This window comes from Pseudoalteromonas sp. McH1-42, from assembly GCF_022347845.1.
In the GTDB taxonomy this organism is placed as follows: Bacteria; Pseudomonadota; Gammaproteobacteria; order Enterobacterales; family Alteromonadaceae; genus Pseudoalteromonas; species Pseudoalteromonas rubra_D.
On the sequence record NZ_JAKRFU010000021.1, the window covers coordinates 1 to 115343 of the forward strand.

Below are 115343 nucleotides of genomic sequence, written 5' to 3' on the forward strand. Positions count from 1 at the left end.
GTTATGACAGGAAAGCAACTGCGCTGGGCTATACGTGAATACGTGCGCTTGATACATCTGCTCGGGAGGCCTCAATTATGAGGGGATCCCCCAGCGCCCGATTAACGGGTAAAAAATTATGGGCTAAAATTGAGCGAAGCGAACCAAGCCATGCTTTATTAGTCCGCGTTGATTTGCTTGTTAGGCTTACTCACCACTGAAATATATGTATCAGGAATGGAGATAACACCGTTATACATGGAAAATTTTTCAAAGTCGATTTTAGTAACAACATAGCCCCTTTTTGACAGCTCTATATGGATCTCTTGAAACAACGTTGTTGATTTTAACGCTTGATCATATGCTCTCATCAGAGGATGAAGTGCTGGGTTGTGCAAATTACCAGAAGACTTTTTAGCAGCAACTAATTCAGAGTTATAATTTTGTTTGTAAAATTCCAATAACTCATTGTTTGTTTTTTCTGACGATTGGCCAATAAGCCTAAGACTAAACTCCTTTCGAGTGAACTCCAATACCTTGAAAATATCCCTAGCCTGATACCCTTCACTTTTAATTAAAGCCAATTCTAGACTTGGTGTTGCACCATACTTTTTGAACTCTAATACTTTCAACTGAGTTGAATGAGTAAAACTGGAACAAAAAAGTAATGAAAAGATAGTGAGTTTATGAATTTGCACTTTTCTTCCTTGTAAGCCTAACGCCCCGCTCTGAGGACCCCCCAGATAATCATTCTTAAAATCAACAACCGAATAGCACGAATAGCCACGAATAGCAGACACCCAACCAAAAACTTGTCTGTCATACCCCCATCGCCTATGCTGTTAATCTGCTCCAAGGATAAGGACGAATAGCCTGCTGCGCTTTGCTGGAAACCCAAGACAAAACATGCCTAAAGGACTGCCCTTTGAACTTAAATACTACATTGAACTGGTTGAGCTCACTGGTCGATGCATTCGCGCAGACAAGCGAGGCCACATCTGCGATACCCAAGCTATCCTCGCCAGATTGCAAATAGAGCCTGAAAACTGGCTAAAGCTCACCACGCGATTTACCAAAGTATTCCACGGTGCAGTCGGCAGACAACAAGCCGTGACTGAATTTTGTGAACACCTGCAAAAAAAGCGACGACCTAATCTGGCTAATTGTGAACGCTTATTAGGTTAATATTGCCATTGTCCTGACTTCAAGTTTTGACCGTCGCACTCTGGCAGCACTTATCTGTGCCCCCAAAATACCACATAACTACGGTTCGAGCTGAAACTCCTCACCTATGAGTGCCAACTCTCTTGGTTTATCACTTCTTTACTCTACATAGCACTCGCAGTCACCCACTAAAGACCCATAAAAGGAACGTATAACGCTGGGTGTCTGCGTATTTATGTGCGGTATCACGGAGTTTTGTACAAACATTGAAGGCGCGGATCGCTGAACGGACGCACACTGAGGACTGAATCACACAGATTTAAAGGACAAAATAGCCATCCCGAATGACGCCTTCGGGATGGCTGATGTGGTTTAGGTAAAATACGTCCCCACGAAGAGCCGCAGGCTGCATACTCTGGTCATTGTTCTTTTGGATTAACCAGCGAATCTGGTTATCACATTGCCTAAATTACAGCAATTTTGACAAAATGGCGCCCCACTTAACTCCTAAAGTGCCAAGTGTAGATAGAGATCCCTGGCAATCACCATCTGAGTCTGAAAAGTCCGAACCATTGTAGGTTTTAATTTTAACTGCCAGATTATCACTGACGATAAACTCTGTTGAGCCATCCCCGGGCGTTCGACACTCCTTATAAGGGGTAACAGTTGTCACGCCCGTTAACACATAATGCGTGTCATCATCTTCAAACTGAACGATTAGTCCCCAATAGTCCCCTAACTTGCCTACTTGCACCTCTACTTCTTTAGATGATTTCTGCTTGCCTATCGCCTTAAACTCGCCCACAACCATTGGTGTATCAGGCACTGCGGGCAAACTAGAGTTATATGACAACAAGGCCGACGTAATGGCTTTAGATGATTTGTTGGTTACTTTGACCTGATTTGGAGAACTCAGGATATCTGCACTGCACGCAGCAGAAAAGGCAATAGACATAGTTAAGAGCGTGAACTTATTCATAGTATACCTCGTTAGATTGAGTATTTAAAATATGGCTTTTGACTTCAACGATATCCTGACAAACAGATCAAAACTCAAAGTTAATTTGTACCGGGTAGTGATCTGATAATTCGTTATAGTAGCCATTGTGATAGTAACGACCGTCGCTTAAACGCCAGTTGCCACGCAGGTAGCTCCAGTACCAGTTTTGCTCTGCTTTCGGGTAGCGTACCGCCATGCTTGGTGCATTGGTTGGCTGCTTGTGATCACGGTGCCAGAAAACGTAGTCCAGCGTATCGTTGTAATCCAGACTGTAATCAAAGTAGTACGCGTTGGCTTTGGTAAACCAATTGTATTTTGCCGGGAATGAGCCAACCTCAGGCGTCTCAAAATTTAACTCAGCACGTGAGGTTGCAAGCATATCGGCCACTTCATCTTGCTTACTCCACTCAACGTTCATGTCGCCGCCAATGATAACCGGCTCGCTGGCCGGAATGTTTTCGGCACTGATAAACGACTGAATTTCACTTAACTGACCCATACGCACGCGGTGCTCCTGAGCGGTGTCGCCATCGTGGGTTGCCTGCAAGTGCGTGCCGATCAGGTGGTAACGCTGGCTGTCTTTCTCGATTTCGACGTAGGCAAAACCTTTATTTGACAGATAATCCCAGCTGCCATTCAGGCTGTTTTCAAACACATGGGCTTTTTGCGTAATAATCGGGTATTTAGACAAAATCACCACACCGCCACGGATCACAAACGGGCTGTTTGAGCAGTTACCGGTCAGACCATCCCAACCGCTGCCACTACAGTCCAGACCCACATTGGGCGTCTGATAAGGGTAAAGTGCAGAAAGCTCAGCCAGTGCCTGTTCGGCATCGCTGTTAAAAGCTTCACTGATCAAAATTACATCCGGACTGTCGCTCATTGAGGCCAGTACAGAAGGCAAGCGCTCCGCCCGGTTCTCCTGATCCCAGTCCTGCACATTGAGCTGCATAATATTGTATGCCATTACTTTCAGTGAATCGGCCATGCTGTGTGTACTGTTCAGCATCAGTGCACATAACAGCGCATGCTTAGCTTTCATTTTACGTCTCCGAAATCTCATTATTGTTTTTGTCTTTGTTAATGATTTTTTACACCCGGGTTCCGCACAGACAGACCCGTGAGTAAAAAATTTCGCAGCACACATTAGTGATAAAAAATGACACCTGGATTTCGACAAACCATTATTTCGATTAAGGTTTTATTGGAATGACATGACGCTTTTAAGGCTTTTTAATGACCGGAAGAGAAAAAACCAAAGCCGAACAGGCGGTCGATTAGCTTTACACCTTAAGCGTAATTAACTTCACATTTACTCAGACACTTAGATTGATCCACACAGAAAAACGCAATACAATAATGATTCTCATTTGCATAAAAGGAAACATTACAAAATGAAAATACTCTCTGTCCTGTTGCTTTTGCTGTGCTCCTTGCCAGCATTTGCTAAAAAGCCAATCCGTGTTGTTGATGTGGGTGTGATGGGGCTTGCCTCTCACGACTTATTCCAGTGGAATACGGCCACCCGCGAAAATGAAGAAAACAGTCGTTTTGACCTGAGCACGATTTTTGATTACGCCGATGGCACCCGCATTCATCAGGGCGGTAACCCTAAAAACTCGTCAAATGCAGCGGTGTATTCAATCACCCAGAACCTGGTAAGCTTCTATACGGGTAAAAAAGCGGCATTGCTCATGTCCAGAACGGTCACCGAGGAACAGGCGCACATCATCTCCCGTCAGCAAACGGTTGCCTTCTTTATGGGTATGGTTAAAGAGTCTTATGAACGCTTCACCAATGCCCGATTCCCTGACTATGCACTGGCGCAAAGCGTCACGGATGATGAGCAAGGCGTAATGCGCGCATTGCATGATATTTTGCCAGGCAAAATCAACGTGAACCGTAACCTGACGCGGGAAGTGTTCGAAGTCACCGACTTCAGACAAGCCATGACTCAGCTGTCACCAACCGAAATGATGAAAACGGTAAAGTTTTACGACGGTCAATACGATGAAGAATACCTGCATGTCGTAGTCCCCGGCTTCCCGGATCCAACCATCATCAACCTGCAAGCCATTGATCAGAGCTTTATCGCAGAGCAAACGAACTATAACCTCGACGACATGCTCGCCGAACTGAAATTCTACGGCCAGTTCCCCTTCTTCGGCAACCTGGTCCATTTCACAAGCTTTGGCTACCACCTGGAAAACCTGTTTGCCAAAGGCATTTGCAACAAATACGTTGATGGCAGTCCGAATACCTGGAATACCATTGCGGTAGAGTGTTATTGATCCACTTGATAGATATGCTCTGTTGATGGAGCTAAATACGCACTTGTTTTTAAGAAGCAAGTGCGTTTTTTGAGTTTGATGCCCAGTCCGAAAAGTTAACCTTGAATTATGTATATTTTAAAAGCAAAATCAGGGGATTACTTTGCTTGCTAGAGAAGCTAGTCTCTAACAACATGGTTGTAAAACTGTCTAATATGATAATTAGGTGCACCTGCCAGTTTCTTATAAGGAAGATGTAGTGATTGCAAGTCTAGGGCATTATGTAGAGATAATTTCTGAGCTGGGCGTAGATCTCTGGTTAAAAGCGTGATTGGAAAGTACTTTTTTGCTTTAAGAGGATTTTGATTTTGAAGTGAAATCTGACACCGCAAACTTTGGAGTTTGGGTGGCAGTCTTACCAGCCACATCCCGGCACACGAGTCATTCGCTGTGGCTGCTTCCTTCCGGACCTGACCAGGTTCACGAACTATCGTTGCGAGAGGACCAATAAGACTACCATTGAGGGCCTCGTTTGGCGCGGGAGGGATTATCGCGAGTTTCGCGTCTGGTTGCAAGGGGAAATGTTAAAAAGCCCGGCTAACTGCATAGTGAATATACAATTAGGCGGGCTTTGCTGTTTTGGTTGGTTTTTTTCTTCGGTTTTAGCTTACTTTGCCAGCGCGACTTTTAGGTCTTGCAGGCGTTTCTTCATCTTCTTCATGTTTTCCGGGCCCATGCGCAGGAAAAGTTTTTGCGCATCGGATAATTGCTCCCACTCTGCATAGGCATATTTGTAGGTCACAGACTCCTGAAGCAGCGGCAGGCTGGTTTCCGGGATTGGGGTTTCCAGCAGCTCGCCAAGTGCTTCTTGTAACGTCAGGTCGAATTCGCCGCTGTCGTAGCCAATTTCTTCATAGGCTTCACCTATCAAGGGTCTGAATTTGTTGTACGTACGCACCAGTTGCGCAGTACTCATGGCATTAAGCATGTTCACATAAGGCGTGTAGCGCTCGAAGCTGTTTGGATCGGTGATGATGATGTCGTCTTCAATAACCATAAAGCTGTCTTTGGGCTTGCTGACCGGGAAGTGCTTTTTGGCCACTTTACCCTGTGCCAGGTTATCAACAAACACCACGCTGCGGCGGATCATGTCTTCCGTCACCACTAAATCCATCGCGGTATCATTCAGGTAATTCGAAATTTGCTCGCTCAGGGCCACGTCGCTGTCATCCAGTGATGGTAGCGGTGCAACAACAGGTTGCTCAGGCTCACGCTGTGGCAGCGGCTCTGGCTCGGGTTCAGGCATGGGCTCAGGCTCAACAACCGGCGCAGGTTCAATGGTCTCTTCGACTTCCTGCAAGGGCTCCGGACGGGCGGTATTAACCACTTCCGTCGGGGTTTTCTCCGGTACGACGACATCCTGTTTAAATTTGGTGTTTTCCTGCTGATTATCCCGGTTTGAAAGCACAAATATGGCCACGATAACGAGGGCTATAACCACGCTCACGGCAAGCAATAAGTGGCTGTTAGACGGCTTGCTTTTCCTTGGTTCTGCTGAGTTGTGCTCTGACATGGAAGCTCCATTAATTTTTTCTAAACGAATAAGTTGCACATACGGTGATTAAAATGCCATCAAGGCGTATCACCGCACAGTAAGGCGACAAAAATAATCTATAATATACAAAAGATTATAGCTTATTGCTGGCCGTTATTACGACCTTTGCAGCTGCAACCTATGGCATTTTTAGTCTCTTTAAACGCGTATACTCACAAATGCATCCAATATTGGTGAGTATCCATTAAAAGATATCGCATCCGTGACAAGGTGCAATACCAATTCGTGCTTAGTGAGCATATGGACTCAATATGAATCGCCTATGAATTTGTTCCCAAGCCGCGATGTATTGCTATTTTACTAAGTTAAACAAATCGTTATAGTAACACTATCAGGCCAGTGCTGGCTGGCAATTATTTCTCAAATCAACCCATACCATATAAGCGGTTAAGGAAGCATATGAGTAAGCATCACAGTTCGCGTTCATGTCCTCGTTCGGCACTGCTGCTAACCGGTGGTGGGGCCCGTGCAGCCTACCAGATTGGGGTGTTGAAAGCGCTGGCACACAGCCTGCCCAGAACCGCCCCGCTGCCCTTTCGCATTATTAATGGTACATCGGCGGGCGCTATTAATTCCGCCGGCCTGGCCTGCTACGCCTCGAATATGCATCTGGCAATACGCAAAATAGAGTCAATCTGGAAGAACTTTCATACCGATATGGTGTACGAGAGTGGTTTTGTGGGAGCATTCGGTCATATTCTGGGCAATATGATGCGCAGCTTTCAGGCTGAATATATCAACCAGCCCCCCGCGAGCCTGCTGGACAACACACCACTGCGCCAGCTGCTAAATGATGTACTCGACCTGTCCCGTATCGACCGCCACATTCAGCGTGGCTACCTGGATGCGCTGTCGGTGACGGTATCCAGCTACTCAACCGGCCGCTCGGTGGCATTTTATCAGGCGAAAGATGCACGCCCCTGGCAACGCGCCAAGCGCATCGGTGTGCCCGACCATATTACGCTGGACCACCTGATGGCCTCCAGTGCCATTCCCATGGTATTTCCCAGTGTGCGGGTTCGGCACCATTATTACGGCGATGGCTCTATCCACCAGCTGTCACCACTTAGCCCTTCAATCCACCTGGGCGCCGAGAAAATTTTTGTCATTGGTGTTGAGCAGCCCAAGATCCCAACGCCCATTGGCTATGAGCCGCATTTTCCCGGTATGTCGGTGGTGGCGGGTCATTTGCTCGATAGCGTGTTCAGCGACACGTTACAGTCAGATCTGGAGCGCATGGAGCGGGTTAACCGCACCGTGGGATTACTGCCCGCCAGAGACAAACACAAAGAACTTAAACACATTCAGACTCTGGTGGTTAACCCCACCCATAACTTCAATGAACTGGCGCTGCATTATTACGATGAACTGCCACTGGCCATTAAGCTCTTACTGCGCTCCATCGGGGTTAAACGGCATTCTCCATCGAGTTTAACCAGTTATCTGTTGTTCGAAAAAGCCTATACCCGGGAGCTGATAGAATATGGATATCAGGATGGACTGGCCCGGCTGGATGAGATCCGGGCATTTCTGGAGCTGGATTAACTGTGGACCTGTGTTATGGCAGGCCATCCAACAAAAATTGCTCCGCGCGCTCTACCCGGCGCGGCTTGCCTTTTAGCAGCAATACATCACTGGCACACAGGGTGATCTCTTCATCCGGCATAGAGATTTCTTCGCCGTTGCGCCGCAGCGCTTTCACCACCACCTTGTGCCGCGCCAGATCCAGCTCAGCGATTGATTTGTCTACCGCAAAGGCCTCGTCCGGCAAGGCTATGGCGTGCAGGTATTCAAGCCGATCTGAGCTATAGCCTGATCCTTCAGCCCCCGCGTACTCTTTCATTTCCTGGCTGTCCCCGGTGAAAAAGCCGTGCAGATATTCGTAGCGATTTTGCCTTTCAATGCTTACCCGTTTAAGGATCCGCCGCATGGGTACGCCAGACATATACAATACATGCGACACCATCATCAGGCTGGCCTCCAGTGACTCTGGCACCACCTCAGTGGCTCCGAGTTCTTTGAGCGCCTCAAGATGGGTATCGTCCTTCATTCTGACCAGAATTTTGACTTCGGGCGCAAAGCGTTTAACCGCATCTATCACTGCCTGCGCTTTATCAAAGTCATTTAACGACACAATCACCAGCCGGGCCTCACTGACATTGGCCGACTTAAGCACTTCGTGCTGGGTCGGATCACCAAACACCACGGGCTCCCCGGCGGTCAGCGCCTCCTGAACAATGGCCGGGTTACGCTCCACGGCAATATAAGGAATGGCTTCCGGACGCAAAAAGCGCGCTATGGTCTGGCCGACGCGGGCATAGCCAAAAATCACCACATGATTTTTAATTTTACTGGAGGTAATAAAACCCTGTTCGTGTGGCTCTGGCCGACCTTCGCTGTCTATGCGCAACAGCTTTATGAGCCTGTCTGTTTCGCTGATCAAATAAGGGGTTAACGCCATAGACAACACCCCCAGCGCTATCAGGAACGACGCTACTTCTGCACTGAGCAATTGGTGCTTGCCGGCCAGAGCAACCAGTACAAAACCGAACTCACCCATCTGCCATAGCAAGATCCCGGCTGCAAAAGCGTCTTTGCGACGCTCTCCCATCAGTTGTGCCAACAGGAAAATAATGGCCAGTTTAAGAACAATGAGCAGCGCCAGCACCAGCACGATATAAATAAAGGACTGGATCACGTAAGACACATCCAGTTGCGTGCCAACGGTAACAAAAAACAGCCCCATCAGAATATCGCGAAATGGCCGGATCTCGGCTTCCAGCTGGTGCCTGAACTGGCTTTCGCCCAGCATCATTCCCGCCAGAAATGCCCCTAACGCCATAGACAAGCCAAATGCATAAGTCAGTGCACCCGCACACAGCGCGACCACTAAGGTGGTCAGTACAAATAACTCATCAGTGCGTGCCATGGCAACTTCATTAAATACTTTGGGTAAGACCCATTTGCCGATGGCCCATAACAACATACACACGAATGCGCCTTTGGCGAGAGCCAGTATAAGTGCCCCCACCAGCACCTGATTATCAGACTGACTTAATAAAGGAATGGTGATCAGCAAAGGCACCACGGCAATGTCCTGGAACAACAACACCCCCACAGCCAGCTGACCCCGGCGAATATTCAATATTCCCCGCTCTTTGAGTTCTTTAACCACCACGGCGGTTGAAGACAGCGCAATTAAGCTGGCGATGATCAATGCCTCTATCCAGTTAAACCCCAGGTACTTTAATATCACCGCCAACACCACCGTGGTGACCAGCACCTGCAAGCTGCCCAGACCAAACACCACGCTGCGCATAGCCATTAATTTGGGAATAGAGAATTCAAGACCAAGACTAAACAGTAAAAAAACGATGCCCAATTCGGCAATCAGCTGGATCTCGTGACTGTTGCTGATCCAGCCAAAGCCATAGCTGCCAGCCAGCAGTCCGGTCAGCAGATAAGCCAGGATAGGCGGCAGCCCAACCCGCTTAAATGACCACACCAACACTACGGCGCAGAGTAATAAGGCTATCAACCCGGCAAACTGACCTTCCAGGGCGGCAACTAGCGTACTGGTGACATCCTCACCTAAAAACCCGGCAAAATTTTGCTGCAAACCGCCTCCCAAGCGTCAATAAAATAGTGTTGAGCAATTTTTATTCACTATTAAATATAGCAAGCAGCTGTTTTTCAGCCAGTTTAAATTTTTGGCATGAAACTCGCTTAGAACAGTTCGAATGTTGTACTTTAGGGGAATACTAGATGGAAAATGTCCATATTTTGACTCAACGGGCGCCGACGCGCGGGGATTTTTTGCCGTTTAATGCGCAAATGCAAATGTCGCACGTCCCCGAAAACCCGATGAGTTTGACTGAAAAATTACAAACAACGCTGGATGTCAACGGGCTGCTCGACATCTTTGCAGGTTACATCAAGCGTATTATCAACCTGGCTGGGTTGCAGTTTCACTCCAGCGAAGGGGTGTTTCAGATGCAGCAGAGCAACAATCAGCTCAGCCCGTATACCTTTGATCTGGAGTTGAACAGCCAGCATCTGGGTCAGATTGTGTACTTCAGTAAATATCGTCTCAGTGAGGCTTTGCAGGCCCGGCTTATCCAGCTGCACACCTGCTTATTGTATCCGCTGAGAAATGCCCTGATGTATCAAAGGGTACTGAAGCTGGCAACCAAAGATTCACTGACGGGCCTGTCGAACCGCAGCCAGTTCAATGAGTTTCTGGCTAAAAAGCTGGAGCGCAGTCGTCGTCATCACAGCAACTTTAGCCTGATGCTACTGGATCTCGATAACTTTAAGCAAGTTAACGACCTGTATGGCCACAAAATGGGCGACAATGTGTTGATTGAATTTGCCCGCATTCTGGAGTCTTCGGTGCGTGCGACCGATACGGTCTTCCGTTTTGGTGGCGATGAATTCGCGATACTGATAGACGACCCGGCGTTTACCACCAATAAGGTGATTGCAGAGCGCATTATGGCGTCCGTCAGAACCTGTACGATTATGAAGAATCATGACGTGACCACCAGTATCGGCTTTACACTGGCAACCAGCAAGGATTGCCCGAACGAGATTTTCTCACGAGCAGATAAAGGCCTGTATCGCGCCAAGGACGCCGGTCGAAACTGCGCCCGTACAATCTAAGTCAGACAACCTCGCCATATTGCGTCCCCTAACGCAATATGGCCTTTATCCCCACCTGCCTCAGGGATTTAATTAACTTACTAACGGTGTCAAACACCATCACGAAAGGTTAGTAAAAGGATTTCTCCACCTGACATTTAACGTGTATTGCAGGTAATTTTACTTACGCAGCAAAATCAATTTATACAGCAATAACAATGCAGAGAAGCCGCAAAAGAAGCTGTTGATCACCCAGGCCAGTGATAAAAAGTTAGGCAGGTCACTGAAAATGATTGCCAGCATGGGCGCACCCAGACCAAAGATAAAAAAGCTGCCACCTTTACCGTGCCAGTACGCCAGTAACAATGCTGCACTGAGTGCGCCGACACTCAGGCTGAGCACAACATTTCCAATATTCAGACCCCCGTTCATCACCAAAACAATAAACAAGGCACCGCAACCCAGTACTGCCCAGATGGCCTTATTTGCCAGCGATTCACCGATTTTTTGTGTTTCTTGCATCTTCTAACTTCCAGCTAAGTCCCTGAGACGATGCATACGCCTCATTGACGAAAAACCCAACGACCTGCACCAGCTCGTCGTTATAATAAATCAAAGGCACGCGACTGCGCTCCCAGGTGGGCACATCATAGTCTTTGAGCCAATGTTTAAGCGTATTACGGCCACTGCGCCCTGGCGGTTTAACTTTTTCATTCAGGCAATTAAACCGCACTGACACCTGCTCATCTGCAGTCGGGTGACGAACTCCCTGACCTTCAATCACACTTAAGGTTGTATTGTCATCCAGCGCCACCTTCATCAGGCCAACATCATACTGCGCCTGTCGCGGTGGCTGTTCGGTCACCCAATGCAACTGATCTTTGAAGCGCCGGACCTGCCCGCCAGGCAGTGAAACCGTCATTTGTGCGTCAGCCCGTGCATTAAGTGCCTGGCTCAGGATCTGATCAAGCTGCTTCTGCGATGGCATCTGGACACCCAGCTCCGCTAACCAGGTACGTACCAGATTTTGTTGCCGCAATGGGGCAAATTGTGCAAGGCGGCTGATAGATAAACTCAGCTCACTGCGACATTGCGCCAGATCAGCCTGGGTGATTTCGTCCAGTAAGGCCTGCTGCCCCTGCAACAACTCAACGGTGCGCATAACGCTGGGAATAAATCCCGAAAAACGGGATTTTAGCAAAGGCAGTACCTGATTACGCAAGAAATTGCGATCAAATCGATCACTGAGATTTGACTCGTCTTCGATGTGGGCAATGCCAAATGTCTGTGCAAACGCCTCTATGTCGGCGCGCTCTGATGACAACAAAGGCCTTAAACAGACGCGCCCAGATGGCAGTGTACTGTGCGCGTGCATGGCACCGAGCCCTTTCAGACCTGAACCCCGTTTCAGACGCAGTAAAAAGGTCTCAACCTGATCGTCACCATGCTGGCCGAGCACCAGTGCATGCCCCTGATCCGCCCGTTTGTCCAATGCTTCATACCGTGCTGTGCGGGCCTGAGCCTCGAGGCTTTGCCGGTTTTGTGCCAAGACCTTGACGGAGACGGGGGTAAACGCAACCGCCAATGCATCGCACTGTGCCTGGCAAAATGTCTGCCACTGCAAAGAATTAGGCGACAAGCCATGATCAACATAAATCGCCTGCAGGGCCAGATGAGGATGAATTTGCACGTAGTGGTGACACAAGTGCAGCAGTACCATTGAATCGACACCACCCGAGAGCGCAACGGTGAGGCCACGTGTTGCCGTATGCGTTACCGTATGCGTTTCTTCACGTGCTACCTTGTTTGCCAGTAAGGCGTCTAAGCTGGCAGAAAAACGTTTATAAAGCGGTGTCTGAGTCATAATCACGGGTGTTGTAGGTACTTAGGCAGTATTATCCCGATTTAGCAGGCACAAAAAAAGCCGCGATGCGGCTTTTTTCGGTTTTGCTGTGTCGCTCTGGTTTAGCAGTAACCAAATGACATCAGGCGCTGGTAGCGTTGTTCCAGCATTTCTTCTGTACTGAGCGCTTCAAGCTCACCCAGATCACGCTTCAGCTGTGCTTTAAGGTTTTTCGCCATCGTATCGTAGTTGCGATGTGCGCCGCCCATAGGCTCGTCAATAATGGTATTGATCAGATCCAGCTCTTTTACTCGCGTTGCCGAAACACCCATAGCTTCTGCCGCCAATGGGGCTTTTTCAGCACTCTTCCACAGAATAGACGCACAGCCTTCCGGCGAGATAACTGAGTAAGTACTGTATTGCAGCATGTTAACGCGATCACCCACACCAATGGCCAGTGCACCACCTGAGCCACCCTCACCAATTACGGTACAAATGGTCGGTACTTTCAGTGCAGCCATCACTTTCAGGTTGCGTGCGATTGCTTCACTCTGACCACGCTCTTCAGCGCCAACGCCCGGGTAAGCGCCCGGCGTGTCGATGAAGGTGATGATTGGCATTTTAAAACGCTCAGCCATTTCCATCAGGCGTAATGCTTTACGATACCCTTCTGGCTTAGGCATACCAAAGTTGCGCTTGATTTTCTCAGCGGTATCACGGCCTTTCTGCTGACCGATGACCATCACTGGCTTATCATCTAGACGTGCTACACCGCCCAGAATGGCCGGATCGTTTGCGAACGTACGGTCACCCGCAAACTCGTCAAATTCAGTGAAAATACGCTCGATATAATCGCGAGTATATGGACGAAGCGGATGACGCGCCAGCTGAGATACCTGCCAGGCACCCAGGTTGTCGAAGATCTTTTTCGTTTGCTCTACGCTTTTTTCCTTGAGGCGGCTGATCTCTTCTTCAAGGCTGAGATCAAGACTGCCAGAGCGGCTTACGTTTTGTAATTCATTGATTTTTGCTTCTAATTCTGCAATCGGAAGCTCAAATTCAAGATAATTGAGGCTCATGCTCTAAACTACCTGTTTAATTAAATTCTAGTTCTATTTCCTGCGCCGCCATCTTGGATAATCGTCTGAGGAGATCATCACTGGGCGTCACACACCATTGCATACCTAATGTCACTTCCGCTATCGCGTCTGGGCGCTGATATTGGATTTTTACCGGACACGTTCCGAATTTGTACGGTTCCAGTACTTTTTTCAGATTATCTATGAAATTCGCGTCTATTTGCACCATATTCAATGTCATTTTTATCGCACTGATCCGCTTTTCGCGGGCCTGAGCTATGGTACAGACTTCTCTGGCGGTCATTGTAATGCCGCCGGAGAAGTTATCAAAGCTGACCTGTCCGGATATTACCAAGATTTGGTTCATTTGCAGCATATCTTGGTACATTTCAAACTGTTCAGGGAATAAGCGTACATCAATTCGTGCGCTCTTGTCATCTAAAGTTATCAGACCCCAGCGTTTGCCTTTCTTATTGATCAGCACCCTTGCATTGATAACCAGTCCGGCAGCCGTCGATTGCACATCGCGATTCGTCGGCTGTAATTCTACTAGACGACCAGAAGTGTAATTTTTTAACTCTTTTCTGTACTGATTGATCGGGTGACCCGTCAGATACAAGCCTAAAGTGTCTTTTTCACCCTGCAACCATTCATCGTCTGACAGCCCAATGGCTTTAACAAACGCTTGTTCTACTTCGTCGGGCTCAACGGCCAGCAGACCAAACAAATCACTCTGCCCCAGCGATTCAGCCTTGTGATGCTGCTCGGCTGACTTCATGGCATCTTTGAGGCTCGCAAGCAAAGTAGCACGGCCTGGTTGTGTCTTCTCTGGTCCCAGCTGATCCAGCGCGCCTGCGTAGATCAGTTTTTCAATAACCCTACGGTTGAGGCGTTTCAGGTCAACCCGGGCACAGAAATCAAATAAATCTTTAAACGGACCGCCCTGCTCCCGGGCTTCCAGGATGGCTTCTACCGGGCCTTCACCCACCCCTTTGATGGCACCGATACCGTAAACTATCTCACCCTGACGGTTTACAGCAAACTTGTAGACACCCGCATTGACGTCTGGTGGAAGCAGCGTCAACTTCATGTTTTCGCATTCATCGACCAGGGTCACGATTTTGTCGGTGTTATCCATATCCGCCGACATTACCGCAGCCATAAACTCGGCCGGATAATGGGTCTTCATCCACAGCGTCTGATATGACACCAGTGCATAAGCAGCAGAGTGAGATTTGTTAAAGCCGTAACCTGCGAACTTCTCTACAAGATCGAAGATCTTCATCGCAAGTTCGCCATCAACTCCGTTGTCTTTCGCACCGTCTTCAAAGGTCGTTCGCTGCTTCGCCATTTCCTCGGGCTTTTTCTTACCCATGGCTCGACGCAGCAAGTCCGCGCCACCCAGGCTGTATCCCGCCAGGACCTGGGCAATCTGCATTACCTGTTCCTGGTATAGGATGATCCCGTAGGTCGGCTCCAGGATGGGTTGCAGGCTCTCGTGCTGGTATTGCGCATCCGGATATGAAATGTCTTCGCGACCATGCTTACGGTCGATGAAGTTATCTACCATCCCCGATTGCAGCGGGCCCGGACGGAACAAGGCAACCAGTGCGATCATATCTTCGAAGCAGTCCGGCTTCAGGCGACGGATCAGATCTTTCATCCCCCGTGATTCCAGCTGGAATACTGCGGTGGTTTCGGCTCTGAGTAACACTTCAAAACTGGCCGGATCATCCAGTGGGATGGCCGCAATATCGACCGGCTCAATGCCGTCGCGCGCCAGTCGCTCGTTGGTCATGTCCAACGCCCACTGCAAAATGGTTAAAGTACGCAGACCCAGGAAGTCGAACTTTACCAGACCGGCCGTTTCAACGTCGTTTTTATCAAACTGAGTGACCGGGAACTTACCTTCTTCATCACAATACAATGCAGCGAAGTCGGTTATGCTGGTAGGCGAGATAACCACGCCCCCGGCGTGCTTACCGGCGTTACGGGTACAACCTTCGAGAATACGACACTTGTCGATCAGCTCGCGGACTTCCTCATCGCCGTCATACACTTCAGGCAGCCGAGGCTCAACCTCAAACGCTTTGGCCAGTGTCATACCCGGGTCACCAGGCACCAGCTTAGAAATTCGGTCAACAAAACCGTAAGGGTGTCCAAGCACCCGGCCGACATCCCGGATAACCGCCTTAGCCGCCATCGTACCAAAGGTGATGATCTGAGATACCGCCTGACGACCATACAGTTTAGATACGTGGTCGATTACTTCATCCCGTCGGTCCATACAGAAGTCGACGTCGAAGTCGGGCATCGAGACACGTTCAGGGTTAAGGAAACGTTCGAATAGCAGGTCGAATTCCAGCGGGTCCAGATCGGTGATCTTTAACGCATAAGCAACCAAAGAACCCGCACCGGAGCCCCGCCCCGGTCCAACCGGAATATCATTATCCTTACTCCACTGGATGAACTCCATTACGATCAGGAAGTAGCCCGGGAATCCCATCTGGTTGATTACGTCAAGTTCAATTTGCAGACGTTCATCATAAGGGATACGCTTTTCGGCGCGTTCCGCGTCATCCGGGAATAAGAATAACAGTCGCTCTTCCAGACCATCGCGAGATACCTTGACCAGGAAGTCTTCAATCTTTAACTCACCAGTTGGGTAATCAGGCAGGAAGTAGGTCCCAAGCTGCACCGTAACATTACAGCGCTTGGCTATCTCAACGGTATTTTGCAACGCCTCTGGAATATCACTGAATAACTCCTGCATTTGCTCAGGGGTTTTTAGATACTGCTCTTTGGAGAAACGTCTGGGTCGGTTTTTGTCTTCCAGTGTGTAGCCGTCGTGGATGGCCACACGAATTTCGTGTGGTTCAAAATCCTGTTCATGCAGGAACACCACTTCGTTGGTTGCAACGACAGGCAAGCCTCTTTGTGTGGCCAGTGCGACTGCAGCATGCAGATATTCTTCTTCTTGCTCACGGCCGGTACGATGTAGTTCAAGATAATAATGATCGGCGAAATGGGTCTCGTAAAATTCAACCGTATCGGCAACCAGCTGCGGGTTACCCTTGAGCAGGGCTTTACCGACATCGCCATCTTTGGCACCTGAGAGTAAGATCAGGCCTTCTTTGTATTTGGCAAGCCACGCCTTATCAATAACGGGCCGATGAAATACATGCCCGCGTAAATAGGCTTCGGAGATCAGTAAAGTAAGGTTTTTATAGCCTTCATTATTTTTTGCCAGCACCACAATGCGACTCGGCTCATCAGGAAACTGCTCGCTCTTCAGCCAAAAATCCGCCCCCACCAGAGGTTTAATACCCGCACCATGCGCAGTACCGTAAAAACGGACCAGGCCGCACAAGTTCATCTGATCGGTAATTGCAAAGGCTGGCATGCCCAGTTCAGCGGCACGAGCCACAATGGGCTTAGTTTTAGCCAGCCCGTCAACCATAGAAAAGTCACTGTGTACTCTTAAATGAACAAACTCAGGTGCTGCCATAACTACTGCTTCTCCGCCAAAATGCGCTGTACAGGTTTAAAGCTGGTTCTGTGATGCGGTGTTGCACCAAACTCACTCAGCGCCGCAAAATGGGCTTTGGTCGGATAACCTTTGTGTGCAGCAAAACCATACTGAGGATACTCTTTGTCCAGGTCGAGCATTTCCTGATCGCGCGTTACTTTGGCCAGTATAGACGCAGCGCTGATCTCTGCAACCAGGCTGTCTCCTTTGACCACGGCCTGCGCAGGGACGCTCAGTTCGGGCAAACGGTTGCCGTCGACAAACACAAACTGTGCTTTAACGGCCAGGCCTTCAACAGCACGCGTCATAGCCAACATAGTGGCATGCAGGATATTTAGCTCATCAATTTCACTCACAGTGGCACGTGCAACATGATAGCACAGCGCCTTTTGTTTAATCTCTTCAGCCAGTAGCAGGCGTTTTTTTTCGGTGAGTTTCTTGGAATCTGCCAACCCGGCTATCGGGTTGGCCGGATCTAAAATCACGGCTGCTGTTACCACGTCACCTACCAGAGGGCCACGGCCTACTTCATCTACGCCTGCAATATACTGCACATCAGGACGTTCAATTTGCATTCATTAACTCCACTACTGCCTGCGCAGCCTGCTTACTGGCGTCGCGGCGTATATTCTGGTGAATATCATAAAATCTTTGGATCAGGGCTGAGTTATCGCCTCTCAGCAGAGGTAGCAAGGCGTCCGTGAGTGCATCTGGATTACAATCCTGTTGTAAAAACTCTTCAACCAGCGCTTCATCCGCCAACAAGTTTGGCAAAGAAAAGTGCTTAATATTGAAAGTAAAAAAGGTATTGAAAATCCAATAGCTCATTGGCTTGAGCTTATAACCAACGACCATTGGCTTTTTGTATAGCATAGCTTCGAGTGTCGCTGTACCAGACGCCAGTAATACCGCGGTGGCCGCTGTCATCGCTAAAGAAGACTGACCATCCAGTAGAATGGTTCTCAGCTCGGGGGCCACCTGCGATTTGATTGCCTTAAACTGTGCCTTGCGCTTTTCGTTCACCAGGGGCACAAGAATTTTCAGGTTGGGGATTTTGTCAGCCAGTGCTTTGGCTGTGAGCAAGTAGGTTTCGCTCAACTGGCTTACTTCAGAGCCACGGCTACCCGGTAACAGAGCCAGCACCGTATCAGAGTCCTTTAACCCCAGCTGCGCACGCGCGGCTGTGACATCCACATCCAGCGGGATTTCATCTGCCAGCGTATGCCCGACAAAAGTGCACGGCACTTCATGCTTGTCGTAGAAAGCTTTTTCGAATGGTAAAAGAGACAACACCAGGTTGGTCGCTTCTGCGATTTTAAAAATTCGCTTTTGCCGCCATGCCCACACTGAGGGGCTAACGTACTGAACCGTTTTAATCCCGGCTGCTTTGAGTGGTTTTTCTACGCGCAGGTTAAAGTCGGGTGCATCGATACCAATATAAATATCTGGCTTTTGGGCAATGAAGTGTTCGACCAGTTGTTTACGTATTTTCAGTAATCTCGGCAAACGCCCCAGGACTTCCACCAGGCCCATCACGGCCAGCTCTTCCATATCGAACAACGTTTCGCACCCGGCATCAAGCATTTTTGGACCGGCTATCCCGATAAACCGAGCATTAGGGTAATGTTCACGCAGTGCATGGATCAAACCCGCACCTAAGATGTCACCAGACAGCTCGCCGGCAACAATCCCTATCGTAATTTCTTTTTCGTTGGCCATGTGATTCTTTTAGAATAAAAAAACGCCATACAGGCTGTATGGCGTTAGTATATCAGATACAGATATGCGATGTAGAAAGGTTATCGATCGTTATATAAATTTAACGTACCAATCCTCTTTCAGAAGTCGCAATAAAGTCGATCATTTGCTGTACGCCAGCAAATTTTGCCGCATCTTCGCGCATGGCTTCCAGTGCTTCGTCCAGCTTCAGGCCTTTGCGGAACAAGGTCTTGTATGCACGACGAATGGCCATAATCTCATCTGACTCATAACCACGGCGTTTTAACCCTTCTGTGTTAATCGCCGCAGGTCTTGCCGGTGTACCGGTCGTCGTCACAAATGGTGGGACATCCTGATTCACACCGCTATACATGCCAACAAAGGCATGCGCACCAATTTTACAGAACTGATGCACACCTGAATTGCCCGCCAAAATCACAAAGTCACCGATGTGAACGTGCCCTGCAACGCTTGCGTTGTTGGCAAAAATCACGTTGTTGCCAATGATGGCATCGTGTGCGACATGGGTGTATGCCATAAACAGGTTGTTGCTGCCTATCTCAGTAATCCCTTTATCCTGAATAGTTCCACGGTGGATAGTGGCACACTCTCGGATAATATTGTTGTCACCAATCACGAGTTTGGTTGGTTCATCCTTGTACTTTTTATCTTGGCAGGCTTCGCCCACTGATGCGAACTGAAAAATATGGTTACCAGAACCAATCACGCTAGGTCCTTTTATTACCACGTGAGATTCAATTTTACAGTTGTCTCCGATAACAACATCATTACCGATATAGCTATAAGGTCCAACCGATACGTTTTCGCCCAGCTGAGCACCTGACTCAATAATTGCAGTAGGATGGATCACGCTTAAAACTCTCTTCTTGCACACATTAATTCAGCGCTACAGACGACTTTATCGTCAACTTTTGCAACACCAGAAAATTTCCAGATATTACGACGCTCTTTAACAAATTCAACGTGTAAATGCATGGTGTCACCAGGCACAACAGGCTGCTTGAAGCGCGCATTATCTATCGCTGCAAACAAGTATAGTTCATTATCACCGCGATTCTCGACGGTCTTGAAGCCCAACAGGCCCGTTGCCTGAGCCAGCGCTTCTAAAATCATCACACCTGGGAAAATAGGTTGATCGGGAAAGTGGCCTGTAAAAATAGGCTCGTTCGCAGTTACATTCTTAACTGCATGTAAGTATTCGCCAGGCTTATGATCAATGACCTTGTCTACCAGCAGCATCGGGTAACGGTGCGGCAGTAGCTTTAGGATTTCTTGAATATCGAAGCTATTTAATTCGTTGGCCAAAATAACATCCTTTAGTTATCAGTATGTTTAAGCTGTTCTGTGAGGCTTTCCAGCGCTTTTAGTCGCGCTTTAAAATCCGAAAGGTTTCGTAGGTGAGCAATGTTCTTACGCCACTCTTTATTAGTGGTGTGTGGCATACCTGATGAGTAAATCCCCGGCTCGGAGATCCCTTTTGTCACCATGCTCATCCCCGTAATGACGACTCCGTCACACACCTCGTTGTGTCCATTGACAGCCACCATACCGCCAATCTGGCAATACTTGCCGATTTTAACGCTGCCGGCCATAACGCTACAGCCCGCAATCGCTGTGCCGTAGCCAATTTCAACATTGTGTGCGATCTGAATTTGGTTATCCAAAATCACATTATCATGGATCACCGTGTCGTCTAACGCACCACGGTCTATCGTCGTGCTCGCCCCGACTTCTACGCGGTTACCGATAATGACGCTGCCAAGCTGAGGAATTTTAACCCATTCTCCACCTTCGTTGGCATAACCAAAGCCATCACTGCCGATCACAGCACCTGACTGAAATAAACAGGATTCACCAATCACGACCTCATGATAAATCGTGACATTTGCCCAAAGTTTTGTTTTTGCGCCGATGCGCGTGTGTTTACCAACAAAACAACCTGGGCCAATCTGTACATCATCACCCAGCTCAACGCCCGCTTCTATCACAGCATTGGCACCGATACTGACATTGTTGCCAAGCTTCACAGACTCATGCACTGACGCGCGCTCGTGGATCGCCTGAGCTGAATCGGGTGTGGTATCCATGTATTGCGCAAGTTTAGCGTACGCAACATAAGGGTTGTCACAGACTAGCTTATTGCCAGAGAAGTGTTCAGCCTCAGAAGGTGCCAGGATCACGGCACCCGCTTGCGTTGACGCAAGTTGGCTGCGGTACTTTTTATTTGCCAGGAACGCAATGTCCTGACCACCCGCACTAAGCAAGGTGGCAATTTTCCCAATTGGCTGAGCCGGATCGCCTTGCAATTCGGCGCCCACAGCTTCAGCCAACTGCGACAAAGTGTAGTGTTTGGTCATTACTTTTTACTGACTACTTCAACAATTTTATCCGACAGGTCAGAAACTTTATCAGGGTTGAAGTAAATTGTCGTATCTTTTACGCGAACTTCGTCGTATTTTCCTTTTTTGGCAACTTCTTCAATGGCATCAACGATCAGTTTCTGTACTTTTGCCAGTTCCTGATTTTGACGCACTTTGATTTCTTGCTCTAGAGGACGACCCTTTGTAGCCAGTTCTTGCTGCATGCCCTGAATTTTCTCACGCAATGCAACTTGCTGATCTTCACTCATTGTCGCGCTTTCACGCTTGAACTTTTCAGCTTCGAAACGGATGTCACCTTGTAGTTTTTCTAATTCTTGACGACGCTCTGCAAATTCAGCTTGTAAAGTCTGCTCAATTTTTGCCATTTGTGGCAATTTTGAGTAGATGTTTTGCATATCGACTAGGCCAACTTTGTGTGCAAACGCAGACGCAGAAGCCCCCATCATGAGTGTAGCCATCAGCGCCATGGCCGAAGTTTTAAAAAGGTTTTTCACAATTAGCTCCTTAGAACGTATTACTTATGTTAAAGCTGATGAAGTCAGTTTCATCATCTTCTTCTTTTTTCAGTGGGTAGGCAAAACTGATCAGCATTGGTCCCATTGGCGAGATCCACTGTACAGATAGGCCTGTAGATACCCTGAACCGACTTGGATCAGAGTAATCTGATAGTGTTTTATATACATCCGGCGACAAGTTTGTATAACGATCGGCATCGAACTCCGTGTCCCAGACGTTCGCAGCGTCAATGAAGAAGCTGGTACGCACTGAGCTGGTGTTTTCCTCTTCCAGGAAAGGCGTCGGTACAATCATCTCAATGCCTGCAAGGGCTTTTGCGTTACCACCGATACGGCCACCTTGGATCAGGTTGTCAAACTGCGGATCGCCGCCAATCGAACCTGGTACTGTGCCATCCGGCAGTGGCGTGCCACCAATTGAGGAAGGTGAACGCTGCAACGCACGTGGCAGGATCGTATTACGATCAAAGCCGCGTAGCTCCATTTCTGTGATGCGATAAAATTCCTGGAACGGCAAGGTTTGCTCAAAGCCATTGACTTCACCGTAACCATTACCATAAGCAAGGCCGGCACGCGCCGAGAACACCCAACGATGGTCATTACTGATTGGCCAGTAAAAACGCGAGTCATAATTCAGCTTGAAGAAATTCAGATCTGAGTTAGGTGTCGTGACTCTGAAAGTGGCACTTTGACGTGAACCGTCTGTCGGGAACATACCGCGGTTAACAGTGATCCGTGACCAGCCAACGCTCAACTCATATTTAGTAAAGTCAAAACCAGCATCCGGGTTTTCCGGATCGGTAAACGCCAATCGCATCACCCGTGATTGTTCGTAATCCGGGATACGATCCAGCTCTTCTTCAATCCAGCGTACACCAAAGTTGATTCGGTTAACGGCATCAATTGGGAAACCAAAGTTAGTGCCAATACCATAGTTGGTCTGATCATAATCAATCAGGCCCAGCTTACTACCATCAAAGTCGCTGTAGAAAATGCTGCTACCTTGTGACACACCGTCTGGCGTAAAGTATGGGTTTGTGTAAGAAACGGTATAACGCTTCGACCCTCGGCCTGTATTAATATTAAAGGCAAGCTGGTTACCAGTTCCCAGGAAGTTAGACTCACTCACGCCCACGTTAAACTGCAAGCCACCATATGAGCCATAAGCCACACCGGCCTGGAAGCTACCAGCGGGCTGCTCTTTAACTTTAAAATCAACATCGACCTGATCGTCAACACCCGGAATTGGCTTGACTTCAAAGTCAACGCTTTCCATATACGGCAGACGCTGGATCTGTAACTTAGAACGTTCAAGGCTTTGGTTAGATAGCCAGGCGCCTTCAAGCTGTGTCATTTCACGACGAACAACGTGGTCAGCAGTAACCTGGTTGCCATTGACTGCAATACGGCGTACGTAAACACGCTTGCCAGGGTCAACTGCCAGGGTCAACTTCACTTCTTTGCTTTCGTCATCAATGTCAGGCACGGTGCGTACCTCGGCATTGGCATAGCCAAAGCGTGCCAGATAACTCTTGATAAATTCTTCGGTGGCAGTGACGATTGAGCCGTTATACAGCTCACCACTTCTTAACGGTACAACACTGCGGATCAATTCTTCACGACCCAGCAAGTCCCCGATAAACTCAAAGTCTTTTACCATGTACTGCTCACCCTCGGTGAGGTTTGCCGTCACATAGACTGACTCACGCTCTGGGCTCACGGAAACCTGGGTAGAGTCAATGTTGAAACGCAGGTAACCACGATCCAGATAGTAACTGCGGATCTTTTCCAAGTCGCCTTCAATGGTTTGCTTCTGATAGCGGTCACTAGACAGGAATTTCCACCAAGGTAAATCCTGCTGCGATTCAACCAATTTCAACAGCTCTTCATCTGAGAAAAGTTCGTTACCAACCAGGTTGATCTGCCTGACCGACGCCGCGTCACCTTCATTAAAATCCAGCTTCAGTCTTACCCGGTTACGTGGCAGCTCAACAATGGTCATCTCAATCTTAGCGTTGTACTTACCGATACTGTGGAAGAATTCGATAAGGCCTTTCTCAACGCTATCAATAACCGTTCTGTCTAAAGTTTCACCGGCACGGATATTTTGCTGATCTAAGCTTTCCTGAAGCTGCTCATCTTTGATGTCTTTGTTGCCATCAAATTCAATCGAAGCAATCGTCGGACGTTCTTTAACTTTGAAAATAACCTGATTGCCATCTCTATATGCAGCAATATCATCAAAATGGCCAGATGCAAACAGCGCCTTAATCGTCTTGGACACTGTATAGTCATCAACTTGATCACCCACGTTGATAGGAATGTGTGTTAACGCAGCGCCCAGCGCAACGCGCTGCAGGCCTTCAACTTTCAAATCTTCTACGATAAAGGAGTTTTGCCCCAGAGCAGCAAAGCTCGCGCCCAGTAAACTCGTTACAGCTAAATGTTTTTTTATAGGCATTTTATTATCTTTATCCTTTACAGCTTACGGCGAACAGTGCGCCTCAATTGCTATCGCACCTTGCGGCCTAAAGCCTCGATACATCGTTAAGTAGTGCAAAACAAGTTAGCGCCAGGAGCACAACTGCACCCACCTTATAGCCTAACTCTTGTGTCTTTTCAGAGACCGGTTTTTTGCGAATAAGTTCAATAAAGTAATACATTAAGTGCCCGCCATCTAAGACCGGCAGGGGTAAAAGGTTGAAAACCCCTAGGTTGACGCTAATTAAAGCCAAAAAGCCTAAAAATGCGACAAACCCATAACTCACACTATTTCCGGCCCCTACAGCAATGCCAACCGGCCCACTGAGATTTTTAACCGATACCTGACCGGTCAACAAATTACCAATCATCTCAAAACTGAGCGCAGTTAAGTCGTAGGTCTTTTTAACGCCCAGCACGATACTATCGAATACCCCGTATTGTCTAGTTTCAATATACCCTTTCGGCCAGGGTTCAAGCACTGGTACTACGCCCAAATAGCCAATAAGTACCCCCTGGTTGTCTTCACGGCCCTGTGGCGTAGGGTAAAGATCAACCTCAAGACCTGCTCTTTGTACGACCAGATGACTGCGTTGTTGCGCTGAGGTTTGTACTAGCTGAACAAATTGTTCCCATGAGTCGAGCGTTTCATTGTTATAACGCAGCAGTTTATCACCCACCGCTAAACCGCCTTGCTCGGCAGCAGAGCCTGACGCTATTTGCGCAATTTCTAGTTTCAGATTAGGGCGGTAAGGTTGGATACCCACAGACGTCAAAGGTGGCACATCTTGCTCATCCAATCGCCACTCACGAGTATCTAGCTGACGCAAAGCGAGCTGACCCTGACTGTCCTGAACTTTGAGGATAACTTGCGATTCGCCCAGTCCCCCCATCAACGCAAAGGTGACTTCCTGCCAGGACTGAACAACCTCGTCGTCGACACTGATAATACGGTCGCCCGGCTGCACCTGAGCCTGAGCCGCAATACTGCTGTCGGTCACATTTCCAACAATAGGCTTGGCATTCTGAACGCCAACCATATACATAAGTGCGAGAGCAAAAATAGCGAAAAGAAAGTTCGCAAGGGGTCCGGCGGCTGAAATGGCAATTCTGGAAAGTACGGGTTTGTTGTTAAATGACAGATGTTGTTCTGAAACAGGCACCTCATCCACACGCTCATCCAACATACGAACGTACCCACCCAAAGGAATGGCGGCAATGACATATTCAGTACCGAGCTTGTCATACCAACGGACCAGAGGTTTACCAAAACCTATTGAAAACCGGAGTACTTTCACACCGGCTTTTCTGGCAACCCAAAAGTGGCCATATTCATGTACAGCCACCAAGATCCCCAGTGCGACAATGAAAGAACCCAGGTTCCAGAAAAATTCCAACATAGTGACTCCTACTTACTGATCAGTTCCCTGGCAAGTCTGCGGGCTTGCGCATCCTGTGCCATTATCGCGTCCACAGAGTGTAAAGGTTCGAGGTGGCAACGTTCAAGCACTTCAGCATTTATGCGATAAATATCACAAAAGCCAATTTGCTCATTCAAAAAGGCCGCAACAGCAATTTCGTTCGCCGCATTCAGTGTCGTTGTAGCTGACTGGCCGCTACGACACGCATCGATTGCCAGTTTTAAGTTGGGATAGCGGTTGAAATCAGGTTTGGTAAAGGTGAAATCGACAATATCCGCAAAATCGAGTGGCTTAACGCCCGCTTCTATCCGTTCTGGGTAAGCAAGACCATAAGCAATGGGAGTTCGCATATCTGGTTGGCCCATTTGCGCAATCACAGAGCCGTCTATGTATTGCACCATGGAATGGATCATACTCTGTGGATGGATAACCACTTCAATGTCATCAGCCTGGCAATGAAACAGCCATTTTGCTTCGACGAACTCCAGCCCTTTGTTCATCATGGTCGCGGAGTCTACAGAGATCTTCTGTCCCATTGACCAGTTAGGGTGTGCGACGGCCTCAGCAACGGTTACATCGGCCAGCGTATCAATGGCGCGTGTCAGGAATGGTCCGCCGGAGCCTGTCAGGAGAATTTTGCGGATCCCTTGAGTATCAAGTGCCGTGCTGTCGCCCTTTTGTAAGGCACCAGGTAAGCACTGAAAGATGGCATTGTGTTCACTGTCGATAGGCAGCAAAGTTGCACCATGGCGCTTTACTTTGTCCATAAACAACTGCCCGGACATGACCAGAGATTCTTTATTGGCCAGCAGGACTTTCTTGCCCTGCTCTACCGCCGCCAGTGTTGGCAATAACCCCGCCGCACCGACAATGGCCGACATCACAATGTCTACGTCAGTATGAGCGGCGATATCACACATGGCCTGAGTGCCACTAAGCACTTCAGTCTGTTGGCTGTTAAGTGCCTCTCTTACCTCTGTGGCTGCGTCTTCAGCTCCCATCACGACATAGCGAGGCTGATGCTTCAACGCCTGCTCAATAACCAGCTGTGTATTACGTCCGGCAACCAGCGCAAAAACCTGATACTGTGTGCTATTTCGCTCGACAACATCCAGCGTTGATGTGCCAATAGAGCCAGTTGACCCTAAAATAACCAGGTTTTGCTTATCACTCATAGTGTCACCGTCCAGGCGTACAGCAAGGCAAAAATCGGCGCAGCCGCAGTTAAACTATCGATACGGTCAAGAATACCGCCGTGTCCCGGCAGACATTTACCTGAGTCCTTTAACCCGGCTTCACGTTTAAACATGCTTTCCAGCAAATCACCGACAGCGGAAAACAACGCAATCACAACGGTTAATCCTGCATACAATAGCCACTGATGTTGCGCTACGTCACTGCAGTAGCAGAAAATGACCACAAACACGACAGACGTCAGTAAGCCACCGATCAAGCCTTCGATGGTTTTATTGGGGCTGACATTCGGCATTAACTTGTGTTTGCCAAAATTCTTACCGGCAAAGTAAGCACCTATGTCTGCACTCCACACGATGCCCAGCACCACCATGATTAACACTGAGCCGTATTGCTCTGCCTGATGATACTCAGCGCTGCGCAGCACATTCAGTGCCAGCCAAAGTGGAATTAAGGTCAAAAAGCCGGCAATGGTACGCATGATCATGCCTTCATTCCAGGCTTTGGCCATACGCGGGTAATTCATAACCAGAACGGTTGCAACCAGCCACCAGGCAGCGGCAAGGGTAAAGACGTAATTTGCATCAGCGACCAGACGCCCCTGATGCCAAAGCTCTGTGATCGGCCAGTGGATATGAAGGCCGGCCAGAACTGCTGCCATCATGACAACATAAATGCCTTTGTGCAGGCGATTTGTGAGACCAATAAAGGCAGCCCATTCCCAGGCACCCATCAGGATAATGGCGCCGGCAATCACACTAAATAAATTCAGCGGTGTAAAAAATACCAATAGTAAAGCCAGTGGCGCCAGCACCACCGACGTCATAACACGTTGTTTTAACAAATTTTATACCTTTAACTTGTTGTTTTGCTCTCGGCGAGTAATTGTTTTATTTGTTCGCCGGTACAACCGAAACGTCGTTCTCTCGAAACGTAACAGGCAAGCGCTTCTGAAAACGCTTCTTCATTAAAGTCTGGCCATAATGTTTCGGTAAAGTAGAGCTCAGCATACGCTGCCTGCCACAGTAAGAAATTACTAATGCGGTAATCTCCACCGGTGCGGATCAATAGATCAAGCGGGCTTTGGTCCGCCATCGTCAACTGTGACGAAATCGCCTCTTCTGTAATGTCGCTCGCCTGGATGGCGCCTTCAGCGACCTGCTCAGCCAAGGCTTGAGCCGCCTGCATAATATCCCAGCGACCGCCATAGTTGGCCGCAATGTTCAACTTTAATCCTGAGTTATGCTCGGTCAATTGTTCTGCATCGACCACTTTTTGCTGCAACCCGGCTGGGAAGCGCGAGATATCTCCGATGATTGACAGCTTCACATTGTTCTTATGGAGCTTCTTAACTTCTTTACTCAATACAAACAGGAATAATTCCATCAAAGTGCTGACTTCGTCCTCAGGACGGCGCCAGTTTTCACTACTGAAAGCGAACAACGTCAATGACTCTATCCCTAGCTTAGAGCAAAACTGCACAGCATTGCGAACTGAATCTACCCCTTTTTTATGTCCATATGCACGGGGACGCTTACGCGCCTGAGCCCAGCGGCCATTTCCATCCATAATGATAGCGACATGTTTGGGCAGAGATTGCTGTGAAATTGCGTCAGCGGTTAAAATCATAATGCCTATTTAAGTAAAAAAAAACGCCGTCTAGTATACCTTAGACGGCGCTGCAAACCTAATAAATTTGTGGTTGCTTAGATTTCCATCAGCTCTGCTTCTTTAGCGCTCAGCTGAGTGTCCATCTCTTTGATAAACTTATCAGTTAGCTTCTGGATCTCGTCTTCTGCCTGACGTGCTTCGTCCTCAGAAATCTCTTTATCCTTCAGCAGTGATTTCACGTCACCGTTGGCATCACGACGAATGTTACGCACTGCAACACGGCCGCCTTCAACTTCGCCACGTACGATTTTGATCAGGTCCTTACGACGCTCTTCTGTCAGCGGAGGAAGTGGTACACGGATAACCGTACCCGCAGACATTGGGTTAAGACCCAAATCAGACGCCATGATCGCTTTTTCTACCGCTTGTGCCAAAGACTTGTCAAATACGCTGATAGCCAGTGTACGTGAATCTTCTACCGTCACGTTAGCAACCTGGTTAAGCGGCGTGTCAGCACCGTAGTAAGACACAGAAATGCCATCAAGCAATGCCGGGTGTGCACGGCCAGTACGGATTTTAGATAGCTGGCTTGCCAGCGCAGCTACGCTTTTTGTCATGCGCTCTTGCGCATCTTTTTTAATATCATCAATCACAGTGCTATCCTATTCTTTACTGTATTAATCGGACTCAGCTTGCAGGTTAAGTTGCTGGTGTAGCCAGCCAATGCGCCAGAGCGCTTACTCTGCAGCTGGTTGTGTACTGATTAACGTACCTTCTTCTTCACCCATGATAACCCGCTTTAGTGCGCCAGGCTTGTTCATGTTGAATACGCTCAAAGGCATGTTGTGGTCACGGGCCAGCGTGAATGCCGCAAGGTCCATAACCTTTAATTCTCTTTCAATCACTTCATTGTACGTCAGGTGACGGTGTAATTCTGCATCCGGGTTTTTCACTGGGTCATCACTGAATACGCCGTCTACTTTGGTCGCTTTGATAACCGTGTCTGCTTCAATTTCAATACCGCGCAAACAGGCGGCTGAATCAGTTGTGAAGAACGGGTTACCGGTACCCGCAGAGAAGATAACCACGCGACCTGATTTCAGCAAGCTGATTGCTTCTGCCCAGTTATACGCATCACAAACACCATTTAGAGGAATGGCAGACATCAGGCGTGCATTCACAAACGCTCTGTGCAGCGCATCGCGCATTGCCAGGCCGTTCATCACAGTTGCCAGCATTCCCATGTGATCGCCCACTACGCGATTCATGCCCGCTTCGGCTAACGAGCCGCCACGTAAGAAGTTACCGCCGCCGATAACCAAACCCACTTCTACGTCGAGTTCTACAAGTTCTTTTATTTCTTGGGCCATACGATCCAATACTTTAGGATCGATTCCAAAGCCTTCATCTCCCATCAAAGCTTCGCCGCTAAGTTTAAGAAGAACGCGTCTAAAAACAGGTTTTCGATTGATAGTCATAATTTCCGGGCCAAATTAAAAGTGAGATACAAAATAACCGCGCTTATGAAAGACATAAATGCGCGGTTATTTTAGAGAATTTTGTGCAGTGACGCAAAAGCAAATCTCATCTCGAGGGGGCTTTTGCATCACTTAATCACCTAAGCGTGATTATTCGCCTTTAGCAGCCGCGATTTGAGCAGCAACTTCAGCAGCGAAGTCTTCTTCTTTCTTCTCGATACCTTCACCTACTTCAAGGCGAATGAATGAAGAAACAGAAGCACCTTTTTCTTTCAGGTACTCACCAACAGACTTCTTAGGCTCCATGATGAAAGCCTGACCAGTAAGAGAGATCTCACCAGTAAACTTCTTCATGCGGCCAACAACCATTTTCTCAGCGATTTCAGCAGGCTTGCCTTCGTTCATAGCGATTTCAACCTGAACCGCTTTTTCTTTCTCTACAACCTCAGCAGGTACATCTTCTGGGTTTAGGTAGTCAGGCTTAGAAGCAGCAACGTGCATTGCAACGTGCTTCAGCGTTTCTTCGTCAGCTTCACCAGTTACAACAACACCGATACGGTCGCCGTGACGGTAAGCAGAGATGTTTGCACCATCGATGTACTCAACGCGACGTACGTTGATGTTTTCACCGATTTTAGCAACTAGTGCAACACGAGTTTCTTCGAACTTAGCTTTCAAAGTTTCGATGTCTGTTTTCGCTTCAGCAGCAGCGTCAAGAACAGTGTTTGCAAAACCCAGGAAGTTTTCGTCTTTAGCAACGAAGTCAGTTTGACAGTTAACTTCAAGAAGTGCAGCGAAACCTTCACCTTGCTTGATAAGGATTGTACCTTCAGCAGCAATGTTACCAGCTTTTTTAGCCGCTTTAGCAGCACCGCTCTTACGCATGTTTTCGATAGCTAGATCGATGTCACCGTTAGTTTCAGTTAGTGCTTTTTTACAATCCATCATGCCAGCGCCAGTGCGCTCGCGAAGTTCTTTAACTAGGGCAGCAGTTACAGCCATTAGAATATCCTCAATTCTGAATTCGGTTTTTTGATAAGCGAATTACCGCTTGTAAAGAATATCAAGTCTTCAGAAAAATAAGATGAAGACTTGATGACAGCTTAGTGCGTTGCGACCGGCCACCCGCAAACTAGGCGTTGCCAGTGGCGCGGTATGCAATCAATTACTCAGCTTCTACGAAGTCGTCGCTTTCAGCTTGAGCAACGATGTTGCTTTCACGACCTTCAGTGATAGCAGTCGCTACAGCACCAGTGTAAAGCTGGATAGCGCGGATCGCGTCATCGTTACCTGGGATGATGAAGTCAACGCCGTCTGGGTTAGAGTTAGTATCAACAACAGATACTACTGGAATACCCAGGTTGTTTGCTTCACGGATAGCGATGTGCTCGTGGTCAGCATCGATGATGAAGATAGCGTCTGGAAGACCGCCCATATCTTTGATACCACCAAGGCTCTTCTCAAGCTTTTCCATTTCGCGAGTTTTCATCAAAGCTTCTTTTTTAGTCAGCTTCTCGAAAGTACCGTCTTGGCTTTGAGTCTCAAGGTCTTTAAGACGCTTGATTGATTGACGAACTGTTTTCCAGTTAGTCAACATACCACCCAACCAGCGGTGATTTACGTAGAACTGCTCGCTTTGAATAGCTGCTTCTTTAACTGCTTCGCTTGCAGCGCGCTTAGTACCAACGAAAAGGATTTTACCTTTGTTAGATGCAACGTTCGAAAGGAACTTAAGTGCATCGTTGAACATAGGAACTGTCTTTTCAAGGTTGATGATATGAACACGGTTACGAGCGCCGAAGATGAAAGGCTTCATCTTAGGGTTCCAGTAACGAGCCTGGTGACCAAAGTGAACACCAGCTTGAAGCATATCGCGCATTGAAACGTTTGCCATTTGTATTTTCCTCTAAATTAAGTAGGGTTAGGCCTCCACATATCCCATAACACCAACAAGTTCGGTAATCCGGTAACCCGGTTATTTGCCCCTCGCCTGCACCCAAGTGTATGTGTCGATATGTGTGTGTGTTAAAATTAAATTTCGTGTTGTCTTCGTTACAAAAAACCGTCTTACATCATTCAGTGGTCAATTGGACCACCAGAAAGGCGAAAAGATTTATTTGTAAAAAGACGGCGCGCTTTATACCATATAAAAGAAATTAACTCAACGTTTGGGCTAAAAATCGTTCATAAACTAGCCCGGTGTTGTTGCGTCGAAACTATGACTTGGAGTCTCAATGAGTGCAGTGATCAAAACCCCTGAAGAAATCGAAAAGATGCGTGTTGCCGGTAAGTTAGCCGCTGAAGTCTTGGAAATGATTGAACCTTATGTCAAACCAGGGGTGACGACCGATGAGCTAAACACCATTTGTCATAACTACATTGTAGATGTGCAGCAAGCCGTCCCTGCCCCTCTTAACTACCACGGTTTCCCGAAGTCGATCTGTACCTCAGTAAACCACGTAATTTGTCATGGTATTCCAAACGACAAGCCACTCAAAGATGGCGACATCATCAACATTGATGTGACGGTTATCAAAGATGGTTATCATGGCGATACCTCAAAAATGTTTTTCGTTGGCAAACCGAGTATTCAGGGTAAGCGTCTGAGCGAAGTCACTCAAGAAGCGCTGTACATTGGTATTCGTATGGTAAGACCTGGCGTACGCATTGGCGACATCGGCGCTGCTATCCAAAAATATGCGGAAGGCTTTAATTACTCTATCGTCCGTGAATATTGCGGCCATGGCATTGGTGCGGAATTCCACGAAGAACCGCAAATCGTCCACTATGGTAAAGCAGGCACCGGAGAAGCGCTTGAAGCAGGTATGTGTCTGACCATTGAACCTATGGTCAATGCAGGCAAACGCCACTGTAAGTTACTGAAAGACGACTGGACTGTTGTGACCAAAGACCGCAGCTTATCTGCGCAATGGGAGCACACGCTGCTGGTCACAGAAAACGGTGTAGAGATCCTGACATTACGCAGCGACGACACCATTGAGCGAGTAATTGAGCACAGCGCTTAATCACTCCAAAACAACGCCACCTTTGCGGTGGCGTTGTCATTAATCCACTATGCTGCCTTTTCATCCAGTTAAACGCCCTTCGCCAATCACAACCTCGCATTTTTTTGTCACTTAGTGTAAAACTGAGCTGTGAGTTTTGCGCGCAAAATAGGGAGCCCAGGTGGCACTACCAAACAAAGTAAAAACGCTTCTCGACGAAGCGCAAACCTTGAACGATTACAAAAACTGTCAGACCTATTTTTACAAGTGGCTGAACAACCAGTTTTCTAAGCAACCCGTCAGACAGCTGATCAATGCCCGGGCCGAGTTTATTGACCGCTTATTGATTAAGTTATACTCCGACACCGGGCTGGCCCAATTCCCGGATTTGGCTCTAATAGGGGTTGGCGGATATGGTCGTGGAGAATTACATCCATACTCCGACATTGACTTTCTGCTGTTGTGCAAACAAGAACCCGGACCTGAACTGACAGAGTCTCTCGAGTCATTCATGACCTTGTTATGGGACCTCAACCTGGATATTGGTCACAGTGTCCGAACCCACGAGCAGGTACTCGAACAAAAACGTGAAGACGTACACTTCACCACCAGCCTGCTTGAGAGCCGATTAATTTGCGGCAATCATGTTGAGTTTGAACGCCTCAAAAGTCACATTGTTGAGACGCCCATCTGGCAATCAGATGAATTCTTTATCGCCAAGGTCAAAGAGCAACGACTACGTCGCAGAAAGTGTCACGGTACCGCCTATAACCTTGAGCCGAATATCAAAGAAAATCCGGGTGGCCTGCGCGATCTCCAGACCATCTTCTGGGTCGCTAAAAAACACTTTCATGCAGAAACACTCGAAGAGCTGATTAGTCATGGTTATCTGACTCACGAGGAGTACCAGGAACTGCTGGAATGCCTGGAAAACCTCTGGAATATCCGCTTTGCACTCCATCTGGCAGCCGGACGCAGTGAAAATCGCTTGCTGTTTGATTACCAGCCTCATGCCGCTGAGCTGTTAGGATTTGGTTCCGAGGGCAAGGCTTCCGTTGAACGCATGATGAAACGTCTGTTCCGGATCATGAGTCGTGTGCGCGAAATGAACCAGATGCTGCTGGCGTATTTTGAGCAGAGCATTTTACCAGATCAAAGCGAACAAACCGTGATACCGCTCGATAACCACTTTGAGCGTGTTGGCAATAAAATTCGGGTGAAGAATCCTTCAGTGTTCTTTCGCCGGGAAAATCTCATTTTATTATTTGAACATATTGCCGATAACTCGGAAATTACCGACATCGATCCCAGCACCATTCGCACTGTGCGCCAGGTAAGACGCCGCCTGTTGGGTGATTTGCAAGATTATGCCGCCTGCCGCGATGCATTAATGCGGCTGCTTAAACACCCCAACGGCATGGGCCGCGCGTTTACCCTGATGCACAAACATGGGATCATTGCAGCCTACTTGCCACAATGGCGAAATATCTTCGGGCAGATGCAATTCGATTTATTTCATGCCTATACCGTTGATGAGCACACACACAAGCTCATCAACAATATTTATCGCTATTTTAGTCATGAGCACCAGGGCGAATTTCCGCTGTGTACTGAAATCGTCACGCGCATGGATAAACCTGAGTTGCTGTATCTGGCAGGCATTTTCCATGATATTGCCAAAGGCCGGGGTGGCGATCACTCTGAGCTGGGGGCCGTTGATGCATCTGCGTTTGCACAAATGCATGGGTTCTCTTCATCCGACTGCAAGCTTGTTGCCTGGTTAGTCGAGAATCACCTGTTGATGTCGGTCACCGCGCAGCGTAAAGACATCAATGATCCGGAAGTGATCAACGAATTTGCCTCGCGCATTAAGAATGAACGCCAGCTCGACTATCTCTATTGTCTGACCGTTGCCGATATTCGTGCAACCAATGATAACCTGTGGAATGACTGGAAAAACACCCTGTTGCGGGAGCTTTACTTGCTCACGCAGCGAGCATTGCGTCTGGGTCTGGAAAATCCCATGGATATGCGTGATCAGATCCGCGATAAGAAACAACAGGCGAAACAGCGGCTGATCAATAAAGACTATCGCGAAGACCTGATTGACATGATCTGGGCGCGCTTTAAAGCCAACTATTTTACCGCATTCAGCGAACAACAAATTTCCTGGCAGACTGAATATCTACTCGGCCGAGATGACCTGAGCAAGCCCTGCGTGGTTGTCTCAGAACAGCCGATGCATGGCGGAACCCAGGTTTTTGTTTACGCGCCTTATGAAGCCAGTTTGTTTGCCAAACTGGTGGCAGTAATTGGTTCCAAAAAGGCCCAGATCCAGCATGCTCAGGTACTGACAACTAAAGACGGTTATGTGGTCTTTAGCTTTGTCATACTAGAAGTAGATGGTCGCCCCATCAGCGGTACCCGCGCCAAAGCTTTGCGGCGCAGCCTGGAAGTGATCCTCACAGATCCGAAGAAGAAAATCCGGCTGAAGAAAAACCGCTCGCAACGTTTTAAAGACTTTAATATTAAACCTAAGGTCGTGGTACGTCCCCACGCCCGCAGTGACCGAAACCTAATAGAGATCCAGGCAGTGGATATTCCAGGCTTATTGACTAAAATAGCCGAAGTTTTTCAAGTCCATTCACTGCATATTCACGCCGCACGTATTACCACAGTGGGCGAACGCGCGGAGGATTTCTTTGTGGTCTCGGACAAAGATTATCAACGTCTCAGTGAAGATGCCAAAGCATCGTTACATCGCTCACTGATGAAAAAACTCAATGCAGAATCTGAATAAATGAGGACACTATGTCGGATTTAAAAACCACAATTGAACAAGCCTGGGAACAACGCGATACCATCACACCCAGTGATGTGTCACCTCAGGTAAAAAATGCCATCATTGATGCACTGGCTTTACTGGACTCAGGCGCAGCACGCGTTGCTGAAAAAGTCAGTGGCGAGTGGGTTGTGCACCAGTGGCTGAAAAAGGCGGTTCTGCTGTCATTCCGTATTCGCGATAACCAGCCTATGCATGACGGGGTAAACCAGTTTTTCGATAAAGTCCCGCTAAAGTTTAGCGACTATACACCAGAGCAGTTTCAGCAAGGTGGTATGCGTGTGGTCCCCAACGCCGTTGCACGCCAGGGTAGCTTCATCGGCAAAAATGTGGTTTTGATGCCGTCTTATGTCAACATTGGCGCTTATGTCGACGAAGGCACTATGGTTGATACCTGGGCCACAGTCGGTTCATGTGCTCAGATCGGTAAAAATGTACACCTCTCTGGCGGTGTAGGTATCGGCGGTGTACTGGAGCCATTACAAGCCAACCCAACCATTATCGAAGATAACTGCTTCATCGGTGCCCGCTCTGAAATTGTTGAAGGGGTCATTGTTGAAGAAGGCGCGGTAATTTCAATGGGTGTGTACATTTCACAAAGTACGCGTATCTATGACCGCGAAACCGGCGAGATCCACTACGGCCGAGTTCCAGCAGGTGCCGTTGTCGTCCCAGGTTCATTACCAAGCAAAGATGGTACTCACAGCCTGTATGCGGCGATCATAGTTAAGAAAGTGGACCAGCAAACGCGTGAAAAAGTAGGGATCAACGCCCTGCTTCGCTCAGTTCAGGACTGATCCACCGTCTGATTTAAGCCCGGTGTAAAAACCGGGCTTTATCTCACCAAAAGTCAGAATGCCCACTTCACTCCGAACGACGGAATAATCGGCAACCAGTGCCCGCGCTCTTCTTTTTTACGCAACTTTCCCTGTCTATCTACTGAGTAGCTGGTTCTATCTATACAACATTCATTGTCAAAGTTCAGTAAATTAGAAACTTCAAAGAAAACAGTTAACTCACTGTTTGATAATGGATAGATTTTATGAATTCTCATATCTATACGTTTGTAGTTACCCAGTTTAAGCTGGTTACGCTCATTGAGACTACGCTGAATTTCGTAACCGCCATTGGGCGTATTTTTTACCAAACGGCCTGACTCGCCAGTCATAGGCCAGCCGGAATGAAAATACACCAGCCCACTGATCTGCCAGCCATTATCGAACTGATAACGACTCGTCAGCTTGACAGCATGCCTTTGATCCCAGCTACGCGGATACCAGCGTCCGCTAATGCTGTCCTGTGCGTTAGACCAACTGTAACTCGCCTGCCACTGCCATTGAGAAGTAATGTGATGCTGAAAACTCAGCTCAACGCCTTTAACTCTGGCTGAGTCCGGGGCAACCCGATACCTGTCGGCCTGCCCTTCTGGTAAGAATTCATAAAGATCAAACGCATTCTCATACCAGGGCCGCAACTGTGACAGTTTTTTCAGATACGCTTCAGCGCGCCATTGAAAAGCCGGGCTCAGCACATGCTGATAAGATAGAATGACATGACGCGCTTTCTCTACGCCATGAAACTCAGTGGTGCCATCAGCGACCTGCAAGCTGAGAATATCCTCAGGCTGGTAATAATCTCCGGCGCTCAGGGAAACCCGCTGTTCGTCGGCTGGCTGATACAAGAGCGCAACTCGCGGGCTCCATTGCGCTTTGGTAAACCCATAATAATCCTGCTGATCCCAGCGCAAACCCAGCTCAGCTACCCAGTCAGGGTTAAGTCGCCAACGATCACTGATATAGGCACCAAACACATTACCGGATGCAGTTAGCTGTGTTTTTTGCTGACGATAGTCTTCACCGTCATAGTTCACCGGATACCAGGCTTCCAGCCAGTAATCATACTCTGCATCCAGGTATTTGGCTTCAAAACCCGACTCCAGATAATGACTGTCACTGACGCGCCATTGCCAGTCTTGTTTCAGTGAGTAGGCATAAAAGAACTTGTTATCGTCCAGGGTAAGCCACACTTCGGTCGGGTCGTATTGACCGCCGCTACGGTCTTCCTCGACTCTGGCGACTGACAATAACGTCTGGCTGCTCAAATTCTCACGCCAGTCTGAGTGCAGGACCGCCCACGCGTAGGCGCTGCTGTACTCGCCACTGACCTTTTCCTTCACCTGATATTCCCGGACTCCATCCCATTCAGTAAAGGTGTCATCAAGTATTTCATCGTCCCAGGCGTAAAGAAAGTGTCCTGACAAAGACTGGGTATCCGTCAGCTCATAACTGACCTTCGCAAATAAATCCGCATAAATGGGCTCAAATTTGTTCGATTCATCTTCTACCGCATCCAGTACCAGATCAAGATAACCGCGTCTGACTGATACCAGCCAGGTGCCTTTATCATCGTCAAATGTGCCCTGCGACCCGGCTCTGGCATTAATGAAGCTTACACCCAGACTATGTTTGTATTGGGGCATGTCATATAGGCTTTCTATCGCCATGACACCGCTCATTTTATTGCCATAACGCGCCGTAAATCCGCCACTGGAAAAGTCCATCGCGCCTACATTGTCCGTGTCGACAATGCTAAACGCACTATTGAAGCTTTTCATATGAAAAGGCCGGTAAAGCTGCTGACCATCCAGTAACACGAGAACTTCATCCGAATGCCCACCGCGCACAAAAAAGTTAGCAGAATAATCACCTGCGGCAACACCCGGTAAAGCGGGCATCAGTCGAAAAATATCATCAGCAATGTGCGGCATTGACTCAATACGCTCTTTGGAGAGGAAGTGCGTATTGTGCCGGGTGGCTAACGTATACTGGCTGCCGGTGACCGTTATGCGCTCCAGATCAGACGGTGTAGCATTGGCATGTACCACAGCGGTATTTAAAAAGGCACAAATCAACAGAACAATCGGTGATCCTGATGCTTGCGCCAGATACTTGCCAGTCACCTGAGTTATATTTTTTGCTTGTTCGGGGTGAGTGCCATGATCTGATGGCGCACCGGGCAGTAAAAAAGGCAATGGCCGCGGTCGTAAAAGCCTGTCCTGCTGAACGGGTATTTGTCTTGTCATTGTTGTTTTCTCCATTGAAATAACAATGACATCCTTGCGCAGCGAGGGCTGCTTGTCGTCCTGACCGACTGATCAGGACATATTTTCTGCCAATATTTTACTTTGTTTTCGATAAGCGCCTGGTGTTAACTCGGTATAACGTTTGAATGCCCCATAAAACGCAGAGCGGGAGTTAAACCCACTGTCCAAAGAGATATCCAGAATACTTCTGTCTGGCTGGGACAACAGCAGCTGCTGGGCATGCATCACTCTGAGTTGATTGATAAAATCAAAAAAACTCATGTTTTTACTTTGATTAATCGCCTGGGAAACGTGGTGCCGGGAATGACCACATGCACAGGCCAGGTCGTGCAGCGTTAAATCCGCTTTAAGATACAGCTTTTCGTCCTGCACCTGCTCTTCAATTAGGTCGCAAAGCTGCACAGCCAGTGATTCTGACAGTGCTGAATTTAAGTACTTTTCACCGTTCGACTTATCCAGTTCAACATATTGATTACTCTGGATAAATATTTCTGGCTGACGCAAGCCGTAATAACTCATCAAATAAAAAACAATGACCACGCCCAACTCAGAGAAAAAGAACCAGCGCTCGCCAATCAACCAGTCATACTCACAGCCAAACCCACTGTCGTGATCAATACACGCCATAGCATTCACTTCTATCGCTTCATCGATGAACCACAGCCCATAAAGCGATAACAACATCATAAGCAAGCGTCTTAGCCAGTTCAGGTTTATCAGTTCAAGGGATGAAAAGTTATTGGCCGACAGGATCTGGTAGGCATTGAGCCTGTGCCACGCAAATATCAGATACACTGCAACCTGCAACATAGCGCCAAATATAAAGACATTTTCAAACCCTGCCAGATACCAGGATGGCAGGTCAGGGGCATACATATCGCCGTACAAAAACTGCCATTTGCTGCGTGCATCAAGCAAAAAGAAAGGAATGGCACAGAGCAGCGCCAGAACAAACGGGAGTAAATGAACGCGATTAAACGGAATATAGGCGGGCGATGTTAATCTGAGTACGTAGTAATAAAAACACGGTGCCAACAGAAAAGTCAGAGGCTCCTGAAATCCAATCAGATGAGGCAAATAGTAAAACGCCCCACTTTCATCAAGCAGTATAAAAAACAACAGTGCAACAAAGCACTGAATACACAAAGCAAGCATCCTGTTTGCATCATTCGCCGTATTCTTCCGTATCAGCTCGTAACTGAGATACAGACCATGAAGGCAACCCAAAGATAATATGACCAGTGTAAACATGTTAATTCTAACCGACGTGTTGCTTGAGGCGCGAATCGCGCCATTAGCTTGTGGCTTTATTGTTAATTATTTACACCTAGTGTGTTCCCTTATTAGTTAAATTGCAAGATGCAATGGGTCGGTGCCCCCTCGTTTTATACGTAAAATCCAAATGACTCCATAACATGGCGAGAAAGCACCACTGCTGCAAACAAAAAAGTAAGCAGCAGCGACTGCGACTATCAGGTGTCGACTTTTTCCAGCGTGTTGATGCTGATGTGTGGCCAGCGGATTAATTCGCCTGGTCTGTCCTTACGATTGAAAAAATCCAGGATTACGTTCTGAGAATATTGTAACCAAAGCTTTGGATTGCCGTTTTGGTCAGTCTCCGTTAATTCGTAGATCCAAAATGTGGAATGTACTTCAGCGGCATTCGCCTGGCGTGTGACAAACGGAATATTGTTTACAGAGCCCGACGCCGCGGTTGTACGTACTTCCAGCTTAGTGGTATTTTTCACTTTGCCAGCGCTGAGTAAAGGAGCAATCGCTTTTTGCAGCAGAGCATTTGCCTGGGTAGGATCAAACAGGCCTTCAAAAGGCTGATCTCTGAAGTGTTTATAAGGTGCCAGATAGGGGTTGGTGTCTATATCGCCCGACACGCCTATGGGTAAGCCATTCAGTGCAGGGATCTCAAAGCCAGACTGAGAATGTGCACTCTTACCCAATGCGATCACCGCATCACCATGGGGAATACTGGACAGCCGGGCGATATCCAGATCATCGGTTAACTGATCACGCATATGCAACCACAGACCAGGTTCATGGTGAATTGCCAGGCCAGGTTTACCCTCAAGCCCGGAATGTGGATAGTCTTGTGCAGCAATCTGGTTGATGATTTGGGTGTAGTCGAGCGTAGCGACAGATTGATCTTCCGGAATACCCCGGTTTGGTACGCCTTTGTCCACCAAGCTGAAAGTCAGCTCTTCGTCATACTGATTCATGAGCAGCCGATAATCCAGATCGCCCGCGGCAAAAGGCAAAGCAATCATATTCCAGCCATGGCCTTCAAGATTACCTATGTTTTTCCAGGTGCCAGGGAGGTGGCATAACGGCCCTAGTTCAGAGTCCTGCTGTTCTCCAATAATAATTTTACGTTGGTTCTGATCAAACCCTAACTTCGATTTAACTGACGACATAAAATGGTTCCTTATACTTGCTTAATTGCACCCAGCGCACCATAGAAAAAGCAATACAGGTATGTTGGGCGTGACGAGGCGGGACCACCAGCAGAAGAGCCTGCTCTTTTTAAAAACAGTGCACTTTGGCCATTGACCAGAAAAGAATCGCATGAGTCAGGACTCTCGCTCCCAATGGAAAGCTAGTACAAGATCAGCAATTAGACGAATAAAAAAGAGAAGCGGGCACGAGTGTGCCCAGACAACACGATATGTTAGCTAGGAGGCTTATCTGACAGAGGAGCTGTCAGTGAATAATTGCGTTAGGCCGACTGCTTTTCGTCGACCAGGTCGCTTTGCGCTCCCTGCTCCAGCAAACTCATAAAGTTTGGCTGGCCAAAAATCATCATAATATCCAGTAATTGACAGGCAGATAAGTCAGACTTACCGCACTCCCAGTTAGAGATGGTTGCCTGATCAACAGGCGTAACAAGCTTTTTACCTAACTCAGCCTGAGTTAAGTTCATTTCTCTACGTAGGCGACGAATAGCAGTTTGAATTTGCTTCCTGGCTGCTATGGTGTGTGCTTTACGCACAGATTCATTTCTTTTAACAGTAGTCATAACATATCCGCTTATTATCAATCACAGTGTCTTACAAACCTAAAGCAACGTGTTTAAAGCCATGAAATTTACAAACGTCTAAACACAGGTCTGAGCCTACACCTACCCGGAGAGCGTTCCGGCCAAGTGTTTAATTTTTCGTCCCGGTTAGACATTTGACTGAGAGTCATGTAGTCTGAACGGGTCAGGTGGATAAATAATTAACCGGATTGGGTCATATGTCAAATACTTTTGCTACAAGATTAAAACAGTTACGTATCAACTTGGGTTATTCTCAGGTTGGCTTTTCAGAAATGCTGGATATTCCCACTGCTTCGTATCGAAAGTATGAGAAAGATGTTAGGGAACCTACCCTGTCGGTAGTAAGCAAATTCTTTTTACATCCGGTGACTAAAGACAGTGCATTATGGCTGCTGACCGGAGAGCATCAAAACGTGACCCATACGCCTCCAGCCCCTGTAGAGCCGCCGTTGGCTTACCACTCTGACATGGAACAAAGCCTGATCACCAGCATTGCCAATTCCCTTGAGTTTATTTCCCATATGAAGTGGTTTACACCTGGCACGCAGGCAGGATATCAGGATTATGGCCATATTATTTTGCGCGACCTGAAACCCATTCTCCAGCAGAGTTCGGTCGCACACAATGAAAAAAGACGGGCTTAACAAAGCGCGTTATTGAATAAAACAAAAGTAACCCAAAGCGACCACTTTTGTAGTTTGACGGGTCAATCTAAGTGATCACGCTCATACAAACTGTACATCGGTGTGTTGCACTTGCTGACTCCGTGCCAGTGCAACTGCCAGGCTTTGCGCTTTCTCAAAAGCCTGTGTGAGCGACGCCTGATGCCTGTCATCGGCAAACTCCTGATATTCACTCACTATTTCATGCATAGTTTCAACTCCAAGATAACGACTTAACGTGCGTAAATGTGGCATCAGATGATTACTCTTAGCTCTGATCTCGGGCTCCTCGAAGCCAAATTCGCCACATGAGGCTATGGCAACCAGTGTCTTGCCAGACAACAATGGCGCTAACGGAAAGTCTCCCCGCTTGAGATCAAAATCAAATGTTTTGTTAACCCGAACAATCTGATCAAACCAGGCCTTGAGTTGTGCTGGCATACCATAATTGTACATAGGTGTTGAAATAACAATAATATCAGCGCGAGTTAGCTCATCGATCAGCGTATCGGATAAGGCCAATAGCTGCCTCTGCTCCCTAGTTCTTTTACCTTCCGGGGTGAATACAGCTCCAATCCAATCCTGAGTGATAAAGTGTGGAGGATGTGATCCCACATCACGATAGATATACTCATCTATTGAAGAGGTTTTCTGCCAGCTTTTAACAAACTGCTGGGCAATCTGCTTTGACAGTGAATTATGTGAGGGTTTTTCATTGTCAATCGCTCTGACGCTTGAATCTATGTGCAAAATTGTACTCATGCTAATTACCTTTTTAATTACTGAACGCGTCATAGTGTGCGTTAAGGCAATCAACTGAACAAACGATACTCTTGCACCTATAGATGAGTTAAAATCATCTATATATTTTTTGATTGGATGACTACCATGACATTATCTGTTTCGTTACAGGCACTCAGGGCGTTCGACGCTGCAGCACGTCATAGCAGCTTCAAACGCGCCGCAGAAGAGCTCTCTTTAACGCCTACAGCGATTTCTCATCATATCAGTAAGCTTGAAGACCGCCTCAATGTGCGTTTATTTCAACGCTTGCCCAGAAAGGTCCTACTCACAGAAACAGGCTTGTTACTGGCCAATGCGACTTCCGAGGGCTTTGCAACAATTGAAAGTGCGCTGGCAGACATTCAGCAACTCAATGAAGTCGTCCAGGTGAGCACCACTTCTTCATTTGCGGCGCTGGTGCTATTGCCTGCACAAGGCGCGTTCTCAGCACGTTACCCGGACATCTCGATGCAGGTTTCAAGCGGAGAGCTGACGGACAATCTGCCCAATTCAATCCCTGTAAGGCTGGGCAATATAAAAGATGTCCCGCTCGAAGATCGCCTGAGCGAGGAACAATATAATCTGTTCGGAAACAAAGCGCTCGGAGCATTACAAAACTCAGCGGACCGACCAGTAATCTATACAACACGTTGGAAAAACCGCGCACTGTGCGCACCACCACTGGATGACTGGCTGGCACACAACGAGCTGAATAAGGAAGACTTTGTTATCCGAGAGTTTGATCAGGAGTTGTTTGGTATACAGCAGGCAGTGATAGAAAACGCATTGGTGTTTTGCTCAGAGGTACTGGTCCGTGGTATGTGTTCAGCCGGCCAGTTAACTCCAGTAGGAGGAAGAAGCATTGCTTCGTCATTATGTTACTACATCCCCAATAAATCGCGATTCAGAACGCACAACGCCGTAAAATTTATTGAATGGGTTCAGAGTTTAGTGGGACTAAAGAGTAATACCAATTTGCTTGATTAAGTGCTCTATTTTGAGGAGAGAAAATAGGGTCGATAACACCGCTCCCGCGCCCTGCTATCGCTGAGGCATCTACATCCATATAGGCAGGCAAAAAATTTGTGAACCTATGTCTAAGGTTCTAAATGAGAAACTGTTAACGCTATTAGCGTCATATTTGATCCTTCAAATAGAACAGGTATTAAGTGAAATTGGTCTAACAATATGGGTTAATGATTGCGCCAAGGTGTGAGCACGAGGCTTACTCGCCTATCAGCAATCGAGAGCGCCTGATACCGTGGCGAAAACCACTGGAAATACGTGTAAAACAACCATGGGAAAGCGCGCGGCGTAACAGGCCTATTTAACCACCTTCAGGATGACTTTGCCTTTATCAACGGCCTGATTGTTCTCCGCTCTGAATTCTTCAACGCGGTCGTAAATATCTTTAACACCGTAATATTGTTCCAGGTTCTTTTCAGCAGCAAGCAAATCGCCAAACTCCATCACAATTTCATAGGCTTCACTGTACTTGTCTTCGACTTCTTCTTCGTCTTTTGAAACAGTTATCAACGACCTAAAGCGTTGTTCAAACGGCTTCAGGCTGGACCCCTTTACAATCATGGCCAAAACAAAAATCAGCGCCATAATAATTAACATACTACCAATCAATATCAGTTCCATATTATATCTCTCCTTTGGCTAGTTTAGATTCCATTAGTCTATAGAAAGGGTATTTGGCAAGTGTAACGAATATACAAACATTTCCCATCACTACAAATGGCCCATATACGTCATACAACATATCGTTGTCTAAATAACCACGCAGGACCAACTGGCTAAAGTTCATAAACATCAACATAAACGAGATATAGGATACAAGCCGAGCTGTAGCAGAAAAGTTACAACCTCGAATGACATGCAATAGGAATAATACAGTGATAAAGGCCGCACCAGTACACACAAGAGCAAAGTAATAGACTTGGCGCATCTGTGTCGGTTCAAAAGGAAGGCTTAAAATATAAGTTCCTAAACTAGAGCTGGAGGTATAAAAAACAAGCACTGCCAAAGAAGCAAGAAAGCATGAATGCAGCTCATGGTCACCTTGTTTTTTCAGGGTCTTTTTCCCCCCGAAAAACAGATCAAAGCGGTGCTGCTTAAAACAATACAGCAGGAATAACACAACGAATAGCTCTAACGCTGTTATTATCCATCCAGTAACTATAAAAAACTCATTCATGCTCGGCAAAAACCTTACTATTTACCCGCCAAAATAAACCGTTTTAGCTTCAGGGGAAAAACGCTGCATTTTTGGTTGCGCACCATTTCCAGACCCAGAGCCACCAGTAACCAACTGAACAGACTCAACACTCATGTTTGAGATTCCTTCCAACTGACTCGTTTTTGCTTTCTTATTTAAGCGCTTTATAAAAAATTTCATACTATCCGTCCTTCATTTAGGTTTAAAAGGACCACCCACAAGAAGGTTGCGCACATGTTAACCTTATTGACATATAGTAACAAGCATTAATTGTATTAAATTCACTTCATTGCAAATGGTCTTACACACTATGAGGTTGGTCAAAAATGGGTAGTGACCCTCCCACAGTAAGACTTATCATAAGGAAAATTAGAAAAATTGAAACAACAATACGACAAATCGGACATGCGAAAACTATACCTGGTCAAAACTGGCGAGACTATAAATCTGCTCAACTGTCAGATTTTCTGGCTGAATGGTAGAAAAATCCGTCTGTGTCAGAAATCAAATACAAAAAAGCCGCAGCTAAAACGCTGCGGCTATTGAAGTCGATGCAACACTTTAAAGTGCTTTTTGCATTTCTTCGAACTTGTTTGTGATCTCAGCACGGGGCTCGGATGTCGCCAGGCTCACGGCAACAATCGCGATGGCTGAAGCAATAAATCCAGGTACGATTTCATAAATGAGCGCACTAAGCGGTTGATCATTTACCGTCACAGGGCCATAGATCCAGAACAATACGGTTGCTGCGCCCACTATCATGCCCGACAATGCGCCTGCAAAGTTCATACGCTTCCAGAATAAGCTAAGCAGTACCAGAGGACCGAATGCGGCACCAAAACCAGCCCACGCATTACTCACCAGGCTTAAAATGGTGCTGTCTCTGTCGTATGCAAGATAGATTGCAAACATGGAAACCAGCGCCACGCTGATCCGCCCTACCAGCACAAGCTCTTTATCTGACGCCTCTTTGCGCAGGAAGATCTTATAGAAGTCTTCAGTCAATGAACTGGAGCTCACCAGCAGCTGAGACGAAATGGTACTCATAATCGCCGCCAGAATCGCAGCCAGTAAGAAACCAGCAATCAGCGGGTGGAAGAGCAATTCAGATAAGATCAGGAAAATGGTTTCGGGATCTTCAACCACAATGCCCTTTTCGTGGGCATACGCTGCACCAAACAGGCCCGTTGTGATGGCACCTAAAGTAGCCACCAGCATCCAGCTCATGCCAATGCGACGCGCCGTTGGCATATCTTTAACGCTGCGCACTGACATAAAGCGCACGATAATGTGTGGCTGCCCGAAATAACCCAACCCCCAGGACATGGCAGAAACGATACCGATTGCGCCACCTGCGCCAATCCAGGTCAGTAACTGTGGGTTGATTTCATTAAGCGTAACGCTCAGCGGGTTATCCAGTAAAGAATAAGTCACCGCAGGCACTAGAATTAGCGCCAGGAACATAATACACCCCTGCACAAAGTCAGTCAGGCTAACCGCCAGAAACCCGCCAAACAAAGTATACAAAACAACCACGCCAGTCGTGATATACAAACCGGCTTCGTAACTCATACCAAAGGAGTTTTCAAACAGCTTACCGCCTGAAACCACACCAGCAGAGGTGTACAACGTGAAGAAAACAATGATCACCAACGCGGATACAATACGCAACGCATTGCCTTTATCTTCAAAGCGATTGGCAAAATAGTCCGGAATGGTTATCGCGTCGTTCGCCAACTCGGTATACACACGTAAACGCGGTGCCACCAGCAAGTAATTTAAAAATGCGCCAATCAACAGGCCTATGGCAATCCAGGTACTGCTAAAACCGCTTACAAACATGGCGCCGGGCAGACCCATCAGGATCCAACCACTCATATCCGAGGCACCCGCAGACAGGGCCGCGACACTGGGTGGAAGGCTTCTTCCACCTAACATATAACCCGACACATCGCTGGTAGACTTACGATACGCGTACAGTCCAATACCCAACATGGCGATGAAATACATGGCAAGAGAGATCATAGTGCCAGTTTCCAAAATTACCTCCTATAGTCGGGCTCCTCTCCACAATATCAGATGCTGTTTTGTTGTTAGCTGAGATTGGGACAAAAGCCATTGCGAAAGGGCCACTATAACATGGCAAAGATCGCCACCCAAGTTACACAAGGTAAAGTGCGCATGAATTGCGCGCAAACAACCTCATACCTTAATACCAAAAGCTGAAACAAGCTGAATTAGTTAATGAAATATGCCTGAGATTGCCTTATATTGATGAACAGTAGAAGTATTCAGTCAGGTGTATCTTTCATGTATTTTTATGCCGCCAGGCAGCCAATCCTAAACAAAAACAAAGAACTCGTGGGCTACGAGCTGCTCTTTCGCGATGGTTTAGACAATGTCTTCCCTGAAATAGATGGCTCAGAAGCGACCTCCAGATTGATCGAAGGCAGTCAGTTTAACTTTGGTCTGGAAGATTTAACCGACAATAAACCGGCTTATATCAACTTCACACTCGACACCTTGCTGAAAGGTTACCCCACCATGATGGGGCGCGAACAACTGGTAGTAGAAATTCTTGAAACCGTACAGCCGGGCAAACGCCTGCTGGGTGCAGTGCAGGACCTGAAGCAAAAAGGCTACACCATAGTGCTTGATGATTATCAGCATCAAAAAGTGTGGCGACATTTCTATCCCTTCATTGATCAAATCAAGATAGACATGCTGACCACAGATGTCGCGACCATTGAAGAGATCAAAGAAGCCATTGCGCCGTTTAAAAACATTGAACTGGTTGCCGAAAAAGTCGAAACACATGAACAGTATCAACAGGCCCTCGATCTTGGATTCAGCTATTTCCAGGGTTTCTTTTTCGCTAAGCCCGAAGTGGTTCAGAGTAAAACCCTGCCCCCTTCAGAGATGGCGCTGGCCGAACTGCTATACGAAACATCCAGTGTTGACGTCGACTTAAAGCGGATCACACAAGTATTCGAGCGCGACGTTAACCTCAGCTATAAACTACTACGCTACTCGAATTCAGCCGCGTTTAAACGTCGTGCCGAGATCTCTACCATTAAGCAAGCTTTGGTAGTACTTGGTAATCAGGAACTGAAAAAGTTTCTTTCTTTACTATTTGCCTCTCAGGTGTCTTCAGAGAAACCACTCGAACTGGTCCGTCTGTCTCTGACTCGCGCGCGTTTTGCCGAGTTATTAGCGGTTAAACACCGAAAACTAAAAGATACCGGCATGGCCTTCCTGGCAGGTATGATGTCACTGATGGACGCAATTTTAGATGAAAGCATGGACAGTGTAATGAGCAAGCTGCCACTGGCCATTGAAATCAAAGATGCCCTATTGAAGCAAGAAGGTCTGTTGGCCAGTTACCTTGCGCTCATCAAACTCTATGAGCAAGCCGACTGGCAGGGGGCCAATGAACTGGCGCAACAACTGGGCCTTGACCCTGATCTGTTGCCTGATTATTACCACGAAGCCCTGCAATGGTGTGATCAACAAATGGAAGTGATGGCCATATAGGTTGCACTGCATTTTATCATCCAAAAAACAGCTGCCATTTGGTGGCTGTTTTTGTTTTAGGTCAAAGTTTTCGATATTTTCCCCTACATCTTACGCAAGTGCGACAATTTGTCACATCCCAACCTTTTGTCTGACAAGTAAAATTCTTCTCAATAACAACGTGAAAACACTTTGGGAAGAATCATGACCAGAAACCTTATTTGGCTTGCTGTTACGGCCGCTTTTTCTGCACACAGCCAGGATGCACAGCACGACACACACTCTGACAGTTTAGAGCGCATCGTCGTTATCGCGCCCATGCACAGTCCTTTAGATATCAAAACCGACCCTAAAGCCCCAAGGCAACCTTTGCCAGCACAGGATGGTGCAGATCTGCTATCCAGTATTGCCGGCTTTTCTTTAGTTAAAAAAGGCGGCGCGAGCAGCGACCCTGTTTTTCGGGGAATGGCCGGATCACGTCTGAACATTATTACTGATGGCGGCCAGACGCTTGGCGGCTGCGGTGGCCGTATGGATCCACCTACGGCTTACATTACACCGCAAACCTACGATACCTTAACGGTGATTAAAGGACCTCAAACCGTCCTTTATGGCCCCGGTAACAGCGCCGCCACTGTCATTTTTGAGCGTGAATCTGAGCGCCTGAGCGAAACGGGCTGGCAAGGGTTTGCCAATGCAACTCTGGGCAGTTTTGGTAAGCGCATGGTAAATGCAGATGTTAAAGGGGGCACAGAAGATTACTATGCACGCCTTGCTGCCAGTAAAAGCGACGCCGATGACTATGAGGACGGCGAAGGTAACTCCATTCACTCGGCATATGACAAGTGGAACCTCGATTCCGAGTTTGCCTACACGCCCGATGATGACAGCCTCTATAGCCTGAGCCTGGGTCGCAGTGATGGCGAGGTCGCCTATGCTGACCGCATGATGGATGGCAGCAAGTTTGACCGTAATCATGTTGCACTCAGCGTTGAACTGGATGAACTCACCGGGTTTGTCCGCGCGCTGGAAGCCAATGTGTATTACAACAACATAGATCACATCATGGATAATCATAGCTTGCGCACATTTACGCCCACTATGATGATGAAAACCCCGACCTCATCCAATCCCGACCGTCGCACCTGGGGTGGCAAACTGATGCTCACTTCTGCCATCAATACAGAGCACACATTGCGTTACGGGGTCGATCATCAGCAAAACCGCCACCGCATTCGCGTTAGCATGAACCAGCCAATGATGCCGGTGGAAACGCTGCCTCGCCGTGATAATGCCGAGTTTAAACAAACCGGGCTATTTGGCGAGTTTGAATACGCACTCAACACAGAGGGCCCAAAGCGCAGCCAGTGGGTCAGCGGGCTGCGTATTGATGACTGGTCAGCAACTGATAAGCGTCAGCAACTTGGCTCCATGATGATGCCAATGCCTAACCCAACGGCCGACCAGACGCGTGATGACACCCTCTGGAGCGGATTTACACGCTATCAGGTCCAGCATAAAGATATGAGCTATTACATCGGTGCCGGGCACAGTGAACGTTTCCCCGATTACTGGGAGTTAATGGGTGGCGGACGCCGGAGTATAGATAGCATGAGTGCCTTCTTACTGGAGACAGAGAAAACAAACCAGCTGGATATCGGCTGGATGCTGCAAAAATCCGCTATGACTACCTCTGTATCCTTGTTTTACAACCGCATAGATGATTACTTACTCACCGATAATCAGTACGAAGTGATGGACAAAACGCTGGCCGTGACCCGGAACATTGATGCGCAAACAATGGGGCTGGAAATGGAAACCCGGGTTGAGCTCAGCAAACAACTGAATTTCACAACCAGCATCAACTATGTGCGTGGCAGCAATAAAACCGATCATACGGCGCTGGCACAGCAGCCTCCCCTGCAGGCACGTTTCGCCATGGATTACACGCTGGATAAATGGCAAGTAGGCGGTTTATGGCGTCTCGTAAAAAGCCAGAACCGCGTTGCTATCGGCCAGGGTAACATTGCCGGTCAGGATGTCGGACCCAGCCATGGCTTTGGCACACTGGCACTGAACTTATCTTATAGCCATTCAGATGAGCTGTTATTGAGTCTCGGGGTAGATAATGTGCTGGATAAAGCCTATGCCGAACATTTGAGTCGCGCAGGCGCTATGGTCAGTGGCTATGCGCAAATCGACAAAGTGAATGAGGCCGGCCGTACACTGTGGGCCAACGTCAACTGGCGCTTCTGATTGAGCTAATGTGGCTGGCAATGCCAGCCCCTGTGCCACTACTTATTCAATCATCAACTCGATAAGCGGTGGCACCGGCTCACCATTTTCGTGATCTCCAATCAAATATACTTTGCCATCTTTGACAACCAGATCACTGGGCATAGTCATATCCTCTGGCAGCAGATCGTAGACGGCCACAATCTCACCACTCAGCGTCAACTTAAGCACTTTTGTGAATTGCTCAGATACCATCCACAACGCATCTTCAGCGAAATACAGGCCCATTGCAGTATATTCATTGAGACTCCCTTCTGTCTCCCCGGTGTAACTGAGCGGCTGGCGAGATATGAGATTAAACTGACTATCCAGGGTAAATAACCAGTCCTGCTGTGACGCGTCATCGCTATTGGATACCAGGAAGTAACGGTCTGTGAGTAGGTCGTACGCTAAACCTAAGAATTCATAAGGCGGCTCTCCCTCTTCATGCAGTGCTAATGGGTATTCTTGCACCAGCTGATACCCCTGCTCTGACAATGTAAAATGTCCTATCAGCTTAGAATCAGCTAACACAAAGATCTCCCCGTCTTTGCTTGTTACCGCTTCAGTACAACCCTGTCCACAGTGTATCGAGGCAAACGCCAGTTCAGTGCGGGTCTGGATCTGCAAGTCCGCATTCAAAGAGTAGACTTCAGCTTGATCGGTGACGATTTCCCACCCCCCTTGCTGCGTGTACCAAAGTCCGGATGGCTGCTTAATCTCGTCTGGTAACGTGTAACGATTCTGCACCACCAGTTCACCGGTATCTTCAATAGGCCCGTCTCCCAGCAACTTGTCCCTGTCGGCCAGCAGTACCAGGTTATTCTGTTGGGCATTGGTGGTGATCACAACCTGCTCGCCAGAAAATATCGTTAAGTCAGTTATTTCCGCTTGACCAAACCCGGTAACATACCAGCCATTAAGCTGTGTTATCTGCTCTTCTGATACGTCAAACTGCATGACCACAGGCTGCCCGGACTCTGAGGCCAGTATCCAAAGCTCCTGCCCAAGATAAGACACGCCCTGAATAGTCATATTATCCGACAACGGGTACAGCAATAGCTGTTCGTCTTCTGGTTTAAATCGGATCACCTGATGGGCATTCGCGTCGTAGCCCCAGATATCACTGTTGTCATCGCTGTCCAGGCCTAATTCGGTGATTGCTAAGCTCGTTTCTAAGCGCCAGGATGTGGTTTCGTCACTTATCAGATGGCGCTGGAAAATCTCATTGGTGCCCGTGACATACCACAGCTCATCTTCATACTGTTCTGTAGCCACAATGCTATCCAGTGCGGTTAATCTCAGCGCCAGCGGCTGATAAACACGCGGTGAAGCACTGATATCAATGCTACCCACCTCAATGCCTTGCTGAAATGTATGCAGGTCCGGGCCATTGATGTCCAAACTTGTCAGATTGGTGAGCGGCTGCGCGCCCGGTGCATAATCGAGATATTCTGAGACCGGAAAGTCTTCAACCAGTTCACGACCTGCTTGAGGTGCAATGAGTGCCAAATCATGCACAACACGACCAGGTGCTGGCTGCTCACCACCTCCACCTGGTGGATTAATTTTGTCATCATCGCCACAAGCGCTCAGGTTTAATGCAATACACACGGCCAGAAGTGATTTTAGGTATTTCATGTCATAGTTCCTTGTTGAGTGAAATTGCAGTCACTGTAGCGCGCTGAATGTCAACAAAGTGTCTATGGCAACTCAGATTTTGACTCTCTCAGGAAAAGTTCATATTGGGCGTACTTCAGGCACTCAAAGCCCATAGGGATGGCGACGGTCACTAAAAAGCCGGTCAGTGAATGCTGGACCGGCTTAATAAATGCTTAGAGGTTTTCGAGGAAATCCTCATCAAACTCTTCTGGCTCCTCTTCGATTGGCGGATTGCCGTCGTGGAGTTCATAAAGCTGACGCTGTAAATAGACATCCTTAAAGAAAATATAAGGATCAAGTGACTCATTGAGGAGCTTTTCCTGTGACATCAGGCTAGCTCTGGCTTCCACTGCACGCAATGCAAATACCAGAATTGTTTCTGGTGTTGTAAGCGCAATTTTGGGAATAACGACATTGTCGACGATATCACCGGAGAGATTACGCACCGTTGAAGGACCGTAACCCGGGAGCATCAAATAGGCGCCGTCACCTACACCCCAGACACCCAGGGTTTGACCAAAATCTTCGTCTTTGTGTTCCAAACCCAGCGATTTAGCGACATCAAACAGGCCGAAAATACCCACTGTTGAGTTAACCAAAAAACGCGCCACGTTGACACCCGCATCACCAGGCTTTGCCTGTAAGGCCGCGTTAACCGCGTCCGTAGGCGCTGACAGGTTAGTGGTAAAGTTTACCAGACTACTGCGGACCGGCGCAGGCGTAATGGCAATATAGCCTTTCGCAGCCGGGCGCAGGATATAGGCATCCAGTACATCCATATTAAAGTCATACAACGGTCGGTTGAGCGACTGCAGTGGATCGCGCGGATCTTGTTTTTCTTCGGGGACTTGCGCACACCCGGATAAAATTAGCGCCAAAGCGGCGCCAACGAGTTTTTTATACATTTAGCTTCCTGTGCTGGTTATAACACGACTGATAGTGACCGAAACCTGCTGTGCCTCTGGGGTCAAAGTAATAGTTTGAGTCGCGCCTTCAAGCTCACCACTCTGCAGAGCCACGTTGCCATCCACTGAAACACGCGCTGTAACAATCACTTCTTTAAACCCTGACAGTTTCAGGTTAGGCATCATCGCCATACTATCGTCCAAATTGACACTCAATGGCAAGTTAAAATCTGTAAGTTTAGCCACAGCTAATGGCATAGGTGGTCCCTGTGCCGCTTTGGCAAAGACGAACAAAGTCGCATTCTCAGGAATTTTGTCAGCCAGCTCGTTTGCCAGGGAAACCGACACTTGCAAGCCATTTTCAGGCATTGCTGGCTGTGCAACTTGCGCGCTGCTCAGCTTCTGGTCCAAGTCCGTAATGCGCTGTTTAATCATCGTATAACGTGGATCATCCTGCGTCATCGATGCCAGCAAGACTTCAAACGCCGCTTTAGATTCTTTCCAGTCCTGACGCTCATAGGCGATCAGCGCAAGTAAAGAAATTGCATCAATATTACGTGGCTCACGTTGCAGTACCTGAGACAACATACGTGCGGCACGGTTCATCGCATTCTCTGATCCTTCAACCAATAACGCCTGAGCATAACTCACCTTCACATTACTGTTATTAGGTTGCATCTCCAGCGCTTTATCGAATGCCTGCATCGCCATTTCGAAGTCATTGAGCGACATTGCAACACGACCTAACAGCATCCAGGCAACGGCATCATCACCACTGTTTGCCAGCTTAGTGCGCAGACCCAAAGCAAACGCCTGAAGTTCATTCGGGCTAAGAGGATCACCGCTTTGCATCACAGCACGCTGGCCGTATTCAGGGAGCATATCAATGGCTTTATACCAATCTGCGATTTGCTTCTGGCTGCCGGTAAAAGAGTAAAATACCGCACTGACAACCAACAAAAACGCCACGCCAGTGCCTGCCAGTACCAGATTATTACCCCGAGTATCCAGTGTACGCTCTGGTGACAACTCGTTGAGCAAACGACGTTTCATTTCCAGCACAGATTCATCATGACTGCTCTGATCGATGCGCTGATTGGCCAGCTCGTCCGCCAGCTCCTGTAAACGTTGCTGATAGATATCAATACGTTCAGCATTGGCATCATGATCCACGGCAACCAGTTTATCGCGACGGAAAAACGGCATCACCACAAACAACGCTGCCAACACGGTCAAGAGCGCAAACAGACCCCACATTTGCATCATTTCATTCATGAAGTACGCTCCTTACGCTGGCTTTGTTTGATAAGCTCCGCGAGCTTTTGCTCATCTTCCGGGCTCCAGCTTTGTTTACGTGCTGCTTTTTTCTGTCTGAATACAATAAAACCAAAACCCAATACCAGGATCACCACAGGCATCACCCACAGTACAATCGTGGCAGGTGTAACGGGTGGCTGGTAATGAACAAAGTAGCCGTAACGATCGATCATAAAATCAATCACTTCCTGCTTAGATTTACCTTCATGAACCATGTCCAAAACCCGGTCACGTAGGTCTTTTGCGACCACCGCATCAGAATCAGCTATGTTCTGGTTCTGACACTTTGGACATCTCAGTTCCTGCACCAGCTCTTTAAAAGTTTGCTCTCTTTCCGCATCTTTGAACTGGTACTTATCTTCAACAGCATTGGCACTGAGCGACCACAGGCCAGCCAGTAATGCCAATGCCAGCATTAGTTTTTTCATGGTTGCAACTCCTGAATTGCCGGAGCAAATTTGCTGCGCCATACCCGAGGATTAATATCGCCAGTGTGGTGCAAAATGATCTTACCGTTTTTGTCTACCAGGAAAGTTTCCGGTGCGCCGGAAACCCCTAAATCCAGCGCTAAAGTGCGCTCCAAATCCAGAATATTAAACTGATAAGGGTCCCCTGCTCGCGCCAGCATTTGCTGGACATCGGTACGCAGGTAGTTGATATCAAACTGATCGCCAAAATCGGGATCATAGGCTTGCTCGTAGTATAAGCCAATGATCCGCACGCCCTGCTCGCGCAGCTCGGTAAGGTAACCAAGCTCCGCAATACAGGTTGGGCACCAGGTGCCCCATACGTTCAGCAGGTAAACCTCGCCCAGCAAGTCCTGATCTGTCCAGCGTTTTTGTTCATCCATCAAGTCTGGCAACTCAAACGCAGGCATAGTCTGGCCCAGTCGGCCGGTTTGCAGCTCTCTTGGATTGCCAAACAAGCCCTGATACAAGAACACGCACAGCAACACAAAAATCAGCAGTGGCACCAGGCCTAAAAACTTTTTGTTCATTATGCATGCTCCACAGAGGTTTGCTTGCGACGACGATAACGTTTATCAGCCAGAACAATGAAACCAGCCACGGAGATAAGGATACCACCCAGCCACATCCAGCGAACATAAGGCTTGTGATAGATACGCAGTGACCAGGCACCATTGCCCATAGATTCGCCCAGCGCCAGATACAAGTCGCGGAAGAAACCATCGTCAATCGCAGCTTCAGTCATAAATTGCATACCCACATCGTACAAGCGCTTTTCTGCGTGTAGTAAGGTCACGTACTCACCGTCTTTGAACACGGTGACTTCGCCAGCATGGCCGCCATAGTTAGGGCCACGGATCTCGTTTACCCCTTCAAAGCGATACTCGTAATCATTAAGCGTTGCTGTTTCACCTTTTTTCATCACTACTGAACGCTCTACTGAATACGCAGAGGTCAGAGTCACACTGGCAATCACGAACGCAATACCCACATGACCCAGCACCATCGCCCAATAGCTCATGCCCAGACGCTTCAGGCCCTGTGCTGTACTTGGGTGAACACTGACTTTTTCCACCAGGTCGACTACCGTGGCGATACAGATCCACACCGCCAATGCCGTAGCCAGATAGGTCAGCGTGCTGATTTCATCAAAGCTGGAGAACAACCAGGCACTGGTGATCACTATGGTCGCAACAAAAATACCCGCCCACTTTTGAGCCAGAGGTGGCAACTTGTTCTGTTTCCAGCGCAGCATGGGCGCCATACCCATTAAGATGGCAAACGGCACAATCAAAATCGCAAACATCTGATTAAAGAACGGCACACCAATGGAGATTGACCCCAGCCCCAGCTCTTTATGGATCATGGGTAATAACGTACCCAGTAATACAATCAATGTTGCCACAACCAGGAAAATATTATTCACCCATAACCCGACTTCACGTGATACAAGCTTATAACGACCTTCGCTGTAAACCTGACTGACGCGCAGCCCGTACAGTGCCAAACTGCCGCCAACCACTAAGGCGAGGAAAGATAAAATAAACAAACCACGATCCGGGTCTGTCGCAAAAGCGTGTACAGAAACAATAATGCCGGAACGAACGATAAAAGTGCCTAACAGACATAAGCTAAAGGCCGCGATGGCTAATAAAACAGTCCAGGACTTAAATACGCCTCGCTTCTCTGTTATAGCCAGAGAGTGTAATAACGCGGTTGCAACCAACCAGGGCATTAACGACGCATTTTCAACCGGATCCCAGAACCACCAGCCGCCCCAGCCAAGCTCTGCATAAGCCCACCAGCTGCCGATGGTAATACCCAGGGTTAAAAAGCCCCAGGCTGCCATTGTCCACGGACGCGACCATTTAGCCCAGGTATTGTCCAACTTACCCGTCAAAAGGGCTGCGATAGCAAAAGAGAAAGACACAGATAATCCCACATAGCCCATATAAAGCAGAGGTGGGTGAATGATCATTCCCGGATCTTGCAACAGTGGATTAAGGTCACGGCCTTCAACCGGGTAATAAGGTAATAGTCGCTCAAACGGGCTCGACATCCACAAGGTGTAGAGCATAAAGCCAACACCCAGGAAACCCAGCACGCCCAGTACGCGCGCGCGCAGCACCCAAGGCAAGGACTTAGACATCATAGCAACCAGTGCCGTCCAGCTCGCCTGCATCACCAACCACAACAGGATAGCGCCTTCATGGCCTCCCCAGGTCGAAGTGACTTTGTAGTACCAAGGCAGTGTGCTGGAAGAATGATGCGCTACATAAGCGACCGTAAAGTCATCAGTCAATGTGATGTAAATCAGTACACCAAAAGAGAACAACACCAGCAAGCACTGACCCACAGCCAGCGAAGGGGCTGTGCGCATCAGACGCAAGTTGCCGGTATAAGCACCCCAGAGAGGAAAAATACACAACAGCAGGCTCAGGCCCATAGCCAGAACCAATGAAAAATAACCTATCTCAGGGATCATATTAGTTCTCGCTGTTTAAATTATACTTAGGTTTTTCATGCTTGATCCCTTTCACTGCCTCAGCGATTTCAGCTGGCATATACTCTTCATCGTGCTTTGCCAACACTTCAAATGCTTCAATGACGTTAGGTTCAACCAGAGTCCCCTGCGCAACAATCCCCTGACCTTCACGGAACAGGTCAGGTAAAATGCCGTGGTATTTAATGGTTACCATAGGACCGGTATCGATGAGCTTGAAGGTCACATCCAGAGACGTTTCAACTCGATCCACACTGCCCGGCACAACCATACCGCCGATGCGCAGTTTTTGCCCGATATAAGGCAGCTCTTTCTCTGGCCCTTTACCTTCAATTAGCTCACTGGGCGTATAGAAAAGATTGATGTTTTCCTGCAACGCATACAGGGTAAGACCTACGGCAGAGCCGATCCCGAAGATCACGGCTACAACGGCAAACAGGCGTTTTTTACGTCTTGGGTTCATGCTTTTACCTCCTCTTCGCGGGCCTGCTTGATGCGCGCTTCACGCTTAATTTGTGCTGCTACTTCACGCTTAATGCGCTTGGCATCGTTTAGCGACGCCCACACCAATCCCAACAGGATAAAGGCACAACTGCCAAAAGACAGCCACACATAAAAGGCGTAACCACCCATATGAAAAAAGTCACTCAAAGATTCAAACTGCATACTTAACCTCGACTAACCAGCTGACGCACCCAGGGGCGGTGCTTCTCGACCTGAAGGATCTCATTTTTAAGGCGTACCAGTGAGAGTGCCCCGACAAATGCAGCAAATCCTAAAATATTGATAAGTAACGGCCATAACATAGACGGATCGATGGCTGACGTATCAAACTTGGTGATGGTTGACCCCTGATGCAAGGTGTTCCACCACTCAACAGAAAAATGAATAATTGGCAGGTTAATCACCCCGACAATGGCCAGAATACAGGCCGCTCTGCCACCAGACTTCTTGTCTTCGAAAGCATGATATAAAGACAGCACCCCGAAGTACAAAAACAGCAGGATTAACTCAGAGGTTAAACGTGCATCCCATACCCACCAGGCACCCCACATAGGTTTACCCCAGGCAGCACCGGTGATAAGTGCAATGGCGGTCATAGCTGCACCAACTGGCGCAATCGCAACCACAGCGAGTTCTGCATTACGGATCTGCCAGACTAGGGCAACAATCGCAGCAATGGCCATAGAAGAATACGCACCCATAGACAAAATAGCCGAAGGCACGTGGATAAAGATAATGCGATAGCTGTCCTTTTGCTGATAATCTGCTGGGGCAAATGCCAGGCCCCAGATCCATCCGACGGCGATACACACCGCCGTTACGGTAACAAAGTACGGAAGCAAGGTGTTACACAATTGGTAAGCACGCTCCGCTTTGGCATAGGGATGTAACCACTTCCACATTTTAACTTACACTCACTCTTAAAGCTGACGATATAGCAATTGGTGCCGTGACAATGGCGACGGCCAGCATGGCACCAAGGATCGCAAGTTGCCCGCCATAGGCGACCGACATACTGGCGGTATCAATGGCAGAGGTTGCGAAAATCAGAACCGGAATATACAAAGGTAAAACAAGCAGACTCATCAGAATGCCCCCTTTTTGCAAACCCACGGTTAACGCGGCGCCAATGGCACCGATAAAACTTAATAAGGGCGTTCCAATCAACAAAGTCAGAATGGTTGCGCCCAACGCCTGGCTGTCGAGATTCATCAACAGCGCAAACAAAGGTGCCATCAGCACCATAGGCAATCCGGTGATGGTCCAGTGTGCGGCGACCTTGGCCAACACAGACAAAGACAAAGGATATGGCGAAGCAATCATTTGCTCCAGCGATCCATCGGCATAATCATCGCGAAATAACTTGTCCAAACCCAACATGGTAGACAGTAACGCGGCTACCCAAATGATACCCGCAGCCATGCGCCCCAGCAAGGCCGGTTCGGGTCCAATTGCCAACGGAAATAACGAAATGACTATCAGAAAAAACAGAAGTGGGTTAACGATTTCGGCGCGTTGACGGAACGCCAAAGTCACATCTTTACGATAAACAGCGACAAATAAATGCCAATAAGAATGCTCAACCTTCATTAATGGCGGTACTCCAGAGCCAGGGTTTTCAGGGAGCTGAACTGAGTGGTCAGATCCTGGTGGGTCGTCAGTAAAATGGCGCCGCCATTTGCCAAGTGCGATTCAAACTGCCGTTGCAGCAGCGCCACGCCTTTTTTATCGAGTGCAGTGAAAGGCTCATCAAGGATCCACAAGCGGGCCTTATTCAGCCATAACCTGACCAGCGCAACCCGGCGTTGCTGTCCTGCCGACAGGGTTCGCACCGGCACGTCTTCCAAACCCACCAGTCCAAGCTGACCTAATAAGGGGTAAACTTCATCCTCGTCAGCCCCGTAGCCATGTACCTGCAACCAGTATTGTACGTTTTCGTAGGCCGTCAATTGCTGATTCACCCCGGTTTTATGACCGATAAACAGCAAGGACTCTGCAAAGGTGTCGTAATCGCGACTGATATCCTGGCCTTCAAAACAGATTTGACCTTCGTCGGCTCGGGCGAAACCCGCAATGATACGTAATAAAGACGTTTTACCTGCACCATTTGGGCCTTCAACTTGCATGATTTGACCCGCCTGAAGCGAAAAACTCAATGACTCAAACAAACAGCGGTCCTGTTTAACACACGTGACGGACTTTATCTCTAGCAAGGCGCGACTCTCTGACGCTAAAAAATTGGGCGTTAGTCTATCATAATGGTAGGGTAATACGAATAATTGGATGCGACCGATCAACGAAAATTTGATTTAAAATAATGAATAAGCCGACGATTTCTATTCAAAACAATGCAAATTTAGCCACTTCACAGCTTAATGAGCGCGGATCATCAGCAAACCCCACCCAGGCAGCTGAACAAACCTTCAATGCGCGCAACCTGGTAATAAAACCCGACAGCATTCAGATGGAAGTCACCATAGATGGTCGCTGGCAAGGCGTACGACTGGCGAGCCAGAGCCAGTTACAGCAGCCACTCAAACTCCCTGAAGCCGAAGTAAAACTCAGTGCTGACGGTACCTTACTGACGGTCAGCACCCCGGAATTAAAACTGCAAATAAAACCCGCGCAAACGTTACTGAGCCTGTTAAGTTTGATCAAAGGGCTGGGTGGCCAAAGCGCCTTGCAGCTCGACGCACAACTCAAAGGCAGCAATCAGGCGACTTTAATGCTGGACAAAATTGGTCTGGCGTTACCCGTTCCCCCGGCCCTGGCTGACTTACTCAAACAGGAAAATAAACTCGTCGCGAATCTGAGTACCCGGCAGAATACCCTGCTGCTACAAATTTTTAATGCCTTCGGTGATGAGCTGATGAAAGCGCCAGTAAGTAAACACAAACTTACTTCTTTACTTGCCCAACTTGGTAACCAGGAACAGCCCAAGATTAAACTGGGTCGCAACAGTGCGACACTCCAGCTTGCCAACCAGCAGGTTGAAGTAAAAACCCCACATTCAGAGAGTGGACTGAAACTTAATAGCTGGTTTAACGCCCAGTTAAAAGCACAACCTGACGGGTTGCAAATCGGTGTTGCTAAGCAGTCAACACAGGTTAAGCTGAGCACATCGTTGCAACAGGCCTTGCCCAACCTGGCCACACACCGTTTTGCCGCAGATCTGGAGCAGGCAACCAGCACCGCCGCAGGATCCAAGTCGACACTGAATTACGACAAACCTTTGCTCAATGTGTCGATGGCAGACATAAAACAGACGGTTAAACAAGCCATAGGTCAGTGGCTGTCACGGCCCTTTTTCAATGCAACACCCGCTCACTCTGCTAACAGCACGCCTCTAACACAGGCCACCACGCAAGCGCCACAAGCCAAACCTCAATCACCCAGCGCCATTTTGCCTCAGATAGCCGCGAATAATACCGCCCTAGTTCTGAAAAGTATGACGCCGGTACACAGTCAGCCTTTATTGCAGCTGCTCGATAGCGTAGAGCAAGTATTTACTAACATAACAAAGACAAGCCACACTAAAGACAGCTTGGTTGCACCGTCTGCTGCAACCAAAAACACTCCAGCTGCTGAACGCGGCGTGCCGCCGACACCAACAACCAGCCATCAAAGCAAGTCGACTCAAGCATCACCGCAAACGACTGCGGCATTAAGCAGCACGGCCCCTGCCACAGAGACTAAAAACCCGCCAACCTCTGGTCACTCTGTAAATGACAAACCGGTGACCTCAGCCCCGCCTGCGGCCTTAGCGTCCAACGCCTTTACCCAGCGCCTGGCACTGCTACAGCAGGTATTTTCGGCTGTCGTACCTCAGCAGTCAAAACCGTACAATGCCCAGCAGATAATCAACCCACAAGTACAACAAGCCATGGCTTTAGCAGAAAGCGCAACTGATAAGCCTGTTAAAGCTGAGATACCAGGCAAACCCCTTGACCATCTGCAAGGCCAGATGAGTCAGACAAAGGCAGAGCAACTGGCCACAGCAAAGCCCAGTTTATCTTTGCCTATTGCCCAGATCCTGAGTAAAACCTTACGCCAGGCTGAGGCAGCCCCAAATCAATCGGGCCCACCGCTGCAGCAGAAGCTCAGTGAAACCCTGTCAGCAACCCAGCAATTTCGTAACCCACAGTCTGCCGACCTGATGCGCCTGGTCCATCAGGCCTTCAGTAAGATGATGGACGAAACGCGACACTCACCAGAGCAAGTGAGTCATGAGCTGTTTGCCCGGCTTCCCGCTTTGGCCAGCCAGCTTCAACCTGCCCTGCCCAATAGCAGCTTTGCACAGGCGCTGGACAAGCTCATAGTAACCTTATTGGGCACCCAACTCGCCGCCAAAACTCAGACTATGACGCCGCAAACCAGCATAGAGCAGCGCGTTGCCGCGTTGGTTGAAACGCTGCAACCCGGCACCAAGCTCTCTGCGCCCAGTCAGTTTATTCAGGCGGTAACTCAACAGGCACAGTCAAGCCTGATGGACGACCTGGCACTGCTGCAAAACAACCTGGCTACGAATGCCGGCCCGGCACCGTTGGCACAGAAATTTGACAGCGAGAGCCAGTTGCTGATCAACTTGTTTATGCCGCTCAAATTGCCACAGGAATGTCGCCAAAGTGAGCTACAGATTGGCAAATACAAGAAACCGGCCAAAGCCAATATGCCGGAAAAACAAGTCTGGTTTGTGCGGCTCAACTTTGATTACGCTAAACTCGGCCAGTTAAGCGTTCAGGCTGAGTTGATGGACAAAGCCGTTGACTGTGAGATAGTGGGTGACAGCCCCTCTGTCTGCCAGCTGGCACAGCCGCACCTGGATGCGCTGCGTAGCAAACTTGCCGCACATGGTCTGCAGGTTGGTGAAATCGAATTGCGCGAAGATGCCTCGCAGGTAAAGCGCTTTTACGACAGCCATGCCATCGTCAGTATTCAGGTGTAACTCAATTTTTACTGCCCAAGATCAAAAGAAAATCGACCTGCTTTCACTTTTGCTTAGATGTTCTACGTTTATAGCGCAAGAATTCACTTGCCTAACACTACATCACATATGCAAAGGAGAACGCTATGTCTTCACATCATCCGCACCTTGGCTGCGCCTGTTGTAATTACCAGCTGTTTGGTCATGCAGTACAAGGGGATAGCAGCCAATCAGAAAAAGGGGTTTTCAATCTCGATAAATTACTGATTGCCGCAGAGCACTATATCGATGATTACATTACCAATAAGTTTGTCAGGCCACCCCAGCAACACAAGATTTTTTTCGGTGGTACCATCCGGACACTTGAAAACGGCGATGTAACCAAGACCGTTGAAGCGGTGGTCATCAAGCATGGTCAGATTGTCCACACGGGCAGTCGGGATCAATGTCAAAGCCTGTACCCAGACGCTGATCCGGAAGATTTACAGGGGGCGTGTCTACTACCCGGACTGATAGAACCCCATGTCCACCTGACACCCACAGCCTCCTTTAACGCCTGGGTGCAGCTGGCACCGTTCAGAAAAGGGGTTGAAAGTGGCGGAGATGGTGACGACCAATATCTGATAGGCAGGGATTACAACAAACAGTCGGTATGCACGACTTTGATTGAAGCCGCCCGAGAGTTGCCAAAAAACCGTAAATGGCTGTTAGCTTTTGGCGTCGATCCCAGTCAATTCAACCCCATTACGACAACGTCTGCTGACGGAGCAGTGAGTCCAACTCCCTGGCAGGACTTCACAAAAGATGACCTGGATAAAATCAATGATCAGGCTGGCAGAAAAGACCTGTGCATTTTTATTATGAATGCATCCGGCCACGTTGCTTACGTCAATACCAATGCACTGAATGCAACCAAGCAATCCACGAGTGGAAACGGTATATTGCTGGAATCAGATGAGATAGGTCCAGTCATTAAAATTGCTCTGGAGCAGTACTTTTTGGAGCACCCTAAAGGTTTTACGGACCTATTTGGTAATCTACAAAAGATTTTTAAACTCGCGTTGTCAAGGGGCGTAACCCTGATGTGGGATGCCGCGCTCGGTGCGTCTTTAAAAAATGCGGAACTGGAGATATTGAGCAAGATGGCCACCAGTGGCCTTGCCGGGTTACGACTGGGCGGTGCATTGTTTTATACCTGCCCCGATCAGTGGACTAAGATCACCCCAACCAAACCTGCCCATTACCATACAGACTGGTTCAATATTGCTAATGCAAAAATCGTCAGTGATGGGTCTAATCAAGGTCTGACCGGGTATCAGCTTACCAAGTATCAATTCCCAGACAGCAATATCAATGACACTTACCCCAATGGCGTATGGAATTTCAACCCGCCCGGAGGCGAAGCGGATCATGAAGTAGAGTCTCCATTCAGGGTCCTTGTGACCGAATTAGTCGAGCGGGGCTGGCCGTTGATGATCCACGCCAATGGAACGCATGCCATAAACAACACCATCCTGGCTTATCGTGATGTACTCAACAACCAGGAAAAATCAGGCCTAGAAAAACGCCACCGTATCGAGCACGCTTCTTTACTGAGTGACCAAAACTTAGCTGATATGGAATACCTTGGGCTGTCACCGAGCTTCTTGATCGGGCATGTGGGTTACTGGGGTTACACTTTCAAGCATAAAGTGTTTCCTGAGCAGCCAGTGGTTGAACACCTGGACCGTACAGCCTCCGCAAGCCAGCACGCACTTCGCTATACCCTACACAGTGACCATTTTGTCTCTCCTATTGGACCACTGCGTATGATGGAACAAGCGGTAACCCGCATGATGGAAGACGCCCCGGAAGAGGCCTATCGAAATGGTCACCCACCTATCCTCAATGAGCAGGAGTGTGCAACTATGGCGCAGGCACTGCGTGCCGCAACCTATGATGCCGCCTGGCAATGTCATATGGATCACCTGATTGGGGAGCTGGTCGTGGGTAAACAAGCCGATCTGACGATACTTGATGAAGATCCCTTAACACGTCCCGCCGAAGGGCTGAGGGATGTGCCAGTTTATCAGACCTGGGTGAATGGCCGACTGTGTTATCCGCGCTAAATTGTTTGCCCTTATCCGGCCGTTTATCCGGGTAAGGGCTCGTAAACTAATGGCCTCCCCGCGTGTTACATGCTACTTTGATAAAAGTGATGTGTATGTAGTTGAACCTTATGGAACAAAAAACCGCCATTGGCTTGTTATATGAAGCCGGTAAGTCACCCGAAGTCGTCTGTAAGGGCTTTGGCGAACTGGCCGAAGAGATCATTGCACTCGCCAAAGAAAAAGACATCATGATCCACGAAGATGCGACACTCGTTCAGACGCTCAGTCAGCTCGACCTGCACGAAGAAATCCCCAAAGAACTCTATTATGTGATTGCAGAGCTCATCGCTTTTTCCTACGTTTTGCGTGGTAAATTTCCTCCAGGTTGGAAACACTTTCAGGGCAAATTGAATATCAAAGCCTGAGCATGCCATTATCAAACACCACATATCGAAATGCGCGCGTCTTGCTCACGCTCCAGGCCCCTCTGCACCGCATATAAATTAACGACATCTCATTTAAAATCCTGACATATATCGTAATTTTTTCTTTTCCTGGCGTGTCACTGACTGAGTTTGTCGGTCAATTGAATGCGCCTGCTACCCGGCTTTTATAAGCTTGCTGCGTCCCACAGGACATATCCCGTAAAACAAAAACGGTAGAGGAAAATACCATGTCACGCATCAAACTATTCATAAATACAGCGCTGGTGATTGGCGCTTTGGGTACTCTGGCAACTTCAGCTTCGGCCGAAGCAAAGCGCTTCAGAGTCAAAAACTGCACAACTATTGAGTGGGTGCAAGTAGCCTCTTACAACAGTTCAGACAGCTCGATGTTTTCACCCCACAGTAAAAAGCAAGTTAAGTCCGGAGAAACTGCACAGCTAAAATGTGACTCAAATCGTTGTCGCTTCGATGTACAGGACACACGGTTTAGTTACCGCAAGGGGAAGATTGGCAAACGAAAATGGCTAAAACTGGACATTACCCGACATGGTAATATGCAAAACTATTACTACGTCTCTGTGAGTAAAAATGAGCCACAGTGCTAATAGCTAACCACACAGGGCAGACTCGTCAATGTGCTTCCCTGTGTCACTCAAACGAAAACAACTCAAAGTATTCCTGATGAGCAAAGTCGCATTTATCGCCGTAGTGAGTCTGGTTATTCATGGACTCATGGCACTCAACTGGGTAACGCCCACCACGCAACCGATCACATCAAATAATCATACTTGCCATAGTGTTGTCCGTGCGCCCATTGACAATCATGTTGTTCAACAACCAGTGCCAACGGATCAGAAAAACACGGTTAAGCAACCCAACATCATGCTTGATCCACAAACAGCCCAACTCGCTTCAGTGCCCTCTGCTCAGCTGATCGGTCAGTCGCTCACAAATCTGAAAGACGAGCTGAATAAACGCTTCGCCTCCACTGAACAACCCCATGATTTACTGACCTTAACTGAGCAAGCGTCACTCTTAAAACAACCAGAGTTACTCTTCGGGCATGCGAATAAGATTCTGAACCAATCACAAGCACTTGATGCCCTGTTACAAGAAGATTTACTGATCTCACTGGAAAATGTACTGCAACCTGAACATCTCGATGCGCTCATACCTTATCTGACATCACAACACGAAGATGTGCAGGAGGAAGCGTTAGTGAGATTACTGGAAATCAAGGATGCACCTCGGATTGAACAGCACCTGAGTTATCTGGCCAACTATGGGTTAACCCTTTGGGTGAGAGAAGAAGCCGAAAAACAGCTCACGATGCTGCATACTCGTTTGCCAGTGAAAGCCTTACCTTCAGAATGATCGGGCAGCTTGGCCTGAACTCCATTTTTGTTACACACTTTTGCGCAATGCTATTCTGGGTTACTTTTTTAATAACTGAATTTCATCGCTGAGACATTATGGACGCTGCACAGAACCCCTTCATCACCGTAAGTCATACCCGGATGCAAACCATCATCAACGCGGTGGGTATACTGGGTCTGGTTGTACACGCCTTACTGATAGTCGATTTCATTATTTTGGCGATCCCCGAGCTGGTTGCACTGGAAGTGTGTAGCACCATTGCCTGGTATGTTGCACTGCGATTAAATCGCACGAATAACACGTCAGGTGCCGTATTGCTGATGGTCGGCGAGGTGCTTGTCCACTCCACAACCGTTGTCCTCTTTCTGGGTTTGGCACCCGGATTCCAACATTATTTATGGGCCGCAGTCCCCTTTATCCTGTTTTACCGGAAAATTCCGTTGTGGGGAATAGTCACCTGTACGGTGTCTTGTATGGGGCTATTTGTTGCGTTTTACCTATTTGCTCAGGACATTGAGTATACATATGCCTATTCAGAACTGCTGCCCTATATTCATGTATCCAATCTGATCATTGCGTTTATGGCACTGGGTCTCACCTGCTTTCATTTTTACAATGCCACCATGGAAGCAGAGCATGAAATTGCCAAGATGGCAGCAGAGAAAGTGCAGCTAACCGAAGCAGCACTTGCAAAGAAAAACACCTTTTTCGCCAACGTCTCCCATGAGTTCAGAACCCCGTTAACGCTTATAACAGGCCCCCTTGAATCCATCATCACAAGCTCTGAGACACCGGAAAAGGCTGCACTGACAAGAATCCTGAGCAACGCAAAGCGCCTGCAAAGATTAGTAGAACAAACCTTAGAGCTGACCAAATCTGATTTCATCCTGCCTGAGGATAAGCATACACTGGCGCTAGACAGTATCTCAGAACAAATAACCGCTGCTTTTATCGCCCTGGCTAGGGAAGAAAAGATAGACATTCAGTGCCATACGCACAGCGACTGCCTGGTTGATATACCAATACAAGATGCTGAAGCCATCCTCTGTAATTTGATATCCAATGCAATTAAATATTCTAAACCTGACAGCGAAATACAGATCCGGTGTGAACAGGTCGACAATACCGTGCAGCTTAGCGTCAGCGACGCCGGCATTGGCATTGCGCCACAGGATCAACACCGTATTTTTGAACGTTTTGTGCGTCTTGACACAGATTTAGCTAACACAGTTGCGGGCACTGGCATTGGCCTTGCTCTCGTCAAAGATTTGGTGCAGCGCGCACATGGTCACATCACAGTGTGTAGCGATGGTGTTTCGGGAACGCAGTTCACCGTCACCTTGCCACTGAGCAACAACACGTCCAATACAAATTATCCTTTGCAAATAAGCGATGTGGTTGCTTTGGAGCAAGCTAATCTGCAACATCAAATCACACCCAGTGCGCCGCAATGCCCTGATGAAGATGTACAACATCAGCCCAGCATACTGATTGTCGAGGACAATCCTGATATGCGTGCTTACATAGCGGATTGCCTGCACGGCACATACCAGGTGTTGTTTGCTGATGAGGGAGAAAACGGTTTCAACCTGGCAAAAACACATGTGCCCGATCTCATCTTGACTGATCTGATGATGCCAAATGTGGATGGATTTCAGTTAGCACAAAAACTGCGTGAAGAACTCACAACCTGCCATATCCCAATACTCATGCTCACAGCAAAGGGCGACGAAGACAGTCAGACACTAGCCTGGAAAATGGACATTGATGCATTTATGAGTAAGCCTTTTAATGCAGAGCGATTACGAACCCGGATCCATAACTTGCTCAACATACGCAGCCTAATCAGTCAAAGAGTGGGCGAACAACCTAGCGCCCTTACCTCTAACATAACGCATCGTGAAAGGTACGCAGGGATCAGTAGCAAAGATGCTCAGTTTATCGACCAGCTAGAGCACTGGATGGCTGCACATTTTGCAGAGCAAAGCTTAACGATCAAATCACTTCTGCCCACGGTTGCCATGAGTGAACGTCAGCTACAAAGAAAGTTTAAAGCCCTGTTAGGGCAGACTTTTTCTGAGTACGTCAAAAAATTCAGGCTCAATAAAGGCGCCGAAATGCTTGCAAGTGGTATGAGTGTGACTCAGGTTGCCTTTGAATGCGGTTTTTCGTCGCAAAGCTACTTTAGCCTGTGTTTTAAAGCACAATATGGCGTCGCGCCTAGCCAGTTTCATCTGCAATCCGAGCGCCCTTAAGCGCTTTGAAGTCCATCCTGAATATATGAGCCCAGTTTAGCCCAGCAAGGAACCGTCTGGTGCCGGGCTCTCTTTAATCAGACCAATAAACTTACGCACTTTGAGGATATTCAGGATATCCCTGTGTACAAGCAACCAACAATCCAGTGTCCGGGGTCATGTAAGCCAAGCACGATCAACTGCTCGTACTGTGCAATTGCCTGTACCGTGGATACTGAGATACCCAAGCTCTGGTGTAATGCAGCCGTGATAATCTGCGCAGCCGAGCTGGAAAGTGAGATATTTTCGACTGCTGCATGCGTATGGATCCACTCGTTCCAGGGTAATACCAATTTGCTTAATTAAGTGGTCTATTTTGAGGCGAGAAAATAGGGTCGATAACAAGGCAAAAATTTTGCTATTTAGTTGTTCTAAATAAGAAAAATTTGTGTTGATGCAATGTGTCGGCAGTCGGCATACCATAACTGTCAATATACGTTTGCACTGGGCGACATTGCAGATGTTGGCGAAACCAAACTAGGCTACCTGGCGGTTGAGCAAGGCAAGTAGCAGGCAGGCTTGATCACACACCAATATCGCGGCAAACAAGTCAAACCCTATAAACGAGTGGCGTTTATAGGGTTAGTGCCCACTGGACAGTGGGCCGGAGTGGTGCAATTGCCCTTTATGGTGTCAACCTGTAAGGCATTGGTTAATATTCAACAAAAAGATCTGTTTATCAGTAAAACGTTTAAGGCCTTCTCAGCCTGAGGAAAGGCAGCCAACGCACAGCCAGTTTATTCATGCCGGTTCGTCGTTGGCTGACAATGAGCAACCATCTCATTGTTTGTTATGTAGGGACATTAACAGTTCTGCTTCAGCGCGAGGCAGTTCACACTCTCGCATTATCTCTTCAATGTCGGCGCCCAGTTCGACCATCTTGACCGCGCGGGAATAAATCTTCGCATCAGGATCGTCATACTTTTGAGCGGCCTGTTGCTGGGCAAGATCCTTGGCATAATTTTCACAAGCAACCAGACGCTTACCAATACTCAGGACACTGGCGCGAACTTCTGCAATTTCGCTACGTAGGATAGCAACTTGTTCATTTTCACGCTTGAGGTGCTGAAGCAACTTACCATGTTCGTTATTTTGCTTTTGTACTTTTTTGCTTAGCGCAAAAATAAACCCCAAGCACACTAAACACAGCAGGCTTGAGGCGATTACTAGGAGCAATAAAATCTCGTTTTGGGTTACTGCTTGCACGGGTTAAATATGGCTCAACTCATCCCACTCATCATCACTGAGTAGTTTATTTAAATCAACCAGGATCAGCAGCTCACCTTCACGGTTAGAAACACCCTGAATGAATTTAGCGCTTTCTTCTGTGCCAATATTTGGTGCACTGTCAATCTCAGAGCTGCGTAGATACACTACCTCAGCAACACTGTCGACCAGAATACCAACAACTTGCTTTTCTGCCTCGATGATCACGATACGAGAGTTGTCTGTGACCTCAGAGCTTGGTAGCCCAAAACGAGAGCGGGTATCGATGACAGTCACAACATTACCACGTAGATTGATGATACCAAGCACATAGGTTGGTGCACCTGGTACAGGGGCAATCTCGGTATAGCGTAATACTTCCTGCACCTGCATTACGTTAATGCCGTAGGTTTCATCCTCTAGCTTATAGGTAACCCACTGAAGGACTTCATCATTACTATCTGCATTTTTATCAGCCGAAAGTATTCTCTCTTGACTCATGATTTTACTCCAGTTAGATGCTAGCTACTGCTCTCGGCTATCGAGGCCATGCTCTAGCAATCGATTTAAATTCTCAACATCTATCAGTGCGCACATTTTTTCTTTAATGACGCCCGCCAGCCATGGCCTTTTGCCATCGGCTGTTCGCCATTTCACATCTTCTGGCTTCAACGTAATATTATTGACCAGATTTTCGGCTAACAAACCCCACTGACTATCGCCCAGCATAATCAAGTACTGGTAGTCCAGGTTCTCTTCCAGCTCGGGCGTGAATTTTTCCGGCATCACCCAACGGGCTGTATCCACCACATTGAGTTTTTCTTCCCGGTTAAGCATCACACCTTTAAACCATTTTGGCTTACCAAACAATTGATTAACTTCAGTAAGCTGATGTATACCACCCAGTGACTTCAATGGCACAGCCAAAGTAAGCCCCGCTACTTCGAAAAACAGCGCCTGAAATTCATTTTCTAGATAAGCATCACGCGCGCGAGCTGGCACAGCCTGCTCAGCTTCTTCTTTGATAATAGTAGTATTTTCAGTTATCTCAAGATCATCGGCCGGGGTTATTACCTGCACGTCCTGAGCGGTTTCCTGCTCAACAACGGGTTCAGTCGGAGGTTCCGCAATGGGTTGCTCCGCGAGTGCTTCAGTATGAGCAGTCTCTGAGCGCTCAACAACACTGGGAGCTGCGGCATTGTCTTCCTGTGCTTCAGGCACAGACTCCAACAATTTAGCCACAGGTGCAAGCGCGACTTCATCTTCCTCTTCTTCGCGTAACAAGGCACCCAGATACTGTTTCATGACCTGTTCATTGGCAAACAGATGCTTACTCATTACTACCTCTATCAACTTCTGCAAGGTGTTCTAATAAGGCACGATATGCATAGACGCCACGTGATTTAGGGCAATACTGCACCGGCACTTGCTGCGCTAAACTAGCATCTCTGAACTTGGTATCAACCGGGATCACACCAGGCCAAACTTTATCCTGATAAGTCTCTACCAAAGACTTATAGGCTTCGAGAGATGCTTTAGTGCGCTTATCATACATAGTTGGCACTATAGTATATTGATATTGCTTGGAATGCGAACTTTGCATTAATGACATTGTCCGCATCATACGATCCAGCCCTTTCAATGCCAGAAACTCTGTTTGTACCGGGATGAGAATGCGCTCGCTTGCAGCGAGAGCATTCACCATAAGCACACCAAGTACAGGCGGGCAATCCAAAATGGCATAGTCATAATGCTCACTGATCTTGGCAAGCGCCTTTTTCAGAATGAGCCCCATCCCCGAGCGATTGCCCATGCTGCGATCCAGTGTCGCAATAGCCATAGTCGCCGGTAATATGTCGAGATTCTCGATAGTTGAAGGACAAAGCGCCTGAAGAATTTCTTCGCTGGCCATATTTGAACCGCGAATGAAAATATCGTACACACTGACTTCTAACTCTTCCGAGTCAATGCCAAAGTAGTATGTTAATGAGGCATGCGGATCTGTGTCTATCAATAATACACGTTTCCCCTGGAGCGCCAGGATCCCGCCGAGACTAACTGTGGTGGTGGTTTTACCCACCCCGCCTTTTTGGTTCGCTACCGTCCAGATTTTCACGTTATTTTTTTATTCCTTCGGCCAAACACAGATCGCATTCAGACTAACATCAATTATGCGCAGCCTATTTCTTTGTTTATTCTCAGTGCGACATCCTGCAAAGCGATATCTTCAGTTGAAATTCCGGCGCTTGCAACAGCTTGTGGCATGCCGTACACCACACAGGTTTTTTCATCCTGTGCCCAGATAGTCGCACCGTTTTGTTTCAACATTCTGGCACCGTCTCGCCCATCCGCACCCATACCAGTCAGTATCACCGCGAGCACATCTCCGTTATATGCTTTGGCTGTACTGGCAAAAGTAACATCTACACTGGGTTTATAGGTAATACGTGGGCTGTCATCCTCAAACACCTTTAAGGTTTTACTACCGCCTCTGGCTTCAACCAACATCTGCTGGCCTCCCGGCGCCAAATAAGCGACACCTGGTTGCAAACGATCCCCCTGCTCCGCTTCTTTTACTTTGATTTTGCACAGACTATTCAGACGTTGCGCAAACGCTGGCGTAAATGCTGCTGGCATATGCTGGATCAATAAGATAGGGTGCGGAAAATTTGCAGGCAACTGAGTTAAAATGGTTTGCAGTGCAACCGGGCCACCGGTAGATGTACCGATAGCAACAATTTGATACTTTTTGCCAGACGCTTTGAACGACGCACCTGAACTTGGTGTGTCTGATGCAGGACGTGAAAAAGTTCGATCTGGTTGTGCAATTGGCTTAGCTGCAGGACGCAGGCCTGAAGATGCACTTGGCGCGCTACGTGTTGGTGAAGGTGCAGGTGCTGATGACGAACCAATAGGTCGGGTAAAGCGGCTCACACGACGTCGGCCAATTTCTTTGACCTTGTTCTGTAAAGAGCGGATAGCTTCTTCACTGTTACGGGCAATATCTTCAAACTTCTTCGGTAAGAAGTCGACCGCACCGGCATCCAGCGCGTCTAACGTCGCGCTGGCTCCTTCACGGGTCAATGACGAAAACATCAGAATGGGAGTGGGGGAACTCTGCATTATCTGCTTTACTGCGCTAATCCCATCCATTACCGGCATTTCCACGTCCATTGTGATGACGTCTGGCCTCAGTTTAGCAGCTTTATCAACCGCTTCCTGACCATTTACCGCAAAGTCAATCACTTTGATTTCAGGATCTTTTTCTAGTATTTCACTCACTCGACGACGAAAGAAGCTCGAGTCATCTACAACTAATACTTTAACTGCCATTGGCATTGCTCTTTTATTCGTTACAGATCCGAAAAGTGGTGTCTTTGACACCACTTTGTCGGTATAAATGCGCCGGGAATTTACTTGCCGGCGTAATATTTTAACATGCTGGGGACGTCCAGAATCAGCGCGATGCCACCATCAGATGTGATAGTCGCGCCAGCCATACCCGGAGTACCTTGCAATAAGGCATCAAGCGGCTTAATCACCACCTCTTCCTGGCCTATCAGAGAGTCAACCACAAAGCCTACTTGCTTAGTACCCATCTGGACGATTACCACGTGCCCTTCTGCTTTCCGGGCGCCTCTGTCAGCACCTTTTACTAACCAGTGCTCCAGATAAAACAATGGAATTGCTTTTTCACGCACTATGATAGTCAATTGACCATCAACCACGTTGGTCTTGGTCAAATCAAGGTGGAATATTTCACTTACCCCAGCCAGCGGCAGTGCAAATGTTTGCTGACCAATCATCACCATTAGTGTTGGCAGAATGGCCAATGTCAGTGGCACTTTAATTTCCAGTATGGTACCCACACCCAGCTCTGACTGAATGTTGACGGAACCATTTAATTGGGTGATTTTAGTTTTGACCACGTCCATACCAACACCTCGGCCAGAGATGTCAGAAATTTGTTCTTTGGTTGAGAAACCTGGTGCGAAGATCAGATTGTAGGCTTCATTATCTGACAAGCGACTTGCCTGGTCAGAATCAATAACCCCTTTGCTTATCGCAATCTTCTTCAACTTCTCCGGGTCCATACCTGCACCATCATCACGAATGGTCAGCAGAATATGATCACCTTCCTGAGAGGCTGATAAGGTCACAGTACCGGTTCTTGATTTACCTGCAGCTTCACGAACATCCGGCATTTCAATACCATGGTCCACTGAGTTACGAACCAAGTGAACCAAAGGATCCGCAAGGGCTTCTACCAGGTTTTTATCCAGATCGGTGTCTTCCCCTTCCAGCACCAGACTAATGTCTTTCTTAAGGCTACGAGCCAAGTCCCGAACCACTCGAGGGAAACGACCAAACACTTTCTTGATTGGCTGCATCCGGGTCTTCATCACCGCGCCCTGAAGGTCTGCGGTCACCACATCGAGGTTGGAAATGGCTTTACCCATGGCTTCGCTGTTAGAGTTATTGGCTAAGCTAACCAACCGGTTACGCACCAATACCAGCTCACCGACCATATTCATGATCTCATCCAGGCGCTTAGTATCAACCCGAACGGTTGTTTCTGCCTGTGCTGCTGGTTTTTTCGCGGCGGCTTTATTGTCGGCCGCAGGCTTGCTCTCAGCTGCTGGTTTAGCAGGTGCCGGTTTGGCAGCAGGTGCGGGCGCCTTAGCCGCTGGTGCAGCTGGTTTAGGCTCAGATTTAGGAGGTGCTTTGGGCGCTTCTTTCGGCGCTGCTGCTACTTCCTCTTCCGTTGATTTTGGTGCTTGCCCTTTTCCGTGCAACTCATCCAGTAATGCTTCAAATTCGTCATCATTGATTTCATCGTCATCACCGCCAGATGCTTTCGGCGGCTCTGACGCTGCAGGTTGGGTCGGCGCCTTAGGCTGCTCAGCTGGCGCTTGTTCTGGTGTCGCACCAAATTTTCCGACTCCATGCAACTCATCCAGCAAGCTGTCAAATTCATCATCGGTAATGTCGCCATCATCGCTGCTTGATGGAGCCGGTGTTGCACTCGGTGCGGCAGGTTCTTGCGATGCGACTGAGGGTCCATTACCTGAGCCATGTAACTCATCGAGCAAGCTCTCAAATTCTTCTTCAGAAATCTCGTCTATGCTGTCAGCACCGTCACTTGCAGGTTCATCAACAGGATCTGCTGGCGCATCGAACAGCACATCATCAGCACTGGGTGTCGCCACAACCGGTTCAGGCTCAGGCTCTGCTGCAGCGGGTGCATCAATCACTTCGTCTTCTGACTGTGGCTGACTGAGCTGATGTAAAACTTCCAATAAGTGTGGATCAGCGGGGTCTGGTTGCTCTCTGTTTTGAATACACGAGAACATTTCATTGATGGTATCGAGTGATTGTAAAATCACATCCATCAATTCTGGTGTTACCTGACGCTGCCCCTGACGCAGGACATCAAACACGTTTTCCGCACCGTGACAAGCATCTACCAGCTCAGTCATGCTAAGGAAGCCTGCGCCCCCTTTAACGGTATGGAAACCACGGAAAATCGCATTTAACAGCTCTTTATCTTCCGGGTTGTTTTCTAGTTCGACAAGCTGCTCAGATAACAGTTCGAGTATTTCCCCAGCTTCAACAAGAAAGTCTTGTAAGATATCTTCATCGACTTCAAAGCTCATTCGCATACTCTCCTATTAGAAGCCCAAACTAGACAACAGGTCATCAACTTCATCCTGCCCGGATACGACATCATCTCGAGACTCAGCGTCCAAAATTGGACCCTCAGGACCTGATAACTCATCAGTAACGGCGGGGGCTTTAGTTTGTGCCTGTGGCTGGGCTGCAGTTTGTTGACTTTCATCTGCGCTGCCGAATACGGTCAACAAGTGAATTAGGCTGTCTTCAACTTCACGAACCAACTCAATGACACGCCGGATAACCTGTCCGGTTAAATCTTGATAATCTTGTGCCATCAACACATTGGTCATCAGATTTTGTAATTCATCTGTACGGCCTTTTGACGACTGCATAAAACTGTCAAGATCGTGGCACAAGGATTTGAACTCTCCAAGCTGGATATCCCGGCTCATTAATCTGTCCCAGGTGGGCTTAATTTCAGAGAGTTCATCGGCTAGTTCTTGGGCTAAGGGAAGACTTGCTTCTACGGCATCCATGGTTTTATTGGCAGCGCTTTCGGTCATCTCCATGACGTAATTAAGGCGCTGCTTGGCATCTGGAATGGCTTCTGTCGTGAGATCAGATAAACGGGTATCTAACTCAAAGTTCTTCAACGATTCATGAAGTTGTCGAGTTAGCTTGCCCACTTCAGCAAAAAGCTCTGATTGTTCTTTATTGGTGGCCTCAATTAATATCTCATCAGCCTTTTCCTGCTCACCTTGTTCAAGGTATTCAACGAGCAGTTTAGCCTGTTCCAGAGTTATCTGTGGCACAGAAGATGTTGACATAAGCCTACCCTTATCAATACTAGCCTAAACGTTCGAACACTTTTTCTAGTTTGGTTTTCAGGGTACCTGCCGTAAACGGTTTAACGATATAACCATTAACTCCAGCTTGGGCAGCAGCTACGATTTGTTCTTTTTTCGCTTCCGCTGTAACCATGAGTACTGGGATGTGTTTAAGCTTATCATCAGCACGAATTGCACGAAGCAAATCGATACCTTGCATGCCTGGCATATTCCAGTCAGTTACGACGAAGTCGAATTCCTGATTTTGCAACATTGGAAGTGCCGTACTGCCATCATCAGCCTCTTGAACATTGGTAAAGCCTAAGTCTCTTAGCAGGTTTTTGATTATTCTTCTCATCGTAGAAAAATCATCAACCACGAGAATTTTCATGTTCTTATCCAAAACTTCCTCCGGTGAGGTTTGAACCTATATTGTAAAACTAACTCTAATTGATCCAGTCATTGACCTTCGCACGAAGCTTGATCATTGCTTGACCGTGAATCTGACTCACTCGAGATTCGCTGACCTCTAAGATCGCACCAATCTCTTTTAAATTCATCTCATCGTTATAATACAAAGACAACACCAAAGCATCGCGCTCAGGTAAAGTCTTGATCGCATTGACTAACGATTCGTTAAAGCGCTCATTTTTAACATTATTGAATGGTTTGTCTAGCGCAAAATCGTTGCCTGCGGGAGAAATTACGTCTTCATCTACCCCCAAGTCTTCGATGCCGATCACTTTACTTGCATTGACATCATGTAAAATATGATGGTACTCATCTAGCGTAATATCAAGTTTTTCAGCGATTTCAGTATCTTTTGGTTCTCGCCCAAGCTGTGCTTCTAGCTCAGCAATAGCCTCTGCAACCATACGACCGTTTTTGTGTACCGAGCGGGGCGCCCAGTCACCACGGCGGATCTCGTCAATCATTGCGCCACGAATTCGAATTCCTGCAAAGGTTTCAAAACTTGCCCCTTTGCTCGCGTCAAAATTTTTGCAGGCTTCGATCAGTCCAATCATACCTGACTGGACTAAATCATCGAGCTGAACACTGGCTGGTAATCTGGCTAACAAATGACAGGCCACCTTTTTAACTAAAGGCGTATGACGTTCCACCACCTTATGCAGGTGGTCTGTCGTTTTATATCCCGCCATGCGGTTGACCGGTGAAGCCATCTTTAACCGTTTACCAATTGCTCAATAAAGAATTCCAAATGACCTGAAGGTTGGTGGGGAATGGGCCACTTGACAGCTTTGCTTGCCAGGCCTCTAAATGCCACAGCAGCAGGTGAATTAGGATAAAGCTCAACGATGGTTTTTTGACGACGCGAAGACTTACGCATATTTTCGTCAAATGGGATCGTTGCAACCAGCTCTAAAGCGACATCTAAGAATCGGTCTGTAACCTTGGACAGCTTAGCAAATAGCTCCTGCCCTTCTCTTAAGCTGCGTACCATGTTGGCCACAATTTTGAATTTGTAGACGCCATGTTCACGGCTTAATACTTTGATAAGCGCATACGCATCGGTAATAGAAGTCGGCTCGTCACACACTACAACCAGTACATCCTGTGCAGCTCGAGAGAAGCTCAGCACCATGTCTGAAATACCAGCCGCCGTATCGACGATTAAAATATCAAATTCGCTGCTCAGCTCACTGAAGGCACGGATCAAACCAGCGTGCTCCGCAGGCGTTAATTCGACCATATTTTGTGAGCCTGACGTTGCAGGCACGATACGGATCCCAGCCGGACCCTCTACCAAAATTTCGTCTAGCTCGCATTCGCCGGACAATACATGAGATAAATTCTTCTCGACCCTCAAGCCTAGCATGACATCACAGTTAGCCAGACCTAAGTCAGCATCAAGCACCAAGACCCGGTTACCCTGCTGTCCTAATGCGATGGCAGTGTTGAGGGATACATTGGTTTTACCTACTCCACCTTTACCACCAGTCACTGCGATTACTTTTACACTGTGGTTATTTTTTTGGTTCATTCTCCGCAGGCCACTTGCTTGATCTAAAACTGTATTAATCATACATTCCTACTGTCTGGGACGCCACTGGTACACGTCGCGAATGTTGTGCTTTTGTTCTCTTTAAATACAATTGCTCAGCCTTTTTGACTAACTTCTGAGCGTTTGCCACGCGAATGTCTTCAGGCACTCGCTGACCATTGGTAAGATACCCTATTGGCAGACGATTTTGAATCGCTATGCTAATTATCTCACCTAAACTTAGACTTTCATCAAGTTTTGTAAAAATACAACCACTTAAATTGACTTTTTTGAAGTGGTTTACGGTTTCTTGCAGTACATGCATCTGCGCAGTCGCACTTAATACCAGGTAGCTGCGAATGTCAACACGGCTACTACGCATCAGGGTGTTTAGCTGCTCCGTCAGACGCAAGTCACGCTGACTCATTCCCGCCGTGTCTATTAATATTAGACGCTTATTGCGTAAATGATAAAGAACCTCTGCAAGTTCATTGGCATCTTTTACTTGCTTAACAGGACAGCCGATGATCCGACCATAGGTCGCCAATTGCTCGTAAGCACCGATACGATAGGTATCCGTTGTGATCAGTGCCACATTGTCTGCACCATATTTCTGTGCGCCCAGCGCTGCTAATTTTGCAACTGTTGTGGTTTTTCCAACCCCTGTTGGTCCGACCATCGCATATACACCGCCCTGACGCAGAATATCGTTGTTTGTTGTATGCATTTGATTGACAACCATATTCAGCAGTGCGTTCCACGCTTCTTTACGAGAAACGTCATCAGGAATGAAGCAAGCCATCTGCTCTGCGACTTCCGCACCAATTCCCATGCCTTTAAGACGCTCAACCAGACAAGCGCGGGTTGGATCACGACGTGCCATTTCCTGATTCATCAGCCCAGACAACTGAAACTCGAGTAACTGGCGGATGGCGTTCATCTCATCACGCATAGAAGACATTTCATCATCGTTGGCTTTTTTCTGCGCCGCTGGTTCGTCACCAAAGCCCTGATCGAGGTCATCTCCAAACTCCCAGGAAGTGGCTGCATCACGGCCATCAAAGCCATGACTTTGCGCTTCATAACGCGGTTGACGTACAGCCTGGGGCGCTGCTTTTGCCGGTGCTTCGTTACGTTGCTGAGCGCCGAACATGTCATCGGTGTTAATGCCAGACTGAGAAAACATAGAAGCAAGCTCGGGCGACTTAGGACGAGGGGCTTGGCGCTCAAGCAAGGCTTCAAGACTGTCTGCAACCTGCGCCTGCTTCTGAGGCTCTGCGCGGCGAGGTTGAGGACGAACCATTCTGGCAGGCTGGCTGTAACTATGCTGAGCACTTTGCCCTGGGGCTGCCTGGCGAGGTGCAGCTTGCGCTGCGCTTTGCTGAGGAGCTGACTGCGCCGCCTGAGGCTGTGGAGCGGGTGTCCGATCATTGTCTACTGCAGCGACGATTTCAACGCCATCTGCCAGTTTCTTATTTGACATGATCACTGCATCTGCACCTAGCTCTTCTTTCACTTCTTTTAAAGCAGTACGCATATCTTTTGCAAAAAAACGTTTAATTTTCATGGTCAGCCCCTTCTAGTCCTCTACTGTCCAACTGAGCTCACTATCTTGATTTGTCTCTCATCCGGTACTTCCTGATATGACATCACTCTCAGTCCCGGTATGGTGTGTTTTACAAATCTTGACAGCACACTTCTTAACATACCTGAGGTTAATAAGATGGACGGCTCGCCGAGCATTTCTTGCGTTTGATGGGCTTCTCTTAATGAACCTTGAAGCCGCTCTGCAAGGCCTGGCTCTATGCCTGCCCCCTCATCACCTGCGTTCTGTAGAGACTTATGCAACATCTGTTCCAACTCGGGCGCCAATGTTATGACAGGGATTTCTTCAGCCCCACCTACCGCATCCTGAACGATCAATCGACGCAGTGAAATACGCACTGCAGCCGTCAGTACATCCGGGTCCTGACTGCGTGGACCGTACTCAACCAGGGTCTGAACAATAGAGCGCATGTCACGAATTGCAACGCCTTCATTCAGCAAGTTTTGCAGTACTTTCACAATCGTAGTGAGTGGCAAGATATCTGGTACCAGACCTTCAACCAGACGAGGATGACTCTTAGCCAGCATATCAAGCAGATTCTGCACCTCTTCATGCCCCAGCAGTAAAGACGCGTTATTGGTCAACAGCTGACTGATATGTGTCGCCACGACCGTCGCTGCGTCAACCACTGTGTAGCCCAGAGAATGTGCTTCATCTTTTTGCTCTGGTTTGATCCATACCGCTTCCAGGCCAAACGCAGGGTCTTTGGTCGCCACGCCATTAATTGGACCAAAAACCTGACCAGGGTTGATGGCCAGCTCATCACCATGCTTCAGCTCACCATCTCCAGAACCCACACCCATCAAGGTGATGCGATATGCATTTGGGTCCAGTTCCAGGTTATCGCGGATGTGGACGGGCGGTACCAAAAAGCCCAGTTCCTGAGATAGCTTTTTACGCACCCCTTTAATTCGATTTAACAGCTCACCACCTTGCGACTGATCAACCAGCGGGATCAGGCGATAACCCACTTCCAGGCCAATCACATCGACTGGCTGTACATCATCCCAGCCTAGCTCTTTTTGTTCCTGCTGTTGAGACGCAACCGCGCCACCTTTCGATTCTTCAGCTTCCTGTTCTTGTGCTTTAATTTTTTGTTGATGTGAGTAATAAGCCAGATATCCGATCAGGGCACCCAGACCGAGGAAGGCAACATGAGGCATACCAGGTACGAGTCCCATAACAATCAGGATCCCCGCAGCGATAGACAAAGATTTCTCATTGCCCAGCTGCTGCGTCATTTGCTCACCCATGTTGTGCGATTCATTCTGACGCGTCACCACAATCGCAGTACCAATCGACAGTAACAGTGAAGGAAGCTGGGCAACCAGACCATCTCCGATTGTCAATAAGGTATATACCTCCATGGCTCTGCTAAACGTCAGGTCGTGCTGAACCATACCTACAAACAACCCACCAATGATGTTAATTGCCAGGATAACGATGCCTGCGATGGCATCCCCTTTTACGAATTTACTGGCACCATCCATCGAACCATAAAAATCGGCTTCACGGGTTACTTCTTCACGTCGTGTTCTCGCTTCGTCTGCTGAGATAAATCCGGCATTCAAATCTGCGTCTATCGCCATCTGTTTACCCGGCATTGCATCCAGGGTAAAACGTGCAGATACTTCAGAGATACGACCGGCACCTTTGGTAATAACCACAAAGTTAATGATGATTAGAATCAGGAAGACCACCAGACCCACCGCATAGTTACCGCCAATCACAACGGAACCAAATGCTTCGATCACTTTACCGGCTGCGTCACCGCCGTTATGACCCTCCAACAAAACCACCCGGGTACTGGCAACGTTCAGCGCCAATCGCAAAATGGTCGCAATCAGTAGCACTGATGGAAACATACCGAATTCAAGCGGTTTCATGGTGTAAACCGTCACCAGCAGAACCACCAGGGCCAGCGCGATATTGAATGAGAATAAGATATCGAGCAAAAATGGCGGCATAGGTAACACCACCATGCCCAATGCAGCCAGAACCAGTACCGGTGTACCGACCCCTTTTGCATATTCTTTTTTATCTCGATTAATCTGTTGTAAAACCGCTTTAAAATCCATAACTTACAAACCACAAATTATTGACGCAGTTACATTAAAGCAAGTTTGATACCAATTAGCTTAGTGTTTCAGTTCATCTGGAATGGGCAGGTCTTTCTTTAATTCAACCGGGCGCTTACCACGGCCCTTGTTAAATTTCTTCAATTGAAACACGTAGGCCAGCACCTGGGCCACAGCGGTGAATAGTTTTTGTGGGATTTGGTCGCCCACTTCGGTCGTATGATACAAAGAGCGGGTTAAAACAGGTGATTCAACAATGGGGACTTCGTTCCCTTTAGCAATTTTACGGATCTGCATCGCCAGTTCATCAACGCCTTTGGCAATCACCATGGGCGCGCCCGCTTTTTCTGTGTCGTATTTTAGCGCAACAGAGTAATGAGTTGGGTTGGTGACCACCACATCGGCATCAGGCACTTCCTGCATCATCCGTCGTTGCGACATTTCACGCTGTGTGCGCCGGATACGGGCTTTAATCTGAGGATCACCTTCCGAGTTCTTATACTCATCTTTGACCTCTTGTAGCGTCATCTTGAGCTGTTTATGATGATTGTAACTCTGATATGGCGCATCAATTGCCGAGATAATGATCATGGTGCAACTCAGCGCCAGAAACATCCAGGCCAAAATTTCCAGGGAGTGCATAATGCTGCCCGGGATTTGCTCGATACTGAGGTGCAGTATCTCGTAAAAGAAAACCTTAATTAGCAATATCGCAAACCCGGCCACCAATACAAACTTGAGGATCGACTTAACCAACTCCACCGCGGCCTGTGGCCCAAACATCCGTTTAATGCCTTTCATTGGGGACATTTTACTTGGCTTAGGTGCCGCTGCTTGCCAGCTAAAATTAAAGCCACCTAACAACGTATTACCAATAATCCCAGCCACCATAATGATCAATACAAACATACTCAGCGGAAAAATGATTTCAAAAAATGCATCCCCCCAGACAGAAAACATTTTGGTGGTGTCATAGGTTTCATTGCGGTTCAGTGTAAACATTCGACCCATCATGTTGTACAGCCCCTTGGCGATGTCCGGGCCGTACAGCAACAATGACACAGCAGAAAATATAAGTACAAATGTCGTGCCCAACTCTTTTGAGCGGGCAACTTGCCCTTTCTTGCGGGCATCTGCAATTTTCTTATCCGTGGGTTCTTCTGTACGTTCCTGACCAGAATCTTCTGCCATCGTTTTGCTCCCGCTACTCGATTACACCGTGCACCCGATCAGGTTACACATTAATTCTGTCATTTTCAGCCACTGAAACTCGTATTGAATCACAAAGTTCCCCATCGTTGCCCAGATGATCAACAAACCCGACACCATAGTAAAAGCAAACCCCACAGAGAAAATATTCATCTGCGGTGCTGCACGCGTCATAATACCGAATGACAGGTTTATCAGTAGCATGGCGGTTAGTGGTGCCAGCGACAATGCCAGCGCAGTGGCAAATAGCCAGCTGCCCCAGGTCACAATCTGCCAATAATTATCAACGACCCACCAGCTGCCATCAATGGGCCAGCTCTGAAAGCTATACACCACCATCTTGATCATCATCAGGTGGCCATTAAAAACAAAAAACAGCAATGTCGCCAGAATCAGATAAAACTGACCGACTGCCGGTACGCTCAATCCATTGGCCGGGTCGACCACGGAAGCAAAGCCTAGCCCCGTTTGCATTGCCAGAATCTGACCCGCAACAATAAACGTATTGAGCAGCAGTATAGAAGCAAACCCGATTGAGACCCCGACTATAATTTCATGCATCACCACCAGTACCATGGCGAAAGAAAATAAGTCGGTGAACTGGGTCTGAGGAATAGCCGGAACAACCGCAACAGTCACAACAACTGACATAGCAAGCTTGATACGGGTTGGGACACTCTGTGCCCCTAAACCTGCCATTATCATAATCATCGAACTGATCCTGATAAACGGCAACATATAGTCACTGAGCGCCTGAATAATGAGTTCGAAGGGGTACTCCATGGCACGTTACCCTGCGATTTCTGGGATCTGAAGCACCAACTGGTTGAAAAAATCCATCAGTACCTGAGTCATCCAGTGACCACCGAAAATCAGGGCTACAATGGTGACGATAAGTCTGGGCAGGAAGCTTAAGGTTTGTTCGTTGATCGAGGTTGCCGCCTGGAATACCGCCACGACCAGACCTATCATCAGACCCGGCAATACAATGGCGGTCACCAGTTTAATAACAATAAAAAGCGAATCACTCAGAATATCGACAAAAACTTCTGGTTCCATGTCACACTCCTAAGCCAAAGCTGCGAGCCAGGGTACCCATGATCAGAGACCAGCCATCGACCAGCACAAACAACATAATCTTAAAAGGCAAGGCCACTATCATAGGTGACAGCATCATCATACCCATCGCCATCAGTACACTGGCAACCACCAGATCCACAATCAGGAAGGGGATGAAAAACATAAAGCCGATGATAAAAGCGGTTTGCAGTTCACTGGTCACAAACGCCGGAATAATGACCACAAACGGGGTATCTTCCGGGCTATCCAGCTTATCGTAGCCTGCTATTTTAGCAAATGTTTCCAAATCCTTTATCCGAGTTTGCGATAACATAAACGCTTTGATCGGTTCCTTGGCTTGCTCAAGCGCCTGAATTGACGTCATTTCTTCATTCAGATAAGGCTGTACCGCACGGTCATTAATCTGGTTAAAGATAGGTGCCATAATAAAAAAGGTCAGAAACAAAGACATTCCCACCAATACCTGGTTAGACGGTGATTGCTGCAAGCCAATCGCCTGACGCAGGATAGCCAAAACCACAATGATGCGGGTAAAGGAAGTCATCATAATCACAGCAGCAGGGATAAAACTCAGCGCCGTCATTATAGCCAGTACTTGCAGCGTGACTGAATATTCCTGAGAGCCATCCGGATTGGTTGTCACACTCAGTGCCTCAATGCCGTCAGCTAACGCCCCCGGAGCAAAGCACAACACTGTGATAAGGAGTAAAAATCGGATCATAGGTTCATTTCTTATTGTTATTTGCGCCAGACATTAAGCGGCTGAGTTCTTGAGCAAATGGGGCTGTGGGTGTCACTTCTAAAGGCGACTCTAACTGATATAAATAATTAATACTGTGTGGTGTCACACCAAGCAAGTGTTGTTTATCGTCTATTTCAATGACCAGCAATCGCTCTTTGCTGCCAAGCGGCAGACTGCGGATCACTTTAAAATCCTGGCTATTACCGAGATTGGGATTGAAGCGTTTCACAAGCAGGGCCAGTCCAATGATTGCCACCACCACAAACGCCAAAGACAGGCCCATAGACAACAGCTCACTGCTGAGCCCACCTGGTGGCTGCACCGCAGCCACACTGGAGAATATCAAAGCACTCATTAGCGGTCTGTTAGCGAAGCTTTTTGATACGTTCAACCTGGCTGATAACGTCAGTCAGGCGAATACCGAACTTATCGTTAACAACAACCACTTCGCCATGGGCAATCAGGGTGCCATTGACCAGCACATCCAGAGGCTCACCGGCCACTCGGTCCAGTTCAACAACAGACCCCTGGTTCAACTGAAGTAAGTTCCGTATGTTGATCTTAGAGCGCCCAACTTCCATCGAAATGGTGACCGGGATGTCTAAAATCGTATCGAGCTTACGCTTTTCATCAGCGCTCAGAGAAGCGCCGCTGTCTTGCAACTCTTCCAATTCCGCAACTTCGGCTTCAGCACCGTCCTGGTCAGCTTCCTCGGCCTCTGCGAGTGCAGCCGCCCATTCGTCCATTGTATCTTGATCATCACTCATGCACTGACTACCTTAATTAACTTCTTCATCACCAATCTAAATCCACACCTTCAGACAGGTGCAGATCTTCTTCTAACTCCGCCAACTCAGCATCTGAGTCCAGCTTCTTGCCGCCCTTCGTAAACACGTGAAGTTCTGACTTCACAGATTCTGGACGTTTAATCTTCTCACTGATTTGCAGCGCAACATTGTCACGAGAACGCCCCATTTTAGCCCTAAAGGTCGGCAGTTCTTCCACAAATACTGTGATATGCTCGGGCATCTCAACAGGAATAATATCACCCGCTTTTAACTGCATGATTTGGTCAAGCGATAAGTCTACTTCGAGTAATTGTGTAGACAGCTCCACTTCAACATCCATAATTTCGTCACGCAGCGCCTTACTCCAACGCAGGTCGGTGTCTTCAGTGTCAGACTGAACACCCGCGTCTAGCAGTTCACGAATAGGTTCAAGCATTGAGTAAGGCAAGGAAATATGGAAGTCTCCTCCCCCGCCATCCAGCTCAATATGGAATGAGCTGATCACCACAACCTCCGTTGGAGAGACTATGTTCGCCATCGCCGGGTTCACTTCCGAGTCGAGATATTCAAACGACACATCCATAACCGGTGCCCAGGCTTCTTTATAATCTTCAAAAATGATTTTGAGCAGCATCTGAACGATCCGCCGCTCTGTAGGCGTAAATTCTCGCCCTTCGATTTTCGCATGGTAGCGCCCATCCCCACCAAAGAAGTTATCCACCAGGATAAACACCAGGCGGGCTTCCATAGTGATCAACCCTGTTCCTTTGAGCGGACGAAAACGTACCATGTTCAGACTGGTAGGAACAAATAGCGTGTGAATGTACTCACCGAACTTGAGCATCTGTACGCCATTGATTGATACCTCGGCAGTACGACGCATCATGTTAAACAAACTGATCCGCATGTGCCGCGCGAATCGCTCATTAACGATTTCCAAAGTCGGCATGCGACCACGGACGATACGGTCCTGTGACGAAAAGTCATATTGTAAGGCGTTACTGGTGCCGCCATCGTCACTATCCGGGACTTCTTCTTCTTCGACCTCATCGACACCATGCAATAAGGCATCGATTTCGTCTTGTGATAATAAGTCGCTCACTGACTCTTCCTACTGCATTACAAAACCGGTGAATAACACGCGCTCGACCACCTTGCTGCCCTCAACGCTTTCCATTGCAGCCTGAACTTTGTCCAGTGCACCAAGGCGCAGAGTTTCTTTACCCGCACTGGTACTCAGTTCATCAGCGGTTGTGGTCGAAAACACACTTAGCAGTGTCCCTTCAATCAGAGGTATATGCTTCTTTGCAACCTCTTCGTTGACGTCACCGCGTACCAACAGTTGCACTTTGATTTGTACAATGCGGTCGCGACTGGCGCCTGGTACGTTAAATACAAAGGGACGAGGCATGGCAACATACAGTGCGCTGCCTGTTTGCGCCGCATTTTCCTGCGATGCCTGCTCTTGCTGCTCAGTCGTCTCTTCTGCCAGCGATTCGGGCGCGTCATCTGACCCTGCAAATAAAAAGTAGCCTGCTACTGCGCCTAAAACAACAACCACAGCGGCAATAATGATGATCAACTTTTTCTTTGATCCACCAGTTTCTTCTATTTCTAAATCGCTTTCTTCTGCCATATTCGCGCTTCTTTAAATCACTTTAACCTTAATCATAGCAGCTGTTATGCATAGTAATCTATTGCTGAATCACTTTGCCGTCTGCTAGTCGTTGATTGTTGGCCGTTATTTTGCGCTTCACTGCCATTATTAGCAAGTGTTCCATGACCTTGGGATGATTCCTGTTGCTGTTGCTCTCCCCCCTGCCCCTGCTGAATATTGCTTTCTCCGAGCTGGATCCCCTGCTCAGCAAGCATCTCTCTGAGCTTGGGCATGGACTGTTCTAACTGCTCTTTGGCTTGCTGGTTTTGCACCACAAAGTTTACCTGAGCCTGCTCGCCTTCAGAACGAATTCGGATCTGCATACTGCCCAATTCGGGTGGGTCCAGACGAATTTCTGCTTCTTTATTGTTGATATTCAGCATCATGTTCACACGCTCTTGCAGTGCTTTTACAGCATCATTGCGGGCAATGTTGATGGCCTGACTAACAGCTGGGTCTGTTTGCATGGCTTTTTGATTTACTGCGCTTTGTTGATTAACCTGTTGATTCTGGCGAACCTGCTCTACCTGTGCCAGCACTTCATTAAATTCATGCTTCAGTCCATCATCTATGCGCTCGCCACGAATGGCTTTAAAGATATTTTCTACCGGTGCAGGCATAGCACTACGCTGTTGTGAATTTTGCTGTTCGGACTGTCCACCCTCTTTTTTAAGCTGGGCTAATTCCGGATGCTCACTCTCTTGCAACTCAGTAACAGTCGTCTGCTGTTGAGCATCTTTACTTTGCGGTTTCTGATCTACGCTATTTGCTCCAGACTGGCTCACTGTCGCCGCCTGTTTGTTAACCTTTTCTGGCGCTATCGGGTCAGTTATTCTGGCAGTGTTATTATCTTTATCAGACACTTTGGCCTGCTCAGCTTGACCTGACTGCTCCACATTTGACACAACTGGTGCTGTTACACCTTCTGCCTTGCCGGACGTTGTCCCAGTCGGTTTGACACCCAACTGCTGCAACAACTGCTCCGCTTTTGCACGATGTTCAGGATCACTGAGCTCTTTACTATCTAGCTGTGACTGTAAATTTGCCGCAAGTGTCTGCTTTTGCTGCGGAGTAAGTGTGTCAACCATGGCTTTCAAGTCAGCTGTGCTGTTTACATTTGCGCCCTGAGGTGGCTGTACAGGCTGTTGTGCTTTAGTCACATTATCAGCGACTGACACCTGAGATTTACTATTGCGCAAAAACTCGCTCTGCTCACTCTGAACTTTATCACTGAGCTTGGCCTCTTTCTGGTCGCCCTGAGGTGCCGTTATCACCGGGCCTACCTGGTCAACCGGGCGCTGTACAATTTTACCGTCGAACGGCACTTTTTCAGTCACCGGTTTATGCACAGCAACCTGCTCTGGCGTTTGTTCGTGCTGCAATGATATCTCTTGCGCATTTACAGGTTTTGTTTGTAATGGATTCGCTTGCACAGACGAAGCTTCCGTAGTAACCGGTTTAGCGCCTGGAAGCGGCTGCTCTGCGTTCACAGGCTTAGCCTGGGCCTGCGCTTTATCACTGCCTTTCAAATTGATTTCAGCATTGTCAGATTTTAACGCTTCCATGATACTGGCAGGTTTTCCTTCGCCTTTGGCAAGCAGCTCATCAGCCACCGGTCCAGACGAATCGCTGGGTTGTGTGATACCAGGCCCCACACGATCAACCCGTTTATGAATAACTAGCTCATCCACGCTCTCCACCTGAATTTTGCCTTTCAGATGATTACCATCGGGAAGCGCATTTGCGCCTGCGATGACAGATTTAGATGTCGCTTCTTGCAGCTTAAGATCCACAGCATCGTCAGTCTGACTCAACTCCTCCTGACCCAAAGGAGCTGGTACAACCGGTCCAGGTCCAATGTTATCAAGCGGTTTTTTCGTTTCAGGTGGCACCACCAGCGTTTCTTTACCCAAATAATCTTTTAGCGCTTTGGGAACTGGTGCCAAATTGTGGGCAACGTCTGTACTTTGCGCGTTAGAGGAAGTGATTTGAGCAAGCAGCTCATCAGCATCACTGGGGTTTGCACCACTACCTGCTGCCGCACTTCCCTTGCCGGGTAACTCGGAGTCATCCAGCCGTAAAGGTTCATCCGGCGCGGTATTTTGTTTTTTCGGCAAATGGCTATCATCGAGACCTAAACGGCGGTCCAGGCCCTCAGGTAACGGGGCGTATTCGCCCGCGCTTTGAGTATCAGACTGAGATGTTTCATCACCACTGCCTTGCTCTGCCTGAGCAAGCATAGCAAGAAACCCTGACTCTTCCGCTTGTTCCGTTTGATCTTTTCCCTTCGCCGAAACTCCGTTATTGATTGCTACTTCTAGCGAAACATTGACCATATTTCCACCTATATGTGCGGCAAACTTGCGCCGCTAACCGGATTAAATTGATATACTGGATTAACATTGCAAAAAGCACGCCATTCATGAACTATTTTTGACACCTTTTATTATTGTGCGAGCTTGCGACGCATGAAGATATTGGTAGCAAACTCATCAAGCATTTTCTGCTCTGCTTTGGCCAGCCTTTGTTGTTCTTCAAACGCCTTTTTCTCTATCAGCTTGGCAATCGCTTTGGCTTTCACTTGTTGCTCTAACCATAACTTACGACGCTGATCCACCACTCGCTTAGCGGTGGCAACGGTATTAGCCTGCTGCCGAATGGCCTCTTCAATCTTACTGATAAAAGCGTGATATTGGCCAAACCCCGCACTCGAGAGACCTTGCTGCGCTTTTTGATGAAGCTGTTGACTATATTCAAGACGAAAATCATTCAGGCCATTGAGCTTTTGTTGATTCGCATGAAAATTTTGCTCCGCCTGAATAAAATTAAGGCGTAGCTTTTCTTCTTTCTCGCTTTCAAGTTTGAACAATAAGTCAAGTTTGTTATTTGCCATTAGCCCTGTCCCAGAAGTTGTGCCAGACCTTGCAGGCATTCATCATAGTGCAACACGTCTTTCATTCCTTGCTGCAAGAAGGCATTGATATTGGGCATCATATTGATAGCCTGATCCAACATGGGATCACTCCCTTGCTGGTAGGCACCCAATGTGATCATATCTTTATTTTGCTGATACATAGAATAAACCTGTTTGAGCACACGCGCCTGCTGCATGTGACTTTCCGATACCACCTGCGGCATTACCCGTGAAATGGATTTCTCAATGTCAATGGCTGGATAATGACCACTGTCAGCCAGCTCCCGCGACAAAACAATGTGCCCATCAAGAATTGCCCGGGCGGAATCTGCAATCGGGTCTTGCATATCGTCCCCTTCACTCAATACCGTGAAGAAAGCCGTGATCGACCCCTGACCTTCGCCACCGTTACCCGCCCGTTCGACCAAAGCCGGCAGTTTGGCAAACACCGAAGGTGGATAACCTTTGGTTGCCGGAGGCTCACCCACTGCCAGCGCGATTTCACGCTGCGCCATGGCATAACGAGTCACCGAATCGAGCAGCAACAATACGTTCAGCCCCTGATCACGAAAATACTCTGCAATCGTGACTGCACTCTCACACCCCTTCAATCGCATCAAGGGGGATGCATCGGCCGGTGCTGCGACGACGACGGAACGTTGTCGCCCTTCAACACCGAGGATTTCGTCTATAAACTCTTTAACTTCCCGGCCCCGCTCGCCAACCAGACCAACCACAATGACGTCTGCCTCACTGCCACGCGTCATCATACCTAGCAGCACTGATTTACCGACACCACTGCCCGCAAACAGACCCATTCGCTGCCCTTGTCCAACCGTTACAATGGAGTTAATGGCACGCACGCCAACGTCCATTGGTTCCTTAATTGGCCTTCTGGCCAGAGGGTTAATTGCAGCCTGTGCAAATTTCAGGTGGGTTTCTGCCTCAATCGGCCCGAGCCCATCCAAAGGACGACCCAAGCCATCTACAACCCGGCCCAACAGAGTCATCCCAACAGGTAAGCCTGCTTCTTTGATTTGCGGGATAACACGGGCGCCAGGTAACACGCCGGATATATGATCATTGGGCATTAAATAGAGGGTGTCATGATTAAAGCCGATTACTTCGGCATCGACAAAACCACGGATGGTTTCAATTTTACACTGACTGCCAACCGGGGCATTGAGGCCCTTGGCTTCAAGCGTGAGACCAACGACCCGAGTCAAACTGCCCGCAACGGCGACACCGTAAGGCTGGATATGTTTTTGAAACTTTTGCAGGCGCTCAGCCAAGGGTTGCTCTGTCGAACTGGATACGGTCATTTGCTGTCAGTGAAAAAATTCAGATAATTCACTTATGCAAAAATCTCTCCAACATTTTTTGCGGCGACCAAATCAGTACGCCGCGTTGTGCTTAGATTCAGGTGTCAGCACCACTGGCTTGCAGAAAACTGCCGAGCACTTCGGCGATGCGATTTTTAAGGCTCAGGTCAATTGACGACTCTGGTGTTCTGATATGACAGCCACCGCGTTCAAGCGTCGGCTCTGGCACTAACTGCCAGTGTTGCTCAGCGATAGTTTCCTCACCATAGGCTTCTTTAACCAGGGCTAAATCTTCCGGGTGAAGGTTGATCCGCATCTGTGTGTCATGCAGCGGTAAAGCATCAATGCCTTTCTTCAGGGCCTGTAAAATCAGCTCAGGGCGAGTTTTAACTTGCTCAAAGATCACTTGCTCTGCCAATAAATTGACGAGTTGCAATAACTGTTTTTCGGCAGCTTCATCTATCTGACGAAGGGGTTTTTGAGTGGCTTCAAGTAACGCAGACAAAGAGTGTAATCGCTCTTCAATCAGCGGCTTTGATTCTTCTATCCCCTGCTCTTTACCGAGCGTTACCCCTTCTTTGTAGCCCGCTTCTTTCCCCTCACTAACGCCTTTGTCAAATCCCTCGATATAACCCTGTTCATGGCCCTGTTTCAGGCCTTCTTCATAGGCATCCTGTCTGATCTGCTCCAACTCCTCCAGTGTGAGCATAGGGACTTCTTCGGCTTCAGGCTCTGGCTCTGGCTGGCTGACTTTTTGTTGATAGAGCTCTTCAAGTGGGGTGCCCATGGCGGTCGAACGCCCGGAGTACTTACTCAGATCCTCATCCACATTAGGGATTGGCCAGTTTTCAAGCAGCTCATCCAGTGCTTCTGAGCTCACAGGCTTACCACGATATAACTTCTTCTCAGCCATGGCTTACAAGAACTCCTCACCACCACCACCACCGAGCATGACTTCACCCGAGTCTGCAAGACGTCTGGCTGTTGCCAGGATCTCTTTCTGCGCTGCTTCAACTTCACTGATCCGTACCGGTGGCATTGCCTCCAGATCGTCAGCCATCATTTCAGCTGCACGCTTAGACATGTTCTTCATGATCTTCTCTTTCAGCGAATCGTCGGCACCCTTAATGGCTTTCATCAGGACGTCTTGCTGAACTTCGCGCAGAATAGCCTGAATGCCTCTGTCCTCTACATCCATCAGGTTCTCAAAGACAAACATCAGATCCTGAATTTGCTGAGACATTTCTTCGTCATGCTCACGGATTGAATCCATGAGCTGACCTTCGATGTTGGTATCCAGATAGTTCATGATATCCGCAGCGGCTTTTAGGCCGCCCATTTTCGCAGCTTGCGCACCAGCCTGACCTGCGAATTGTTTCTCCATGATTTCGTTCAGTTCTTGCAATGCCGCAGGTTGAACTTCTTCAAGGTTTGCGATCCGCATTGTCAAGTCAAGCCGCACTTTCTCGGGGAACTGCGACAATATTTCAGCTGACTGCTCCGGCTCGAGATAAGACAGTACGATGGTTTGTATCTGCGGGTGCTCGTTACGGATGATATTCGCCACCTGCTTAGAATCCATCCATTTCAATGAATCCAGACCTTTGGCGCCAGAGCCCATCACAATCTGATCGATCAGACTGGCGGCTTTGTCCTCACCAAGTGCGGCGGTCAGTGCCTTCTTAATGAAGTCCTCTGACTGGAAGCCTATGGTACTGAAACTTTGGATCTGCTCGATAAACAGATTATGTACCGCACTGATTTTGGCCTGCGATAAGTCATCGAGTGCCGCCATCGCCATACCCACTTTCTGAACCTGCTTCGGTTCAAGATGCTTCAGGATCTGGGCGGCATCTTCTTCCGTCAGGCTGAGTAGCAGGATGGCGGCTTTGTCGACCCCATCCAGTTTATCTACATCAAACGCCGGCGGCAGTTGTTTTTGTTCTTCATCACTCATCTTCAGTTAACCATGCTTTGACTACTTGAGAAGACAGCTCTGGCTCGTTGGCAACCAGTGCACGAACAGCTTTAAGCAAATCTTCATCGCCATGTAAGTCTGGCAATTGTAATGTACCATCGGAAGAGAAGCCAACTGCTGATTCATCAAAGTCATTGTTTAGCATATCTAAAGTACTGTCGCCAAGGTCTACACCCGAGGTTAGCGCATCTTCATCATAATCTTCCAGCGTATCCTCTGGATAAATCAGACGCTTCAGCATAGGTCTGACAACCGCCAGTATTAGTACGATGATAACCAGCGCGCCCATAACCAGACGGATGGTTTTCATAAACCATTCCTGCTCCCACAGTGGCAAGTCACTCTCTTCCAGAATATTTTCACGTACAAAAGGTACGGTCACCACTTCCAGCGCATCACCACGCTGCATATCGAAGCCTACGCCACCTTGCAATAAACGACGTATATTGTTGAGCTCTTCCTGTGAGCGCGCAGTCATTACCATGTTGCCTTCGGCATCTGGCTTATTCATGTAGTCCACCGCCACTGAAACACTGATGCGACGGATCACGCCAGTTTGCTGACGCTTGTGTGAAATGGTGGTATCCAGTTCATAGTTACGTGTGGCCTCTTTGTGGACACGTGACGGTGTCGTGCCGGAACCATTGCCCTGGCCTGCCACTTCAGGAATATTGGAGTTCACCGGTGGCTGATTAGTAAGTGCACCTGGGATACCTACAGCCAGGCCACCGACATTATTTTCTTCAAAGGTGGTTTCACTGCGCACCGCGGGTAAGTCGGGGTTGAAACGTTTCTGGGTTTCTTCCACCGCGCTGAAGTCCATCGTCAGATCAACCTGAGCGGTATACTTACCCAGCCCCACTACTGGGATCATGATGCTGTCAATTTTTTCCAGATATTCCTGCTCACGCTTACGCTCGATTTCATATTCTTTACGAGAGCGTGCAGCCAGAGAGTCTTGGGAGCCAGAATTGAGCAAACGACCATTCTGATCTGTCACAGTAACACGTGCCGGCGTCAGGCCCTGTACCGCTGAAGCAACAATATCAACGATTGAATCAACTTCTTCACTGTCCAGTGTACGACCACGTTTTAATGTGAGCACCACTGTCGCTGACGGCTGCTTTTCACGTCGCGCGAATACATTTTCTTTTGGAATCGCCAGCAGGACTTTCGCACGGTTAATGTCTTGCAGCTCTTCGATGGTACGCGCTAACTGTTGTTCCCGGCTGTGCTTAAGACGTTCACGTTCAAGACGTTGGCTCACGCCAAACCCCATATCCTGCATCAGGATATCAGTACCACTGCTCGGTGCCTGACTGAACCCGTCACGGGCCATTCTCAGCTTAATATCTTGATAGTCAGACTCTGCAACCATGATGGTATTGCCATCCAGGTCATACTCGATTTTCTGTGCATCCAGAAAGTCCAGTGTCTGAACCAGCTCTTCGGTTGGGTACTGACCTAACGGACGCATATCTGGCTGACGTGCCCAGATAATGATGAAGATAGCGATTGCCAGACAGATAGCCAGTGCGATCACCAAAGTAATCTGGCGGAGCATATCAACACCGCTCAAAGCACTAAAGTAGCCTGATTTTTGCTCTTGTTGCGTATCTGCATCAGCACCAGCTCCTGGAACGGGTTGTCCATCAGCAAGTGCCAGATCGGTTGATTGATTGGTAGCCACGATTACTCTCCACTAAACTCTGTTTATACCGGCATGCTCATGATGTCTTTATATGCTTCTATGAGCTTATTTCTGACCTGCATGGTTGCATCAAAGGCCACTGATGATTTGTTTTTGGCTATCATTGCTTCCGCCAGAGAGACGCTGCGGTCACCCATTTCAACCGCGGTCACTTTCTCTTTGGCATCTCGCTGTAGTCCTGCAACCGTATTAAGTGCATCACTGAGTAAATCGCCAAACTGGGCACTTGAGGTTGCCGCCGTTGCCTGGACAGGCAATTTATTCGGGTCCTGGGGTCTGACACGGCCGGCCTCTGAGGCCATTGCCTGCATTTCCTGATAAAGTCCGGTAGATTGAATTTTCATGGTCTGGCTCACTTTGTGAGTTATACATAACATGAACAATGCACAAAGCATGCCAAATTAAACTCAAATCAAAACAATAGGTTACGAAAGATTTTTGAGGGTCGAATTTTTGACAGTGACACAAACTGGTCACAGGAAGGTCATGAATCCGGGCAAGTAGTTGCCCGGATGTCTTAGTTAAATACTTAGGCCGGCACAGGTAAACCCAAATCGCGCATTCTGGCCAGCTTATATCTGAGTGTTCTGGGACTGATCCCAAGTAACTCAGCAACGTCTTTGCGCTTGCCGTTACAACGGTTCAACGTATCGAGAATAATTTGGTGTTCCTTATCCTGCAGCTCTTCTTTGTAGCTCAGCCCCTCTGCATCCTCGTTCATGTTCACTGTAATCTCGCCAGCCGGCTCAAGAGCACCTGTGGTAAATTCAGCAGGCTCCGTAAGTGACGGTTGTGTTGCGGTTGTGAGCATTGGCGCAAAATTCTCGATAAAAATATCGTCAGCTGCAATGACCGACCCTTGCTGCAAAATAAGCGCCCGCTGAACTACATTATCTAACTCTCTGACGTTACCAGGCCAAGCGTGGCTAAGTAGTTTGTCTTTGGCACAGTGAGACAATACAGGAGTCTCTTTACCGGCTTTATCGCAGTGACGCTGTAACAAGTGCGCTGCAAGTGGGACGATATCTCCGCTGCGCTCTGACAACGGCAACCAGGTCAATGGAAAGACGTTCAATCTGTAATACAAGTCTTCCCGGAAAACACCGTCATTCACGGCTTCTTTAAGATCACGGTTACTGGTTGCCAGAACCCGAACATCCAATTCAATGGTTTTACGACCACCCAGCCGCTCGACTTCTCTTTCCTGCAATACCCTTAACAACTTAGCTTGTAGACCCAAGTCCATCTCAGTGATTTCGTCTAATAATATGGTTCCTTTCTGTGCCTGTTCAAACTTACCTGGGCAAGCTGTAATCGCACCGGTAAAAGCCCCTTTTTCATATCCAAACAGTGTAGCCTCAAGCATATTTTCGGGAATGGCAGCACAGTTAATTGCCACAAATGGCTGATCAGCACGTTCTGAACGGTCATGAATATAACGCGCTAGAACCTCTTTACCAGAACCACTGGGACCCAGCACCATCACACTGGCATCTGAGCGCGCCACTTTTTTGGCAAGTTCAAGTAACTCCAGGCTTTTACTATCTGCCACTACCGGACCATCGGTTTCTTTCGCTTTTTCAGGCATGTAGCGGCTAACCATATTCAGCAATACTTCGGGCGCAAAAGGTTTTGCCATGTAGTCAATCGCCCCAAGGCGCATCGCTTCAACCGCATCGTCTATGGTGGCGTAGGCCGTCATCATCAGTACAGGTAAATCTGGGTAATTTAGCTTCACCGTCCTGAGCAGGTCTAAGCCACTCATAGCGCCCATTTGTACGTCACTGACAAGCAGTGAAAACACTTGTTGTTTTAACAATATCACTGCCTGTTCAGCACTATCCGCCTCGACGCACTCAAACCCCGACATTTCAAGTGTGTCGATAAGTGCTTCGCGCAATCCGGCATCGTCTTCGACAACTAAAATTTTGTTGCTCATACGGCCTCCTGTAATGATGAATGTTCGCTGGTAATAGGCAATAACATGCTAAAACATGCGCCTCCGGTTTCATTATTGCTAACGTCAACCCGACCTTTATGGGAGTGGGCGACAGAATTTACAACGGCTAACCCCAGGCCTGTGCCTTGTGACTTAGTCGTGTAAAAAGGTTCAAATAGTTTGCTTGCCTGACTCAGGTCAACACCTGGGCCATTGTCAGACACACTGATGCGCACAATGTCTGTTCCGGCATCACGCTGGGCGCAAATCTCTATTTGGGCCCCTGCGCCAATGTGTTGCACACTGTTATGGATCAGATTCTGAATAGCGCTTGCCAGTGCCGTTTTATTGCCCAGAATTTCAATATCCGGCTCAGGTAAAGTCACTGTCAATTCGGCTTTGTGCAATGACACCATCGCATCTGCGCCGGCTTTGACCTCACTCAATAGCTGTTGCATCGACACACGTTCAATGACCTGCTGTTCGCCACTTTTTGCGAACAACAGCATATCGTTAACTTGATTTTCAAGGTCTTTTAGGCGCGACATAAGCTTAGTGTGAAATTTATCTCGTGACTGTGCAGGTAGTTTGCTGCTGCCCAGGTTTGCACCATAAAGCATCGCTGCAGACAAAGGTGTACGTACCTGATGGGCCAAAGACGCCACCATTTTGCCCAAAGCACTGAGACGCTGCATATGTGCAACACGGGCCTGAAGGCGTCGCGTTTCTGTCAGATCCGTCATCAGGATCAGTTGACCGGGCTCCGGCGTCAGGGCGGTAATATCAAGTTTGATCAGACGTCCGTCTTTGAGAGACACTTCATGGCCATCATCCTGCTGTGGACAAAAAGAACGCTGGATAATATTAAACCACTTTTCCCCCTCCAGTGGCTCACCCAGCATATCAATGGCTATCTGATTGGCTTTGGCTATCATACCCTGCCCATCTAATACCACCACACCCGCTGGCATGGTATCGACCAGATGACTCAGCCAACTGGCCTGTTGCCGCAAATCGCTCAACTCACCCATATACGCTTCTTGTAATAAGCAAGGGTTGTATTGAGTGGTTGGCACAAATTGTGGATTAATCACTTTTGCTAATGCCATGACGTTGCTCTCATAAATCTAGATACAAAGAAAAAGCAATTGCCATGCCAACTTTAAAATTCAATATATTCAATAAATTAAAATCGTAAGGATGCCTTCAAAAGTTTGACACTGTTTATTTGTACAGCAATTAATAATGCGCTAAACTGACTCTAATCACTGTCAACATTAAGGACAATATCATGACCACACGTTGTCACTGGGTCGATTTAAGCAAGCCTGATTACGTTGCGTATCACGACGAAGAATGGGGAAAGCCGGTACTGAATGACGATAAACTGTTCGAGTTTATTACTCTGGAGTCTGCTCAGGCAGGACTCAGTTGGTATACCATATTAAAAAAACGTGATAACTATCGAGCGGCGTTTCATCAGTTTGAGCCGCACAAAGTTGCAGCAATGACAGAGGACGATGTGACCAGGCTGATGGACAATCCCGGGATCATCCGCAATAAATTGAAGATCCAGGCAACCATTAATAACGCAAAACGATTTATCGAAATTCAACAGGAGTTCGGCAGCTTTGCTTACTATCAGTGGCAATTTGTCCACTTTACTCCAATCATAAACACCATTCACAGTCCCGAAGACTATCAGGCAACCACAGAGATAAGCGCACAATTTGCCAAAGATTTAAAAAAGCGTGGTTTCAAATTTCTTGGGCCCACCACAGTCTATGCGCATATGCAGGCCTGTGGCATGGTCAATGATCATCATGATGACTGTTTTTGCAAGGCACCCATATTAGAGGCAAACAAGACGCTGGATATTAAAGCGCAGCTTAGCAAGCTATGATGTGAGGCGCCTTATCATTTAACCGCAGCCAAGCTCTTTGTGTTTAGCTCACGAACCATAACAAACACATAAGTGTGGCACATCACATTTTAGCCCCCATAAAAAACGGCACCTCCAGGGTGCCGTAATTACGCAATTAGTCACTCTTTCTAATCGCGATTCAGATTGTACTTCTTCATTTTTTCGACCAGGGTTGTACGGCGCACACCGAGGATCTCAGCCGCTCTGGCAACCACATAGTCGTAACGCTCAAGAGCCTGAGTAATAAGACTAATTTCCATCTCAGCCAGATACTCTTTGAGCTCGATACCCTCATCAGGCAGTAACCCCAGGCCCGGTTCCATATTATCCTGATCGAGTGTTTCTTCTTCATCGTCAAAGTCACTGAAGCCATCACTGAACAACTCATTAAAGACGTCTTTTTCAAGCAGCTCTTCCGGATATTCCGGCTCATAGGCTTCCACTTCGATATAACGATACTTACTGGGCAAGTCGGTCACATCGACCACTTTTTCAGGAAACATAATCGCCATGCGTTCCACCAGGTTTGCAAGCTCACGAATATTCCCGGGCCAGCTATGTGCTTTGAGACTGTCAATCGCGCGATCAGTGAACTTCACCGTGCTGCCACCCTGCTCTGCAACACGACGTAATAACTCTTTTAATAGCAAAGGAATATCATCAGCACGTTCTCGCAGAGAGGGGTTTTCAATGGGAAACACATTTAAACGGTAAAACAAATCTTCGCGGAATTTACCTTCTTCAATCATGATTTCCAGATTCCGGTGCGTTGCAGCAATAACCCGTACATCCGCCTGGATAGGCTTAGTACCACCAACACGCTCATAACTGCGTTCCTGCAAGACACGTAACAACTTAACTTGCATTTGCAAAGGCATATCGCCGATTTCATCGAGGAATAATGTACCACCTTGCGCTAATTCAAAACGTCCTTTACGTGCAGAAATAGCACCGGTGAAGGCTCCTTTTTCATGTCCGAATAACTCACTCTCAAGTAACTCTCCGGGAATAGCGCCACAGTTAACAGGCACAAAGGGACCTGTATTGCGGTTGGATAGCAAGTGCACATTTCGCGCAACCACCTCTTTACCGGTTCCGGATTCGCCCAGGATCAGGACATTGGCGTCTGTTTTCGCAACCTGAGATATCAAAAAACGCACTTCTTTGACGGCTTTTGTATCTCCCACCAGGCCGTCAAACGATTTAGCATCATTCAGCTGAGTCGACTTACCCGGCAACATGCGCTGGTATTGCTGACAATCATGCAATAGCTGCATGGTCACTTCCTGACTAAATGGCTCCGTGATAAGACCAATCACGTTTGCCAACGATAGTAGCGGCCTTAGAGTTTCGCCAATCAGCAAAAACGGTACTGCGGGCAAAGATTTGATCAACGCCTCATGATTTAGTTGTGACAGAGCCCCCAAGATAACCACTGGCTCTTGTAGGTTATTCAACAGATCGGCGGAAAATTCCGACTCCGCAATCACCTGTGCTGGCTGTCCAACGAAGCTCAATGCCGCTGCCAGTCCGGCTGCTCTGTTATTATTGTTATCCAGGATCGTAATCATGCCCGCAAGATCCAACTTCTTCGTATATATCAATAGTAATGATTGTAAGTCAGTGACATGGGGATGCAATACCTAAGTGGCAAGTTTTTGACATCAACGCCAAAAAAACGCCGCTGCCTATGCGCCAAATCAATACTTAAGGATTAAAATTTAGAAAAATCAGAGAGGTGTACTTTTATAAGGGACGAGTTGAACGCCTCAGAATAACCTATAACGTCGCAACAATGGCGCTCCGGAACCTGGTACTATTTTAAAAACAGCCGCATGCTGACGACGCTAAGCTCAACGCGTCTGAGGTGCGAAGAAACAATAAAAAAGCCAGCATTAAATTGCCGGCTCTTTTAAAACATTGTACTAACCAATGTTTGACTTACAGCAGCCCGAGCACCGATGAAGCAGACTGGTTTGCCTGTCCGCGCAATGCAATGGACGCCTGAGATAAAATATCGTTGGCCGTTTGTTCGGCAACCGCACTTGCGTAGTCAGTATCCTGAATACGACTCTGACTTTCCGCGATATTGTCTCTTTGTGTTCCCAGGCCACGTATGGTGCTATTGAGTGTGTTTTCAAACGCCCCCAGCTGAGTCCTTTGTGTATTGAGCGCCTCCGACACTTGATCTGCCGCATCAATCGCCGTTTGTGCGCCAGCCTGAGTCGAAATGTCTACACTCAGGATCGGGTTAGCGAAACTGCCATCAGACGCAGTGAAACCTTGCGTTGTATTTGCATCTGGCCCCACCTGGAAGCTTGTCTGATTACCATCAAACAGTGCCTGTCCACCAAACGTTGTATTAGCGAAGGTATCTGAGATCTGCGACTGAAGCTGCGACACTTCGTCTTGCAAAGCTTGCCTGTCACTGTCTGTCAGCGCACCACTGCCAGACTGAAGTGACAACTCTCGGATCCGCGATACAGCATCGTTCACGCCAGACAAGGCAGAATCGGTTGTTTGCGAATAAGAAATACCATCATAAGCATTGCGGATAGACTGGTTGTAGCCTTCCTGCTGAGATGTCAGACGGTTGATTATCTGCAACGCTGCCGCATCATCGGCTGCTGAGTTGACCTTTTTACCACTTGCAAGCTGTTGATTAAGCTTGTTATTGGTTTGATCAACCCGGTTAAAAAAACTAGTGCTTTGAGAATTTATCTGCATAACGCCTCCCCATCAGGTGTTATTACCTCTAAGTCTACCCCTTTGTGTTCAAAAAGTCATCTATTGTCAGAAATTGAATAGCAGTCTATGTATATTTACTGCAAATTATCAATATCTGATATAAAGTATTGAGTAATCGCTTTTTTATCTTTTTAAGGGAATTTTGTTACAGTCATACCTTTTTCTATACTGTAAAGAATTCAATGCACCTTTAGGTGGACTTTTATGTTTGACAATAAGACTATTCTCATCACAGGCGGCACAGGCTCATTTGGTAAAAAGTATGTCAAAACGCTTTTAACCCGATACAAGCCAAAGAAAATTATTGTTTTTTCTCGTGATGAATTAAAGCAGTTTGAGATGCAGCAGATATTCAACGATCCCTGTATGCGCTACTTTATCGGTGACGTCCGAGACAAAAGCCGCCTTTATCGAGCGATGCAAGGTGTAGATTATGTGATCCATGCGGCAGCACTCAAGCAGGTGCCAGCAGCTGAATACAATCCCATGGAATGTATCAAAACCAATATCAATGGGGCTGAAAACGTCATTGAAGCAGCGCTGGACAACAATGTTGAAAAAGTGATCGCCCTGTCAACAGATAAAGCAGCAAACCCAATTAACCTATATGGTGCAACTAAACTGGCTTCTGATAAGCTATTTGTTGCTGCGAATAATATCGCCGGTGGTCATAAGACCTTATTCTCAGTCGTCCGGTACGGCAATGTGGTATGCTCTCGAGGGTCGGTTGTCCCCGTATTTCAGCGTTTTATCGATGAAGGGTGTGACCATATCCCGATTACCCATGCTGACATGACCCGGTTTTGGATTAGTCTCCAGCAAGGTGTCGACTTTGTACTGAAGAATTTTGAACGAATGATGGGGGGTGAGATTTTCGTACCTAAGATACCTTCGATTCGTATTGTTGACCTTGCTACTGCAATGGCACCGCAACTGCCGCATAAGATCGTGGGTATACGCCCTGGAGAAAAATTGCACGAAGTGATGTGTCCCGAAGACCTTTGTTTTGATACCTTTGAATTTAGTGACCATTTTGTAATTGCACCCGGTATCAAATTCAGTAGCCGCAGCAATGATTTCGATACCAATGCCCTAGGCGAGCAAGGCCATGCTGTCGCACCAGACTTTGAGTATAATTCGCTCAGTAATCCAGACTATCTCTCTATAGAAGAAATAAAAGCTTTCAATGCTCAGGCATTAGCTTAATACGCCAGGAGGACAGCATGATCCCTTATGGCAAACAGAACATCGCACAACAGGACATTGACGCAGTCGTCGCGGTGTTGCAGTCTGATTTTTTGACCCAAGGACCGGTTGTACCTCAGTTTGAACAAGCCGTCGCCAGATATTGCCAAGCGCCACATGCCGTGGCAGTAAATAGTGCCACGTCGGCTTTACACGTTGCCTGTATGGCACTCGATGTCACACAAAACAGTTTGGTCTGGACGGTGCCAAATTCTTTTGTTGCCTCGGCAAACTGTGCGCTCTATTGCGGCGCATCCGTCGACTTCGTGGATATCGATGAGACGTCGGGCAACCTGTGTGTACTTGCATTGGCAGAAAAGTTACGGCACGCACAGGAAACCGGCCGCTTACCCGATGTGGTTATCCCCGTACACTTTGCAGGCCAGTCTTGTGACATGGAAGCCATCGCGAAGTTGGCCAGGCAGTATGGTTTTAAAATCATCGAAGATGCATCCCATGCCATCGGGGGACGCTATCAGAGTAATCCTGTCGGCCACTGCGACTATTCGGATATTTGTGTATTCAGCTTCCATCCGGTAAAAATCATTACGTCGGCAGAAGGTGGAATGGCCGTCACACAAAATGAGGCGCTTGCGCAGCGTATGCGCTCATTGCGTAGTCATGGTATTACTGCAGACCCGGCGCTGCTGACCGAGCCAAGTCATGGGCCCTGGTATTATCAACAGCAAGCACTAGGATTCAATTATCGGATGACCGATCTACATGCTGCATTGGGTTTGAGCCAACTAGCGCAGCTTGATCAATTTGTGGCCACGCGTAACAAGTTGGCACAACACTACGACGCTCTGTTTGCGCAGGTGGAAGGCGTAACCCCTTTGGCTCAATCAGATAACCAATACAGCGCCTATCACCTCTATGTCGTCAGAATTGCTGACAGTACCCGGCAATTACATGAGTATCTGGTCACTCAATTGAGAGCCCAAGGGGTCTTTGCTCATGTGCACTATATCCCGATCTATTTGCAGCCTTACTATCAACAACAAGGGTTTAAGGCTGGTTATTGCCCGGCCAGCGAAGCGTACTATCACAGTGCCATCACTCTACCCTTATTTCCGTCTTTAACAGCACCACAGCAACAACAGGTCGTTGACACCCTTAGTCAGCTACTCAGCGACTGGCAACACACTCAAACAGCACTGAAGGAGTAGCAGCCCATGACAACTAAGCCTTTAAACCTTGCCTTTATCGGTGGAGGAACGAACTCGGCCGTTGGCTACGTACATTTTACCGCTGCACAACTAGACAATCGCTTCAAAGTGGTTGCAGGTGCCTTCAGTCGCGATCATAGCGCCAATGAAGCGACCGCACAGCAGTGGGACATTGCCCCTGAGCGTACCTATAGCGACTGGCGCACGCTTATTAAACAAGAAAAAAATCAGGTGGACGCCGTGGTGGTGCTTACGCCCACGCCTCATCACTTAGAGGTGCTAACGGCATTACTGAATGAAAATATTCCAATCATTTGCGAAAAGTCACTGGTCTGTGGTACTTCTGAAACACAAGCATTGGCTACTGTGTATGACCCGGCTAAACATTTCCTGGCTGTAACCTATAACTACAGTGGCTATGCTATGGTTCGTGAACTCAAGCACCTAATTGCTCAGGGAAAGTTAGGTCAGATCCAAAAAATTCACCTGGAGATGCCCCAGGAAGGCTTCAAGCGCCCACCCGATATCGCAGGCAAACCAGCCAAACCTCAGGCATGGCGACTTCAGGACTACCAGGTCCCTACTATCTGCCTTGACTTGGGCGTCCATTTACATCACTTGTCGAGCTATTTACTAGAACGGGAACCCACAGAAACCTGTGCTCAGTTTACCAATCACTCAGACTATCCGGGATTAATTGACGATGTGCAAATGCTCCTAAAATACCCTGACGGGATCCACGGCAGCATGTGGATGTCAAAAACTGCCATCGGCCACCGAAATGGGTTGCAGGTTAGGGTCTATGGTACAACGGGTAGCGCTACCTGGGTACAACTCAACCCAGATGAGTTGCAGCTACAGTTTAGTGATGGCAGACGTGAGATACTGGACCGTGCAGGTCAGTGTCAGTATGCCAACCAGTTCCGGTACAATCGAATGAAACCAGGTCATCCGACCGGATTTGTTGAAGCGTTTGCAAATCTATACACTGACATTCATCAGGCTTTATCTGCATATCAGGCAGGCACAGCCCCTAAGAACGAGTATGTGTTTGGATTCGCTCAGGCTCAGGCAGGTCTGGCGCTGTTTGAAGCAGCAGTCACTTCGAATGAGCAACACAGTTGGTGTCAGGTTTGAGCCTGACACCCGGATCACACTTCTGAAAAACGTGTTTTCACATCATTTCTGAGAACCTTCCCCATCGGCGTTCTTGGTAGCGCACTAATACGTTCAAGTGAACGTGGTTGCTGATAGTCCGTCAGTTCAGACAAACACAACAGCCTTAACTCCCGGCTGATATCCATATCACCCTGTTGCTCATAGACCACTTTGATATACTCACCCAGTTGCCTGTCCGCACAACCAAATGCCACACAATCCACCACTTTAGGATGCTTCCTGAACACTGCCTCAATGTCCTGAGGAAAAATATTGATCCCCCCACTGGAGATGACCTCTTTTTTCCGCCCCACATAATACAAAAACCCGTCACCATCCAGATAACCCAAATCGCCGGTCAGAAAATAGCCCTGCGGATCAAATGCATCCTGAGTTTGCTGAGGCATTTTCAGATAACCGCTGAAGCCGGTTATCGTCTGACACGCAATTTCGCCCACTTCCCCCTCATCCACGGCTTGTCCCTGCTGATCCAGGATCTTAACCTGCACAAACGGCAAAGCCTCACCGACGGCGCCGTTTTTATCTCGTCGTTCACTAACACAAAAATCACTGACCACACCCACTTCAGAAGCACCATAGCACTCGTGAAAACGACAGGGTAACTTGCGCAACAAAGCCTGCTTGGACTCAGCAGACAGCACCGCCGAGGAGGACACCACACAACGCAACGAACTCAAATCAGCCTCTTCGTCACTGCTTAACAAACTCTCTAATTGAGCCGATACCGCAAACAGAAAACTAACTTGATGCGTCTCAATAGCACAGAGCCACTTTGATAACGTAAACTTAGGCAAGATCACACTGGTTGCGCCTAACATCAGGGGCATCAATACCCCCCGCTGGGCAAGTGAGTGATACAGTGGCGTCGCAACCAGCACGACTTCGTCTGGGGTTAACCCGTAGTAATTTATCGTGGCGTCATAGGCACGGCTGATCTTACATTGCTGGCTTAGTACTATCGGTTTGGGCTGACCTGTGGAGCCGGATGTCATGGTTAGTATATAGGGGCCATTGACATCAATCTTTTGCGCTGGTGCACTCACCGACTGCACCACCGACTCCTCTGACATAATGTCGTGCCAGCAGGGCTCATCCGCAACAGGCTGTGACAAACTGATTAAGTTAGTGGGGTCAATGACGGCGTCTGCCAGTAAAGTTCGACCAATAGAAGGCCAAGCGATCACTGCCGCAACCGGCGTTTTCTTTAGCGCCACCGACAACGCATCACCTTTGAGACTGATAGGCAAAGGCACAATGGCCAGGCCCAGGCGGGCCGCCGCCAGCATCACAACCGGATACTCAAGGCCATTCGGAGCAAACAACGCCACCCGTTGACCAGGCCGTAACCCTAAACGATCAAAATGCACGCAAAGCTTCAATACCTGAGCATTCAGCGCCTGATAACTCAAAGTCTGTTGCTCAAACACCAATGCGGTTTTATCTGGCTGAGACTGCACATGCTGTGCAAAAATTTGATAGATATTACTCACAATCTGTCCTCAATGGATATTTGGCAACAAAATTAAAGTCTGCGGGACTGGCATTGGGAAAAAGCAGCCGCGCGGCGTCATGACCGGGCTCATTTTCAGTCAACGCAACAAAGCCGGCGCGCTCGTTCAGCAAGTTGACAAACCGGTTTTGCTTGTTGATCACTGCCACCCAAATTGCATCAGGATAAACCTGAGCCGTGTGTGATAGCTGCCATTGCAAGATCAGTTGCGCATGCACAAAATTCACCTTATCACTGGCTGCAAACCAGCCACCAAACAGATAAGTCTGCCCTGCTATTTCCGCACATTGATGCCAAACATAGAGTAATGGTTCACCGTCTTGCGACAGCACAAATGAGTCACGTGTTTGACGGAACCACCAGCGATAATGATCAACTTTATCAATGCGGTCGGTAATCGTCATACGCCAGGCATTGTCGCTGCGATTACGTGCGTTAAGGTAGCTGTTGATGTGTTTATCTGTCACAGGATACAAGTGTAAGTTATCTGCAAGCGCCCAGCTCACTCCAGGCTCGCTCGAAGCGCTACGCGCCAATGTCAAACCCGATACAGCGTTGCCTAACAGTACAGACGCGATACGTTTAGCCCCCATCCCATCAACAATGACAGAAGCCTCTGCGCACAATTGTTGCACCCGAGTATGTGCACTGAATAACGAGGCGATCAACTCAACCACTTTATGCGTAGCATGTGTCAACAGGTTGGGAATATGGAGATAATGACCCAGCGCTTCCAAATCTGCCTGGGCATTATTCTGATTATCGGCCAGACTAAAACTCAGCGCAGGCGTTTGTGTTGCGGCCAGTTCATATAGGGATGTCCCGAGCGCCCCCACAAACAGGCCACAGCGCTGATAATATTGTGCGAGACTAGTTGCCTGTTCAATTAAAGTCAGCCGTGGTTGTTGTGCTGCCAAAGAGCGCAGTTGTTCAGTGCCTGTCGCTTTAGGTCCAATCACCACTTTTATCGCTGTGGTTTCAAGCCCTTGTGGAGGCGTTTTAAGTAAACGATCTATCCATGCAGCTGGCACATGCCAATCTCCGCCGCCACCCAGCGAAAATAATAGTCCGCCATCACGCGTTTGAGCCGCTGGACAGTGATATTCTGGTGCCAAAATACTGTAATCCGGCCCCAGTAAAGTCTGGCTGTGTGCTGCCAGCTTTCCATCATAACGCACAGCGGTTTGTGATCCCTGCCATTTAGCATCAACCACTAAATCGGCGACGTGCTCCCGGGCTAAGTCATCCATTGCCAACAACGGCACGCCACTTTTCCGGATGCGTGATTCCCAGCGCACATCGAAACCATATCCATCGACCACCCAGCGACTGACCATATCACCTCGATGCGCCAAAATATCCAGTGCAAACTGCGCGTCACTGACCGGATCCGGCTGCTGCGGTACTTCAACCAATACGATATCCATATCTTGATAAAAACGCGCGGGCACCGTGTTTTCGTCCACCAACATTACCACTTGCTGATGTTGCTCAATCAGCGCTTTGGCCAGCCACTTCATGCGCATAAAGTGACCCAGGCCACAGCGCGTATCCACACGAATTGCTATCATGCGAGTGCCACTATGGCATCAACAAAATTACCCACTTGTGCATTGCTTGACTCAAGCAGCAATTCCGGTGGGACAGACAACCCCAAATGCGCTTCAATGTGCATGATCATCGACAATACTTCGAAAGAGTCCAGCACCCCTGCGGCAATAAAGTCGAAGGACTCAAAGTCCGCTTCGCTTACAACCACAGCGCGCGCTTCGAAAAACTCTTTTAACAAAACCACTACGGCTTCACGCTGTATGCTCATAGCATATCTCCCCAGCTCAACTGCATCCCGCGTATCAGCGCCTTATTTACCGTGCGGCCAATCACATCTGGTAACGATTTGGGCATGATCTCGCCGCCACCCGGACGCATCTGTGCCACATGCTCAGCCGTGATTTGCTCACCTGCTTGAATGTCTTTAACGATGTAAACACAGCGGCGTGCTTTGGACGCCTCGCTGGGGTAATGGACCTGCCCCATCGCCATTTCTATTTGCCGCACGCCATGCACCAGGGCTGCTAATTCATCAGGTGTCATTGAGAAAAAGCTGTCAGCGGTATCGTCCTCTTTGCTCATCACAAAGTGCTTTTCAATCATGCAAGCGCCCACCGCCACCGACGCCAATGGAACGTCATTGCCTAGGGTATGATCAGACAAGCCAACAGGACAACCAAAAGCTTCCCGCATGTGCGGAATGGTACGCAGATTTATGCTGTCAGCGGGCGCAGGGTAAGTACTGGTGCACTTCATCAAACATAGCTCTTCAATACCCGCTTCCTCAGCCACCTTTACAGCTTCAGCAATCTCAACCAAAGTCGCTCCCCCCGTCGACATAATCACAGGCTTGTTAGTTGCTGCCACATCGCGGATAAGTTGATGGTCAATCAGTTCTGGTGAGGCAATTTTATAGGCCGGCGCATTCAGCTGAGCCAGCAAATCAACGGCCGTTTTGTCAAAAGGGGATGAGAAGCAGGTAATACCTATTTTTTCAGCCAACTCAAACAGCTCAGCATGAAAGTCCCAGGGCATATAGGCCCCTTTATAAAGGTCATACAAATATTGCCCCTGCCATGGGCCCGTTGCCTCAAAATGCGGCAGTTTACAATCCATAGTCAGGGTGTCTGCTGTGTAGGTTTGCAGCTTAATCGCATTGGCTCCTGCTTCTTTTGCCGCATAAACCAACTCTTTGGCCTTGGTTAAAGATTGGCCATGGTTTGCAGACATTTCTGCAATGATGTAGCAGGGCTGGTCATGGCCAACTTGGTCACCTGCTATGGTAATCTGTTTCTGAAAATTCACTGTACGCCTTCTTGTTTTACGCTGGCATCTCTATCAAGTTAAGCAAAAAGTGCGCCCTTTTTGAAAAAATGAATAAACATTGTCCAAAGTCAATAGGTTCGCGCGCTTCAACGCCACTTTGTCTCTGTCTTTGAGTGTAATCATTTGCTATATTGATCTCAATTACAATGATAACAATGACTTCAATGAATAAAGTTCAGATCATTATTCAGGCAAGAATGACCTCTACTCGTCTACCCAGCAAAGTACTGCTGCCACTGTGTACTAGCACTGTGCTGCAAGTGATGTTGGAGCGACTTCAAGATTTGACGGAAAATGTGATCGTAGCAACGACCGACGATGGCAGCGAACACCCTATCGTCGCTCTGTGTCAACGTCTTGGAGTGAAGTATTTTCGGGGCAGTACGGAAGATGTACTGAGTCGCTACTATCTGGCAGCCCATCAGTTTGGTGCACAAGACAATACCGCCATTGTACGCCTGACCAGTGACTGTCCTCTCATTGATGCTGATTTGGTTCGTCAAGCCATCACTTACTACCACAATCATGACGTAGATATGGTCAGCCTCGGCCCACATAGCGGTTTTCCTCGCGGCCTCGATACCTGTGTATTCGCATTTCGATTGCTGGCGCGCACACACCAGCTCGCAACAAGCGCACCAGACAGAGAGCATGTCACTTTAGGTATGGCAAAGTTCAATACCATGAATAGCCATATCATCAGTGCAGGCGACGACCACAGCCACTATCGGCTGACACTAGACGAGCCGGACGACTACACCGCAATTAAGGCAATATATCAGCAATTGGATAATCGCCTCGACTTTGGTTTCAGCGAGTTGTTAGAAACATTAAAGAATCATCCCCACCTTGCCGATATAAATAAGCACGTTGAACAAAAAACTGTTTAACACAGAGTAGGTCTTTGACACCTGCATTTTAGGCACGATATTTGCGTTAGCATTGTCATACCGGGTGATTAAAATATTCAAAAAGAGAGAAAAATGAGCAATAAAACCGTTTTAGTGACCGGTGCCACCGGATATAAGGGCACGGTATTAGTACCTAAGCTGCTCGCCAAAGGCTACCAGGTTATCGCGCTGGACACCCAATGGTTCGGTAACTTCCTGCCTGAACACAAAAACCTCACTGTAATTAAAGGTGATGTGCGTCATACCTCAGACATCGAACTGAGCGGCGTGGATAGCATTATTCACCTGGCCTCTATTGCCAATGACCCATGCGGTGACCTGGACCCCAAACTGACCTGGGAAGTAAGCGCACTGGCCACAATGCAATTGGCAGACAAAGCGAAACGTGCCGGTATCAAGCAATTCATTTACGCCTCTTCAGGCAGTGTCTACGGTGTGAAAGATGAAGAGCAGGTCACTGAAGACCTAACTTTAGAGCCCATCTCAGAATATAACAAAACCAAAATGGTCGCCGAGCGTGTGCTACTAAGCTATGCCGACGATATGGCTGTACAAATTGTTCGCCCTGCCACCGTATGTGGGTTGTCACCCCGTCAAAGACTGGATGTATCCGTCAATATGTTGACGATGCAGGCACTTGAAAATAGCAAAATCACCGTTTTTGGTGGTGCGCAAGTAAGGCCAAACATCCATATTGACGATATTACTGACCTGTATATCTATATGCTGGAACACCCAGAGAAAACCAGTGGGGTGTTCAATGCAGGCTTTGAGAATATCTCCATCATGGATATCGCGAACATGGTAAAAGCTCAGGTGGAGTGCGACATTGAAGTGACACCTTCAAACGACCCAAGGTGTTACCGCATCAACTCAGACAAACTCCTTGAGACCGGCTTTAAGCCAACTAAAAATGTCGCCACTGCGATTGAAGAGCTGATCGCCGCGTATCGCGCAGGCCAGTTAAAAAATGAAGATCGCTTCTATAACCTTAAATGGATGCAGCGGGAAGTATTATGAGCAAGCAACAAGGCATCGTCGCCCCAATCCCTCGCCGGGATCCCATTGTCGCCCTGACCGAAGACTATGTGCATACACTGAGTCAGGTGCTGGCACAGCTCGATGGCAATGAAATTAAACAGCTGGTCAGTACTTTACTGGATATGAAAGCCAAAGGCGGTACCTTGTATTTATGTGGTAATGGCGGGTCTGCGGCCAACGCCATCCACCTTGCGAACGACTTTACATTTGGTGTTCACCCTCAAGGAGATGCCCTCAAAGTTGAGGCGCTGGCAGCAAATAGTTCAGTGTTAACTTGCCTCGGCAATGACATCGGTTACGACAACATTTTTGCCCATCAACTTAAGGTAAAAGCAGGTAAGCACGATGTGCTGATGGTGCTCTCAGGTAGCGGCAATTCAGGCAATATCATTCGTGCTATAGAGCAAGCTCACTTGCTCGGTATGCATACCGTCGGGATACTCGGTTTTGATGGTGGTAAAGCCAAGCCACTGGTCGACCAGGCATTTCACTTTGCGATCCAGGACATGCAGATCTCTGAGGATACCCAAGTGGTGATCGGACATATTTTAATGAAAGCCCTTTATCAGGAGCTCAATCATGGCTAATGCGCCAATCCTTGTACTCGGTAGTAACTCCTTTTCGGGCGCATCGTTTTGCGCCCATTTACTAAAACAAGAACATTCAGTGCTGGCTGTCAGCCGCTCAGCAGAACCCCATAACGCGCTATTGCCCTACAAGTGGCAGGCAAACCAGCCAGACTTTCATCAGCTCGACCTGAACCACCAGTTGGACGACATCATGGCGCTCATCAAACGCCATAAAGTCAATACTGTCTATAACTTTGCTGCACAGAGTATGGTGGGACAAAGCTGGCAATATCCAGAACACTGGTTTATGACCAACGCTGTCTCGACCATCAAGCTGCATAATCAGCTCAAGGACCTAGATCACCTGGACAAGTACGTGCATATCTCCACGCCTGAGGTCTACGGTAGCTGCGAAGGCCTGGTCCAAGAGCACCGTAACTACCAACCGAGCACTCCTTATGCGGTGTCTCGTGCTGCAGCAGATATGAGCTTGCATACGTTTTTTGATGTCTACAAATTCCCTGTACTATTTACCCGTGCAGCGAATGTGTATGGTGAAGGCCAACAACTTTATCGCATCATCCCAAGAACCATTTTGTTTGCCTTGTTAGGTAAGGTATTACCCCTGCATGGCGGCGGTCACTCTACCCGTTCATTTATTCATATCGATGATGTGTCAGATGCCACACTGAAAATAGGCAATCACGGTACACTGGGCGAGACGTATCATATTTCGACCGAGCGCATGATCACCATTCGCGCATTAGTTGAGCTTATCTGCGATATGCTGCAAGTGCCCTTTGAACAGGTCTGCGCTGTCACAGAAGACCGCCTCGGCAAAGATGCAGCTTACCTGCTGGACAGCAACAAGGTCCGCTCAGAACTCAACTGGCAGGATCAAGTCTCGCTGGAAAACGGCCTGGAGCGCACCATCGCCTGGGTGAAACAGTACCAGAGCGAACTTGGCACATTACCCCATGACTACATTCATAAAGCGTGAGATCCCCATGTCCGGACAAGAAATCGATTTATTAAGAAATTACCCTAAATCTAAGCGCGATACCAAAGGCCGCGCCAACGTAATCACCGAAGCGGACCGTGAAATTGCCAGACAATATGGCAAGGACTTCTTTGATGGCGATCGTACCTATGGTTATGGTGGCTTTAGTTACTTCCCCCGTTTCTGGCAACCCGTGGTACCGGATCTCAAAGCACACTTCGGCCTCGATGCAGGCTCCAGCCTGCTAGACGTGGGATGTGCAAAAGGCTTTATGCTGTACGACCTGCAACAGTTGATCCCAGGTATGACATTGCGCGGACTGGATATTTCAGAATACGCATTGGAACATGCCAAAGAAGAAGTCAAAGATCTGCTGACGCAAGGCAACGCCAAAGCGCTGCCCTACGAAGACAATAGCTTTGATGTGGTGATGTCAATCAACACCATTCACAACCTGGAAGAAAATGAATGTGCCATGGCACTGCGTGAAATTGAACGCGTCAGCCGTGGCAAGTCTTTCATTACCGTTGATGCTTATCGCAACGACGAAGAAAAAGAGCGCATGATGGAATGGGCACTGACTGCCAAGACGATTATGCATGTGGAT

At 48.1% G+C, this 115343-nt stretch carries 104 protein-coding genes, 1 other RNA gene and 1 pseudogene (1 of these 106 running past the window's edge); 26 read left to right on the forward strand and 80 right to left on the reverse strand.

The features are described 5' to 3' along the window. Positions 1–158: 158 nt before the first annotated feature. Complete coding sequence (locus MHN31_RS17890) at positions 159–779, reverse strand: hypothetical protein (RefSeq protein ID WP_239444958.1); 621 nt, start codon at positions 777–779, stop codon at positions 159–161. A 70-nt stretch (positions 780–849) separates the two neighbouring features. Between MHN31_RS17890 and MHN31_RS17895 the strand changes: the two are divergent. Next, positions 850–1164 (forward strand): annotated as a pseudogene (locus tag MHN31_RS17895) (transposase); the annotation flags it as partial. Positions 1165–1612: 448 nt separating this feature from the next. Here MHN31_RS17895 and MHN31_RS17900 read toward each other — a convergent pair. Together MHN31_RS17900 and MHN31_RS17905 are read right to left on the reverse strand one after the other, a co-directional pair. Further along, positions 1613–2122, reverse strand: a complete 510-nt coding sequence (locus tag MHN31_RS17900) for a hypothetical protein (RefSeq protein WP_239444959.1) — start codon at positions 2120–2122, stop codon at positions 1613–1615. Between the two features lie 67 nt (positions 2123–2189). After that, on the reverse strand, positions 2190–3188 hold the full coding sequence (locus MHN31_RS17905; RefSeq protein ID WP_239444960.1) for a sphingomyelin phosphodiesterase: 999 nt from the start codon (positions 3186–3188) through the stop codon (positions 2190–2192). A gap of 352 nt (positions 3189–3540) precedes the next feature. On the opposite strand from MHN31_RS17905, the gene MHN31_RS17910 reads away from it, so the two are divergent. After that, entirely contained in the window at positions 3541–4437 is an 897-nt protein-coding gene (locus tag MHN31_RS17910) for a hypothetical protein (protein ID WP_239444961.1), read from the forward strand. 392 nt (positions 4438–4829) lie between these two features. Here MHN31_RS17910 and ffs read toward each other — a convergent pair. After that, positions 4830–4926, reverse strand: an RNA gene (gene ffs, locus MHN31_RS17915) — signal recognition particle sRNA small type. 157 nt (positions 4927–5083) lie between these two features. Further along, the gene (locus MHN31_RS17920; protein WP_239444962.1) at positions 5084–5989 is read right to left on the reverse strand and encodes a DUF3014 domain-containing protein; all 906 of its coding nucleotides are present in this window, start codon (positions 5987–5989) and stop codon (positions 5084–5086) included. A gap of 441 nt (positions 5990–6430) precedes the next feature. Here MHN31_RS17920 and MHN31_RS17925 point away from each other — a divergent pair, with 441 nt between their 5' ends. Beyond that, on the forward strand, positions 6431–7576 hold the full coding sequence (locus MHN31_RS17925) for a patatin-like phospholipase family protein (protein ID WP_010385775.1): 1146 nt from the start codon (positions 6431–6433) through the stop codon (positions 7574–7576). A gap of 13 nt (positions 7577–7589) precedes the next feature. Here MHN31_RS17925 and MHN31_RS17930 read toward each other — a convergent pair whose 3' ends face one another. Further along, positions 7590–9590 carry a monovalent cation:proton antiporter family protein gene (locus tag MHN31_RS17930; protein ID WP_239445016.1) on the reverse strand — a complete coding sequence of 667 codons (2001 nt, stop codon included), beginning with the start codon at positions 9588–9590 and terminating at the stop codon, positions 7590–7592. Between the two features lie 206 nt (positions 9591–9796). Between MHN31_RS17930 and MHN31_RS17935 the strand changes: the two genes are divergently transcribed. After that, complete coding sequence (locus MHN31_RS17935) at positions 9797–10693, forward strand: GGDEF domain-containing protein (protein ID WP_010385773.1); 897 nt, start codon at positions 9797–9799, stop codon at positions 10691–10693. 159 nt (positions 10694–10852) lie between these two features. Here the strand turns inward: MHN31_RS17935 and MHN31_RS17940 are convergent, their stop codons facing one another. The 19 genes from MHN31_RS17940 to rpsB form a co-directional block, all read right to left on the reverse strand. Beyond that, entirely contained in the window at positions 10853–11194 is a 342-nt protein-coding gene (locus MHN31_RS17940) for a hypothetical protein (RefSeq protein ID WP_138538987.1), read from the reverse strand. Beyond that, positions 11169–12536 carry a tRNA lysidine(34) synthetase TilS gene (gene tilS / locus MHN31_RS17945; protein ID WP_239444963.1) on the reverse strand — a complete coding sequence of 456 codons (1368 nt, stop codon included), beginning with the start codon at positions 12534–12536 and terminating at the stop codon, positions 11169–11171. Before tilS ends, MHN31_RS17940 begins: the two co-directional genes overlap by 26 nt. A 101-nt stretch (positions 12537–12637) precedes the next feature. Continuing rightward, a complete protein-coding gene (accA, locus tag MHN31_RS17950; protein ID WP_125564057.1) occupies positions 12638–13594 on the reverse strand; it encodes an acetyl-CoA carboxylase carboxyl transferase subunit alpha in 957 nt (318 codons plus the stop codon). A 16-nt stretch (positions 13595–13610) separates the two neighbouring features. Next, the gene (gene dnaE / locus MHN31_RS17955; protein ID WP_239444964.1) at positions 13611–17102 is read right to left on the reverse strand and encodes a DNA polymerase III subunit alpha; all 3492 of its coding nucleotides are present in this window, start codon (positions 17100–17102) and stop codon (positions 13611–13613) included. 2 nt (positions 17103–17104) lie between these two features. Then, positions 17105–17698, reverse strand: coding sequence for a ribonuclease HII (gene rnhB / locus MHN31_RS17960; RefSeq protein ID WP_010385765.1), 594 nt, complete (start codon positions 17696–17698; stop codon positions 17105–17107). Then, the gene (gene lpxB / locus MHN31_RS17965) at positions 17688–18842 is read right to left on the reverse strand and encodes a lipid-A-disaccharide synthase (RefSeq protein ID WP_239444965.1); all 1155 of its coding nucleotides are present in this window, start codon (positions 18840–18842) and stop codon (positions 17688–17690) included. Before lpxB ends, rnhB begins: the two co-directional genes overlap by 11 nt. Before the next feature lie 100 nt (positions 18843–18942). Then, positions 18943–19713 (reverse strand): acyl-ACP--UDP-N-acetylglucosamine O-acyltransferase, encoded by a 771-nt coding sequence (gene lpxA / locus MHN31_RS17970; protein ID WP_125564063.1) that lies wholly within the window; start codon positions 19711–19713, stop codon positions 18943–18945. Positions 19714–19715: 2 nt separating this feature from the next. Beyond that, complete coding sequence (gene fabZ / locus MHN31_RS17975; RefSeq protein WP_125564064.1) at positions 19716–20168, reverse strand: 3-hydroxyacyl-ACP dehydratase FabZ; 453 nt, start codon at positions 20166–20168, stop codon at positions 19716–19718. Positions 20169–20179: 11 nt separating this feature from the next. Then, on the reverse strand, positions 20180–21220 hold the full coding sequence (lpxD, locus tag MHN31_RS17980) for a UDP-3-O-(3-hydroxymyristoyl)glucosamine N-acyltransferase (RefSeq protein ID WP_125564065.1): 1041 nt from the start codon (positions 21218–21220) through the stop codon (positions 20180–20182). Continuing rightward, a complete protein-coding gene (locus tag MHN31_RS17985) occupies positions 21220–21738 on the reverse strand; it encodes an OmpH family outer membrane protein (RefSeq protein ID WP_125564067.1) in 519 nt (172 codons plus the stop codon). The genes lpxD and MHN31_RS17985 overlap by 1 nt, the downstream gene beginning before the upstream one ends. Before the next feature lie 10 nt (positions 21739–21748). After that, on the reverse strand, positions 21749–24220 hold the full coding sequence (gene bamA / locus MHN31_RS17990) for an outer membrane protein assembly factor BamA (RefSeq protein ID WP_125564068.1): 2472 nt from the start codon (positions 24218–24220) through the stop codon (positions 21749–21751). Positions 24221–24287: 67 nt separating this feature from the next. Then, positions 24288–25640 (reverse strand): sigma E protease regulator RseP, encoded by a 1353-nt coding sequence (gene rseP / locus MHN31_RS17995; RefSeq protein WP_239444966.1) that lies wholly within the window; start codon positions 25638–25640, stop codon positions 24288–24290. An 8-nt stretch (positions 25641–25648) separates the two neighbouring features. Next, the gene (gene ispC, locus MHN31_RS18000) at positions 25649–26836 is read right to left on the reverse strand and encodes a 1-deoxy-D-xylulose-5-phosphate reductoisomerase (protein ID WP_239444967.1); all 1188 of its coding nucleotides are present in this window, start codon (positions 26834–26836) and stop codon (positions 25649–25651) included. After that, on the reverse strand, positions 26833–27699 hold the full coding sequence (locus MHN31_RS18005; RefSeq protein ID WP_239444968.1) for a phosphatidate cytidylyltransferase: 867 nt from the start codon (positions 27697–27699) through the stop codon (positions 26833–26835). The genes ispC and MHN31_RS18005 overlap by 4 nt, the downstream gene beginning before the upstream one ends. Before the next feature lie 11 nt (positions 27700–27710). Continuing rightward, entirely contained in the window at positions 27711–28484 is a 774-nt protein-coding gene (locus MHN31_RS18010) for an isoprenyl transferase (RefSeq protein ID WP_125564074.1), read from the reverse strand. Positions 28485–28561: 77 nt separating this feature from the next. Then, positions 28562–29119 carry a ribosome recycling factor gene (gene frr / locus MHN31_RS18015; RefSeq protein WP_010385751.1) on the reverse strand — a complete coding sequence of 186 codons (558 nt, stop codon included), beginning with the start codon at positions 29117–29119 and terminating at the stop codon, positions 28562–28564. 84 nt (positions 29120–29203) lie between these two features. After that, positions 29204–29944 carry a UMP kinase gene (pyrH, locus tag MHN31_RS18020; protein ID WP_010385750.1) on the reverse strand — a complete coding sequence of 247 codons (741 nt, stop codon included), beginning with the start codon at positions 29942–29944 and terminating at the stop codon, positions 29204–29206. Between the two features lie 150 nt (positions 29945–30094). Beyond that, the gene (gene tsf / locus MHN31_RS18025) at positions 30095–30946 is read right to left on the reverse strand and encodes a translation elongation factor Ts (protein WP_049866373.1); all 852 of its coding nucleotides are present in this window, start codon (positions 30944–30946) and stop codon (positions 30095–30097) included. A 163-nt stretch (positions 30947–31109) separates the two neighbouring features. Beyond that, positions 31110–31838, reverse strand: a complete 729-nt coding sequence (gene rpsB / locus MHN31_RS18030) for a 30S ribosomal protein S2 (RefSeq protein ID WP_049866374.1) — start codon at positions 31836–31838, stop codon at positions 31110–31112. A 340-nt stretch (positions 31839–32178) separates the two neighbouring features. On the opposite strand from rpsB, the gene map reads away from it, so the two are divergent. The 3 genes from map (at position 32179) to dapD (ending at position 36588) form a co-directional block, all read left to right on the forward strand. Then, on the forward strand, positions 32179–32970 hold the full coding sequence (map, locus tag MHN31_RS18035) for a type I methionyl aminopeptidase (RefSeq protein ID WP_125564076.1): 792 nt from the start codon (positions 32179–32181) through the stop codon (positions 32968–32970). Positions 32971–33130: 160 nt separating this feature from the next. Beyond that, positions 33131–35749 carry a [protein-PII] uridylyltransferase gene (glnD, locus tag MHN31_RS18040; protein WP_239444969.1) on the forward strand — a complete coding sequence of 873 codons (2619 nt, stop codon included), beginning with the start codon at positions 33131–33133 and terminating at the stop codon, positions 35747–35749. Positions 35750–35760: 11 nt separating this feature from the next. Then, positions 35761–36588: a 2,3,4,5-tetrahydropyridine-2,6-dicarboxylate N-succinyltransferase gene (gene dapD / locus MHN31_RS18045; protein ID WP_125564079.1), complete on the forward strand. Its 828-nt coding sequence runs from the start codon at positions 35761–35763 to the stop codon at positions 36586–36588. 53 nt (positions 36589–36641) lie between these two features. Here dapD and MHN31_RS18050 read toward each other — a convergent pair whose 3' ends face one another. The 4 genes from MHN31_RS18050 to MHN31_RS18065 form a co-directional block, all read right to left on the reverse strand. Beyond that, positions 36642–38873: a TonB-dependent receptor gene (locus MHN31_RS18050; RefSeq protein ID WP_239444970.1), complete on the reverse strand. Its 2232-nt coding sequence runs from the start codon at positions 38871–38873 to the stop codon at positions 36642–36644. A gap of 72 nt (positions 38874–38945) precedes the next feature. Continuing rightward, positions 38946–40145: a helix-turn-helix domain-containing protein gene (locus MHN31_RS18055; RefSeq protein WP_239444971.1), complete on the reverse strand. Its 1200-nt coding sequence runs from the start codon at positions 40143–40145 to the stop codon at positions 38946–38948. A 221-nt stretch (positions 40146–40366) separates the two neighbouring features. Then, positions 40367–41320 carry a heme-binding protein gene (locus MHN31_RS18060; RefSeq protein ID WP_125564085.1) on the reverse strand — a complete coding sequence of 318 codons (954 nt, stop codon included), beginning with the start codon at positions 41318–41320 and terminating at the stop codon, positions 40367–40369. A gap of 302 nt (positions 41321–41622) precedes the next feature. Next, a complete protein-coding gene (locus MHN31_RS18065; RefSeq protein ID WP_049865423.1) occupies positions 41623–41922 on the reverse strand; it encodes a helix-turn-helix transcriptional regulator in 300 nt (99 codons plus the stop codon). 218 nt (positions 41923–42140) lie between these two features. Between MHN31_RS18065 and MHN31_RS18070 the strand changes: the two genes are divergently transcribed. Next, on the forward strand, positions 42141–42587 hold the full coding sequence (locus tag MHN31_RS18070; protein WP_239444972.1) for a helix-turn-helix transcriptional regulator: 447 nt from the start codon (positions 42141–42143) through the stop codon (positions 42585–42587). A gap of 81 nt (positions 42588–42668) precedes the next feature. Here the strand turns inward: MHN31_RS18070 and MHN31_RS18075 are convergent, their stop codons facing one another. Next, the gene (locus MHN31_RS18075; RefSeq protein ID WP_239444973.1) at positions 42669–43367 is read right to left on the reverse strand and encodes an NAD(P)H-dependent oxidoreductase; all 699 of its coding nucleotides are present in this window, start codon (positions 43365–43367) and stop codon (positions 42669–42671) included. Positions 43368–43493: 126 nt separating this feature from the next. Between MHN31_RS18075 and MHN31_RS18080 the strand changes: the two genes are divergently transcribed. Then, positions 43494–44375 (forward strand): LysR family transcriptional regulator, encoded by an 882-nt coding sequence (locus MHN31_RS18080; RefSeq protein WP_239444974.1) that lies wholly within the window; start codon positions 43494–43496, stop codon positions 44373–44375. Positions 44376–44711: 336 nt separating this feature from the next. On the opposite strand, the gene MHN31_RS18085 is transcribed toward MHN31_RS18080, so the two are convergent. From MHN31_RS18085 to putP, 4 genes are all read right to left on the reverse strand, one after another. Continuing rightward, complete coding sequence (locus MHN31_RS18085; protein WP_239444975.1) at positions 44712–45035, reverse strand: hypothetical protein; 324 nt, start codon at positions 45033–45035, stop codon at positions 44712–44714. 1 nt (position 45036) lies between these two features. Then, on the reverse strand, positions 45037–45591 hold the full coding sequence (locus tag MHN31_RS18090) for a hypothetical protein (protein ID WP_239444976.1): 555 nt from the start codon (positions 45589–45591) through the stop codon (positions 45037–45039). A gap of 21 nt (positions 45592–45612) precedes the next feature. Then, entirely contained in the window at positions 45613–45792 is a 180-nt protein-coding gene (locus MHN31_RS18095; protein ID WP_138538971.1) for a hypothetical protein, read from the reverse strand. A 381-nt stretch (positions 45793–46173) separates the two neighbouring features. Further along, on the reverse strand, positions 46174–47652 hold the full coding sequence (gene putP, locus MHN31_RS18100) for a sodium/proline symporter PutP (RefSeq protein ID WP_275446848.1): 1479 nt from the start codon (positions 47650–47652) through the stop codon (positions 46174–46176). A 270-nt stretch (positions 47653–47922) separates the two neighbouring features. Here putP and MHN31_RS18105 point away from each other — a divergent pair, with 270 nt between their 5' ends. After that, positions 47923–49146, forward strand: a complete 1224-nt coding sequence (locus MHN31_RS18105) for an HDOD domain-containing protein (RefSeq protein ID WP_010385733.1) — start codon at positions 47923–47925, stop codon at positions 49144–49146. Positions 49147–49329: 183 nt separating this feature from the next. Then, complete coding sequence (locus MHN31_RS18110; protein ID WP_239444977.1) at positions 49330–51381, forward strand: TonB-dependent copper receptor; 2052 nt, start codon at positions 49330–49332, stop codon at positions 51379–51381. A gap of 42 nt (positions 51382–51423) precedes the next feature. Here the strand turns inward: MHN31_RS18110 and MHN31_RS18115 are convergent, their stop codons facing one another. The 11 genes from MHN31_RS18115 to ccmA all read right to left on the reverse strand — a co-directional run bounded on the left by MHN31_RS18115 (position 51424) and on the right by ccmA (position 60970). Beyond that, positions 51424–53040: a hypothetical protein gene (locus MHN31_RS18115; RefSeq protein WP_239444978.1), complete on the reverse strand. Its 1617-nt coding sequence runs from the start codon at positions 53038–53040 to the stop codon at positions 51424–51426. Between the two features lie 194 nt (positions 53041–53234). Then, entirely contained in the window at positions 53235–53966 is a 732-nt protein-coding gene (locus tag MHN31_RS18120) for a VacJ family lipoprotein (RefSeq protein WP_010385729.1), read from the reverse strand. Beyond that, a complete protein-coding gene (ccmI, locus tag MHN31_RS18125; protein ID WP_125564117.1) occupies positions 53967–55232 on the reverse strand; it encodes a c-type cytochrome biogenesis protein CcmI in 1266 nt (421 codons plus the stop codon). Positions 55233–55237: 5 nt separating this feature from the next. Beyond that, a complete protein-coding gene (locus MHN31_RS18130) occupies positions 55238–55711 on the reverse strand; it encodes a cytochrome c-type biogenesis protein (RefSeq protein WP_010385727.1) in 474 nt (157 codons plus the stop codon). After that, on the reverse strand, positions 55708–56280 hold the full coding sequence (locus MHN31_RS18135) for a redoxin family protein (RefSeq protein WP_010385726.1): 573 nt from the start codon (positions 56278–56280) through the stop codon (positions 55708–55710). The genes MHN31_RS18130 and MHN31_RS18135 overlap by 4 nt, the downstream gene beginning before the upstream one ends. Beyond that, complete coding sequence (locus tag MHN31_RS18140; protein ID WP_239444979.1) at positions 56280–58235, reverse strand: heme lyase CcmF/NrfE family subunit; 1956 nt, start codon at positions 58233–58235, stop codon at positions 56280–56282. The genes MHN31_RS18135 and MHN31_RS18140 overlap by 1 nt, the downstream gene beginning before the upstream one ends. A gap of 1 nt (position 58236) precedes the next feature. Beyond that, positions 58237–58716: a cytochrome c maturation protein CcmE gene (gene ccmE / locus MHN31_RS18145; protein ID WP_010385724.1), complete on the reverse strand. Its 480-nt coding sequence runs from the start codon at positions 58714–58716 to the stop codon at positions 58237–58239. Continuing rightward, positions 58713–58919: a heme exporter protein CcmD gene (gene ccmD, locus MHN31_RS18150; RefSeq protein WP_010385722.1), complete on the reverse strand. Its 207-nt coding sequence runs from the start codon at positions 58917–58919 to the stop codon at positions 58713–58715. The genes ccmE and ccmD overlap by 4 nt, the downstream gene beginning before the upstream one ends. Before the next feature lie 2 nt (positions 58920–58921). Further along, on the reverse strand, positions 58922–59659 hold the full coding sequence (locus MHN31_RS18155; RefSeq protein WP_058797778.1) for a heme ABC transporter permease: 738 nt from the start codon (positions 59657–59659) through the stop codon (positions 58922–58924). Between the two features lies 1 nt (position 59660). Then, positions 59661–60347, reverse strand: coding sequence for a heme exporter protein CcmB (gene ccmB, locus MHN31_RS18160; protein WP_010385720.1), 687 nt, complete (start codon positions 60345–60347; stop codon positions 59661–59663). Further along, the gene (gene ccmA, locus MHN31_RS18165; RefSeq protein WP_125564107.1) at positions 60347–60970 is read right to left on the reverse strand and encodes a cytochrome c biogenesis heme-transporting ATPase CcmA; all 624 of its coding nucleotides are present in this window, start codon (positions 60968–60970) and stop codon (positions 60347–60349) included. Before ccmA ends, ccmB begins: the two co-directional genes overlap by 1 nt. 104 nt (positions 60971–61074) lie before the next feature. On the opposite strand from ccmA, the gene MHN31_RS18170 reads away from it, so the two are divergent. The 6 genes from MHN31_RS18170 to MHN31_RS18195 all read left to right on the forward strand — a co-directional run bounded on the left by MHN31_RS18170 (position 61075) and on the right by MHN31_RS18195 (position 69849). Then, on the forward strand, positions 61075–63702 hold the full coding sequence (locus tag MHN31_RS18170) for a flagellar hook-length control protein FliK (RefSeq protein WP_239444980.1): 2628 nt from the start codon (positions 61075–61077) through the stop codon (positions 63700–63702). Between the two features lie 125 nt (positions 63703–63827). Further along, positions 63828–65789, forward strand: coding sequence for an amidohydrolase family protein (locus MHN31_RS18175; RefSeq protein WP_239444981.1), 1962 nt, complete (start codon positions 63828–63830; stop codon positions 65787–65789). A gap of 110 nt (positions 65790–65899) precedes the next feature. After that, positions 65900–66196: an EscU/YscU/HrcU family type III secretion system export apparatus switch protein gene (locus tag MHN31_RS18180; RefSeq protein ID WP_010385716.1), complete on the forward strand. Its 297-nt coding sequence runs from the start codon at positions 65900–65902 to the stop codon at positions 66194–66196. A 248-nt stretch (positions 66197–66444) separates the two neighbouring features. Beyond that, positions 66445–66822 carry a hypothetical protein gene (locus MHN31_RS18185; RefSeq protein ID WP_239444982.1) on the forward strand — a complete coding sequence of 126 codons (378 nt, stop codon included), beginning with the start codon at positions 66445–66447 and terminating at the stop codon, positions 66820–66822. Between the two features lie 40 nt (positions 66823–66862). Then, a complete protein-coding gene (locus MHN31_RS18190) occupies positions 66863–67591 on the forward strand; it encodes a hypothetical protein (RefSeq protein ID WP_239444983.1) in 729 nt (242 codons plus the stop codon). Between the two features lie 98 nt (positions 67592–67689). Continuing rightward, positions 67690–69849: an ATP-binding protein gene (locus MHN31_RS18195; RefSeq protein ID WP_239444984.1), complete on the forward strand. Its 2160-nt coding sequence runs from the start codon at positions 67690–67692 to the stop codon at positions 69847–69849. Positions 69850–70668: 819 nt separating this feature from the next. On the opposite strand, the gene MHN31_RS18200 is transcribed toward MHN31_RS18195, so the two are convergent. From MHN31_RS18200 to MHN31_RS18340, 29 genes are all read right to left on the reverse strand, one after another. Next, positions 70669–71094, reverse strand: a complete 426-nt coding sequence (locus tag MHN31_RS18200) for a DUF2802 domain-containing protein (RefSeq protein ID WP_125563806.1) — start codon at positions 71092–71094, stop codon at positions 70669–70671. A 3-nt stretch (positions 71095–71097) separates the two neighbouring features. Beyond that, positions 71098–71595 carry a chemotaxis protein CheW gene (locus tag MHN31_RS18205; RefSeq protein WP_010385708.1) on the reverse strand — a complete coding sequence of 166 codons (498 nt, stop codon included), beginning with the start codon at positions 71593–71595 and terminating at the stop codon, positions 71098–71100. A 24-nt stretch (positions 71596–71619) separates the two neighbouring features. Further along, complete coding sequence (locus MHN31_RS18210; RefSeq protein ID WP_125563807.1) at positions 71620–72432, reverse strand: chemotaxis protein CheW; 813 nt, start codon at positions 72430–72432, stop codon at positions 71620–71622. Continuing rightward, on the reverse strand, positions 72425–73210 hold the full coding sequence (locus tag MHN31_RS18215) for a ParA family protein (protein WP_010385703.1): 786 nt from the start codon (positions 73208–73210) through the stop codon (positions 72425–72427). The genes MHN31_RS18210 and MHN31_RS18215 overlap by 8 nt, the downstream gene beginning before the upstream one ends. Before the next feature lie 53 nt (positions 73211–73263). Beyond that, positions 73264–74427 carry a chemotaxis response regulator protein-glutamate methylesterase gene (locus MHN31_RS18220; protein ID WP_125563808.1) on the reverse strand — a complete coding sequence of 388 codons (1164 nt, stop codon included), beginning with the start codon at positions 74425–74427 and terminating at the stop codon, positions 73264–73266. Between the two features lie 80 nt (positions 74428–74507). Then, a complete protein-coding gene (locus MHN31_RS18225) occupies positions 74508–76751 on the reverse strand; it encodes a chemotaxis protein CheA (protein WP_239444985.1) in 2244 nt (747 codons plus the stop codon). 15 nt (positions 76752–76766) lie between these two features. Continuing rightward, positions 76767–77537, reverse strand: a complete 771-nt coding sequence (locus MHN31_RS18230; protein ID WP_010385698.1) for a protein phosphatase CheZ — start codon at positions 77535–77537, stop codon at positions 76767–76769. A gap of 19 nt (positions 77538–77556) precedes the next feature. After that, a complete protein-coding gene (gene cheY, locus MHN31_RS18235; protein WP_010385696.1) occupies positions 77557–77940 on the reverse strand; it encodes a chemotaxis response regulator CheY in 384 nt (127 codons plus the stop codon). A 43-nt stretch (positions 77941–77983) separates the two neighbouring features. After that, positions 77984–78718, reverse strand: a complete 735-nt coding sequence (locus tag MHN31_RS18240; protein ID WP_239444986.1) for an RNA polymerase sigma factor FliA — start codon at positions 78716–78718, stop codon at positions 77984–77986. Positions 78719–78720: 2 nt separating this feature from the next. Next, a complete protein-coding gene (locus MHN31_RS18245; protein ID WP_010385692.1) occupies positions 78721–79581 on the reverse strand; it encodes a MinD/ParA family protein in 861 nt (286 codons plus the stop codon). After that, on the reverse strand, positions 79574–81106 hold the full coding sequence (gene flhF / locus MHN31_RS18250; protein ID WP_239444987.1) for a flagellar biosynthesis protein FlhF: 1533 nt from the start codon (positions 81104–81106) through the stop codon (positions 79574–79576). Before flhF ends, MHN31_RS18245 begins: the two co-directional genes overlap by 8 nt. A gap of 20 nt (positions 81107–81126) precedes the next feature. Further along, complete coding sequence (gene flhA, locus MHN31_RS18255) at positions 81127–83223, reverse strand: flagellar biosynthesis protein FlhA (protein ID WP_125563812.1); 2097 nt, start codon at positions 83221–83223, stop codon at positions 81127–81129. A gap of 60 nt (positions 83224–83283) precedes the next feature. Beyond that, positions 83284–84414, reverse strand: a complete 1131-nt coding sequence (gene flhB / locus MHN31_RS18260; protein ID WP_239444988.1) for a flagellar biosynthesis protein FlhB — start codon at positions 84412–84414, stop codon at positions 83284–83286. A gap of 21 nt (positions 84415–84435) precedes the next feature. Continuing rightward, the gene (gene fliR, locus MHN31_RS18265; RefSeq protein WP_125563815.1) at positions 84436–85215 is read right to left on the reverse strand and encodes a flagellar biosynthetic protein FliR; all 780 of its coding nucleotides are present in this window, start codon (positions 85213–85215) and stop codon (positions 84436–84438) included. Between the two features lie 6 nt (positions 85216–85221). Beyond that, the gene (gene fliQ / locus MHN31_RS18270) at positions 85222–85491 is read right to left on the reverse strand and encodes a flagellar biosynthesis protein FliQ (protein ID WP_010385685.1); all 270 of its coding nucleotides are present in this window, start codon (positions 85489–85491) and stop codon (positions 85222–85224) included. A 1-nt stretch (position 85492) separates the two neighbouring features. Beyond that, positions 85493–86233 (reverse strand): flagellar type III secretion system pore protein FliP, encoded by a 741-nt coding sequence (gene fliP / locus MHN31_RS18275; protein WP_138538173.1) that lies wholly within the window; start codon positions 86231–86233, stop codon positions 85493–85495. 4 nt (positions 86234–86237) lie between these two features. Beyond that, entirely contained in the window at positions 86238–86609 is a 372-nt protein-coding gene (gene fliO / locus MHN31_RS18280; RefSeq protein ID WP_125563818.1) for a flagellar biosynthetic protein FliO, read from the reverse strand. Positions 86610–86619: 10 nt separating this feature from the next. Further along, complete coding sequence (fliN, locus tag MHN31_RS18285; RefSeq protein ID WP_010385682.1) at positions 86620–87021, reverse strand: flagellar motor switch protein FliN; 402 nt, start codon at positions 87019–87021, stop codon at positions 86620–86622. A gap of 28 nt (positions 87022–87049) precedes the next feature. Further along, entirely contained in the window at positions 87050–88144 is a 1095-nt protein-coding gene (gene fliM / locus MHN31_RS18290) for a flagellar motor switch protein FliM (protein WP_010385680.1), read from the reverse strand. 9 nt (positions 88145–88153) lie between these two features. Continuing rightward, positions 88154–88678, reverse strand: a complete 525-nt coding sequence (gene fliL, locus MHN31_RS18295) for a flagellar basal body-associated protein FliL (RefSeq protein ID WP_010385679.1) — start codon at positions 88676–88678, stop codon at positions 88154–88156. A 44-nt stretch (positions 88679–88722) separates the two neighbouring features. Further along, positions 88723–91035 carry a flagellar hook-length control protein FliK gene (locus tag MHN31_RS18300; protein ID WP_239444989.1) on the reverse strand — a complete coding sequence of 771 codons (2313 nt, stop codon included), beginning with the start codon at positions 91033–91035 and terminating at the stop codon, positions 88723–88725. A gap of 110 nt (positions 91036–91145) precedes the next feature. Further along, positions 91146–91592, reverse strand: coding sequence for a flagellar export protein FliJ (gene fliJ / locus MHN31_RS18305; protein ID WP_138538171.1), 447 nt, complete (start codon positions 91590–91592; stop codon positions 91146–91148). Further along, complete coding sequence (gene fliI / locus MHN31_RS18310) at positions 91592–92935, reverse strand: flagellar protein export ATPase FliI (protein WP_125563822.1); 1344 nt, start codon at positions 92933–92935, stop codon at positions 91592–91594. The genes fliJ and fliI overlap by 1 nt, the downstream gene beginning before the upstream one ends. Before the next feature lie 97 nt (positions 92936–93032). Next, complete coding sequence (fliH, locus tag MHN31_RS18315; RefSeq protein ID WP_125563824.1) at positions 93033–93848, reverse strand: flagellar assembly protein FliH; 816 nt, start codon at positions 93846–93848, stop codon at positions 93033–93035. 3 nt (positions 93849–93851) lie between these two features. Then, positions 93852–94892 carry a flagellar motor switch protein FliG gene (gene fliG, locus MHN31_RS18320; protein WP_010385674.1) on the reverse strand — a complete coding sequence of 347 codons (1041 nt, stop codon included), beginning with the start codon at positions 94890–94892 and terminating at the stop codon, positions 93852–93854. Further along, the gene (gene fliF / locus MHN31_RS18325; protein ID WP_239445018.1) at positions 94885–96606 is read right to left on the reverse strand and encodes a flagellar basal-body MS-ring/collar protein FliF; all 1722 of its coding nucleotides are present in this window, start codon (positions 96604–96606) and stop codon (positions 94885–94887) included. The genes fliG and fliF overlap by 8 nt, the downstream gene beginning before the upstream one ends. Before the next feature lie 20 nt (positions 96607–96626). Continuing rightward, positions 96627–96968, reverse strand: a complete 342-nt coding sequence (gene fliE / locus MHN31_RS18330) for a flagellar hook-basal body complex protein FliE (RefSeq protein WP_010385672.1) — start codon at positions 96966–96968, stop codon at positions 96627–96629. Between the two features lie 185 nt (positions 96969–97153). Further along, positions 97154–98563 carry a sigma-54 dependent transcriptional regulator gene (locus MHN31_RS18335; RefSeq protein ID WP_125563828.1) on the reverse strand — a complete coding sequence of 470 codons (1410 nt, stop codon included), beginning with the start codon at positions 98561–98563 and terminating at the stop codon, positions 97154–97156. Then, positions 98560–99672, reverse strand: coding sequence for an ATP-binding protein (locus MHN31_RS18340; RefSeq protein ID WP_125563829.1), 1113 nt, complete (start codon positions 99670–99672; stop codon positions 98560–98562). The genes MHN31_RS18335 and MHN31_RS18340 overlap by 4 nt, the downstream gene beginning before the upstream one ends. A gap of 182 nt (positions 99673–99854) precedes the next feature. Here MHN31_RS18340 and MHN31_RS18345 point away from each other — a divergent pair, with 182 nt between their 5' ends. Further along, positions 99855–100466: a DNA-3-methyladenine glycosylase I gene (locus MHN31_RS18345; RefSeq protein ID WP_138538167.1), complete on the forward strand. Its 612-nt coding sequence runs from the start codon at positions 99855–99857 to the stop codon at positions 100464–100466. Between the two features lie 149 nt (positions 100467–100615). On the opposite strand, the gene MHN31_RS18350 is transcribed toward MHN31_RS18345, so the two are convergent. Both MHN31_RS18350 and MHN31_RS18355 read right to left on the reverse strand, forming a co-directional pair. Next, a complete protein-coding gene (locus tag MHN31_RS18350; RefSeq protein WP_125563832.1) occupies positions 100616–102058 on the reverse strand; it encodes a sigma-54 dependent transcriptional regulator in 1443 nt (480 codons plus the stop codon). Positions 102059–102428: 370 nt separating this feature from the next. Then, a complete protein-coding gene (locus MHN31_RS18355) occupies positions 102429–103214 on the reverse strand; it encodes a flagellin (protein WP_125563834.1) in 786 nt (261 codons plus the stop codon). 225 nt (positions 103215–103439) lie between these two features. Between MHN31_RS18355 and pseB the strand changes: the two genes are divergently transcribed. From pseB to MHN31_RS18370, 3 genes are read left to right on the forward strand one after another with little or no spacing between them, the layout of a single operon-like run. Then, positions 103440–104441, forward strand: a complete 1002-nt coding sequence (pseB, locus tag MHN31_RS18360) for a UDP-N-acetylglucosamine 4,6-dehydratase (inverting) (protein WP_125563835.1) — start codon at positions 103440–103442, stop codon at positions 104439–104441. Positions 104442–104458: 17 nt separating this feature from the next. After that, a complete protein-coding gene (gene pseC / locus MHN31_RS18365; RefSeq protein WP_239444990.1) occupies positions 104459–105649 on the forward strand; it encodes a UDP-4-amino-4,6-dideoxy-N-acetyl-beta-L-altrosamine transaminase in 1191 nt (396 codons plus the stop codon). Between the two features lie 6 nt (positions 105650–105655). Beyond that, on the forward strand, positions 105656–106786 hold the full coding sequence (locus MHN31_RS18370) for a Gfo/Idh/MocA family oxidoreductase (protein WP_239444991.1): 1131 nt from the start codon (positions 105656–105658) through the stop codon (positions 106784–106786). 14 nt (positions 106787–106800) lie between these two features. On the opposite strand, the gene MHN31_RS18375 is transcribed toward MHN31_RS18370, so the two are convergent. Genes MHN31_RS18375 through pseI form a run of 4 tightly spaced genes read right to left on the reverse strand, consistent with a single transcriptional unit; the run spans position 106801 to position 111194 of the window. Further along, positions 106801–108318, reverse strand: a complete 1518-nt coding sequence (locus MHN31_RS18375) for a class I adenylate-forming enzyme family protein (protein ID WP_239444992.1) — start codon at positions 108316–108318, stop codon at positions 106801–106803. Further along, a complete protein-coding gene (locus tag MHN31_RS18380; protein ID WP_239444993.1) occupies positions 108311–109909 on the reverse strand; it encodes a pseudaminic acid biosynthesis protein PseG in 1599 nt (532 codons plus the stop codon). The genes MHN31_RS18375 and MHN31_RS18380 overlap by 8 nt, the downstream gene beginning before the upstream one ends. Continuing rightward, positions 109906–110157 carry a phosphopantetheine-binding protein gene (locus tag MHN31_RS18385; RefSeq protein WP_125563843.1) on the reverse strand — a complete coding sequence of 84 codons (252 nt, stop codon included), beginning with the start codon at positions 110155–110157 and terminating at the stop codon, positions 109906–109908. Before MHN31_RS18385 ends, MHN31_RS18380 begins: the two co-directional genes overlap by 4 nt. Beyond that, positions 110154–111194 carry a pseudaminic acid synthase gene (gene pseI, locus MHN31_RS18390; protein WP_239444994.1) on the reverse strand — a complete coding sequence of 347 codons (1041 nt, stop codon included), beginning with the start codon at positions 111192–111194 and terminating at the stop codon, positions 110154–110156. Before pseI ends, MHN31_RS18385 begins: the two co-directional genes overlap by 4 nt. 185 nt (positions 111195–111379) lie before the next feature. On the opposite strand from pseI, the gene MHN31_RS18395 reads away from it, so the two are divergent. From MHN31_RS18395 to MHN31_RS18415, 5 genes are all read left to right on the forward strand, one after another. Then, complete coding sequence (locus MHN31_RS18395) at positions 111380–112105, forward strand: glycosyltransferase family protein (RefSeq protein ID WP_239445019.1); 726 nt, start codon at positions 111380–111382, stop codon at positions 112103–112105. A gap of 93 nt (positions 112106–112198) precedes the next feature. After that, entirely contained in the window at positions 112199–113146 is a 948-nt protein-coding gene (locus MHN31_RS18400) for an SDR family oxidoreductase (protein WP_239444995.1), read from the forward strand. Then, positions 113143–113754, forward strand: coding sequence for an SIS domain-containing protein (locus tag MHN31_RS18405; RefSeq protein WP_125563851.1), 612 nt, complete (start codon positions 113143–113145; stop codon positions 113752–113754). The genes MHN31_RS18400 and MHN31_RS18405 overlap by 4 nt, the downstream gene beginning before the upstream one ends. Then, complete coding sequence (locus MHN31_RS18410; RefSeq protein WP_239444996.1) at positions 113747–114736, forward strand: GDP-mannose 4,6-dehydratase; 990 nt, start codon at positions 113747–113749, stop codon at positions 114734–114736. The genes MHN31_RS18405 and MHN31_RS18410 overlap by 8 nt, the downstream gene beginning before the upstream one ends. Further along, positions 114714–115343: the 5' portion of a class I SAM-dependent methyltransferase gene (locus tag MHN31_RS18415; protein WP_239444997.1), read on the forward strand. 63 nt of this gene lie beyond the right edge of the window; 630 of the gene's 693 nt are visible here — the first part of the coding sequence; it begins with the start codon at positions 114714–114716; the stop codon falls past the right edge of the window. The genes MHN31_RS18410 and MHN31_RS18415 overlap by 23 nt, the downstream gene beginning before the upstream one ends.

What these genes read in the sequence shown, in the direction of transcription:
- MHN31_RS17900 (WP_239444959.1), bottom strand. Translation starts at nt 2,122, where the DNA reads ATGAATAAGTTCACGCTCTTAACTATGTCTATTGCCTTTTCTGCTGCG.
- MHN31_RS17905 (WP_239444960.1), bottom strand. Translation starts at nt 3,188, where the DNA reads ATGAAAGCTAAGCATGCGCTGTTATGTGCACTGATGCTGAACAGTACA.
- MHN31_RS17910 (WP_239444961.1), top strand. Translation starts at nt 3,541, where the DNA reads ATGAAAATACTCTCTGTCCTGTTGCTTTTGCTGTGCTCCTTGCCAGCA.
- MHN31_RS17920 (WP_239444962.1), bottom strand. Translation starts at nt 5,989, where the DNA reads ATGTCAGAGCACAACTCAGCAGAACCAAGGAAAAGCAAGCCGTCTAAC.
- MHN31_RS17925 (WP_010385775.1), top strand. Translation starts at nt 6,431, where the DNA reads ATGAGTAAGCATCACAGTTCGCGTTCATGTCCTCGTTCGGCACTGCTG.
- MHN31_RS17935 (WP_010385773.1), top strand. Translation starts at nt 9,797, where the DNA reads ATGGAAAATGTCCATATTTTGACTCAACGGGCGCCGACGCGCGGGGAT.
- MHN31_RS17940 (WP_138538987.1), bottom strand. Translation starts at nt 11,194, where the DNA reads ATGCAAGAAACACAAAAAATCGGTGAATCGCTGGCAAATAAGGCCATC.
- tilS (WP_239444963.1), bottom strand. Translation starts at nt 12,536, where the DNA reads ATGACTCAGACACCGCTTTATAAACGTTTTTCTGCCAGCTTAGACGCC.
- accA (WP_125564057.1), bottom strand. Translation starts at nt 13,594, where the DNA reads ATGAGCCTCAATTATCTTGAATTTGAGCTTCCGATTGCAGAATTAGAA.
- dnaE (WP_239444964.1), bottom strand. Translation starts at nt 17,102, where the DNA reads ATGGCAGCACCTGAGTTTGTTCATTTAAGAGTACACAGTGACTTTTCT.
- rnhB (WP_010385765.1), bottom strand. Translation starts at nt 17,698, where the DNA reads ATGCAAATTGAACGTCCTGATGTGCAGTATATTGCAGGCGTAGATGAA.
- lpxB (WP_239444965.1), bottom strand. Translation starts at nt 18,842, where the DNA reads ATGGCCAACGAAAAAGAAATTACGATAGGGATTGTTGCCGGCGAGCTG.
- lpxD (WP_125564065.1), bottom strand. Translation starts at nt 21,220, where the DNA reads ATGACCAAACACTACACTTTGTCGCAGTTGGCTGAAGCTGTGGGCGCC.
- bamA (WP_125564068.1), bottom strand. Translation starts at nt 24,220, where the DNA reads ATGCCTATAAAAAAACATTTAGCTGTAACGAGTTTACTGGGCGCGAGC.
- rseP (WP_239444966.1), bottom strand. Translation starts at nt 25,640, where the DNA reads ATGTTGGAATTTTTCTGGAACCTGGGTTCTTTCATTGTCGCACTGGGG.
- ispC (WP_239444967.1), bottom strand. Translation starts at nt 26,836, where the DNA reads ATGAGTGATAAGCAAAACCTGGTTATTTTAGGGTCAACTGGCTCTATT.
- MHN31_RS18010 (WP_125564074.1), bottom strand. Translation starts at nt 28,484, where the DNA reads ATGATTTTAACCGCTGACGCAATTTCACAGCAATCTCTGCCCAAACAT.
- pyrH (WP_010385750.1), bottom strand. Translation starts at nt 29,944, where the DNA reads ATGACTATCAATCGAAAACCTGTTTTTAGACGCGTTCTTCTTAAACTT.
- tsf (WP_049866373.1), bottom strand. Translation starts at nt 30,946, where the DNA reads ATGGCTGTAACTGCTGCCCTAGTTAAAGAACTTCGCGAGCGCACTGGC.
- rpsB (WP_049866374.1), bottom strand. Translation starts at nt 31,838, where the DNA reads ATGGCAAACGTTTCAATGCGCGATATGCTTCAAGCTGGTGTTCACTTT.
- map (WP_125564076.1), top strand. Translation starts at nt 32,179, where the DNA reads ATGAGTGCAGTGATCAAAACCCCTGAAGAAATCGAAAAGATGCGTGTT.
- dapD (WP_125564079.1), top strand. Translation starts at nt 35,761, where the DNA reads ATGTCGGATTTAAAAACCACAATTGAACAAGCCTGGGAACAACGCGAT.
- MHN31_RS18050 (WP_239444970.1), bottom strand. Translation starts at nt 38,873, where the DNA reads ATGACAAGACAAATACCCGTTCAGCAGGACAGGCTTTTACGACCGCGG.
- MHN31_RS18055 (WP_239444971.1), bottom strand. Translation starts at nt 40,145, where the DNA reads ATGTTTACACTGGTCATATTATCTTTGGGTTGCCTTCATGGTCTGTAT.
- MHN31_RS18060 (WP_125564085.1), bottom strand. Translation starts at nt 41,320, where the DNA reads ATGTCGTCAGTTAAATCGAAGTTAGGGTTTGATCAGAACCAACGTAAA.
- MHN31_RS18065 (WP_049865423.1), bottom strand. Translation starts at nt 41,922, where the DNA reads ATGACTACTGTTAAAAGAAATGAATCTGTGCGTAAAGCACACACCATA.
- MHN31_RS18070 (WP_239444972.1), top strand. Translation starts at nt 42,141, where the DNA reads ATGTCAAATACTTTTGCTACAAGATTAAAACAGTTACGTATCAACTTG.
- MHN31_RS18075 (WP_239444973.1), bottom strand. Translation starts at nt 43,367, where the DNA reads ATGAGTACAATTTTGCACATAGATTCAAGCGTCAGAGCGATTGACAAT.
- MHN31_RS18080 (WP_239444974.1), top strand. Translation starts at nt 43,494, where the DNA reads ATGACATTATCTGTTTCGTTACAGGCACTCAGGGCGTTCGACGCTGCA.
- MHN31_RS18085 (WP_239444975.1), bottom strand. Translation starts at nt 45,035, where the DNA reads ATGGAACTGATATTGATTGGTAGTATGTTAATTATTATGGCGCTGATT.
- MHN31_RS18090 (WP_239444976.1), bottom strand. Translation starts at nt 45,591, where the DNA reads ATGAATGAGTTTTTTATAGTTACTGGATGGATAATAACAGCGTTAGAG.
- MHN31_RS18095 (WP_138538971.1), bottom strand. Translation starts at nt 45,792, where the DNA reads ATGAAATTTTTTATAAAGCGCTTAAATAAGAAAGCAAAAACGAGTCAG.
- MHN31_RS18105 (WP_010385733.1), top strand. Translation starts at nt 47,923, where the DNA reads ATGTATTTTTATGCCGCCAGGCAGCCAATCCTAAACAAAAACAAAGAA.
- MHN31_RS18110 (WP_239444977.1), top strand. Translation starts at nt 49,330, where the DNA reads ATGACCAGAAACCTTATTTGGCTTGCTGTTACGGCCGCTTTTTCTGCA.
- MHN31_RS18115 (WP_239444978.1), bottom strand. Translation starts at nt 53,040, where the DNA reads ATGAAATACCTAAAATCACTTCTGGCCGTGTGTATTGCATTAAACCTG.
- MHN31_RS18120 (WP_010385729.1), bottom strand. Translation starts at nt 53,966, where the DNA reads ATGTATAAAAAACTCGTTGGCGCCGCTTTGGCGCTAATTTTATCCGGG.
- ccmI (WP_125564117.1), bottom strand. Translation starts at nt 55,232, where the DNA reads ATGATGCAAATGTGGGGTCTGTTTGCGCTCTTGACCGTGTTGGCAGCG.
- MHN31_RS18130 (WP_010385727.1), bottom strand. Translation starts at nt 55,711, where the DNA reads ATGAAAAAACTAATGCTGGCATTGGCATTACTGGCTGGCCTGTGGTCG.
- MHN31_RS18135 (WP_010385726.1), bottom strand. Translation starts at nt 56,280, where the DNA reads ATGAACAAAAAGTTTTTAGGCCTGGTGCCACTGCTGATTTTTGTGTTG.
- MHN31_RS18140 (WP_239444979.1), bottom strand. Translation starts at nt 58,235, where the DNA reads ATGATCCCTGAGATAGGTTATTTTTCATTGGTTCTGGCTATGGGCCTG.
- ccmE (WP_010385724.1), bottom strand. Translation starts at nt 58,716, where the DNA reads ATGAACCCAAGACGTAAAAAACGCCTGTTTGCCGTTGTAGCCGTGATC.
- ccmD (WP_010385722.1), bottom strand. Translation starts at nt 58,919, where the DNA reads ATGCAGTTTGAATCTTTGAGTGACTTTTTTCATATGGGTGGTTACGCC.
- MHN31_RS18155 (WP_058797778.1), bottom strand. Translation starts at nt 59,659, where the DNA reads ATGTGGAAGTGGTTACATCCCTATGCCAAAGCGGAGCGTGCTTACCAA.
- ccmB (WP_010385720.1), bottom strand. Translation starts at nt 60,347, where the DNA reads ATGAAGGTTGAGCATTCTTATTGGCATTTATTTGTCGCTGTTTATCGT.
- MHN31_RS18170 (WP_239444980.1), top strand. Translation starts at nt 61,075, where the DNA reads ATGAATAAGCCGACGATTTCTATTCAAAACAATGCAAATTTAGCCACT.
- MHN31_RS18175 (WP_239444981.1), top strand. Translation starts at nt 63,828, where the DNA reads ATGTCTTCACATCATCCGCACCTTGGCTGCGCCTGTTGTAATTACCAG.
- MHN31_RS18180 (WP_010385716.1), top strand. Translation starts at nt 65,900, where the DNA reads ATGGAACAAAAAACCGCCATTGGCTTGTTATATGAAGCCGGTAAGTCA.
- MHN31_RS18185 (WP_239444982.1), top strand. Translation starts at nt 66,445, where the DNA reads ATGTCACGCATCAAACTATTCATAAATACAGCGCTGGTGATTGGCGCT.
- MHN31_RS18195 (WP_239444984.1), top strand. Translation starts at nt 67,690, where the DNA reads ATGGACGCTGCACAGAACCCCTTCATCACCGTAAGTCATACCCGGATG.
- MHN31_RS18205 (WP_010385708.1), bottom strand. Translation starts at nt 71,595, where the DNA reads ATGAGTCAAGAGAGAATACTTTCGGCTGATAAAAATGCAGATAGTAAT.
- MHN31_RS18210 (WP_125563807.1), bottom strand. Translation starts at nt 72,432, where the DNA reads ATGAGTAAGCATCTGTTTGCCAATGAACAGGTCATGAAACAGTATCTG.
- MHN31_RS18220 (WP_125563808.1), bottom strand. Translation starts at nt 74,427, where the DNA reads ATGGCAGTTAAAGTATTAGTTGTAGATGACTCGAGCTTCTTTCGTCGT.
- MHN31_RS18225 (WP_239444985.1), bottom strand. Translation starts at nt 76,751, where the DNA reads ATGAGCTTTGAAGTCGATGAAGATATCTTACAAGACTTTCTTGTTGAA.
- MHN31_RS18230 (WP_010385698.1), bottom strand. Translation starts at nt 77,537, where the DNA reads ATGTCAACATCTTCTGTGCCACAGATAACTCTGGAACAGGCTAAACTG.
- MHN31_RS18240 (WP_239444986.1), bottom strand. Translation starts at nt 78,718, where the DNA reads ATGGCTTCACCGGTCAACCGCATGGCGGGATATAAAACGACAGACCAC.
- MHN31_RS18245 (WP_010385692.1), bottom strand. Translation starts at nt 79,581, where the DNA reads ATGATTAATACAGTTTTAGATCAAGCAAGTGGCCTGCGGAGAATGAAC.
- flhF (WP_239444987.1), bottom strand. Translation starts at nt 81,106, where the DNA reads ATGAAAATTAAACGTTTTTTTGCAAAAGATATGCGTACTGCTTTAAAA.
- flhA (WP_125563812.1), bottom strand. Translation starts at nt 83,223, where the DNA reads ATGGATTTTAAAGCGGTTTTACAACAGATTAATCGAGATAAAAAAGAA.
- flhB (WP_239444988.1), bottom strand. Translation starts at nt 84,414, where the DNA reads ATGGCAGAAGATTCTGGTCAGGAACGTACAGAAGAACCCACGGATAAG.
- fliR (WP_125563815.1), bottom strand. Translation starts at nt 85,215, where the DNA reads ATGGAGTACCCCTTCGAACTCATTATTCAGGCGCTCAGTGACTATATG.
- fliQ (WP_010385685.1), bottom strand. Translation starts at nt 85,491, where the DNA reads ATGGAACCAGAAGTTTTTGTCGATATTCTGAGTGATTCGCTTTTTATT.
- fliP (WP_138538173.1), bottom strand. Translation starts at nt 86,233, where the DNA reads ATGATCCGATTTTTACTCCTTATCACAGTGTTGTGCTTTGCTCCGGGG.
- fliO (WP_125563818.1), bottom strand. Translation starts at nt 86,609, where the DNA reads ATGAGTGCTTTGATATTCTCCAGTGTGGCTGCGGTGCAGCCACCAGGT.
- fliN (WP_010385682.1), bottom strand. Translation starts at nt 87,021, where the DNA reads ATGAGTGATGATCAAGATACAATGGACGAATGGGCGGCTGCACTCGCA.
- fliL (WP_010385679.1), bottom strand. Translation starts at nt 88,678, where the DNA reads ATGGCAGAAGAAAGCGATTTAGAAATAGAAGAAACTGGTGGATCAAAG.
- MHN31_RS18300 (WP_239444989.1), bottom strand. Translation starts at nt 91,035, where the DNA reads ATGGTCAATGTTTCGCTAGAAGTAGCAATCAATAACGGAGTTTCGGCG.
- fliJ (WP_138538171.1), bottom strand. Translation starts at nt 91,592, where the DNA reads ATGGCAAATAACAAACTTGACTTATTGTTCAAACTTGAAAGCGAGAAA.
- fliI (WP_125563822.1), bottom strand. Translation starts at nt 92,935, where the DNA reads ATGACCGTATCCAGTTCGACAGAGCAACCCTTGGCTGAGCGCCTGCAA.
- fliH (WP_125563824.1), bottom strand. Translation starts at nt 93,848, where the DNA reads ATGGCTGAGAAGAAGTTATATCGTGGTAAGCCTGTGAGCTCAGAAGCA.
- fliG (WP_010385674.1), bottom strand. Translation starts at nt 94,892, where the DNA reads ATGAGTGATGAAGAACAAAAACAACTGCCGCCGGCGTTTGATGTAGAT.
- fliE (WP_010385672.1), bottom strand. Translation starts at nt 96,968, where the DNA reads ATGAAAATTCAATCTACCGGACTTTATCAGGAAATGCAGGCAATGGCC.
- MHN31_RS18335 (WP_125563828.1), bottom strand. Translation starts at nt 98,563, where the DNA reads ATGAGCAACAAAATTTTAGTTGTCGAAGACGATGCCGGATTGCGCGAA.
- MHN31_RS18340 (WP_125563829.1), bottom strand. Translation starts at nt 99,672, where the DNA reads ATGGCATTAGCAAAAGTGATTAATCCACAATTTGTGCCAACCACTCAA.
- MHN31_RS18345 (WP_138538167.1), top strand. Translation starts at nt 99,855, where the DNA reads ATGACCACACGTTGTCACTGGGTCGATTTAAGCAAGCCTGATTACGTT.
- MHN31_RS18350 (WP_125563832.1), bottom strand. Translation starts at nt 102,058, where the DNA reads ATGATTACGATCCTGGATAACAATAATAACAGAGCAGCCGGACTGGCA.
- MHN31_RS18355 (WP_125563834.1), bottom strand. Translation starts at nt 103,214, where the DNA reads ATGCAGATAAATTCTCAAAGCACTAGTTTTTTTAACCGGGTTGATCAA.
- pseB (WP_125563835.1), top strand. Translation starts at nt 103,440, where the DNA reads ATGTTTGACAATAAGACTATTCTCATCACAGGCGGCACAGGCTCATTT.
- pseC (WP_239444990.1), top strand. Translation starts at nt 104,459, where the DNA reads ATGATCCCTTATGGCAAACAGAACATCGCACAACAGGACATTGACGCA.
- MHN31_RS18370 (WP_239444991.1), top strand. Translation starts at nt 105,656, where the DNA reads ATGACAACTAAGCCTTTAAACCTTGCCTTTATCGGTGGAGGAACGAAC.
- MHN31_RS18380 (WP_239444993.1), bottom strand. Translation starts at nt 109,909, where the DNA reads ATGATAGCAATTCGTGTGGATACGCGCTGTGGCCTGGGTCACTTTATG.
- MHN31_RS18385 (WP_125563843.1), bottom strand. Translation starts at nt 110,157, where the DNA reads ATGAGCATACAGCGTGAAGCCGTAGTGGTTTTGTTAAAAGAGTTTTTC.
- MHN31_RS18395 (WP_239445019.1), top strand. Translation starts at nt 111,380, where the DNA reads ATGAATAAAGTTCAGATCATTATTCAGGCAAGAATGACCTCTACTCGT.
- MHN31_RS18400 (WP_239444995.1), top strand. Translation starts at nt 112,199, where the DNA reads ATGAGCAATAAAACCGTTTTAGTGACCGGTGCCACCGGATATAAGGGC.
- MHN31_RS18405 (WP_125563851.1), top strand. Translation starts at nt 113,143, where the DNA reads ATGAGCAAGCAACAAGGCATCGTCGCCCCAATCCCTCGCCGGGATCCC.
- MHN31_RS18410 (WP_239444996.1), top strand. Translation starts at nt 113,747, where the DNA reads ATGGCTAATGCGCCAATCCTTGTACTCGGTAGTAACTCCTTTTCGGGC.